This is a genomic window from Massilia sp. YIM B02763, assembly GCF_030412015.1.
In the GTDB taxonomy this organism is placed as follows: Bacteria; Pseudomonadota; Gammaproteobacteria; order Burkholderiales; family Burkholderiaceae_D; genus Telluria.
Genome location: NZ_JASNRD010000002.1, coordinates 169,634 through 284,241, shown reverse-complemented (window position 1 = coordinate 284,241; position 114,608 = coordinate 169,634). Strand labels below are relative to the sequence as shown.

Sequence of the window (114,608 nt, the reverse complement as noted above, 5' to 3'; positions counted from 1 at the left end):
TGGGATACGGTGTGGGTGCTGACCTGCCGATTGAAATGAAGTGAGATGCCGATGGTAGGGTGGTCGGCTCTGCCGACCACGCGTCCAGGCGGCGCATGCGGTGGCAGAACGCGTGGACGGCAAAGCCGTCCACCCTACAATGGAAAACGGCGGTGGGGATTGCTCCCTCACCGCCGTTTTTCGTAGGGGTAATTGATGCCGGGGGCATCAATTACGATGCCCACCATGACGTCACCCTATTAGAAGGTGTGACGGATACCGATCGACAGCACGTCCGGATCCGCGCCCAGCGAGGTGGCCGGCGGGGTGATGGTGACCGACGACGAGGTCAGGCCGAACACGCCCAGGCCGTTGTTGTCGAGGCTGGCATACGATGCGTACAGGTTGGTGCGCTTCGACAGCGAGTAGGTGTAGGCCAGTGCCCAGGTGTTGCCCTTGGCGTCGCCCTGCTTCTGCTGCTGGAAGTTGGCGTACACGCGGTGCGCGCCGAACGGCATCGAGCCGCCCAGGTTGTACTGCTTGTACTTGGCCGGGGTGCCGGCGCGGTCGGCCTGCATCCAGTTGCCCTTCAGCTCGAAGCCGCCCAGCTGGTCGAATTTGTAGGCGGCGCCGACTGCCGATTCCTTGTCGTCATCCACGGCGATACGCTTGATGGTGTGGTAAGCACCGCCGACGTACAGGCCGCCCAGCGTGTATTCCAGGCCGACGCCTTTCAGGTCGCCGTTCGGCACGTTCGGGGTGGTCGCGGTCTGGGCTTCGCCGGCGGCGTAGGCGGCCAGCAGCTTCAGGCCGCCGAACGACGGGCTCTTGTAGCTGACCGAGTTGCTCATGCGGCGGGTCAGGCGGTTGCTGGTGAAGGCCGACAGGTTCGAGCCGTAGAAGCCCTGGCCGAAGGCGTCGCTGGCGGCGGCGATCGAGGCGACCGGCGAGTATTCGCGGCCCAGGGTGATGGCGCCGAAGTCGCCTTCCAGGCCGACTACTGCGCGGCGCTGGAACAGGTTCGAATCGGCGGCGCCGGTGTCGATCGAGGTGCCGGCTTCCAGGTTGAAGATGGCTTTCAGGCCGTTGCCCAGGTCTTCCGAGCCTTTGAAGCCGAAGCGGCTGCTCGACTGGTTGCCCGAGTTGACCACGGTGGTGCGGCCTTCCGGACCGCCGGTGTCCTGCGACGAGATGGCGGCGTCCAGGATACCGTACAGGGTCACGTTGGTTTGGGCGGCGGCGAACAGCGGGGTAGCGGCTACCAGGGCGGCAACCAGGCGTTTGGCTTGCATTCAGGATTCTCCAATTAGATGTCGTTCGATTCAGGGGGTCTTTCCTTTTTGGAACGACCTCAGTGATCGGCAGGCATCTTATCGGAGCAGTATGTCGTTTTGATGACAAAACGAAACGTTGCTATTACGCCACACTTGCTGTTGTTTTTATTGGCGCTTTCACTATCAAGCGAGGTGCTCGGAAACGGGCAACATGATGTCGATCCGGGTGCCGGTCGGTGTGTCGGCGCCGATCGTGATGTCGCCGTGCATGGCCCACACCCGCTCGCGCATGCCGATCAGGCCCAGCGACTCGGCCTTTTCCATGTCTTCCGGACGGATGCCGCGGCCGTCGTCGCGGATCGTGATCAGGAGCTCGTCATTCAGCCGGAACAGGTTCATCGCGACCCTGGTCGCCTCGGCGTGGCGGGCGATGTTCGTCAGCGCCTCCTGGACGATGCGGAAGATCGCCGTGCTGGCCGCGTCGTCCAGGCGCAGCTCGGCCTCGTCGGCCAGCAGGGTGCAGGGAATCGCGTAGCGCTCGACGAAGTCGTCGCGCAAGCCCTGCAGTGCGAAATACAGGCCGCCCTCGTCGAGGGCGCGCGGACGCAGGTTGCTGGCGATGCGGCGCAGCGAGGTGATGGCGGTGAGCAGATTGGCCTCCATGCCCTGCATCAGGCGCAGGTTGCTCGTCGTGGTGTCCGGCGATTGCTGCAGCAGCGTCAGGTCCATGCGCAGCGACGCCAGCAGCTGGCCCAGGTCGTCGTGCAGCTCGCGCGCGATGTGCGTGCGCTCCTCCTCGCGGATGGTCTGCAGCGCGGCCGAGAGCTGGCGCAGCTGGTCGTGCGAGCGGCTCAGCTTGTCCTGCACGCGGCGCCGTTCCGAGACGTCGCGCATCACCACCGTATAGAACGGCGCCCCTTCGTTGGCGCGCGAGACGGAGCCTTCGATGGGAAAGCGGCGGCCGTCGCTGCGCTTGCCGGTGACGGCATAGTCGGTGGCGCGGCGTCCGGCGCGGCCGCTACCGGCGCGGAAGAAGTCGGCCGGCTCCTGGATCAGGTCGGCGGGCGCCTCGATGTAGCGCCCCAGCGGACTGCCGACCATTTGTTCGACGCTCGTGCCGAACAACTGGGCGGCGGCCGGGTTGGCCATGACGATGATGTTCGACAGGTCGGCCGAGATGATGGCCTCGCTGGCATGGTTGAGGAATTGATGGCTGGCCGGCACGGTATCGGGCTCCTGGCGTCGGCGCCGGCCCAGCAGGAGGCTGGCGGCGAATCCCAGCGCAACACCGGTGGCGAGCGTGGCCGTGCGGGACAGGCGGCGCGGTGTTGCGGGTCGGGATGCGGGCCAGCCGGAGGAGCGGGGGCGGCGCGATTGATTCATGGGACATGCCGGTGAAGGCGACCCCGTGGGGTCAGGCATTACCTTACGGGTCTGGCATTACCTTACGCGCTGCGCACGACGGCCGGCTTGACGCCCGACAATCGTGTCGGGCATCGGGGACGGCAAGGGCTTACATCTGCTTGAACAGGTGCAGGAAGCTGCGGCTGACTTCGAGTTTTTCCGAGCGGCCTTTCACCAGGACCAGGTGGCGGCCGCGGATGTCGCGCGTCACGCCTTCGATGGCGTTCACGTTCACCAGCGTGGCGCGGTGGATCTGCCAGAACAGCGCCGGGTCCAGTTCCTCGGCCAGGTCGCGCACGGGCTTGCGGATCAGCGCCTCGAACTTCTCGGTCTGGACGCAGGTATATTTTTCGTCCGAACGGAAGAACAGGATCTCCTCGACCGGGATCATGCGCAGGTCCTGGCCGATGCTGGCCTGGATCCATTGCAGGTATTTCGGCTTGGGCGCGGCGATCTTCTCGGCCAGCTGGCTCAGCATGGCGGTCACGGTATCGCTGACGTTGGCCGCGCCGGCCTGTGCCGAGGCGGGCGAGGCCAGCCGCTCCTTGAGGCGGTCGACGGTGATTTTCAGGCGCTCGGGCTCGGGCGGTTTCAGCACGTAGTCGACGGCGCCGCGCTCGAAGGCCTCGACGGCGTACTCGTCGTAGGCGGTGACGAACACGACCCGGCTGGCGTCGCCGATGTCGCGCGCCGCATCCATGCCTGTCTTGCCCGGCATGCGGATGTCGAGGAAGGTGAGGTCGGGCTTGAGCTCGGCCACCAGCTGCACGGCTTCGTCGCCGTTCTTGGCTTCGCCCACGATCTGCAGTTCCGGCCATACCTGGGACAGTCGGGTGCGCAGCAGGTCGCGCATCAGTCTTTCGTCATCGGCAATGATTGCGGTAGGCATGGTCGGATCGGATGGGTTGGATTATGTCGATTATTCAATGAAACGTCATCGCAGGCAATACCCGGCGCGGCTATTTGGACGCCAGCTGGTAGGGCACTTCGATGGTGGCGATGACGCCGCTGGGACTGTTGGCGGCGATGTGCAATTGCCCGGCATCGCCGTGCAGCAGCTTCAGGCGTTCGCGGATGTTCGACAGGCCCAGGCCCGTTCCCTTGCTGGGCATGACGCCGAAGCCGACGCCGTCGTCGCTGACGGTGACGCGCAGCTTGCTGTCGACGATCTCGGCATTCACGTCCAGGTGGCCGCCCTCGGGCTTGCATTCGAGGCCGTGCTTGATCGCGTTCTCCACCGTCGACTGCAGCATCATCGGCGGGAAGGCGGCGCTGCGCAGGCCGGCCGGCACCCGCAGCGTCACGGTCAGGCGTTCCTCCATGCGCATCTTGAGCAGGTCGAGGTAGGCGTTGACCATGTCGAGCTCGCGCCCCAGGTTGGTGCTGAGGTTGGCGTCGCGCATCTGCGGGATCACGGCGCGCAGGTACTGGATCAGCGTACGCTGCATGGCCGAGGCACGCGGCGGATCGGTCTCGATCAGGTGCTCGACCGAGGCCAGGGTATTGAACAGGAAGTGCGGCTCGACCTGGGCCTGCATCGCCTGCATCTTTGCCTCGGACAGCTGGCGCTGCATCGATTCGCGCTCGGCCGCGGCGGTCGCCGTCTGCATTTCCGCCTCGGCGCGCTTCTTGCCGCCCACCAGGGCCTTGGTGCCGAACAGCGCCAGCACCAGCAGCCAGACGAAGCTGGTGAACCAGGTCGACGCCTGCTTGTGGTAGCTGCGCGCCTTGGCCTCGGCTGCATCGTCGACGGCGGCCTCGATCGCATCGGACAGCTCTTCGCCGATCTGTGGCGGCAGGTCGATGTGGACCTCGCCGCCGTTGGGGCCGCGCACGGTCTTGGCGACGGCGTGGCCGTCGGCCGAGCGCAGCGGCGTGGCCGGGGTAGCCGGCGTGGCTGGAGTGGCCGGCGTGGCTGGAGTGGCGGGCGTGGCGGGCGCGGCATCGTCGCCGCGGCTGGCCGCTTCCTCGCGCATGGCCTCGGCGGCATCGCGGGCGGCCTGGGCGCGTTCGGCGGCGCCGTCGGCCTCCGCGACGCGTCCGGCGGCGGCCTTGGCGGCCTGCTCGGCCTTGGCCGCCTCGGCGTCGGGGTCGATGGCGACGGGGCGCTGCCCCTTGCGCGGGCTGATGCGGATGCCGTTGTCGTCGATGATGATGCTGGGCTCGTTGCGGCGGGCATTGTGCTCGACGCGCGCCATGTCGTCGTCGCTGCCGGAGAACAATTCGTCCTGCAGGATCTGGCCGGCGATCAGCATCAGCGCGGCAAACAGGAAAAACTTCCACCACGACAGTTGCGTCACCCACGTCGCCACGGCGTCGAACGCGCGGTAGGCGGAGGACAGGGTGTGGCTGAGCGCTTGCTGGGTGGAGGAGGGGCGGGTCGGCATGAAGCGGTGTCGTGAGCGTGGTGGAAAGCGTGATCGGTGGGCGATGCCGCGTGCCCGCATCCCTCAAGCATATTGCTGTCATTGGGATGTTGCAACTTTAGTGCACGGTGCTTTCCCATGCCAGTGCCGTGCGACAGCCTGCAGGATTCGCGCCCTGGACTGCTTCGGATGGAAGAAATAGTGCCGTATAGAAAGCCTGTCAATTGGAAATTTTGCAGCGTATGATGGATGAGGTCCTGGCCGCGCCAGCCCATCGTTCCTTGTTTCTCGACATGAAAGGGGTATGCCGATGTCCGCCGTTCCGAAACGTTACCGCCTAGTCACCCGCAGCGACTTCGATGGCCTGGTCTGCGCGGTCCTGCTCAAGCACCTCGACCTCATCGACGACATCCTGTTCGTCCATCCGAAAGACATGCAGGACGGCAAGATCGCGATCGATGCCGGCGACATCACGACCAACCTGCCGTACGTGGCCGGGGCCCACCTGGCCTTCGACCACCACCTGTCCGAGACCCTGCGCGCCGGCGGCGCCCATGGCCGCGAGAACCACGTGATCGATCCGCGCGCCCCGTCCGCCGCGCGCGTCGTCTATGAATACTACGGCGCCACGCGCGCCTTCCCGGCCGCCTGGCGCGACATGATGGATGCCGTCGACAAGGGCGACGCGGCGCGTTTCTCGCGCGAGGAGGTGCTCGATCCTCAGGGCTGTAACCTGCTCAATTTCCTGATGGATGCGCGCACCGGCCTGGGCCGCTTCCACGACTTCCGCATCTCGAACTACCAGCTCATGATGAGCCTCATCGACGCCTGCCGCAGCCACACGATCGAACAGATCATGGCCTTGCCGGACGTGCAGGAACGGGTCAGGCTGTACGTCGAGCACGATGCGCTGTGCAAGGAGCAGATCCGCCGCTGCGCCCGGGTGCACGGCAACCTGGTCGTGCTCGACCTGCGCGAGGAACCGGTGATCTATGCCGGCAACCGCTTCATCGTCTATGCGCTGTTCCCGGAAACGAATATCTCGATCCACGTGCTGTGGGGCTTGAAGCAGCAGAACACCGTGTTCGCGACCGGCAAGTCGATCCTGAACCGCACGTCGAACACGAATATCGGCGCGCTGATGCTCGAATACGGTGGCGGCGGACACGAGAATGCCGGCACCTGCCAGATCTCGAACGACATGGCCGAGGACGTGCTGGGCGCGCTGGTCAAGCGCATCACCAGCGAGGGCTGAGAGGCTTGTCCGGGGAGGGTGGGCCCATGTGCCCGCCCTACGCCGGTTGACGTTCGCGCAGCAGCTTTCTTGCTTCTTCCTCCTCGAGCGGCTTGCTGAACCAGGTGCCCTGCACCTGGTCGCAGCCGTGCGACGTCAGGAATGCCATCTGCGGCTCGGTCTCGACCGCTTCACCGACGACCTGCATGTCCAGGTTGTGCCCGATGTCGATCAGGCTCTTGGCCACCGCCGCGCCGCCGTCGGCGATCGCGTGCACGGTATCCTGCGCCAGCTTGACCTGGGTCGCGGACAGCTGCTGCAGGTAGCCCAGGTCGCACAGGCCGGCGCCGAAGCCGTCCACCGACAGGCCGACGCCCAGTCCGCGCAATTGCTCGGCCAGTTCGCGGCCCAGCGCCGGGTTGCGGATCAGTTCGTCGATGCGCAGGTCCAGCTGCAGGCTGTGCGGCGCCAGGCGCCAGCGCGCCAGCCGCTCCGACAGCCCGGCCAGGAAGCCCGGCTGGCTGTATTCCCGGTAAGACACGTTGACCGTCACGGGCACGTCCGCGAAGCCCTGGTCGCGCAGCGTCGCGGCGAAGGCGCACGCGTAATCCAGCACCTGCTGGCCGATCTGGACGATGCAGCCGTTTTCCTCGGCCTCGGACAGGAAGCGCGCCGGCGCCAGCACACCCTGTTCCGGATGGCGCCAGCGCAGCAGCGCCTCGAAGCCGGTGACCTTGCCGGTGGCGATCGACATGCGCGGCTGGTACAGCAGGAACATCTCACCGTTGTCCAGCGCCTCGCGCAGCGCCACCTCGATGCGCTGCTTGGCTTCGCTGCTGGACTTCATGTCGCTGGAAAAGAAATGCACGTCGTTGCGGCCGTTCTGCTTGCCGTGGTACATGGCCAGGTCGGCCGAGCGCACCAGCTCGGCCGCGGTGGCGCCATCGTGCGGGTACAGCGCGACGCCGACGCTGGCGCCGACGGGGATCTCCCTGCCGTTGAACGAGACGGGAATGACGAAGCTCTGGCGCAGCCGCTCGACCATGCGCAGCGTGAAGCGCAGCGAGGGCTGGTTGGCCAGGATCAGCACGAATTCGTCGCCCGACATGCGCGCCACCGTGTCGCTGTCGCGCACCGAGGCCTGCAGACGCCGCGCCACCACCTTCAGCACCACGTCGCCGGCCTCGTGGCCGTAGGTATCGTTGATGAGCTTGAACTTGTCGAGGTCGATCAGCACGGTGGCCACCAGCGACTTCTGGCGCTGGGCCAGGTGCAGCGCCTGTTCCAGCCGGTCCCACAGCAGGTTGCGGTTGGCCAGTCCCGTCAGCGGGTCGTGGTTGACCTCGTGCTCCAGGTGGGCCGTGCGCAGCTTGGTCGCCGTGACGTCCAGCAGCACGCCGATATAGTGCGTGACGACGCCGTGCTCGTCGTGCACGGGCGTGATGCTCAGGTCGGTCCAGTACAGCTCGCCGTTCTTGCGCAGGTTGCGCATGACGACATGGGAAGGCCGGCGCGCGGCGATCGCCTCGCGCAGCTCGGCGCGCTCGACGGCGTCCATGCCGGGCGCTCCCATCAGGCGCGGGTCGCGGCCGAGCACCTCGTCCGCGGCATAGCCGGTGATGCGCTCGAAGGCCGGGTTCACGTATTCGGTGACGTTGCGCCGGCCCTCGCAGCGGGTGACCAGGATGCCGTTGCTGGCGGCGTGCAGCGCCCGCTCGCGCAGGCGCAGCTGCTGTTCGCGCGTGCGCCGCGCATCGATGTTCATGCCCATGCCGAACAGGTAGTCGGCGCCGTCGACGCGCACGCGCGCCCCGGACAGCAGCATCGCCGTCGTGCGCCCGCTCCTGGACACGTAGTCGAGCTCGAGGCTGAATTCGCCGCCTTCCTGGAACACCTGGCGCATCGTGTCGGCCCAGGCGGGGCGCTGGTGCAGTTCGAGCATCTCGGGCACGCGCGCGACGGCGAGCTCGTCGGGCGCCATTTCCGTCAGGCGCTCGAAATTGCGGTTCCACAGCACCAGCCGGCCCTCCCGGTTGACGACGTAAAAGGTGCCGGGGAACATGTGCATGGTGGACGACAGCGGCGTGCGCGCCACCCGCGCCGTCTCCGGCGCATCGCGTTCGCCATCGGTGGCGACGGCCACGGCCCAGCCGCGCAGGCCGCCGTCGTGGTCGACCTGCGGCGCCAGCACCAGGCTGGCGGCCACGCCGCGCTCGCCGCAGTCGAGGTCGACCCGGATCTCGGCGCCACGGTGTTCGTCCTGGCTGCGGCGCGTGAGGGCGGCCCAGCCCACGCTCCAGGCATCGCGGCCGGCCGGCGAGAACAGGGTGGTGACGGTGCGCCCCAGGATGCGTGCCGCGTCCACGCCGAACAGGGCGGCGCAGGCGGCATTCCAGGTGAGGATGTTGCCGGCTTCGTCCGTCATGAAGACGACGCGGGCCGGATGGTCGGTCTCGGACATGCGCGCACTCCCTCTGGGTCAACTGCCGTTGGACAGCAGGAGGCGGCGCCGCGTTCCATCCGAAAACAACAACGGCGTGCCGCGGCACGCCGTCTCGATGGCGGGAAGCTTGCTCAGGCCGCCGCTTCGTCCTGGCGCGGGGGCAGGGCGATCCGGTTGTCGACGCTGAACTGGTAATCCTTGAACACGTGCTCGGCGGACAGCAGCTGATAGGTGCCGTCGGCCAGCTTGTGGGTCGTGTCCTTCAGGCGGTAGGTCGTCGAGCCGCAGGTCCAGCAATTGAAGTTGCGCATGTGCGTGCACAGGCAGGTCTTGTCGAAGACCTGGATGTTCTTCGATCCCGGGTTGGCCATCACTTCGCGGTTGTACGAATTGATGTAGGCGCAGTTGCCGGTGGCGTCCAGCAGGTAGCCGTAGGATTCGCAGCCCGGGCGGATGCCCGAGCCGATCGCCGGAGTCTGCTTGAGCATGCGCATCGGATAGCCGGTCGGCGACACGCCGTTGACGATGATGTCGTCTTCCGTGGCGCGGATGTATTCCTGCTTGACGTCGTCCGGCAGGCCGCATTCGTGGGTGATGGTGAAACGGGTCGCCACCTGCACGCCGCCCACGCCTTTTTCCAGGAAGCCGACGGCGTCGGTGCCCGTGAAGATGCCGCCCGCAGCGATCAGGGGAATGTCCAGCTGCTCGGCCTTCATGAACGCCAGCAGTTCGTCGACGATGGTGTGCAGGTCGTAGTCCTGCCAGTCGTCGATGCCGAAGCCCAGGTGGCCGCCGGCCAGCGGACCTTCGACGACGAGGAAGTCCGGCAGGCGGTCCAGGCGCGAGACCTTGCGCAGGAACAGTTGCAGCGCGCGCACGGAGGACACGATGGTGCCCAGCTTGGCGTCGCGGAAGCGCGGATGGTCCTTGATCAGCTCGAAGGAGCCGAGGTGCAGGCCGGCCGACATGGTGATGCCGTCGATGCCCGCGTCGAGCGCGGCCGACAGGCGCGTGCGCAGCGTTTCCTTCGGCGCGTTCATGGTCAGCTTTTCCATGCAGTTCACGAAGATGAGGCCGTCGCCCTTCTTCGCCGCCATGGTCGCGCCCACGTGCAGACGCGTCGCCTCGGCCAGGCGGTCGAGGTCGAATTTCACGGACGATTTGTCCATGTTGTTGATGTTGGCCTTGTACAGCTTGGTCTTTTCCTTGACGAAGCTGGTGTCGAACTTGCGGTCCGACACGTCCGGTACCATGGCGTCGGAAATGTGGCCGATGCCGCCGAGGCGGGCGGCTTCGAGGGCCAGTTCGGACGTCGAAATATCCACACCCATTCCGCCGATCATGATGGGCACATATTCCTTGTTGCCCATACGCAGGCGGAAATCATCAACACGTTTCATTGCTATCCTTAAACTACCGAACTATCGACCTGGCGCGCATGCCGGGAACCGGCGTGCCGGCGCAACCCGCATTCTACCCCAGCGCAGGGCGGGGCCGAGAGGGCTTTTTGTCCCAGGAAGCCAGCACGACCGTGCGAAAACCGCCCGTGCCGGAACGGGATCGCCGAGGTCAGTCGCGGAAATTATTGAATTCCAGCGGCAAGTCCTTGACGTCCTTGCGCAGCAGCGCGATCGCCTCCTGCAGCGTGTCGCGGTCCTTGCCCGTCACGCGCACGGTCTCGCCCTGGATCGAGGCCTGCACCTTCATCTTGCTTTCCTTGATGATCTTGGTGATCTTCTTGGCGTCCTCGGTCTCGATGCCGTTGCGCACCTTCAGCACCTGCTTGACCTTGTCGCCGCCGATCTTCTCGATCTTGCCTTCGTCCAGGAAACGGACGTCGACCTTGCGCTTGGTCATCTTGCCCAGCAGGACGTCGCGTACCTGGCCCAGCTGGAAGTCGGAGTCGCCGAAGACGGTGATCTCGCGTTCCTTCTGCTCGACCTTGGCCGAGCTGCCCTTGAAGTCGAAGCGGGTGCCGATTTCCTTGTTGGATTGCTCGACGGCGTTCTTGACTTCGACCATGTCTGCTTCGCAGACCACATCAAACGATGGCATCGTGTTATTCCTTTATTCGTATCTTGCCCAGTAGGGATGGCAGTATTTTAACGGACAACGCCACCGTGAGCCTATCCGGGCCGGGATCCCCTTATAATCTCGGCAAACTCCCAGCCCCAGCCATGCAAGCCGACCTGCTTTCCTCCGACGTCCAGCTCCAGAGCTTCAATACCTTCGGCATCGCCGCCCGCGCGCGCCGCTACCTGCGCGTGACCGATCCTGCCCAGCTCGCCGCCATCGCCGCCGATCCGGCCCTGGCCGCGCTGCCGCGCCTGGTGCTGGGCGGCGGCAGCAACCTCCTGATCACGTCGGACACCGTCGAGCGCCTGGTGCTGCACATGGGCCTGATGGGCAAGGAGATCGTCGGCGAGACGGCCGACGCGATCCTGGTGCGCGCCCGCGCCGGGGAACACTGGCACGGCTTCGTCGAGTGGACCATCGCCCAGGGCCTGGGCGGCCTGGAGAACATGGCGCTGATCCCGGGCACGGTGGGCGCCTCGCCGATCCAGAACATCGGAGCCTACGGCGCCGAGGTGAAGGACCGCTTCCATGCGCTGACGGTGTTCGACTTCGCCACCGGCGCCACGCGCACGATGGATGCCGCCGCCTGCCGCTTCGGCTACCGCGACAGCGTGTTCAAGCACGAGGAAGGCCGCGACCTGGTGGTGCTCGACGTGACCTTCGCGCTGCCGCGCGCCTGGGGCCCGAACCTGCGCTACGCGGAACTGGCCAACGCGGTGCAGGAGGCCGGCATCGCCGCGCCCACGCCGCGCCAGGTGGCCGACGCCGTCATCGCCGTGCGCCGCCGCAAGCTGCCCGACCCGGCCGTCATCGGCAATGCCGGCAGCTTCTTCAAGAACCCGGTGGTCGGCCCCGAGCACTGCGCGCGGCTGCTGGCGGAATGGCCGGACCTGGTGCACCACGTCCAGGCCGACGGCAGCGAAAAGCTGGCGGCCGGCTGGCTGATCGACCGCTGCGGCTGGAAGGGCAAGTCGCTGGGACGCGCCGGCGTGTACCCGAAGCAGGCGCTGGTGCTGGTGAACAATGGCGGCGCCGACGGCGCGGAAGTGCTGGCGCTGGCGCGGGCGATCCAGCACGACGTGCGGGAGCGGTTCGGGGTGCTGCTGGAACCCGAGCCGGTCATGGTGTAGCCGGCAGCGACATCGTCGCCCCGGCGCAGGCCGGGGCCCAAGTACGAGGTGCTGCCGCCGGCGCATGACATTGGACCCCGGCCTGCGCCGGGGCGACGGGTTCAGCCGGGTGGAGTTTGATCGCTTCGCGCGGCCTGCACCCGATTTCTCCCGCCACGCTTGGCCGAGTACAGCGCGGAATCCGCCGCCTCGATCAAGTCTTCCAGCGCCCCGTCGTCGTCCGGCACGGCGCAGGCCACGCCGATCGACATCGTGACGATGCCGCAGTCGGCGCGCGGGTGCGGCATGACCTGGCGTTCCAGCTCGGCGCGGCAGGCTTCGGCCAGCTGCATCGCACCGGCCAGGTCGGTGTCCGGCAGCAGCAGGGCGAATTCCTCGCCGCCGTAGCGCGCCGCCAGGTCGGCCGGGCGCTTCAACTGGGCCGTCAGCACGGCCGCCGCCTTCTTCAGGCACAGGTCGCCGGCCGGGTGGCCGAAATGGTCGTTGTACAGTTTAAAACTGTCGACGTCGCACAGCAGCAGCGCCAGCGGCGAGCCGCGGCGCCGGCCGCGCTGCCATTCGAAGCGCGCGGCCTCGTCGAAGCGGCGGCGGTTGGCGATGCCGGTCAGGCCGTCGAGCGCGGCCAATTTCTGCAATTCCTCGTTGGCCCTGGCCAGCGCCTCCTGGCTTGCGCGCAGCGAGCGGTAGGCGGCGTCGCGCTGCAGCAGGCGGATGTAGCCGGCCGAGTGGTGGCGGATGCGCGCCACCAGTTCCAGGCGGTCCGGCAGCTTGATGAGGTAGTCGTTGGCGCCCAGCTCGAATCCCTGCGCCTTCAGGCTCGGCTCTTCCTTGGTCGACAGCACGATCACGGGGACGTCGCGCAGCTGCTCCTGGCCGCGGTAGGCGCGAATGAGCGCGAAGCCGTCCGCGTCCGGCATCACCAGGTCCTGCAGGATCACGGTCGGGCGCAGCGCGAGCGCGGCGGGCAGCGCTTCGGCCGCCGTCGCCACGGCGTGGAAGGCGATTTCGGGGTGGCCGGCCAGCATGCGCCGCACGGCCTCGGCGATGATGCGCTGGTCGTCGACCAGGAGGACACGCATCTGGTCGTCGATGCCGTCGGAAGGAGCAGTGCTGCTGGGACTGTCAAGCATGGAAAATTCGGTAAAAACGGAAAATAGCCGTCTTGCTTACGACGGATCGACCATTTTAACTGGTAAAGCTTGCGCGATCTCGTCCAACGGCAGGATTCGTGCCGCGGCACCGTTCTCGGCGGCCGCGCGCGGCATGCCATACACGGCGCTGCTCGCCTCGTCCTGGGCGATGGTGGCGTGGCCGGCCTGGCGCATGGCCAGCAGGCCCGTCGCGCCGTCGCGGCCCATGCCAGTCAGGAGGATGCCGGTGGCCGCGCGGTCCCAGTGGCGCGCCACGGAGTGGAAGAACACGTCGATCGACGGCCGGTAGATCTCGTCGCGCGGATGCTCGTCGTAGCACAGGCGGTGGCCGGGCTCCAGGCGCAGGTGGTCGTTGCTGGCCGCGACCAGCACGACGCCGCCCTCGAGCACGTCGCCGCCCGCGATCGCGCGCACCTTCGTCGTCGACTGCTCGCCCAGCCAGCGCGCCAGGTGCACGGCGAATTCCGGATCGATGTGCTGCACGATGACGGTGGCCGTGTCGGGCGGCGGCCGCCAGGCCTTCAGCAGCCTTGCCAGCGCCACCGGGCCGCCGGTCGAGGCGCCGATCGCCACCAGGCGCTTGACCCCGGCCGTGCCGGTGGGCGCCGGCGGGGCGCTGCCGGCGACCAGCTTGCCGATGGTGCGGATCTTCGCGAGCAGCGCCTCCTCGCCTCCCTGGCCCAGCAGCACCGGCGTGGCGGTGACGTCGAGGGCGCCGGCGCCGAGCGCGCGGAACACCTGGTGGACGTTGTCCTTCGGCTGTGCCGTCACGACGAGGATCGCGCACGGACTGTCGCGCATGATGCGGCGGGTCGCCTCGACGCCGTCCAGCAGCGGCATGGCCAGGTCCATCAGCACCAGGTCGGGCGGCAGGTCGGCGCACAGGCGCACGGCGTCGACGCCGTTGCGCGCGATCCACGCGAGCTGGTGCTCGCCGCCCGCCGCGATCGCGCGCCGCAGCGCCTCGGCGGCGGTCGGGCTGTCGTTGGCGATGGCGATCCTCACGGCGCGCCTCCGGACTTGTCGCCATGCGTGTCGCCATGCGCGTCGCCGACCAGGTCGCGCACGGCGTCCAGCAGCGAGGCGTCGTGGAAGGCGCCCTTGGCCAGGTACCAGTCGGCGCCGGCCTCCAGGCCGCGCGCGCGGTCTTCCGGACGGTCCTTGTAGGACACGATCATCACGGGCAGGCGGTGCAGGCGCGGGTCGCGGCGGATGCGCCCGACGAGGCCGATGCCGTCCAGGCGCGGCATGTCGATGTCGGTGATGACGAGGTCGTAGTCGCCGGCGCGCAGCTGGTTCCAGCCGTCGATGCCGTCCAGCGCCACGTCGACCCGGTAGCCGCGCGCGGCCAGCAGCTTGCGCTGCATCTCGCGCACCGTGAGCGAGTCGTCCACCACCAGCACGCGCCGCGCCGCCGCGCCGGCGCCGGCCGCCGCGCCCGCCGTCCCCAGCTGCAGGCGCGCCCCTTCGCCCAGCAGGCGCGCGATCGACAGCAGCAGGTCGGGCACGTCCAGGACCAGCACGGGGGCGCCGTCGTCGAGCAGGGCGGCCGCGGCCACGTCGCGCAGCTTGCCGAACACGGGTTCGAGCGGCTGCACCGTCAGGCTTTGTTCTCCGCGCACGGCGTCCACGACGAGGCCGTAGCGCTCGCGCACGGGGCCGATGACGACGACGGCCAGCTCGTCGGCGCCCATCGTCTCGCCCAGGTCCAGCACCTGGCCGGCCGGTACCAGGCCCACGTGCTCGCCGTCCAGTTCCAGGTAGGCCCGTCCGGACAGCGTGCGCACTTCCGATGCCGGCAGGCGCAGCACGCGTTCCACGCGCGCGATCGGCAGCGCATAGGCTTCGCCCAGCACGTCGACGACGAGCGCGCGCACGATCGATTGCGTCAGCGGCAGCGTGACGAGGATGGCGAAACCGGCGCCGGGGCGCGACTCGGCGCGCACGCTGCCGTTCAGGCGCTGCACGGCGGCGTGCACGATGTCCATGCCGACCCCGCGCCCGGATATCTCGTTCGGCGTCTCCTTCAGGGAAAAGCCCGGCAGGAAGAGGAACTCCATCAGCTCGGCCTGCGACAGCGCCGGCGCGAATGCCGGCGTGGCCAGGCGGCGCGCCACGGCGGCGGCGCGGATGCGTTCGGGATCGATGCCGCGGCCGTCGTCCTCGACTTCCAGCACCAGCATGCCGCCGCGGTGGCGTGCCTCGAGGCGGATGGTGCCGTGGGCCGGCTTGCCGGCCGCCACGCGTTCGGCAGGGGTTTCCATGCCGTGGTCGACGGCATTGCGCAGCAGCTGGTGCAGCGGGGCGTCCATCCGGTCCAGCACGGCGCGGTCGACCAGCACGTCGGCGCCGCGGATCTCCACGCGCACGTCCTTGCCGAGGCCGCGCGCCAGGTCGCGCACCATGCGCGGCAGCGCGTGCACGCCGTCGCCGAAGCGGCACATGCGCAGCAGCTGCAGTTCGTCGAGCATGCGGGTGGACAGGTTCACGGCCTGCCGTTCGTGCTGCTCGGCGTCCGCGATGTGGCGCCAGGTGGCGTCGCGCAGCGGACGCATGCGCTCCAGCGCCAGGCGCGCCAGGTCGAGCAGGCGCGTCTCCCCGTGGGCCAGGGCCGCGTCCTCCAGCTGTTCCAGCGTCTCGGACAGCATGCGCTGCTGGCGCTTGTCGCGCTGCAGCGCATCGATCCAGGGACGCAGCCGGCCCGCCTGCAGGCGCGCCTGGCCCGCCAGCGTCAGCAGTTCGTCGCTGGCGGGGGCGGCCGCCGCGTCGGGCGCGGGTGCCGGCGCCGGTACGGGTTGCGCGGGCGGCGCAGGGACGGGCGCAGGCGCAGGGACGGGCGCAGGAGCGGGCGCAGGAGCGGGCGCAGAAACAGGTGCGGAAACGGTCACGGGTTCGGGGACGGGCGCCGCCGGCACCGGCGCGGCGGGACCGCGTCCACGCAGGCGGCCCAGCGCCGCCACGGCCGCATCGACGCCGGCGCCCGCGCCGCCGTCCTCGACGGACAGCTTCTGCATCAGGTCGACGGCGCCCAGCAGCGTGTCGACGTCGGCGCCGCCGAGGCGCAGGCGGCCGTGCTGGGCGGCGACGAACACGTCTTCCAGCGCGTGCGCCAGGCGCACGGCGGCATCCAGGCCGACGATGGCGGCCGCGCCCTTGATCGAGTGGGCCGCGCGCATCAGCGCTTCCAGCGTGGCCGCGTCGGCCTCGCCCCGTTCCAGCCGCAGCAGGCCGTCGGTCAGCACGCGCGCCTGGTCCTGGGCCTCCAGGCGGAACAGCTCCGTCATCGAAAAGCCGCTCAGGTCACCGTCCAGGCTCATCGCAGCAATCCTTCCAGTTGGCGTTCCAGGCGCGGGCCGTCGAGCAGGCCCGCCTCGATGGCGCTGTCGGCGACCACGCCTGCCAGGAGCGGCAGCGGGGCCTGGCCGACGGTGGCGGCGGGCGGGCGCACGGCGGCCCCGGCATAGCGTATGACGCCGTGCACTTCGTCGACCGGCAGCGCGAAGGGCTGGGCGCGCACCGCCAGGACCAGCAGGCGCGCGAACGCATGGCGGCCCAGCGGCGGCGGCACGCCGTCGGTATCGATGCCCAGCAGGCGCGCCGGCGACACGGCCGGCACCAGCCGTCCGCCGACGTTGACGATGCCCAGCAGCGCGCTGCCCGGGCTGCTGCGATGCGGCAGCCGGTGCACGGGCGCCAGCGGCGCGACCGATTGCGCCAGCGCCAGCGGCACGGCGAGCCATTCATGGCCGACGCGGAAGGCCATCGCGGCGCTGTCGGTCGGCAGCGGCGGCGGTTCCGGCCGCGCCAGTTCGCGCGCCCACGCTTCGCGGTAGGCCGCGTCCACGGGCCGCTGCAGGCTGCGCTGCGCGGCCTCCGCATAGTTGCCGCAGTTGCGGCAATGGACGTGCCGGGCCAGTTCGGCGCAGCTGGCGTCGCCGGCCACGCCGATTCGGCGCCAGCAATCGTTCACGACGCTTCCGTTCATGCCGCCCCTCCGCGCCGTTCGTAGGCCTGGGCGGCGCGCCGGCGGAAGCTGGCGCCGCGCGCGCTATCGCCCAGCTGCTCGTGCAGCAGCGCCAGGCTGCACAAGGCTTCGTAGTGCTGCGGGTCGAGGTAGGTGCAGCGCCGCCAGCAGCGTTCGGCGGCGCGGATGCGGCCCGCGGCTTCGTCGATGGCGCCGAGCAGGAACCAGGCGTCGGCCAGCTCGGGCAGGCGCGCGAGCAACGCGCGGCACAGCGCTTCCGCTTCCGCAAGATGGCCGGCATCGGCATGGCGGCGCGCCTGGGCCAGCTGTTCCTGCGGCGTCGCCCGCGCGCGCGCCGGGGGCGCCTGTGGCGCGACCGGCGCGGGCTGCGGAGGGACGGTACGCGCGCGCGCGCGGGGCCGTGCAGCCGGCACCGGCTCCGCCGTCGCGTCGGTTTCCTTGCGCAGCGCAAAGACCTGGCGCGCTCCCTGCGTCGTGAAGCCGTTGCGGCACAAGGCCGGCGCTTCCGCATAGCCGGACAGCAGCAGGCCGTCGTCGGCCAGCAGCGCGGCCAGCACGGCGGCGGCGCGCCGTGTCGCGGCCTCGTCGAAATAGATCAGCAGGTTGCGGCAGAACACCAGGTCGTAGCGTCCGGCCAGTGCGGCGGCATCCAGTTCCAGCAGATTGGCCTGGGCGAAGCGCACGTAGGCGCGCACGTCGGCGTTCACCGTCCAGTGCCCGTCCGCGTGCGTGAAATGGCGCTCGCGGAAGGCGAGGTCGGCGCCGCGGAAGGCGTTGCGCGTGTAGCGGCCGCTTCTTGCGCGCGCGATCGCCGCGTGCGACAGGTCGAAGGCATCGATGGCGCACTGGCGCGGGTCGACCCCGGCGCGCATCAGCGACATGGCCACCGAATACGGTTCCTCGCCGCCGGCGCAAGGCAGGGACAGGATGCGCAACCGGGCGTCGGGACGATCCGCGAGGCGCGCACGCACGAAGCGCAGCGCTTCCTCGAACACGGCGGGATCGCGGAACATCCACGATTCGGGCACCACCAGCAGGTCGAGCAGGGCGTCGAACGCCGGCGTGCCGGGCGCAGGCGCATGAGCCGCGCGCGCGGCGGCATCGTGCGGGAACAGCTCGCGCAGGGCGCGGCCGACGTCGGCGTCGGTGAGGGCGAGGCCGGTGGCATCCTCGATGGTGCGGCGCAGGCTCATGGCGCTCCCTCCCCGAACAGCAATCGTTCGACCTCGGGCGCGAGCAGGCGCTGCGGATCGAGCAGCTGGACCATGCCGGCGCCATCGCCGCCGCCGCTGCCCACCGCAACGCGGCCGAGCCAGGGCGCGGCGACGACGCCGCCGTCGGCCAGCGCCGGGCCGAGGTCGCCGACACCGGTCACGCGCTCGGCCTTCAGCCCGAGCCGGCGCGGGCGGCCCAGCGCGGGCACCTCGACGAGCAGGATGCGGGTGTCGTAGCGCACCGCGTCCGGCGGCATCCCGGCCAGGCGCGACAGGTCGACCACGGGCACGGGTTCGCCGTGCAGGTCCAGCAGGCCCGGCACGTAGTGGGGCGCGCCCGGCAGCGCCTTCAGGCGCGCGACCGGCAGCACCCGCTGCACCGCCGCCAGGGGCAGGGCATAGCGTTCGCGTCCGATATGGAACAGCATCGCCTTCATCTCATGACCTTCCCGTGGCCCACGCCCGTAGCATTACATGTTCACCGCGAAGGTGGCGACCGATTGCTGCAGGTCGCTGGCGGCGTACTGCAGCTGATGCACGGCCTCGCTGGTGGCCTTGAGCGAGTCGACGGTCTGCTGGCTGGCGTCGGACAGCTGCATCATCGTCTCCGAGATCTGGGAGGCGCCCACGGCCTGCGACTGCATCCCCTGCAGCACCAGGTCGAAGCGGGGCGCCAGCTTGCGCACCTGGTCCATCATGCCGGACAGCTGCTCGGCCACGTGGCGCGCCTCGCCCACGCTCCTGCGGATCTCCTCGGAAAACTTGTCCATGCCCATGACGCTGGCCGTCACCGCCGACTGCATCTCCTTGAGCATCTGCTCGATGTCCCAGGTCGACACCGAGGTCTGGTCGGCCAGGCGCCGGATCTCGCTGGCCACCACGGAGAAGCCGCGGCCCGCCTCGCCGGCCTTTTCCGCCTCGATGGCCGCGTTCAGCGACAGGATGTTGGTCTGGTCCGCCACCTTGGTGATGGTGGTCAGCACGCCCGTGATGTTGTTGGCCTTCTCGGACAGCGCGGCCAGCTTGGCGCCGATCGAGTCGGTCGCCGCCACCATCTGCTGCATGGTCTGATCCATGCGCTTGAGGTTGTCCTGGGCCTCGGCGGTGGCGGTGGTCGTGTAGTCGGCGACCTCGGTCGCTTCTTCCATCGTGCGCAGCAGCTGCGAGGTATTGGCCGAGATCTCGCGCGTGGTCGACAGCACCTCGACGCTGGTCTGGGCCTGCTCGATGCCGGTCGCTTCCTGCTCGCGCGCGGAGGCGGCGATCTGGGTCGCCGACGTCGTCACCTGGATGCCGGCACGCTGCACGTTGGTGAGCAGGCTGCGCAGGTTGCCGAACATGGCGGCCAGGCCTTCCCCCAGGCGCCCGATGGCATCGTCGCCACGCACGTCGATGGTGCCCGTCAGGTCGCCGCGCGCGGCCTTCGACACGGTGCCCAGCAGCGCATCGACCTTGGCGCGCAGCTCGCGCGACACGGCCAGTTCCTTGGCCTGGCTGTCCTCGATGGCCTGGGCCATGCGGTTGAATTCGATGGCCACCTGGCCCAGCTCGTCGCGCGACATCACCTCGGCGCGCGCGCCCGCGGTGCCTGCCGCGATCTGGCGGCTGGCTTCCGTCAGGCTGGCCAGCGGGCGCGAGATGGCGCGCACCAGCAGCGTCGACACGAGGATCGCCAGCAGCACGCAGGCCACGCCGCCCCCGGTGAGCAGCAGGTTCATCGTCCGGCGCAGGGCCGTGCTGTCCTCCAGGCGCTGCGCCAGCAGGCGGTTTTCCTCGGCCTCGACCTCGCCCAGCAACTGGCGCATGGTGGCGACGGTCGAGGAGCCGGCCACCACCGTCGCCTCGTAACGTGCGGCAAGCCCGCCGGCGGCCCCGCTTGCGCCGGCGTTGCGGCGCGCCGTGATCTGCGCCGTGATCGCATTGTCCATCCAGGACGTCATCGTCGTGTCGAGCTGGGCCAGGCGCTGCTGCTGGGCGGCGTTGTCGGCGGTGAGCTCGATGGCGCGCTTGAGATGGCTGCGGGCGATGGCGTGTTCGTTGGCGATCGGTGCGACCAGCGTCTCGTTGCCCGTGATCAGGTAGCCGTGCGTGGACGCCTGGATCTGCAGCACCGAGGTCGCGACCTGGTTCGTCTGCAGCAGTACCTCGAGCGTGTGGCGGTTCCAGCCGTTGGCCTCGGACAGCTTGGCGAAATTGTTGTAGGCGAGGATGAGCAGGAACAGGATGATCGCGACGATGGTCGCGAAGCCGGCGATCAGTTTGTTCTTGATGCTCAAGTGCTGGAACATGCGTACTCCGTATCTGGGGGAACTTGCGGAAATTTATCATCCCGCGTGCATGAGCGGAGCAGCCGAAGAGTAAAAAACCTCAGGAAACTAGACAGCGAGTGCCGCCAGCGCGGCGAGGCCATGGCGTAAACGTGCCTTGTTGCATTTTTCATCACCGATCTCGACCTCGCGGCAGGGCGAGGGGCGGTGCGCATACACCGTGCAGGCGACGCCGCCGCCGGCGCCGCACTGCAGCGCCGCGCAGCGCGGCCGGGCCGCGTTCGTGCCCGCCATGCAGGCGACGTGGGGCGTGAGCTGTTCGGTCATGGCCGGCGGCAGGCCGGCTGCCTCGGGCTCGGCCCAATAAAAGGACACGCGGTAGCTCATGCAGCAGGCGCCGCAGGCCAGGCAGGGGTTGGCACCGGTCTCGCTCATCGACACGTTCAACGAATGCAGGGGATACGCGAAATGGTAGCGCGGACGCCACAGACTGCCAAGCCGGGCGGCGGAAACGAAGAATTGATAAAACAAATGAGAATGATTCGCGTTTACTTCTGGAGAAATCTTTGATACAGTATTTGCGTTGAGAGAAACATTTCACAAAAACATACCAAGCTGGATGTCCTGACCACCATGAGAGCAATCAAGAGCCGCAAGCATTCCACTCCTTCCCGCCGTCCCGCCGGCGCCGCCCAGCTGGCGTTGTCCATGCTGGTCCTGCCGCTGGCGGCCCATGCCGCCGACGACGCCGCCGCTGCCGCAGCAACGGCCGCAGCCAGCGCGCCGGCAAGCGCCGACGCCCGTCCGCTCAGCGACGAGGACCGCGACAATCCGCGCCGCGTGCACATCCGCGGCGACAAGGAAAGCGATTTCAAGGCCGACCACGCGCAGTCGCCGAAGTACACGGAAAAGCTGGTCGACACGCCGCAGACCGTCATCGTGATCAAGAAGGAGCTGTTCGAGCAGCAGGGCGCCACCACGCTGACCGAGGCGCTGCGCAACACCCCGGGCGTCGGCACCTTCTTCCTGGGCGAGAACGGCACCACCAATACCGGCGACGCGATCTACATGCGCGGCTTCGACACCTCGGGCAGCCTGTACGTCGACGGCATCCGCGACATCGGCTCGATCTCGCGCGACGTCTTCAACATCGAGCAGATCGACGTGCTCAAGGGCCCGGCCGGCACCGACACGGGCCGCGGCGCGCCGACCGGCTCGATCAACCTGAACAGCAAGCAGCCGCTGATGAAGAGCTCGGCCAATGCCAGCGTCACCGTCGGCGAGGAACACCGCCGCCGCGGCACGGCCGACATCAACCAGGTCATCGACCCTTCCCGTGGCATCGCGTTCCGCCTGAACCTGCTCGACCAGGACAACGGCATCCCGGGCCGCGACGTGGTGCGCGACAAGCGCTGGGGCGTGGCGCCGTCGCTGGCCTTCGGCCTGAACGGCCCGACCCACCTGTACCTGAACTACCTGCACGTCAAGCAGGACAATACGCCGGACGGCGGCGTGCCGACCATCGGCCTGCCGGGCTACACCAGCCCGGACTCGAAGACCGACCCGGCGCTGAACACGGCGGGCCGCGTCGATCCGCGCAACTTCTACGGCTCGACGTCCGACTACGACAAGGTCAAGGCCGACATGGCGACGGCGATCATCGAGCACGAGTTCAGCCCGCGCATGAAGCTGCGCAACACGAGCCGCTACGGCAAGACGCAGCAGGACTACCTGCTCAGCGCCTTCATGGGCACGGCCGCCAACATCGATTCCGCGGGCGATCCGTCGCGCTGGACGCTGGCGCGCACCAACCGCACCATCAAGGACCAGGAAAACACGGTGCTGGCCAACCAGACCACGCTGACCACCGAATTCGCCACGGGCCAGCTGAACCACACGCTGGTGACGGGCCTGGACCTGACCGACGAGAAGCAGAAGAACTTCAGCTATACGGGCGGCGGCGCGCTGGCGCCGGCCAACCTGTACCACCCGGATCCGTCGATCCAGCCGACCGGCCTGAACCTGGTGCGCAGCGGCGCCCGTACCCAAGGCCAGTCGACCAACCAGTCGTTCTACGTGCTCGACACGATCAAGCTGGGCGACAAGTGGCTGTTCGGCGCCTCGGCGCGCGTCGACCACTTCGACGTCGACTACGACTCCGTCACGCTGTCGACGGCCGCCGCCAACCCGTCGCTGCCGGTGGGCACCCAGATCCCGGCCCACCTGGAAGTGTCGGACCACGTGGCCAGCGCCAAGCTGTCGGCGATGTACAAGCCGACCGAGAACAGCAGCATCTACGCGCTGTGGGCCAACTCGAAACAGCCGCCGGGCTCGAACCTCGTGCTGAGCGGCAGCGCCAACAGCGCCGCCAATCCAAGATTCGTGCCGCAGGTCAGCAAGACGACCGAGATCGGCGCCAAGATGGAGCTCATGAACCGCAAGCTGGGCCTGAACGCGGCGCTCTACCGCACCGACGTCGAGAACGAGGTCGAGCAGGATCCCGTGGACCAGCAGTACTACCAGACCGGCAAGAAGCGCGTGCAGGGCGTCGAGCTGAGCGTGACGGGCGAGATCACCCGCGAATGGAGCGTCAACGCCGGCTACACCTACATGGACACGAGCGTCGAGGCGGGCCGCCTGATCACGGCCGGCGGCGGCAACGCGCTGACCTACACGCCGAAGAGCGCGTTCACCAGCTGGACCACGTACCAGTTCCCGTTCGGCCTGAAGGTGGGCGGCGGCGTGCGCTACCAGGGCAAGCTGCTGCGCGGCACCGACGGCGCCGTCGGCACCCCGGCCTACGCCGACGACTACACGGTCGTGGACCTGATGGCGGCCTACCGCATCAACCGCTACGTCGACCTGCAGCTGAACGTGTACAACGTGGGCGACAAGGAATATGTCGCGGCGATCAACAAGAGCGGCTACCGCTACACGCCGGGCGCACCGCGCTGGGCCAGCCTGACCGCGAACTTCCACTTCTGACGAACGTTCGATTTGTCGCGTTTTACCGAGGCGGCCCCGCCGTCCACGGATCCGGAAGCGCCCCGTACGCTGTGGGGGCAGTACGAGGCGCTTCCGGCCCCGGGCAGGGTTTGTTCTCGCCGCCCTTTCCCTTCACGGGGGAAGGGCGGTTTTTTTTGCCTCCGGCATGTAAGAACGTTGTTCCTACCACCCCGTCGTCCCTGCGCAGGCAGGGACCCAAGTTGAGCGTCAAGAATCGCGACCTTGAAATAGGTTGCGACTTTTCCGACGTACGGGTTTCTGAGACCAAGCTTGGGTCCCTGCCTTCGCAGGGACGACGGGGATGTAAAAAAGCCGCCGGTCCTTGCAGACCGGCGGCTTTTCGTGTCCAGCGTCGGGGCTTACTGGCCGCGCTTGGCGCGTGCCTTCGCCGCGATGCGCATGCGCAGCGCGTTCAGCTTGATGAAGCCGCCGGCGTCGGCCTGGTTGTAGGCGCCGCCGTCCTCGTCGAAGGTGGCGATGTTCATGTCGAACAGCGAATCCGTCTTCGAATCGCGCGACACGACGATGACATTGCCCTTGTACAGCTTCACACGCACCCAGCCGTTGACGTTCTTCTGGGTGTGGTCGATCAGCGTCTGCAGCGCGACGCGCTCCGGTGCCCACCAGTAGCCGTTATAGATCAGCGACGCGTAGCGCGGCATCAGGTCGTCCTTCAGGTGCGCCACTTCGCGGTCCAGCGTGATCGACTCGATCGCGCGGTGGGCGCGCAGCATGATGGTGCCGCCCGGGGTTTCGTAGCAGCCGCGCGACTTCATGCCGACGTAGCGATTTTCTACTAAGTCAAGCCGGCCGATGCCGTGCTTGCCGCCCAGGCGGTTCAGCTCGGTCAGCACTTCGGCCGGGCTCATCTTCTTGCCGTTCAGGCCGACGATGTCGCCGTGCGCGTATTCGATGTCCAGGTACTCGGCTTCGTTCGGCGCCTGTTCCGGCGACACGGTCCAGCGCCACATCGATTCCTCGGCTTCCGCGCTCGGGTTTTCCAGGTGGCGGCCTTCGAAGGAAATGTGCAGCAGGTTGGCGTCCATCGAGTACGGAGCACCGCCGTTCTTGTGCTTCATGTCGATCTCGATGCCCGCGTCTTCCGCGTACTTCAGCAGCTTCTCGCGCGACAGCAGGTCCCACTCGCGCCACGGGGCGATGATCTTGACGTCCGGCTTGAGCGCATACGCACCCAGTTCGAAGCGCACCTGGTCGTTGCCCTTGCCGGTGGCGCCGTGGGAGACGGCGTCGGCGCCGGTCTCGTTGGCGATCTCGATCAGGCGCTTGGCGATCAGCGGACGCGCGATCGAGGTGCCCAGCAGGTATTCGCCTTCATAGACGGTGTTGGCGCGGAACATCGGGAACACGAAGTCGCGCACGAATTCCTCGCGCACGTCGTCGATATAGATGTTTTCCGGCTTGATGCCGAACTTGATGGCCTTGGCGCGTGCCGGTTCCAGCTCTTCACCCTGGCCGAGGTCGGCGGTGAAGGTGACGATTTCGCACTGGTAGTGATCCTGCAGCCATTTCAGGATGACGGAGGTGTCGAGGCCGCCGGAGTAGGCGAGGACTACTTTTTTGATGTCGCTCATGGAAGTTCCATTGATATGAACGTGGAGGGGATGATGGTCAGCCGGCCCGCGAGGGCCGACGATCAAGCTTGGGGTGATGCGGTAATGCGTTATTTGTCCTCGATGCGGCCGAGCAGCAGGTATTCGATCAGCGCCTTCTGGACGTGCAGGCGGTTCTCGGCCTCGTCCCAGACGACCGATTGCGGGCCGTCGATGACCTCGGCCGCGACTTCCTCGCCGCGGTGGGCCGGCAGGCAGTGCATGAACAGGGCGTCCTTGTTGGCGCGCGCCATCTTGGCGCCGTCCACGATGAAGCCGTCGAAGGCCTTCAGGCGCTCGGCGTTTTCCTTTTCGTAGCCCATGCTGGTCCACACGTCGGTGTTGACCAGGTCGGCGCCCGCGCAGGCGTCCGACGGATTCTCGAACACCGTGTAGTTCTTGGTGGCGACCAGCGCCGGGTCGATGTCGTAGCCCTTCGGGGTCGACACGTTCAGGTGGAAGCCGAACACCTCGGCCGCCTGCAGCCACGAGTACAGCATGTTGTTGGCGTCGCCGATCCAGGCCACCGTCTTGCCGGCGATCGAGCCGCGGTGTTCCCAGTAGGTGAAGATGTCGGCCAGCACCTGGCAGGGATGGTGTTCGTTGGTCAGGCCATTGATCACCGGCACGCGCGAGTGGGCCGCGAAGCGCTCGATGATGTCCTGGCCGAAGGTACGCACCATGATGATGTCGCACATGCGCGACATGACCTGGCCCGCGTCCTCGACGGGTTCGCCGCGGCCCAGCTGGCTGTCGCGGGTGTTCAGGTAGATCGCCGCGCCGCCCAGCTGGTGCATGCCGGCTTCGAAACTCAGGCGCGTACGCGTCGAGCTCTTCTCGAACACCATCACCAGCGTGCGGTCGACCAGCGGGTGGTACACCTCGTAGGCCTTGAACTTGCGCTTGATGACCGTGGCACGTTCGATCAGGTACTCGAACTCGTCGCGGGTGAAGTCGGAAATCTGCAGGAAGTGCTTGATGGGAGTGACAGCCATGTTATGCCTGGGATGCGGTGATCTCTTGAATTATAAGCGGTTTTGCTTGCCTTCCAAGAAATTATGGACCGACAAGCACGGATTCAGTACAGCGTCTGCGCCGACTCGTGCAGCAGCTGCGCATACAGCTCGTGGCGCAGCTTCGCGATCTTGCCTTCCTCGACGGCCTGCAGGATCGCGCATTGCGGCTCGGCCAGGTGGCGGCAGTTGTAGTACTTGCAGCCGCCCAGGTAAGGCTTGAAGTCGACGAAGGCGCGCTCCAGCATGCCTTCGGACAGGTGGTACAGGCCGAATTCCTGGAAGCCCGGAGAGTCGATGATGTTGCCGCCGGCGTCGCCCGGCAAGCGGTACAGACGCGTGAACGTGGTCGTGTGCTTGCCCGTGTCCAGCGCTTCCGAGATCTCGCGCACGGCGATGTCGGCGTCCGGCACCAGCAGGTTGATCAGCGAGGACTTGCCCATGCCGGACTGGCCGATGAAGATCGACGACTGGCCCGCCAGCAGCGGTTTCAAGACCGCCACCGCTTCCTCGGGCCGCGTCCGCGCCGACACCTCGTGCAGCGGATAGCCCATGCCCGTGTACAGCGCCGCCCGTTCGCGCGCGCGCGCCAGCGGTTCCTCGACGTCGACCTTGTTCAGGATCAGGTGGGCCTCGATGCCGGCCGCTTCGCAGGCGACGAGGGCGCGCGAGACGAGGTCGTCGGAAAAGCTCGGTTCCGTCGCGATGACGATGAACAGGCGCGTGATGTTCGCCGCCAGCAATTTGCTCTTGTACTGGTCGGAGCGGTACAGCAGCGTGGTGCGCTCGGCGATCCGTTCGATGACGGCCTGGTCGGCCGACGTGCGCTGCAGGTGGACGACGTCGCCCACGGCGACATTGGTCTTCTTGCCGCGCGTGACGCACTGCATCAGCTGGCCGTCGACGTCGACCACGTAGTGGCGGCCGTGGGCCGCGACGACGGTGCCGGCCAGGTCTTCGCCCCCGGTCCGGACTTGCTTGCCTGCCTTGCTCATGCGCCGGCCCGTCCCGCGAACAGCGCGTCGATGCGGGCGGCGCAGATGAAGTCGTTCTCGGACAGCGCGTTGCCGGCCGAGTGCGTGGTGAAGGCGACGGTGCAGTGCTTGTAGGACACCTGCAGCTCGGGATGGTGGTTCTCGCGGTGGACGATCCAGGCCAGGGCGTTCACGAATGCCATGGTGTCGTGGAAGTCGCGGAAGGCGAAGCGGCGCTCGAGCCGGTTGCCGGCGACGTTCCAGCCGGGCACCTGGGCGAGCAGGGCCGCGATGGCGGCCGCGTCCAGTGCCGCGGCGCCTTCGACGCAGTGGCGTTCGATCAGAGGGACGGCCGCGCTCATACGGCCCCCGACGCCTGCAGCTGCCGCACCCGTACCCAGGCCGGCGGATGCGAATCGTAGAAGGCGGAGTGGATCGGGTCCGGGGTCAGCGTCGAGGCATTGTCCTCGTACATCTTGACGAGGGCCGAGACCAGGTCGCGCGCATCGCTGTTGGCGGCCGCGAAGGCATCGGCCTCGAACTCGTGCTTGCGCGAGGTGAACGAGGACAGCGGCGAGAACGGGAAGGTGAACACGGGCAGCACCAGCATGAACAGCAGCAGGGCCATCGCATCGTTGGACGCGCCCAGCAGCGGCTCCACGCCCAGGCCCGTGTAGAACCAGGCCTGTCCCTTCAGGTAGCCGAGCACGGCCAGGAACACGAGCGACAGCGCGAACAGCACGGCCATGCGCTTGACGATGTGCTTGAGCTTGAAGTGGCCCAGCTCGTGGGCCAGCACGGCCTCGATCTCGGGCGGGGCCAGGCGCGAGAGCAGGGTGTCGAAGAAGACGATGCGCTTGTTGGCGCCGAAGCCGGAGAAATAGGCGTTGCCGTGCGCCGAACGCTTGCTGCCGTCCATCACGAACAGGCCCTTGGAGGCGAAGCCGACGCGCGCCATCAAGCCTTCGATGCGCGCCTTCAGCGATTCGTCCGCGAGCGGGGTGAACTTGTTGAACATGGGCGCGATGACGGTCGGGTACAGCACCATCATCAGCAGCTGGAACCCGGTCCAGACCAGCCAGGCGTACAGCCACCACAGGCTGCCCGTCTTTTCCATCAGCGTCAGCACGACCCACAGCAGCGGCAGGCCGATGACGGCGCCGACCAGGCCGCCCTTGACCATGTCGGCGATCCACAGGCCGACGCTCATCTTGTTGAAGCCGTAGCGCTGCTCGAGCACGAACTGGCGGTAATACGAGAACGGCAGGTCGAGCGCGCCCGAGACGACGGCGAACGCCACCACCAGCAGGATCTGGTGCAGCATGCCGGGGCCCGTGAACTGCAGCACGGCGCTGGACAGCGCCTGCAGGCCGCCCAGCAGCGTGAAGCCGACCAGCACGGCGCCGCCCCACAGCGCGCCCAGCAGGCCCAGGCGGGTCTTGGCGACCGTGTAGTCGGCCGCCTTCTGGTGCGCGGCCAGCGGGATCTTCGCGGCGAACTCGGCCGGCACGGCGCCGCGGTGGCGCAGCACGTGAGCGATGTGCCGGCTGGCCAGCCAATAGCGCAGGGCCAGCGTCAGCAGGAGGAAAAATACGAAAACGAGCGAAAACCCGGATGAAAGCATGCTGTGCCTGTGAGAAAATCTACTTTTTCAGGGCCGCTCGACCATCCATGTCGTCGCCCCCGCGCAGGCGGGGGCCCAATTTGCACGCGGTTCGGCTGCGCGTGCAAAAATTGGGTCCCCGCCTGCGCGGGGACGACGTGGATGGGTTCGTTATCCGCGGTCCTGCCAATTGAAGCGTAAAGAGAGAATTATGTCACAAGCGACCCCAATCGCCACCCCGCGCCCCAACGAGTTCAACCTGATCTGGCTCGACATGGAAATGACGGGCCTGGACCCGGACAACGACCGCATCATCGAAGTCGCCGTCGTCGTCACCGACCCCGACCTGAACGTGCTGGCCGAGGGTCCCGTGTTCGCCATCCACCAGAGCGACGAGACGCTGGACAAGATGGACAACTGGAACAAGGGCACGCACGGCAAGTCCGGCCTGATCGACCGCGTCAAGGCGTCGACCGTGGACGAGGCCCAGGCCGAGCAGGAACTGATCGCCTTCCTCAAGCAATGGGTGCCGGCGAATAAATCGCCGATGTGCGGCAACTCGATCTGCCAGGACCGCCGCTTCATGGCGCGCGGCATGCCCAAGCTGGAAGCCTTCTTCCACTACCGCAACCTGGACGTGTCGACGCTGAAGGAACTGTGCCGCCGCTGGAAGCCGGAACTGGCCTCCGGCTTCAAGAAGGCGCAGAAGCACACGGCGCTGGCCGACATCATCGAGTCGATCGAGGAGCTGCGCTACTACCGCGAGCACTTCATCAAGCTGTAAGTAAAAACACGGCGTGCCCCGCCGAGGCACGCCGTCTTGCCGGCTGGCCGCTTTCGCCTGCCTGCTTCAGCGCACCTGCGTGTAATTCACCGGCACCCAGCGGTACCCCTTGCCCTGGACGACCAGGTGCCCCAGCCCCGGGAACTGCAGGTGCGCGCCGCCCACCAGTTCGCCTTCCTTGACGGCCTGGTCGAAATTCTTCTTGCGCGCCGCATAGGCCGCCTTCTCGTCGCTGTCGAAGCCGATCGTCACTTGCGGATTGTCCATCTGGACCGTCGACACGTGGATCAGGTCGCCGATCAGCAGCAGCTTCTGGCCGCGGCTCTGCACCTGGTAGATCGTGTGGCCCGGGGTGTGGCCCGGCGCGGCCAGCGCGGTGATGCCCGGCACCAGTTCGCCGTCGCCTTCGATGGGCTTGAACTTGCCGGCCTGGATATAGGGGGTGATGGACGCCTGTGCCGGTCCGAAGAAACCTTTCTTGTCGGCCGCCGCCTTCGCTTCGTTCGCCTTGTTCAGCCAGTAGTCGGCATCCGCCTTGGCCGCGCGCAGCGTGGCGTTCGGGAACACGCGCTTGCCGTCGGCGGCCAGGCCGCCCACGTGGTCCGGGTGCATGTGCGTGATGTAGATCTCGTCCACCTGTTCCGGCTGGTAGCCGGCGGCTTTCAGGTTGTTCAGCAGCTTGCCCAGCGTCGGGCCGAAGTAGGCGCCGGAGCCCGTGTCGACCAGCACCAGCTTGCTGCCCGTATTGACCAGGAAGGCATTGGTCGAGGTTTCCAGCGGCAGTTTCAGGAAGTTCTTCGACAGCGTGGCGCGGGTCGCGTCGGCCGGCTGCTTGAGCAGCTGGTCCATCGGCAGGTCGGCCGTGCCGTCGTTCAGCGGGGTGATCTCGAAGTCGCCCAGCATGACGCGGGCATAGCCGGGCGCCGGCGTCTTGACCATTGGCGCGGCGGCCTGGGCGGCGGGAAGGATGGCGGCTGCGACGAGCGCGGCGGCGATCAGGGGGCGGGTGAATGCAGCGATCATAGTGTCCTCGATGAAAGTACTTGGGGAAGCCAGGTAGTTTCATATCGTACATGATCAATATCTGTATTGATTGAACGCTATGGCTGTCGAGCCCTATCTCAGGGTAGATGTGGCACCGTAAACACACCCTGCAAGGCGCGCAGCTCGGCGCGGTGGATGGCGGCCAGGCGCGCCAGGATCGCTTCGCCGGCCGGCAGCAGGTGCACTTCGACGCGGCGCCGGTCCTCGGCGTGGACGCGGCGCGCGACCAGGCCGGCCGCCTCGCAGCGGCTGACCAGCGCTACCACGCCATGCTGCTGCGCCTGCAGGCGCTCGGCCAGCTCCCCGATCGTCGCCCATTCGCGGTCCTTGAAACCCTTGATGTGCAACATCAGCAGGTATTGCAGCGGCGTGATGCCCTCGGCCTGCACGGCGCGTTCGGAAAAGCGCTCGTAGCGCCGCATCTGGTAGCGGAATTCGGACAGGGCGGCAAAGTCGGATTTTTGCAGCGCGTCTTGCGCTGGAGCAGGGTTCGGTTTCATGCAGCGGCTGACATCGTCGGGACTTTCAATATATCATACTGTGATGTAATTTCTGGAGAGACCTCCGTGGCGACACTGGACAAGGGAATGGAATGGATGCGGTCCTTCGTGCCGCAGGCAACGACGGCATCGCGCGGCGAACGGCTGCGCGCCGTCGCGGGGGCCATGGTCGGCCTGTTCGTCACCTACATCCTGAGCGAGATGGCGGGGGCCGGCAGCATGCCGCTGACCCTGGTCGCGCCGATGGGCGCGTCGGCGGTGCTGCTGTTCTGCGTGCCGGCCAGCCCGCTCGCGCAACCGTGGTCGGTCATCGGCGGCAATACGATCTCGGCGCTGGTCGGCATCGCCTGCGCGCGCGTCGTGCACGAGCCGATGCTGGCCGCGCCGCTGGCGGGCGCCGTGGCGATCTTCGTGATGTTCATGCTGCGCTGCCTGCACCCGCCCAGCGGCGCGGTGGCATTGACGGCCGTGCTGGGCGGGCCGGCCGTGCACGCCGCCGGCTTCACCTTCGCCCTGCTGCCGGTGGGCCTGAATTCGGCGCTGATCGTGCTGGTGGCACTGGTGTTCAACAACCTGACGGGCCGGCGCTATCCGCACACCCAGCAGTCGGCGCTGCGCAACGTGCACGCCACGCGCGACCCGGTGCCGACGGCGCGCCTGGGCTTTTCGAGCGCCGACCTGGACGCGGCCCTGGCGCGTTACGGCCAGGTGCTGGACGTCAGCCGCGACGACCTGGAAGCGATCCTGCTCGAGACCGAGATGCGCGCCTACGCGCGCCGCTTCGGCACCGTCACCTGCGCCGACATCATGTCGGTCGATGCCGTCACCGTCGGGCCCGCGATGGGCCTGCCGCACGCCTGGCGCCAGCTGCGCCGCCACCGCCTGCGCGCGCTGCCCGTGCTGGACGAGCACCGGCGCGTGGTCGGCATGATCGGCCAGGACGACTTCCTGCGCCACGTCGGCCTGGACGACTACCTGACGCTGCGCGAACGCCTGCGCGCGCTGCTGGGCCACCTGCTGGGCGTGCGCGCGCCGCAGCCGGCGGCCGTGGCGGACGTGATGCGCAAGGACGTGGCCAGCGTGCGCGCCGACGACACCATCGCGCACCTGGTGCCGCTGATGAGCAACGAGGGCTTGCACCATGTGCCGGTGGTGGACGGGGAGGGGAAGTTCGTGGGGATCGTGGGCCAGTCCGACCTGCTGGCGGCGCTGGTGGAAAGCCGGCTGACGCAGGCGGCCTGAAATTCGGGGTCAGAGCACAATATCGGGAAAATTCGGGGTCAGAGCACTTTTTCTCTCAATAGTTTGCGGGAAAATTTAGTCTTCTCCCGACGGCATTTCTACCGGACGTCGTTCACGACGCCGAGGAGTTTGCTGTCAGAGCAATTTATCGAAAATGTGCTCTGACCCCGAATTCAGGAAAAAATGTGCTCTGACCCCGAATTCACATGTCCGAGTGAGAATCAGGCCTGCTCCGCCCCGCAGCACTTCTTGAACTTCTTGCCGCTGCCGCAAGGGCAGTCGTCGTTGCGGCCGACCTTCGGCGCCTCGTTGCGCACCGTCTCGACGGCGCCCTTGCGGCGCGGCAGCCAGAAGCGGTGGATGGCCGGCAGGTTGGCCTCGATGTCGAGCGCCAGCTTGTGCGCCTTGCGCGGGTCCTCGACCTCGGCCAGTTCGCTTTCGTCGATCTCGTCGGCGCCCAGCAGGTACAGGGGGCGCATCAGCGGGCCCGCTTCGGACTCCCAGATCTCGTCCCAGGAACCGGGGCGCAGTTCCATGCCTTCCCAGAAGCCCCAGCACCAGGCTTCGGCATCGATCAGCGTCTCGCCGTCGACCTCGTGCTCGACGTACAGGGGCTCGAATTCCTTCGGCGCGACCTCGAAGGTGATCAGCACTTCGTTCATGAAGCGCATGATCAGGTTGACGATGCGCTGCTCTTCCTTCGGGTTCTTCCAGTTCGGCACGGCGCCTTCTTCGCCCCACACGCGCGGCAGCCACTCGGCCGGCATGATGGTCTGCGGGCCGATCGCGATGGCCGTCAGGTAGCCGTGCAGCGTGTCCAGCGTCATCGCGCCTTCGGGGCAGCGTTCGGACAGCAGGAAGCCGTCGAGGTCGTCGAATTCTTTTTCGGAGAGGGGTTGCTCGAGTTGCATTGTTACGTGGTTCCTTCACATGAAGGTGCCAGTGTAACGCCTGCGCCTCCCGCCGGGCGAAAAAAAGGCGCGCCGGGGCCACGCCCGTCCGCCGGCCGCCTTACAATGGCGGCATGAATATCCAGCACGACCAGCAGGACGCCGCCGCCCACCCGGCAGTCCATCCATTCTCCCGTCTCGATCCCGCGATGGTCCTCGATGCCCTCGACAGCGTGGGCCTGTACGGCGACGGCCGCCTGCTGGCGCTGAACAGCTACGAGAACCGCGTCTACCGCGCCGGCTGCGAGGAGGGGCCGCCCGTGGTGGTCAAGTTCTACCGCCCGCAGCGCTGGAGCGACGTCGCCATCCTCGAGGAACACGCCTTCGTCGCCGAGCTGGCGGCGCAGGAAGTGCCGGCCGTGCCGGCCATGGAACTGCGCGGCCGCACCCTGCACGAACACGCGGGCTTCCGCTTTGCCGTCTTCCCCAGCCGCGGCGGACGGGCGCCCGAGCTGTCGGACCCGCGGACCCTCGAATGGATCGGCCGCTTCATCGGCCGCATCCACGCGGTGGGCGCCGCGCGGCCGTTCGCGCAGCGCCCCAGCCTCGACATCGACACCTTCGGGCGCGCGCCGCGCGACTGGCTGCTGGGCCACGGCTTTATTCCGCCGGAATTGCTGGCCGCCTACACGAGCGTGCTCGACCAGGCGCTGGACGGCGTGGCGCGCTGCTACGAGCGCGCCGGCAGCCTGCCGCAGCTGCGCCTGCACGGCGACTGCCACGCCGGCAACGTGCTATGGACGGCGGATGGGCCGCACTTCGTCGACTTCGACGACAGCCGCATGGGCCCCGCCATCCAGGACCTGTGGATGCTGCTGTCGGGCGAGCGCCAGGACATGGTGCGCCAGCTGGGCGACGTGCTGGCCGGCTACGAGGATTTCTGCGACTTCGATCCGCGCCAGCTGTACCTGGTCGAGGCCTTGCGCACGCTGCGCCTCGTGCATTATTCCTGCTGGCTGGCGATGCGCTGGGACGATCCGGCATTCCCGGCGGCCTTTCCCTGGTTTAATACCCAGCGCTACTGGCAGGACCGCATCCTGGAACTGCGCGAGCAGGTAGCCCTGATGGACGAGCCGCCGCTGTGGCCGGTGTGACGGCGGCGCCACGCGGTGCGTCAATATGCGGTGAACAGAACGGCGTTTGCACCCCAGCTCGACGCGACAAGCGGGCCGCGCTTGCGTCATAATGGACGCGAGGCTGCATTGACGCCTAGACAACTTACGCCTCGACAACTCACGCCTCGACAACTCGCGAGACTGCCGCCATGACCGACCAGCACCAGCCCGACCAACCCGCTTCGCCCGACCGCGCCGACGACGCCGATTTCACGATCGACATGATGCCCGCCGCCCAGGAACACGCGGCGCCGGCATCCGCATCGGCACCTGAGCCGCAGCGCGAACAGCTGGAGCACCGGGCGATCAAGGAAGGCATCGCGCGGGTGGAGGCGGAAGCCAAGGCGGCGATGGCGGCCGAGAACCGCGCCCACGCCGAGGCAAGGGCGCGCAGCCTGGCCGAGGAAAGGGCCGCGATCGACGCGCAGGCGGCGGCTGCCGCGCTGGCGAATACCCAGGCGTCGGAAGAAGCGATCGAGGCCAACCGCGACCGCATCGAGACCCTGCGCGCCGCCGCCAAGGCCGCGGCCGAGCGTCTCGAGGCCATCCGCCAGGAAACCGCCGAGCTGCGCGCCCGCGTCGAGGCCGACACCCAGATCCGGCTGGCGGCCGAGGCCAGGGCCCGCGCCGAGGTCGAGGCGAGGAAACGCGCCGCGGAACAGGCCCGCATCGATGCCGAGATCGCCGAGCGTGCCCAGCGCGAAGCGGACGAGCTGGCGCAGCAGTCGGAGCAGGCGCGCCTGCAGGCGGCCGAACGCGTCGCCGCCGTGCATGCGGCGCGCGAGGAGGTGCAGCACAGCGCCAGCGCCGACGCCCGCGTGGCGATCCTGGCGCGCGAGCGCGAACGGGCCGAGAAGGCCGCGCGCCAGACCGCCGAGAAGCTGGCCCAGGCCGAAGCCGAGGCGCTCGAGCTGGCGCTGCAGCGCGAGCGTGCCGACCAGGTGGCGCTGGAATCCGCATTCTCCCGTGCGGCCGCCGAGGCGCGCGCGCTGGAAGAGGCGCGCGCCCTGGCCCATATCGAACAGGAACGCCAGCAGATCGCGCTGGCCCAGGCCGAATCCGAGCGCACCGCCGCCCAGTCGCTGCGCTTGCGCCTGCAGACCGAGAAGGAATTGCGCGACGCCGCCGTGCACCGCGAACGCCAGGAGCAGATGGCCGCCGCCGCCGCCGAGGCCCGGCGCGAGGCAGAAGCGCGCATCCTGGCCGCCACCGAGGCGCGCATCGAGGCCGACCGCAAGCTGCGCGACGTGGCGCTGGAGCGCGCCGGCGCCGAGGAGGCCGAGGCCCAGCAGGCCCAGGCCCGCCTGGACGCCGAACGCGACGCGGCCGAGCAGTCGCGCCTGCGCGCCAGCGCCGACGCGCTGGCGCGGGAAGCGGCCCTGCGCGAAGCGGAGGAGCAGCGCCGCGAACGCCGGCTGGCCGAGGAACGCGCGGCGCTGTCCCAGGCCGCGGCGGATGCGCGCGCGGCCGAGAACGCGGCCGAGCAGGAAGCCCAGGCCGCCATGGCCGCCCAGGCCGAGGCGGCGCAGCAGGCCGCGGCCCTGGCCGAAGAGCGCGCCCGCGAAGCGCAGCAGTTGCTGGAGGCGGAGCAGCAGCGCGTGCAAGCCGAACGGGAGGCGCTCGCCGCGCAGCAGGGGCGCATCGAGGCCGAGCAGGCCCTGGCCCGCGCCGCCGAGGCGCGCAGCGCCGAGGACCGCGCACAGGCGGAACAACTGTCGACCCAGCTGGCGGCCCAGCTCGAAGCCGAGCGCGCCGGCGCGGCCGCGCGCCAGGCCGCCCTGGACGCCCAGGCCGAGGCGACCCGCCATGCGCAGGAGCAGGCCGCCCATGAGCAGGAGATCGCCGCGATGCACCAGGTCCAGGCCGGCAAGGCGGCCGAACTGGCAAGGGCCCAGGCCGAACGCGCCGAGCACGAGCGGCGCCAGCAGCAGCTGGCCGACGAATTGCTGGCGGCGGAGCGCGTCGCCATCGATGCCGCCCACGACGTCTTGATGCTGCTGGAGCAGAAACTGGCCGCGCAGCGCCAGCAGGCGGCGGCCGATACCCGCGCCAACGAGGCCGCGGCCGCCAAGCTGGCCGCCGAGCGGGCCGCCGTGGCCGCCGCCGAGGCGCGTGCCGCCGCCGAGGAAGAGCGCACCCGCCTGGCGCGCGCCCGCGAACTGGCGGAGCTGGAAGCCGCGCAGGCCGCGGCCGAGAAGCGCGACGCCCAGCGCAAGCTGCTCGAAAGCGCCCAGCAGGCCGCCGAGATGCAGCGCAAGAGCGCCCAGGCGACCCAGGAAATGGACGAGGCGCGGCGCCGCCTGATCGAGCTGGAATCGGCACGCCAGGAAGAGCAGGTGGCGGAGCTGGCCGCGCTGCGCGAGCAGATCGACACGCGCCAGGCCGAAGCCAAGTACCGCGCCGAGTCGGAAGACCTGGCGCGCCAGGTGCTGGATCGCTTCTCGCAGCAGCCGTCCAAGGCCCAGGCCGTCACCCGCCTGGCGGAAGTCATTGCGCGCCAGCGCAAGGAACTGGAATAACCTTCAGCCGTCCCGGCAGCGGGACGGCAAGCGCTTCCTGCACCAGCCTGCAAGCCGCCCGTTGTTGCTGCGCGGCTACGCGCAACTGTCACATCCGACTATTTTTTTGTGAACTATGCCCCGGATGGGCGTATGGTTTCTATACTGCAAGTTTCCCGTCGGTTTCAGGCTAAACGTTGTCATGATTAAAAATATCAGTATCAAAGCTCGTCTTATTTTCGTCATCGCGCTGCTGGGCGTGGAACTGATCGTCGGCGCCGCCATCGGCTTGATCAACCTCAACCACGCGAACGACCGTCTGCAGTCCTTGTACGCCAACAGCATCGTCTGCCTCGGCCAGCTGGACCAGATCGTGCGCAAGCTGGACCTCAACCGGATCGACATCGCCAGGGCGGTGACTGCCCAGCCCGAGCAGGTCAAGGAACTGCTCGCCGAAGTGGAGCGCAACAACGGCGACATCGACCAGCTGTGGAAGGCCTATACGGCCACCGAGATGACGGACCACGAACGCGAGGAAGGCGCCGTGTTCGCCAAGGCGCGCGAGAAATTCGTCGCCGAGGCCCAGCAGCCGGCCCTGGCCGCGCTGCGCGCCGGCGATACGGCCGCCGCCACGGCGATCGTGCATGGCGCGATGAACACGCTGTTCACGCCCGCCCGCGACGCCATCGACGACTTGATCCAGGTCCAGCTGGGGCAGGCCGACGAAGCGCGCAAGGAATCGCAATCGACCTACGAGCTGGTGCGCGCCGTGTGCCTGACCGGCATGGCGCTGGGCCTGGCGCTGGCCGGCTTCGTCGGCGTCATGCTGATCCGCGGCATCGTGCGTCCGCTGGACGAGGCCGTGCGCGTGGCCGGCGCCGTGGCATCGGGCGACCTGACGCTGGACATCTCGGTCGGCGCCAACGACGAGACGGGCCGCCTGATGCGCTCGCTGGACGAGATGAACGCGGGCCTGGCCGGCATCGTCGGCCGCGTGCGCAGCGGCACCGACACCATCGCCACCACCGCCAGCCAGATCGCGGCCGGCAACCTCGATCTGTCGGGCCGTACCGAGCAGCAGGCGGCGGCGCTGGAGCAGACCGCGTCGTCGATGGAAGAACTGACGTCGACCGTCAAGCAGAACGCCGACAATGCGCGCCAGGCGAACACCCTGGCCGTGTCGGCGTCGAGCGTGGCCGAGAAGGGCGGCAGCGTGATGACGGAAGTCGTCTCGACGATGGGCGAGATCAACAGCTCGGCCACGCGCATCGCCGACATCATCAACGTCATCGACAGCATCGCCTTCCAGACCAATATCCTGGCGTTGAACGCGGCCGTGGAAGCGGCAAGGGCGGGCGAGCAGGGCCGCGGCTTCGCCGTCGTGGCCGGCGAGGTGCGCCACCTGGCGCAGCGCTCGGCCGCCGCCGCCAAGGAAATCAAGACCCTGATCGACGATTCCGTCGACAAGGTGAACCATGGTTCGGAACTGGTCGACCAGGCCGGCGCGACGATGAGCGAGATCGTCCAGAGCGTCAGCCGCGTGACGGCGATCATGACCGAGATCATGAATGCCAGCCAGGAGCAGACGGCCGGCATCGAGCAGGTGAACCAGGCCATCACCCAGATGGACCAGGCCACCCAGCAGAACGCGGCGCTGGTCGAAGAGGCGTCGGCCGCCGCCCAGGCGCTGCGCGAGGAAGCGGAAAGCCTGGCGCGCACCGTCGGCATCTTCCACCTCAAGAAGCAGTCCGGCGCGGCCGTGGCCCCGGCGGCGCCGGCCGGCGTGCGCCGTCCCTCCGGCGCGATCGCGCTGGCGGGCCGCGGCTGACCGCGGCACCCCGTGGATGCGGTAAGATGGACTTTTGGGTCCGTCGGCCGCTTCCATGGAATTTCGCCAGCAAGAATTTCGCCAGCTTGAGTTTCGCCAAGTTAACTACTTCATCGCGCTGTACGAAGAAGGCACCGTCACCCGGGCCGCGCACCGCCTGAACATCGTGCAGCCGGCCCTGAGCATGCAGATCGGCAAGCTCGAAGAGCAGGTCGGCCAGCAGCTGTTCGAACGCAGCAAGCAGGGCATGGTGCCCACCGCGGCGGGGCGCCAGATGTACCGCCTGTTCCTGCCCATCATGCGCGACTTCTCCAACGCCTACGCCCAGCTGCAGAGCAGCGACGGCGCCATCCGCGGCCACGTCAATATCGGCCTCGTCGCCTCGGTCACCGAGGGCGTGCTGGTCGACGTCCTCAGCGAATTCTCCAGCCGCCATCCGGACGTGGACGTATCCGTCGCCGACGGCTATACCAGCACGCTGCTGGACTGGGTGGCGGGCGGACGCCTGGACGCCGCCATCGTCAACAAGCCGCGCCGTCCGCTGGCGCTGGACCTGGAGCACATCGTCGACGAGGAGATGGTCTTGATCACCGGCGCGAACGCGCAGGCGAACGTGCCGCCGAGCCTCACGCTGCGCCAGCTGGCTTCGCTGGGCCTGGACCTGGTGCTGCCCACGCTCGGGCACGGCCTGCGCGCCACCATCGACGGTTTCGCGGAAAACGAGAACATCGAGCTGGCGGCGAAGTTCGAGATCGATTCGCTGGTCGCCACCATCAAGCTGGTCGAGCAGACCGATGCCGCCACCATCGTGCCGCGCGTGGCCGTGCACCGCCAGATCGCGGAGGGCACGCTGCGCGAGCACCACGTGGTGGCGCCCCGCCTCGTGCGCCGCATGGTCAGCGCGACGCATCCGCGCCGGCCCCTGAATCCGGCGGCCAAGCTGTTCATCGCGATGCTGGCGGCGCGCCTGCGCCTGCTGGCGCCGGCGGAATCCGGCCAGGAGACGCCGCAGGAGTGAGGATGGCGCCCCCGCGCAGGGGCGCCGGGCTCAGGCCAGGCCGGCGCTGCGGTAGATGTGCTTCGTCTCGAGGAAGTCGGAGAGGCCCTCGTAGCCGTGCAGGCGGCCGATGCCGCTGCGCCGGTAGCCGCCCGTCTCCGCTTCCGCGAACAGGCGATTGTGCTCGTTGATCCATACGGTGCCGTTGCGCAGCGCGCGCGCCAGGCGCATGCCGCGGTCGCCGTCCTGCGTCCACACGCTCGCCGACAGGCCGAACACCGTGCGGTTGGCGCGCGCCACCGCCTCCTTCTCGTCCGCGAAGCGTTCCAGCACGACGAAGGGGCCGAAGATCTCGTCCTGCACGAAGAAGGCGTCGACATCGTCGTGCGCGACCAGCGTCGGCGTCAGGAAGTGGCCGCCGGCCAGGCGCCCGCCGGGACGCCCGCCCTTCAGCACGACTTCGTCGCACAGCTCGAGCGCGCGCGCCACGCTGCCCGACACGCCATCCAGCGCCTGGCCGTCGATCAGCGGGCCCATGCCGGCGCCGGGACTGTCGCCCGGCGCCACGACGATGGCGCCGAGGGCTGCCTTCAGCGCGCGCTTCATCTCGTCGTAGCGCGACGCGTGCACGAGTACGCGGCGCGCGGCCGTGCACTGCTGGCCCGAGATGATGGTGGCGGCCGCGGCGATGCGTTTCGCGACGCTCCCCACGTCGACGTCGGGAAACACGAGGCAGCACGACTTGCCGCCCAGTTCCAGCGACAGCTTCTTCATCGTCGGCGCGGCCGCCGCCATGATGCGCTGGCCCGTCTCGTTCGATCCCGTGAAGCCGAGCACGTCCACGTCGTTCGACGCGACCAGTTCGCGCGCCACCTCGCTGCCCCGTTCCAGCACGAGGTTCAGCACGCCGCGCGGCAGCGCGTCGACGGCGGCCAGTTCGCGCAGCACCTGGGCCGTGACCTGGGCGGTCTGGTGCGCCGGCTTGACGACGACCGTGCAGCCGGCCGCCAGCGCCGGCGCCAGCGAGCGGACCAGCAGCACGACGGGCGCGTTCCACGGGATGATCAGTCCCGCCACGCCGGCCGGCTCGCGCAGCGTGGCGGAGTAGGCGCCCGGCTCGACCTCCATGAAATGACCCGGGATGTGGCGCGCCAGGCCCGCGTAGTAGCGGATCTCGGAAATGGCTGCCGCCATCTCGCCGCGCGACTGGCCCATCACCTTGCCGTTTTCCTGGGTGAGCAGGGCGGCCAGCTCCTGGCGCTTTTCCAGCCGCTCGGCCCACTGCAGCAGCACGGCCTGGCGCAGGCGGATGTCGTGCGGCCACAGCGAGGTGTCGAAGGCATGGCGCGCGCTGGCGATGGCGGCGCGCGCGTCCGCCAGGCCGCTCGCCGCATGCGTGCCGATGACGCTGCCGTCGGCCGGGTTGCGGCTGTCGGCGGTGGCGCCGCCGGCCGCGCCCTGCCACTGGCCGTCGATGTAGTTGAGGGCGTTCAGTCCGCTCATCGGGGTGCTCCGCGCTCAGCGGCCCTTGAACACGGGCGGGCGCTTGGCGTGGAAGGCCTCCACGCCTTCGCGGAAGTCGTCCGAGGCGCGCAGGCGGCTGTAGCAATGGCCTTCCAGCTCGATGGCGATCGACAGCGGCGAATCCTCGGTATCGTTCAGCAGCTTCTTCGCCGTGCGCTGGGCGATCGGCGAGAAGGCGCGCAATTCGTCGACCAGGCGATCGGTGGCGGCTTCCAGCTCGGCGTCGGCCACGCACTCGGTCGCCACGCCCCAGTCGCAGGCCTGCTTGCCGGGGATGCGGCGCGAGCGCATCACGATGTCCTTGGTGCGCGTGATGCCGACCATCTTCTGCAGGCGCGCCGAGCCGCCCGAGCCGGGAATCTGGCCCAGCTTCTGTTCCGGCAGCGCATAGAAGGTGGTGTCGGTGGCGATGCGGAAGTCGCAGGCCAGCGAGATCTCGAAGCCGACGCCGAAGCAGAAGCCGCGGTTGGCCGCGATCACGGGCTTGCTGCAGCGCGCCGGGGCGGCGATGTTCCAGGCCAGCTTGGACACATGCTCGGGCGAGGCTTCCAGGAAGCCCTTGATGTCGCCGCCGCTGGAGAAGTGCTGGCCCTCGGCGCGCAGCACGATCACGCGTACGCGCTCGTCCGCGTCCAGCGCCTCGAACACGAGGCGCAGCTGGTCGCGCTGGCCCATCGAGATGATGTTGAACTGGCCGTTGGACAGCACGATGTCGGCCCGTTCGTGGTCGGCGTCGATCTCGACGCGGAAGCCGTCCAGTTTTTCCAGCAGGTCGAAGGCGGGGTGTTTCAGTTGGGTCATGGCGATCTCCTTGGTTGTTCTGTCATTCGGTGGCGGCAGCGCCGGCGCGCGGCATGCCTTCCCAGCGCCGCACGAGGCCTTCGTGCGGCAGGTCGAACAGGTCGAGCAGGCGCCCCACCGTGTGGTCGACCACATCGTCCAGCGACGCCGGTTTCGTATAAAAGGCCGGCACGGGCGGGAACACGATGGCCCCCATTTCCGTCACGGCCGTCATGTTGCGCAGGTGCGCGAGGTTCAGCGGAGTCTCGCGCGCCAGCAACACGAGGCGGCGCCGTTCCTTCAGCATCACGTCGGCCGCGCGCGATACCAGGTTGTCGGCCAGGCCGTGGGCGACGGCGGCCAGCGTCTTCATCGAGCAGGGCGCCACCACCATGCCGGCGCAGCGGAACGAGCCGCTGGCGATGGTGGCGCCGATGTCCTTGACGTTGTGGACGACGTCGGCCAGGCCCTCGATGTCGGCGCGGCCCATGTCCAGCTCCTGCTGCGCCGTCATCACGCCGGACGGCGACATCACGAGATGGCTCTCGCAGGCGCCGCCCGCGCGCAGCGCCTGCAGCAGGCGCACGCCGTAGACGGCGCCGCTGGCGCCTGTGATGGCGACGACGAGGCGGGGCTTGCTCATGTTGCCATTCATGACGCCACCTCGGCACCGGTCCAGTCGACCCGGGCGTCCGGCACAATTTCCGCAGCCAGGTCGACCTCGTCCTCGCCCGGGATGCGCACCTTGGTGAACACGTGGCCGCGGTAGGCCACGGGGCGGGTCGCGTCCAGACCCATCTTGGCGCCGATGCCCTGCAGGTGCGGCGGGGCCGGCTCGTCGCTGTCCGCGTGGCCGGAGGCGACGGTGGTCGACGGGTCCAGCACGGAACCCTGGGCGCCGCTGATGACGACCAGGTCGCGGTCGGCCTGGAAGCGCGTGGCGACCGCCCATTCGACCTGCTGCGGGTCGTGCACGTCGACGTCCTCGTCGACGACGATCACCTGCTTGATGTCGTAGTGCGCGCCGAAGGCGCCCAGGATCACGTTCTTCGGCTCGCCCTCGCGCTGCTTGCGGAACTTGACGAACAAGTGGTAGCGGCCGACGCCGCCCACCGACAGGTGCACGTCCAGCACGCCGGGGAAGCTGCGCTGCAGGTGCGCCAGCATCGTCGCCTCGCGCGGGATGGAGCCCAGCAGCAGGTGCTCCATCTCGGCCGGCACGATCGTGTGGTAGATCGGTTTCTTTCGCGTGGTGACGGCGTCGACGACGATCACCTCGCGCTTCTCCTGCGCGCTGTAGTACTTGGGGAACTCGCCGAACGGGCCTTCCGGCTCACGTACCTTGGGCAGCAGACGGCCCTCGATGACGATCTCCGCATTGGCCGGCACGCGCACATCATTGCTCGTGCATTTCACGACCGGCAGCGGGGCGCCGTGCAGTGCGCCGGCGATCTCCAGCTCGTCGTGGTCGATCGGCGTGATGGCCTGCGACGCGAGCAGCGTGAGCGGGTCGGCGCCGATCACGACGGCCACCTCGAGCGCCCGGTCCTGTTCCTCGGCCGCCTTGTAGAAGGCGAGCAGGTGGCGCGGCAGCATCAGGATCGCCATGCGGTCGCGCCCGTGCACCTGGATGCGGTTGATCGACACGTTCTGCACGCCTGTCGCCGGATTGCGCGCGATGACGAGGCCCGCCGTGATGTAGGGGCCGTTATCGTGCTCGCTGTGCGTGGGGATCGGCAGCATCACGTTCAGGTCGTGCGTCTCGTCCATGCGCGTGACGACCTGCTGGCAGGGCGCCTCGCCCGGCGCCACCTCGCGCCATGGCAGCGGGTGCTCGGCGGCGTGGCGGAACGCGGCCAGCAGGCCGGATTGCGCGACGCCCATCGCCTCGGCGATCCAGGCGCGGCGGGAGACGAAGCCGGACACCACGGGGATGTCGTGGCCCTCGGGCTGCTGGAAATAGGCGGCCTGCTGGCCGTCCAGGCGCTTGGCGATGGCGGCCAGGCGGTGCTTCAGCGGCGTGCCTTCACGGATCACGGCCAGGCGGTCCGTCGCCTGCAGGTGCGCGAGCCACGTGCGCAGGTCGCGCGCTTTCGGTGCCGGGGTGTCGTTCTTCATCGTGCGTCTCCATCGTTGCGGTCGCTGCCGCCTGGCAGGGTCTCGTATTCGCCGGCGACGAGCTTGCGGCGCAGGATTTTGCCGACCGGGGACTTCGGGATCTCGCGCACGAACACGTAGTCGCGCGGGCGCTTGAAGTTGTGCAGGTCCGATCCCTTGACGTAGTCGTTCAGCGCTTCCGGGCTCGTCTCGCCGCGCGGCTTGACGAAGGCGACCACGCGCTGGCCCCAGCGCTCGTCCTGCAGGCCGGCCACGGCCACCTCGTCCACGCTCGGGTGCAGCGACAGCACGGACTCGATGTCCACCGGCGAGATGTTCTCGCCGCCGCTGATGATCATGTCGTCCACGCGTCCCGTGACGAACAGGTCGCCGTCCGCGTCCAGGTAGCCGGTGTCGCCCGTGAAGTACCAGCCGGCGCGGATCGATTTCTCGTCGGCGTCGGGGCGGTTCCAGTAGGCGTCGAAGGCTTCGTCGCCTTCCAGCTCGCACACGATCTGGCCTTCCTCGCCCGGCTTCATCTGCACGCCGGCGTCGCGCGCGTCGAGCGGCACCACGCGGATGCGGGTATTGATGCCGGCGCGCCCGGCGCTGCCGGCCTTGCGGGTGGCGTCCTGGTCGTAGGCGAAGGTGAAGACCTCGGACGAGCCGTAGTGGTTGACGAACAGCTCCGGCCGGAAGGTCTTCTGCAGGCGCTTGAGCAGGCCGTCCTGCATCGGCGCGCCGGCGAAGCCCAGCTTGGTGACGGACGAGATGTCGGTCGCGTTCTGCTCCCTCCAGCTCAGCATGTCGTGGTACAGCGTGGGCACGAGGTACAGCGCGGTGATGCGTTCGCGTTCGATCGAGCGGAACGCGGCGGCGCAGTCGAACTTGGGCACGCACACGAACACGCCGTCGACGAGGGCCATCGCCAGCAGCGAGCGCACGCCCATCGTGTGGTACAACGGCATGACGCCCAGCGTGCGCTCGCCGCGCCGGTACAGGTTCTGCGCCACGTGGCCCAGCGCGGCCGCGCGCTCGGCGCGGTGGCGGCGCGGCACGCCCTTCGGCTTGCCCGTCGTGCCCGAGGTGTACAGCATCAGCGCGATGTCTTCCGCGCCGGCGGCCAGGATGGGGGCGGCGGGCCGCTTGTCCAGCAGCGCGTCGTAGGGGAGCGTGCCGGCGATGCTGCCGATGGCGTCGCCGACGGCGATGCGCGGCAGGCGCGACGCGGCCGCGCTGCCGGCCACCGCCGCTTCGCTGACCGGCTCGAACACGATGGCTTTCGCCTGCGCGTCCGTCACGCAATACTCGACTTCCTCGGCCTTGGCGCGCCAGTTGAGCGGCGTGACGATGACGCCGAGGAACTGGCAGGCCCAATGCAGGGTCGCCATCTCGATGCGGTTCTGCAGCACGACGACGAGGTGGTCGCCCCGGCCCAGGCCCAGGGCGGCCAGGCCGGCGGCGAGGCGCTGCATGCGCTCGTACCATTCGGAATAGGTCAGGCGTTGTTCGCCGTCGACCACGGCGAGCGCATGGGGGCTGCGCTCGACGCTTTGCAGGAAGGTGCGTCCCAGATCCAGCACGGTAGTCTCCTTTGTTTGACGTTTTCTGTGTATTGCGCGCTCAGTGCGCGGTGTCAGGCGTCGACCAGCCTGGCTTGTTCGACGGGGCCGAGGCCGGCGTGGCCGGGGCTTGTGTCCGGAGCCACGTCGACGGGCCGCCCCAGGCGTGCCGCCGCCGTCTCCAGCACGGCCTTGACGATGTTCGTATAACCAGTGCAGCGGCACAGGTGGCCGGACAGCATCTCGCGCACCTCCTGCTCGCTCGGGTCGGGCTTGCGCTGCAGGTAGTCGGCGCAGGACATCAGGATGCCGGCCGTGCAGAAGCCGCACTGCAGCGCGTGGTTGCGGCGGAACGCCTGCTGCAGGTCGGACAGGCCGTCCGCCGCGCGGTTCAGGCCCTCGACGGTCTCGATCTCGCGTCCTTCGGCCTGCACGGCAAGGCTCATGCAAGAGCGCGCGGCGACGCCGTCGACGAGCACCGTGCAGGCGCCGCACACGCCGTGCTCGCAGCCCACGTGGGTGCCGGTGGCGCCCAGCTCGTGGCGCAGGAAGTCGGACAGCAGGGTGCGCGGTTCGGCCAGGCCGCTGCGGCGCTGGCCGTTCAATACCAGCTCGATGCGCACGGGGGCGCTCTTGTCGTAGGTCTTCATGACGATGCCTTGTCGATGGCGGTGCGGCCCAGGTGGCGCACCAGTTGTCTGCGGAACTTGGCCGAGGCGTGGTGGTCGTCCTTGGCTCCCAGTTCCCACGCGAAGTCGTTGATGGCGGCGTCCAGGTCGGCGCCGGCCAGGCGCGGCCAGCTGGCCACGCGCGGGCGGTCGGAGACGCCGCCCACGGCCAGGCGGATGCCGTCGGGCCGCACCACGGCGGCCACCGCGCACACGGCGAAGTCGCCGTGGCGGCCCGAGAATTCCTCGAACGCGTAGCCGGTGCCCGGTTGCAGCAGCGGGTAGCGCGCTTCCTCGACCAGTTCGTCGGCGGCGCGCGCCGTCAGCAGCATGCCCTGGAAGAAGTCCGCCGCCGCCACCGTGCGCCGCCTGGCGCGGCTGCGCAGCACGACCTCTCCCTCCAGCGCCAGCAGGCACAGGGGCAGTTCGGCGCTCGGGTCGGCGTGGGCGATGGAGCCGCATACGGTGCCGCGGTTGCGGATCTGGAAGTGCGAGATGTGCGGGAAGGCCTGCGCCAGCAGCGGCACCTCGTTCGCCAGCCCGGCGCGCCATTCGACGCTGCCCTGGGTGGCGGCGGCGCCGATGGCGAGCATGCCCCGGTCGGCGCGCACGTAGTCCAGGTCCGGCAGGCGCGAGATGTCGATCAGGACGCCCGGCTGCGCCAGGCGCAGGTTCAGCACGGCCATCAGCGACTGGCCGCCAGCCAGGATGCGTCCCTCGTCGCCGGCGTCGGCCAGCAGGGCCACCGCCTCGTCGGCGCTGTCGGGCCGGGCGTAGTCGAATGCTTGCGGTTTCATGCGCGTCCTCCAAACAGGGCTTTGATCTTTTGCCACAGGCTGGACCGCGGTGCGGCGCTGGCGTCCGTGGCGGCGCCCTTGCCGCCGGCCTCGCGGCCCAGTTGTTCGAACAGCTGGTTCAGCACGATCTTGGCGGCGCCTTCCAGCATGCGGCTGCCCACGGCGGCCACCTTGCCGGAGACTTCGGCGGCGTAGTCGTAATGCAGCAGCGTGCCGCCGTCCTTCGCTTCCAGCGTCACGAGGCCGCTGCCGCGCGCGCTGCCAACGGAGGACAGGCCGGAACCGGCCAGGCGCAGGCTGCGCGGCGGATCGAGTTCGGACAGGGCCACCTCGGCCGCGTAGCGCGCCTTGATCAGGCCCACGCCCACCGTCACGTCGGCGCGGTAGCGGTGCGCGCCGACGGGGTCGAGGGCATTGCAGCCGGGGATGACCTTGGCCAGTGCAATGGGGTCGAGCAGCACCCGGAACACGGCCTCGGGCGGCGCGTCGAGTACGACCTCGCCGCGCGCGGCCAGCGCCTTGCCGCCCTTGGTTGTTGCGCCATCGGCGGGCGCCGGTTCGCTGCGCGCCTGCGCCGCCTGGCGCGCCGCCAATGCGGGCGAGGGCGGCGGCTCGTCGGCGCCGATCAGGTCCATCACCTTCGATGGCGTCAGCGGCAGCGTCAGGTCGGCCACGCCCAGCGCGTCGGCGACGGCGTTCGCGATGCACGGCGGCGTGCTCATATTGTTGCCTTCGCCGAGGCCCTTGGCGCCCAGCGGCGTGAACGGCGACGGCGTCTCCAGGTGGATGATGCGCGGCTCCGGCACTTCGCAGGTGGTCGGCACCAGGTAGTCGGCGAAGGTGCCGGACTGGAAGCTGCCGTCCTCGCCGTAGCGGAATTCTTCCATCAGCGCGGCGCCCAGCCCCTGCGCGAAGGCGCCGCGGATCTGGCCGTCGGCCAGTGCCGGATTCAGGAGCTTGCCGGCGTCGTGCGTGGTCACGTAGCGGTCGATGCGGATGCGGCCCGTGTGGCGGTCGACTTCCACGCCGCACAGGTCGAAGGCGAAGCCGTAGGCCGCCGAGGTGTTCACGCGGTCCTGCTCGTCCGGCGCGCCCAGCGTCCCGGCGGTCCAGAACGCCGTCTCGCGCATGCCCGGCTCGGCGCCCGGCGGCAGCAGCGCCGGCGCCCAGTGGGGGCTGGCGGCCATGCGCAGGAACGGCAGCGCTTTCTCGGGCGCGCCGGCGGCGAATACCTTGCCGCCCTCGAACACGACGTCGGCGTCGGCGCAGCCCAGCTGCGGCGCGGCGATGGCGGCCAGCCTGGCGCGCAGCTTCATCGCGGCCAGGTGCACGGTGCCGGCCACGGCGCCGGCGAAGCGGCTCGAATAATTGCCGGCGGCGACCGACCAGGCATCCTTCTGCGTGTCGAATTCGACGTTGACGGCGACCTGGTCCGGCTGCAGTCCCAGCGCGTCGGCCACGACCTGGGCGCAGACGGTGCGGTGGCCCTGTCCGGCCGGCGCCGAGGCGATGACGACGTTGACGCCGCCGAGCGGGTCGATGCCCACGGTGGCCGAGGCGATGGCGCCGTTCTTCGGCCCGGCCTTGGCGCGCGCTTCCTTCGGCAGCACCGTCGTGATGTAGCCCATGTTCGAGATCGACGGCTCGACGATGGCGGCAAAGCCGATGCCGTACAGCCTTCCTTCGGCGCGCGCGGCGTCGCGCCGCGCGCGCAGTTCGGCCAGGCCGCCTTCGTCGATGGCCAGGTCGAGCGCGCGCTGGTAGTTGCCCGAGTCGATCAGGGCGCCGGCCGCGGCCTGGTAGGGAAAGGCGTCGGCCGGGATGAAGTTGCGCCGGTAGACGTCGACGGGGTCGAGGTCCAGCTCGACGGCGATGCGTTGCATCAGCCGTTCCAGCGCGATGTACACCTGCGGGCCGCCGAAGCCGCGCACCAGGCCGGCCGGGGTCTTGTTGGTCAGCACGACGCGGTTGCGCACCGACAGGTTCGGGATCGCGTAGGCGCCCGTCAGCACCCCGTGCATGCGGTAGAAGGTGGCCGGCTCCGGCGCGCGCAGGTAGCCGCCGACGTCGTCGAACTGGTCGTAGGCCAGTGCCGCGATGCGGCCGTCGGCATCGACGGCGGCGCGGATCGTCGACAGGCGGTTCGTCGCCGACGTCAGGCCGGCCAGGTGCTCGAGGCGGTCCTCGGCCCACTTGACGGGGGCGCCGGCCTTGCGCGACGCGAGGCACATCAGCACCGCGTACTGGAACACGGCGTGCTTGACGCCGAAGCTGCCGCCGGAATCGCGGAAGGTGCGGTGGCGCAGCTTGTGGCCCGGCACGCGCAGCGCGAGGGCCATCACCGTGTGCAGCGAGAACGGTCCCATGAAATTCGAGCTGACGTCGTAGCCTTCTTCCTCGGACAGCCAGTCGGCGACGACGACGGCGCATTCGATCGGGGTGCAGGAATTGCGCGGGTAGCGCTGGGTCAGTTCGACGACGCGGTGGGCGTTGGCGAACGCCGTTTCCGGATCGCCGTAGCGGAAGTCGCGGTCGCTCACGACATTCGTGCCGACGGCGTCGTGCAGGATGGCGGCATCGGCGGCGATGGCCTCGTCGATCGTGGTCACGGCCGGCAGCTGGGTGTAGTCGACGACGACCAGGTCGGCGCCGTCCTCGGCCAGGTAGCGCGACTCGGCCACCACCACGGCGACGGGCTCGCCGACGTAGCGCACCCGTTCGCGCGCCAGCGCCCACATCTCCATCTGCGCCTTGACGCCGACGACGAAGGGTTTCGACCACGCTTCCAGGTCGGCGCCGGTGAGCACGGCGCGCACGCCCGGCAGGGCGGCGGCGCGCGCCGTATCGATGCGTTCGATGGCGGCGTGGGCGTGCGGCGAGCGCACGATGGCCGCGTGCAGAGTACCGGGCTTGAGGCCGGCGTCGTCGCCGAACTGGCCGCGGCCCGTGAGCAGCGACACGTCCTCGATGCGCTGCAGGGGGCGGCCCGTGAACGGCTGGGCTGCCGCGCTGTCGGCCTGGAGGGCCGGGTGCATGACTTTCATCTCCATGATGCTTGCCTTTGGTCTGCGCCGATGGTCTGAAGTCCAGTATAGGAAGAGCCAACCATCACGACAAATAATGTTTGATTATCTTCAGCATCAGTCTGAGTGATGCATCAGGCGGTGGGCTGGTCCGGCGCATCGAGCTTGCCGACGGTTTCCGGCACGATCAGGGCGCCGAGCAGGAACACGGCGCTGATGCCGCCCAGGAAGATCGCCAGCGTGAGCGGCACGTCGGCCGGCTGCGGCGAGGCCAGCGAGACGAAGGTCGGCATGATGCCGCCGATGGCGAATCCCATGTTCCACGACAGGCCCGTGCCGGTGGCGCGGATCGTGGTCGGGAAGCGCTCGTTCAGGAAGATCAGCAGCGGCGCATAGCCCATGCTGCCCAGCGCCCCGAAGGCGATCACGTACAGCGCCAGTTGCACGGTGCCGCTCGTGTGCGGCATGGCCAGGGCGAGCGCGGGCAGGGCGAGCAGGCGCGCCACGCCCGTGACGAGGAAGGCCTTCTTGCGGCCGATGAAGGTGCTCGCATGGCCGGTGGCGATGGACGCGATCACGACGCCGATGCTGGACAACATCAGGATGAAGCCGGCCGTCTCCGCCGGCGTGTGGGTGACCACCTTCAGGTAGGTGGGCAGGAAGCCGGAGGTCAGGTAGTAGCCGCTGCCGCCGCCGATAGTGAGCAGCAGGTTGACCAGCAGGATGTTGCGGTAGTCGCGCGAAAACAGGGTGCGCAGCGGCGACGCGGCGGGCGCGCTGCGGGCCTTGTTCTTCGCCTTGGCTTCCTGCAGCTTCTTGAACATCGGCGACTCCTCGAGGTTGCCGAAGATCGTGATGCCCAGCACGGCGCTGACGATCCCCGTGAAGAACATGCAGCGCCAGCCCCAGTCGTCGAAGGCGTCGCCCGGGAACAGCGCCGACATGCCCAGGTAGGCCAGCGAGGCGAACAGGGCGCCCAGGCCGGCGCCGCCGCCGCCGATCAGGCCGGACACGGCGCCGCGGTAGCGCGGCGCCACCGACTCGGTGCCGATCGTGTGCGTGGCCGCGACGACGCCGCCGACGAACACGCCCTGCACGAGCTTGAGGATGATGAACAGGATCGGCGCGGCCACGCCGATCGTGTGCACGGTGGGCAGCAGGCCGAAGGCGGCGGTCGAGACGCCCACGCCGATCATCGAGGCGATCATGGCGCGCTTGCGGCCATGGGTGTCGGCGAAGGAGCCGAACAGCGCCGAGCCCAGGGGCCGCATCAGCAGCGTGACGCCGAACGACGCGTACACGGCGGCCAGCGACAGCATCGAATGTTCGGACGGGAAGAACAGCCTGCCGATGACCGGGGCCACGAACAGCAGGATGAACAGGTCGTACAGGTCGAGCGACCAGCCCAGGCAGGAGGCCACCACGGCCTTCATCACGTGGCGCTGGCGCTCCCGTTCGGCGAATACTTCTTGGTTTGTGACTACAGCCATCATCGTCTCCTTGTACACGTGGATCGCGGCGCCGGACGGCGCCGCGCTGGTGCTTGCTGGTGCTTTCTCGTGTCGCTTGATCGCGATCTTGTGTCAGTGTTCCCGTGCCAGCGCCGGCGGCTGCTCCGCCACGCCGCGCCGGCGCGCGCGGATGGCGCCGGCGATTTTTTCGGCCATCATGATGGTCGGGATGTTCGTGTTCGCCGACGGCAGGCGCGGCATCAGCGAGGCGTCGACCACGCGCAGGCCCTGCACGCCGTGCACGCGACCTTCCGTGTCGGTGACGGCGTCCGGGTCGGCGGCGGCGCCCATGCGGCAGGTGCCGCTCGCATGCCACACGCCGAACACGCTGCGGCCGATGAAGGCGTGCAGCGCCTCCTCGTCGGCGAGCAGCGCATCCATGCGCTGGCCGCCCGTGACGAAGCGTTCGACGATGCGCCGGCGCAGCGGCGCCGGCAGGTCCAGGCCCAGCCCCAGCACGCGCGTGAGCCAGGCGTTGGCGGCCGAGACGCGGCTCAGGGCTTTCACGCGCGGCGAGAACGCGGCCGGGAAGAAGTCGCCGGGATGCGCGTGCAGCGCGCTGTGGCGCACCACCTCGGCCAGGCGGCGCACGCCGATCGCCATGCGCTTCATGTCGCGCTCGTCGGCCAGCAGGTTCAGGTCGACGTCGGGCGCGTAGCGCGGATCGGGCGAGGCCAGGCGCACGCGCCCGCGCGAATACGGCCGGTTACACCACAGGAAGAACAGGCCGAGGCGGTTGCCCAGCGCATGCCAGGCGGCGCGCGTGGCGCTGGACAGGTACATGTCGGAGGGATCGTCCTGCTCCAGGCCGGACGAGAAGCGCGCCGCCGTCATGCTGGCGCGCCGCCGCGACAGGGGCATGCGCCAGCGCGGCGCCAGGAAGTGGCAGAAGGTCAGCGCCGGATGGTCCTGCAGGTTGCGGCCCACGCCCTGCAGGTCGGCCACGACGGGGATGTGCAGGCGCTGCAGCGCCGCGCCGTCGCCGATGCCGGCGCGCAGCAGCAGCGCGGGCGACTGCAGGGCGCCGGCCGAGACGATGACTTCGGCCGCGGCGAGGCGCAGCAGAGTGCCGTCGGCGGCGCGCGCCGCCACGCCCGTCGCCCTGCGTCCGTCCAGCAGCAGGCGCTCGACCTGGACGTTCGCGTGGATGCGCAGGTTGGGGCGGCGCCGCACGGCCGCGTCGAGGTAGGCGCTGGCGCTGGTGACGCGGGTATCGTCGATGTTCGAGAAGGCGGCGGGAAAGAAGCCGTCGCGGTACTCCCCGTTCTGGTCGGGGAAATAGTCCAGGCCCGTGGCCTTGAGGCCGCCGGCGAAGGCGTGGCAGAACGGCGGCCAGGCATCCGGCCCGATGCGCCGGATCGCGACGGGACCGTCGCCGCCGTGCAGCGGAGAGTCGCCGAAGTCGAGGTCGCGCTCCAGCTTGCGGAACCAAGGCAGCACGTCGTCCCAGGCCCAGCCGGCCGCGCCGCCCGCGGCCCACTCGTCGTAGTCGCGCGGCAGCCCACGGTTGGCGGCCTGCACGTTGATGCTGGATCCGCCGCCCATGACGCGGCCCTGCTCGTAGACCTTGGGGGCCGCCCATGCCGTGGCCCTGGCCTTCAGCTCCGGCCAGATATAGCGCTCGCCGCAGAACACGGGCATCGGATAGCTGTCGCGGATCGCTTCCGGCACGTGGCCCGGCGGCGTGTCGGGGCCTGCTTCGAGCAGCGCGACGCGCACGCCGGGGTCCTGCGACAGGCGGTTGGCCAGCACGCAGCCGGCCGACCCGCCGCCGACGATGAGGTAGTCGTACCGTTCCTCGACAGCTTGCACATTCGTCTCCTGTTCATGGCGGAGACGGTCGATGGGATCGCCGCGCCGCACTTGTTTGGCACAAGCCTAGCGCGGAACAACCATCTATTCTAATAATGTTTGTTTATCTTATGTATCAGTCGGAGTGATGTGCGGCGCCGTGGTCGACGATGAAGCGGCCCGCGGCGGCGCTCACCTGTCCGGCGGCGTCGCGGTGCGGCGTGTGGCCGCAGCCGGGCAGGACCAGCAGTTCGGCGCCGGGCACGGCGCGGGCGATGCCGCGCACCTGTTCCAGCGTCCCGTACTCGTCGTCCTCGCCCTGGATGGCAAGGACGGGGATGCGGATGCGCGCGACCTCGTCCACGATGTTCCAGCCGCGGAAGGCAGGCGCCAGCCAGGCGTCGTTCCAGCCCCAGAATGCCGAGTCGACGTCGGCATGGTGGCGCGCGAGGCGCGCGCGCAGCGGGCCCTCCAGGTAGGCGGCGCGCGCGGCGCGGATCGCCGCGATGGTGACGTCTTCCACGACGATGTGCGGCGCCGCCACGACGATGCCGGACAGCGCGTCGCCCAGGTGGGCGGCGGCCAGCAGGGCGATCGAGGCGCCGTCGCTGTGGCCGAACAGCCAGGGCCGCGCCAGGCCCAGCTGCGCGCACAGGGCCGGCAATACCTCGAGCGCCTGGCGGTGCATGAAGTCGGGGGCCCAGCGTTCCTCGTGCGGACGCGGCGTCGAGTTGCCGTAGCCGTAGCGCGAGAACACGAGGCCCGTGAAGCCGTGGGCGGCGCAGAAGCGTTCGGGAAAATCGCGCCACAGCGAGACCGATCCGAGGCCTTCGTGCAGGAACACGACGGGCGGGAAGGGCGAATCGTCCGCGCCGACCCAGGCCAGCTCGAGCTCCAGGGTGCGGCCACGCCATGGCAGCCGGGCGACGCGGGGACGGGCGGAAAGAGGGGACGTCGGCATGCCCCCAGTGTAACCGAGGGCCGTTCGATGCCTGTCTTTACCGGCGCGCGGGCGTGCGCGCCCGGGCGTCGAGCCAGGCCCCGTGGTCCGGCATGCGCGCGACCGTTTGCGCGATCAGGTCGCGCAGGCCCGCGAAGTGGCCGTGCAGCTGGCGCAGGTCGACGTCGTCCACGAACGGATCGTAGCGCTGCGGCACCACGCCCAGGCCCATCAGCATGGCGACGAAGGAGGGCTCGGCGAAGCCGTCGCGGTCCAGGATCGTCACGCGCCCCGTCTCGCGGAACAGCGCGATCTGGTGGCGCAGCGAATCGGGGATGGCCATGGCCGCGCAATGGCGCCAGAACGGCGTGTCGGCGCGCCGCGTGAGCTTGTAGTGCAGGACGATGAAGTCGCGCACGGATTCGTAGCGGATGCCCATCACGCGGTTGAATTCCTCGGCCAGCTCGGGGCGGAAGTCGGCGTCCGGCCACAGCTCGATCAGCTTGCCGACGGCCGTCTCGATCAGGTGGATGCTGGTCGATTCGAGCGGCTCGACGAAGCCGGCCGCCAGGCCCACCGCCACGCAATTCTTGACCCACGACTTGCGGCGCCGGCCCGTGACGAAGCGCAGCTGGCGCGGCTCGTCCAGCGCTTCGCCGTCGAGGCCGTCGAGGAGGTCGCGGCGCGCCTGCTCGTCCGTCGTGAACGCGTCGCTGTACACGTGGCCGTTGCCGGTGCGGTGCTGCAGCGGGATGCGCCAGATCCAGCCGGCGCCCTTGGCCGTGGAGCGGGTGAACGGCGTCAGGCCGGGCACGCGGGCGCTGGGGACGGCGAGGGCGCTGTTGCAGGGCAGCCAGTCGCTCCAGTCCTCGTAGCCGGCCTTCAGGGTCTCTTCGATCAGCAGGCCGCGGAAACCCGAGCAGTCGATGAACAGGTCGCCCTCGATGCGGCCGCCGTCGCGCAGGCGCAGCGCCGTGATGAAGCCCGTGTGCGGATGCTGGTCGACGCCGACGACGGTCGCCTCCACGCGCCGCGCGCCATGGCCGACGGCGTGCTCGCGCAGGTAGGCGGCGTACAGGCCGGCGTCGAAGTGGAAACCGTAGGAATACGCGTCGGTCAGGCCGGGCCGGCTGTTCTCGGGCGGCGTGAATTTGAGTTGGCGCGCCATCACGGACGCGATCGACCAGTGTTCGATGTCCGGCATCGCGTCGAAGGTGCGCGCCAGGCGCAGCCAGGCCATGTGCGGCGGGCGGCCGTCCACGTTCGGGCCGAAGCCGCCGAAGCCGTGGAAGAAGCGGTTGCCCAGGTGGCCCCAGTCCTTGAATTCGATGCCGAGCTTGTAGCTGGCCTGGGTCTTGCGGACGAAGTCGGCCTCGTCCAGGCCCAGCGCGGCGTTGTAGAAGCGGATGGTTGGCAGCGTCGCCTCGCCCACGCCGATGGTGCCGATGTCGGGCGATTCCACCACCGTGATCGCGGCGCGCTTGCCGAGGCGCCGGGCCAGCGGCGCGGCGGCCATCCAGCCGGCGGTGCCGCCGCCGACGATGACGATCCTGCGGATGGCATTCTGCTGCATCTGGTCTCCTGTCCTCTGCCCCGCTGGGCGGGTGTCGATATCCGGGCGAGTGTAAAACAGCCGACTGCCAGCCGCAACAACGATGTTTGCGCCCAACATCGCGCCCCCGTCAAACCGGGGTCAGAGCCGGGGTCAGAGCCCGGTTTTTGGCAATGGCACCAAAGAAAAACGGCAGCGCGTGGCTGCCGTTCGATCATGCGTGCGGGGGCGGTCCTACATGCCGCCGCTTGGGGATACGGGGTTGGCGCCGCCGATCACGGCCTTGTCGACGAAATACGGCGTCTCGCCGAAGCAGCTGGTCGGCAGGCCCACGTGCTGCGAATAGGTCAGCTGCACGCGCTGGCCCATCGCCGATTGCAGCTGCCTGACGACGTTCTCGTCGCGCACGGTGAAGGCGAAGCGCTCGGGAATGGCGCCCGGCATGCTCGACAGCAGGATCTCGCCTTCCCAGGTCTTGCACAGCCAGCCCTTGCGCGACAGCTTCTGCAGGTAGCCGGCGCGTTCGCCTTCGGAATACGACCAGTTCAGGGCAGCCCACAGGTACAGGGCGAAGAGGGCGGCAACGACGACGATGACGGAGGCCAGGATGGCAGTGGCACGGCGCGGGAAGGTAGTCGGCATGGGTGACGGAATGAGTGGTTGAGCCGGAAGGAAGGCGCGCCCATTCTGCCGATGGGCGCGCAAATTGTCAAAATGTCAGACGTTGACGCCGAACGAGCGGGCCAGGGGGCCGAGGCCGCCGTTGTAGCCCTGGCCGACGGCGCGGAATTTCCACTCGCTGCCGTAGCGGTACAGTTCGCCGAAGATCATCGCCGTCTCGGTCGAGCTGTCTTCCGACAGGTCGTAGCGGGCGATCTCGCGTTCGCCTTCCGCGTTCAGGCAGCGGATGAAGGCGCGCGCCACCTGGCCGAAGTTCTGGCGGCGCTGGTCCGCTTCGTGGATGGTGACGGCGAAGGCGATCTTCTCGACGTCGGCCGGCACGCGGGTCAGGTCCACTTGCACGCGCTCGTCGTCGCCTTCGCCCTGGCCCGTGCGGTTGTCGCCCGTGTGCTGCACGGAGCCGTCGGTCGATTTCAGGTTGTTGTAGAAGATGAAATCGCTGTCGCCGCGCACCTTGCCGTCGCCGCGCAGCAGGAAGGCGCTGCCGTCGAGGTCGAAGGTGGCGCCGTCGGTCGTGCGCGGATCCCAGCCCAGGCCGATGATGACCTTGCGGAGGGTCGGGTCTTCCTTGGACAGGTTGACGTTGCCGCCTTTCTGCAGACTGATTGCCATGTGATTTCCTTTGCGCTGATGGGTGAAAAAGCTCAGGCCGCGTGCTCCATCTGCTCGCGCTTCTTGTAACGCACCGAGGACCACAGCGACACGAGGATGAAGGCCACGCCGGACAGGCCGGTGAACCATTCGGGAATATGGTACTGGACGCTGGCGAACATGATCAGCGCCAGGATGCCGATCGCGTAGTGGGCGCCGTGCTCGAGGAAGACGAATTCCTCCAGCGTGCCCTTGTGCACCAGGAACACGGTCAGCGAACGCACGAACATGGCGCCGATGGCCAGGCCCAGCATGATGATCACGACGTCCTTGGTGATGGCGAAGGCGCCGATCACGCCGTCGAAGCTGAACGAGGCATCCAGCACTTCCAGGTACAGGAAGCCGCCGATGCTGCCCTGCGAGATCATCTTGCCCACGCCCGGTTCCCCTTCCTCTTCCTCGAGCAGGCCGCTGAACCAGTCCACGCCCACGTAGACGAGCACGCCCACCACGCCGGCGATCAGCACGGGCAGCTTGGCCGTTTCCGGCTCCAGGCTCATGCAGCCGATCACGGCGAGCAGGGTCAGCAGGATGGCCAGGCCCTCGGTGCCGTACTGGCCCAGTTTTTCTTCGATCCAGCCGAGCCAGTGCAGTTCCTTTTCTTCGTCGAACAGGAAGTTGAGGAAGACCAGCAACAGGAAGGCGCCGCCGAAGGCCGCCACCTCGGCGTGCTTGGAGGTCAGGTGGCGCGCGTACTCGTCCGGGTTGGCGGTCGCCATGTGCCAGACGTCGACCAGGCCCAGGCCCGTCGCCACCGACACGATCAAGAGGGGGAACAGCAGGCGCATGCCGAACACGGCCACCAGGATGCCGACGGTGAGGAAAAGCTTGCGCCAGAAGGCGTTCCAGTTGCGCAGCACGGACGCGTTCACGACCGCATTGTCGAAGGACAGCGACACTTCGAGCACGCCCAGCACGGCCGCGATCCACAGCGCCTGCAGCAGTCCGGAGGTGCCGCCGTGCTCGAATCCCCACCATGCCGCCAGCCCGAGCAGGACCACGGTGACGATGAACGACAGCCTGAAATGTTGCATGAAACTCCTCCGTTGACTGAAATGCCACAGTAATTTCGCATATTACCTTGTAAGCCGGAATTTCGGGCGCAGCGGATAGCCGCTATGGGTTGCTTCTGCGATAATGCCGGCCGACAATCTATTCTTTAGCTGCCCCTTGTTTTAGGACTCGCATGGATTTCACTTATCTGGTCACTCCGGTGCTGACCTGGCTGGTCGTCGGCCCCATCAAATTCCTGATCAACAGCGCGCGCCAGCGCCGCTGGGCGTTCAACCTGGTCGGCAACGGCGGTTTTCCCAGCAACCACAGCGCCACCGTCACCAGCATGGCCACGCTGATCGCGCTGCGCGAAGGCATGGGCCACCCGGCCTTCGGCGTGGCGGTCACGCTGTGCTTCATCGTCATGATCGACGCCAACAGCCTGCGCCAGCACGTGGGACGCCAGGCGGCGGCCATCAACCGCCTGGCGGCCGGCAAGGACGGCTTCAAGGTGCTGCGCGAGCGCATGGGGCATACGCTGGTGGAGATCGGGGGCGGGATCGTGACCGGTATCCTGATGGGCAATCTGATCTATCACGTGCTGGTCAAATAAGCACCACGTCGTTCCTGTGACAGCAGGAACCCATGCTGAGCGTCAGCAGCAAGCGACGTATGGGTTCCTGCCTTCGCAGGAACGACGGTATATTTGGTTTTCAGCATTGCCAAGCCGGACGTCCGGCGGGCGTCCGCCCCGTCCGTCCCCGTCGCATTTCAATCTCGACAAGCTGCATTTCATCCCCTCCATATGCAGTTCATCCCTCCAAAACCGCACTCCGACTATCCTCGATTGACGCGCCCGGCGGCCTAATCGATACTGCGCGCTGGCTTTTTCCATTCTTATTCCAATAAATCCAGAGTCCACTGGGAGATCCACGACATGCTGCGCAAAACCCTATTCGTCCTTGCCATCGCCGCCGCCCTCAGCGCCTGCGGCAAAGGCAAGGATGCCCCCAAGCCCGACAGCGCGGCCGCGCAGGCGGACGGCAAGAAGGACGCCAAGGCGGTCCAGCTCCTGGTGGCGCCGGAAGACGTGCTGACGGTGCAGAGCGCCGCGCTGGCGTCCGGCCCCGTGATCACGGGCTCGATCCAGCCGGAGCGGCGCGCCGACCTGCGCGCCGAGGTGTCCGCGATCGTGCTGCAGGTGCTCAAGGAGAATGGCGAGCCGGTCAAGCGCGGCGACGCGCTGCTCAAGCTCGACGAAACCTCGATCCGCGACAGCCTGATGTCGGCCGAGGAATCGCAGCGCGCCGCCAACCAGGCGCTGGAACAGTCGCAGCGCGCGCTCGAGCGCCTGAAGACGCTGCGCGCGTCCGGCATGACGTCGGCCCAGGCGCTGGACGACGCCGAGGTGCGCCGCAACACCGCCCAGAGCGAACTGGCGGCCGCCAAGGCGCGCCTGGTGGCCGCGCGCCAGCAGGTGGACCGCACGATCGTGCGCGCGCCGTTCGACGGCATCGTGTCCGACCGCAAGGTGTCCCCGGGCGACACGGCGTCGATCGGCAAGGAACTCCTGAAAGTGATCGACCCCAAGAGCATGCGCTTCGAAGGCCGCGTCTCGGCCGACAAGATCGCCGCCGTCAAGGTCGGCCAGGCGGTGATGTTCCGCGTCAACGGCTACGGCCAGCAGCAATTTGCCGGCGTCGTCAAGCGCATCGACCCGTCGGCCAACGACATCACGCGCCAGGTCGAGGTGCTGGTCAACTTCACGGGCGAGCAGCAGCCGCGCGTGGCCGGCCTGTATGCGGAAGGGCGCATCGACGCCGCCGTCTCCGACGCCATGACGCTGCCGGAATCGGCCATGATCCGCAACGGCGACAAGACCTACGCCTGGAAGGTGAAGAACGGCGCGCTGGCCAAGGCCGACCTGGGCGTGGGCGCGCGCGACGAACGCACCGGCAACTTCGAGATCAAGTCGGGCCTGGCCATCGGCGACACCGTGCTGCGCCACCCGAACTCGAACCTGAAGGATGGCCAGAAGGTCGAGATGGCGGCCGCCAAGGTCGCCACCGCCGGCACCGGCGCCGTGCAAGGCAAGTGACCGGGTAGATAAAGGATAACCCCATGTTCCTGTCCAATTTCAGCGTCAAGAAGCCCGTCGCGACGCTCGTCCTGATCATCGCGATGATGTGCATGGGCTTGCTTGCGCTCAGCCACCTGCGCGTGAACCAGAACCCCGACGTCGACATCCCGATCATCGTGGTGACGATTCCCTATCCGGGCGCGTCGCCGGAAACCGCGGAGCGCGAACTGATCGAACGCCTCGAGAAGCAGATGCAGGCGATCACCGGCGTCACCGAAGTCAATTCCTATGCCAACGAAGGCAGCGCGACCATCGTGCTGCGCTTCGACTTCAAGCGCAACCTGATCGAGGCGTCCGACGACGTGCGCAACGCCATCGCCGCCGTGCGCTACAAGCTGCCGGTCGAGATGCGCGAGCCCGTGCTGCGCCGCGTCGACCCGTCCTCGCAGCCCATCATGAACCTGGCGCTGTCGTCGAGCACCCAGAGCCATGCCGAGATCTCGCGCCTGGCCGAGGACGACCTGGCCGACCGCCTGCGCGCCATCGACGGCGTGGCCAACGTCAACGTCAACGGCTCGCTGCGCCGCGAACTCTCGGTGCTCCTCCACGCGGAGAAACTGCGCGAGTACAACGTCTCCGTCAGCGACGTCACGAACGCGCTGTCGCGCCAGAACACGAATGCGCCGGTGGGCAAGGTGAGGAGCGAGCTGGACGAGAAGGGGATCCGCCTGGTCGGCCGCATCGAGCGCCCGGAAGACTTTTCCCAGGTCGTCGTCAAGCGTAACGGCGACACCATCGTGCGCCTGAACCAGGTGGCCGACATCCGCGACGGCTTCGCCGAAGTGGAAAGCCTGTCGAGCCGCAGCGGCCATCCGAACGTCAGTATCCAGATCATCCGCTCGCGCGAGGCGTCGACCGTGTCGATCGCCAAGAAGGTGCGCGAGGAAATCAAGCTGATCCAGAAGGACTTGCCAGCCGGTACCAAGCTGGACATTTCCTACGACGGCGGCGAGGACGCCCAGAGCAGTCTCAACAACGTGGTCGAGTCGCTCGTATTCGGCGCCGTGCTGACGATCTTCGTCGTGTACGCCTTCCTCAATTCCTGGCGCTCGACGCTGATCACGGCGCTGTCGCTGCCGACGTCCGTGCTGGCCGCCTTCATCGCCGTCTGGCTGTGCGGCTTCACGCTGAACTTCATGACGCTGCTGGGCCTGTCATTGGCGATCGGCGTGCTGATCGACGATGCGATCGTGGTGCGCGAGAACATCGTGCGCCACATGGAAAACGGGTCCGACCGCCGCACGGCCGCCCTCGAGGGTACCGCCGAGATCGGCATGGCCGTGGCCGCCACGACGTTCTCGATCATGGCCGTGTTCATTCCCGTCGCCTTCATGCCGGGCATCTCGGGCGAATGGTTCCGTCCGTTCGCGCTGACCGTGACCTGCTCGGTGATCGTGTCCCTGCTGATCTCGTTCACGCTCGACCCGATGCTGTCGGCCTACTGGGGCGACCCGCCGGGCCACCACCATGCGCCGCGCAAGGGCCTGGAAAAATACCTGGTCCACTTCAATACCTGGTTCGACCGCCAGGCCGACCGCTACGGCCACGTGATCGCCTGGGCGCTGCACCACCGCCGCTGGATGGCCTTCATCGCCGTCGCCAGCCTGATCGCCGCGCTGACCCTGAATTTCTTCTTCGGCGGCACCTCGTTCCTGCCGAAGATGGACAGCGGCCAGCTGCAGATCGAGGTGCGCACGCCGGCCTCGGCCTCCGTGTACTACGCGCAGAAGAAGATGGAAGAGGCGGCCGTGCTGGCGCGCACGCTGCCGGAAGCCAAGGAAACCAACAGCACGATCAAGTCGAGCGGCGGCACGATCTACGTCGACATCGGCAAGCGCAGCGAGCGCAAGCGTAGCGCCGCCGAAGTCGCCGTCGAGCTGCGCGCCAAGATCGCGCGCCTGGTCGGCGCCGAATATACGGTGTCGGACGACATGAACGGCAACGGCAAGCCGATCCAGATCGAATTCACCGGTCCGGATTCGCGCAAGCTGATGGAGCTGACCAATGCCTACATGGAAAAGCTGCGCGAGGTGCCGGGCGCCGTCGACGTCACGCTGTCGCAGCAGGATCCGAAGGACGAGCTGCAGATCGAGCTCGACCGCGGCCTGTCGAACATGATGGGCATCTCGGTGGGCGACGCCGCCACCGCGCTGCGCGTCGCGTTCGCCGGCATCGAGGTCGGCGACTGGGTCGACCCGACCGGCGAGACCCGCGACGTGGCCGTGCGCCTGGCGCCGGAAGACCGCGTGGGCACCGAGAACATCGAGCGCCTGCCGATCCCCGTCACCGGCAGCAATATGATGGTGCCGCTGGACCAGATCGCCAAGATCACGATGGGCAAGGGCCCGTCCGCGATCGAGCACAAGGACGGCAAGCGCGTCGTGCGCGTCTCCGCCAACGCCCAGGGCCGCTCGAACGGCGAAGTCATGAACGACGCCATCAAGCTGGCCAAGACGATGGACTTCCCGCCCGGCTACGGCCTGTCGCTGGGTGGCCAGAGCAAGGACCAGCAGGAACTGTTCACCCAGATGGGCATCGCGCTCGTCTCGGGCATCGGCCTCATGTACCTGGTGCTGGTGATGCAGTTCGGCTCGTTCACGGCGCCGCTGGGCGTCATGATGTCGCTGCCGCTGTCGCTGATCGGCGTGGTCGTGGCGCTGCTGCTGACGGGCGGCACGCTCAACCTGATGAGCTTCATCGGCATCATCATGCTGATGGGCCTGGTGGCCAAGAATGCGATCCTGCTGCTGGATGCGGCGCGTACCCGCGAAGCGGAGGGCATGGACCGCGAGGAAGCGCTGATGGAAGCGGGCCGCGCCCGCCTGCGTCCGATCCTGATGACGACGTTCGCGCTGATCGCCGGCATGCTGCCGGTGGCGCTGGCCCTGGGCGACTCGGGCGAGTTCTACCAGCCGCTGGCCATCGCCATCATCGGCGGCACGATCACCTCGACGCTGCTGACGCTGCTGGTCGTGCCGACCTTCTACGACAGCATCGAGATCGCCCGCGACCGCATGGTCGCCAAGTTCAACGGCCGCATCCAGCGCTTTACCGTGCTGCCGGCGTTCGTGATGACCTTCGTCGAAGCCATTCTCACGCTGACCCTGGTGCGCTTCGTCTACCGCATGATCGTCAAGGCGGGGCGGTTCGTGCTCGGTTTCGGCCGCCGCCCGGCGGCGACGGCCTGATACCGGGCTGTCTGGCGACATGAGAAAAAGGCCTGCGATTGCAGGCCTTTTTCGTAGGGTGGACGGCTAGGCCGTCCACGCGTCCAAGCGTCTCATGCACGCCGAAACGCATTGCTTTCATCTTCTCGTACGGTATAGCGGACCGTAGCGAGCACCGCGTGGACGGCATAGCCGTCCACCCTACGCCGCACGGGGCGACGCATGCATGCCGGTACAGCGTGGGCAAAGGACCGTGTACCGGCCCTTTGCTGGCACACCATGATATCAACGGCCAGTGTTGGACGTATTGCCGGTCGAACCGGTGTTCGACGTGTCGTTGCCCGCGCCGCTGCCCGAGGTGCCCGACATGCCCGAGGTACCCGACGAGCCCGAGGTGCCGGTGGTGCCAGTGCCCGAAGTGCCGCCGGTGGTGCCGGTCGCGCCGGTTGCGCCGCCGGTGGTGTCGGTGGTGCCGGTGGTGCTCGAGCCGGTGCCCGTTGCGCCGGCGCCGGTGGTGGCGTCGGTACCGGTGGTGCCCGTGGTGCCGGTCGCGCCGGTGGTCGTGTCGGTGCCGGTCGCGCCGGTCGTGCCGCTCGTGCCGGTGCTGGTGCTCGGCGACGTTGCCGTCGTGTCACCCGTGCCGGTGGTGCTGGTGGTGTCGTTCTTCTTGCAGGCAGCCAGACTTGCCATCAGGGCTGCGGCAAACAGAATTTTCGATGCGTTGTTGAGTGCTTTCATTTGTTTTACTCCTCGTTCACGTCTATTACGTGCCGCCGGCTCCAGGTGAGGCGCTGGAGGGATCGGAGGCGCCTATGGGGCTTCTTGCCGGTAGGGCCAGAAACCAGTGCGGAACCGAGAAACGCGGCCCCGTGGGTGCACGAATCCGAGCGTGCATATTTGACCCGCGTGTTGCGGGCCAGTTCGCCGGATTGCACACCTTTGCTTTTCGAACCCGCCCCGGCCGGCATATCTCCTTGCCGACGAGAACCGATTCGCATCCGCGATGCTGCTTGCGAATTAGGTAAGAGTCGAATCGTCATCTTTCAACCCTTGAATTCATGCCGGCGATGCCGGCGGATCGTGCGAGCACGTCGGCGCCGTCGCCGGCGGCCTGTTCGAGCAGGGCGGGGATTTCGTCAGGCAATTCCCGCGCCAGGTAGCCCAGCGTACCCAGGCGTTCCGCCAATTTCACGCCGGCACGCGCATGCATCGCCACGCCCCAGGCCGCGGCCTGGGCGAGGTCGGCGCCGCGCGCCGCCAGGCCGGCGATGATGCCGGCAAGCACGTCGCCGGAGCCGGACGTGCCCAGGCCGACATTGCCCCCTTCGTGCTGCCACCGTTCGCCGCTCGGCGCGGCGATCACGGTGCGTGCGCCCTTGAGGGTGACCACGGCATTCCAGCGTTCGGCCGCTTCGCAGGCATGGCGTTCGGGGGCCAGGCAGATGTCTTCCTTGGCGATGCCGGTCAGGTGCGCCATCTCGCCCGCATGCGGGGTCAGCAGCACCGGCGCGCCGAAGCGGAACGGCGCCGCGGCGCCGGCCGGCGGGAACAGCAGCGCGCCCATCGCGTTGGCGTCCAGCAGCACCTTGACGTTGCCGCCTTCCAGGCGCGGCAGCAGCGCGTGCACGAGGCGCGCGGTGGCGTGTTCGTCCTGCATGCCGGGACCGATCAGGATGGCGCTGATCTTGTCGGCCAGCGGGTCGAGCGCGGCCACGGCGTCGACGGCAAAGCCGCCGGCCTCCGTCTCGGCCAGGCCCAGCACGCGCGACTCGGGAATCGCGAGCGCGACCAGCTGGGCCACGCTGCGCCCGGTCGCGATGGTGAGCTTGCCGGCGCCGGCGCGCAGGGCCGCGGTGGCGGCCAGGATCACGGCGCCCGGCATCTCGCGCGAGCCGCCCAGCACCAGCACGTGGCCCCGTTCTTCCTTGTCGCCTTCGCCGGACGGCATGGGCAGCGCCCAGCTGCGCAGCAGGCTGGCATCGACGTCGCGCGGGCGGGCGTGAGTGGGCAGCGTCATGGTCATGGTCAATGAAGGTCTCAGGCCTTGGCACCGGCCGGCACATCCTTGCCGGCGGTGACCGGGGTACCGGTTGCTTCGAGCGGGGCGACGAAATTGACCAGGCGCAGCGCCAGCTTGCCGCGCTTGCCCAGGGTGGGATCGAAGGAATAGGAGGTCACGGAGCAGTTCGGCACATCGCCGGCGCGGTCGTGCGCCAGGATCGTGGCCTCGTCCAGCCGTTCCAGCAGGTAGCGGAAACAGTTGACGATGACCTGGTGGCCGACGATCAGCACGCGTTCGCGCGGGTATTCGCGCGTGATGGTCTCGAGCACGCCGCGCAGGCGCAGGATCACGTCGCACCAGCTTTCGCCGCCGGGCGGACGGAAATAGAACTTGCCCACGTGGCGGCGCTGTTCGTACAGTTCGGGATACTTGTGGGCGATGCCATGCGTGGTGAGGCGGTCGAGGATGCCGAATTCCTTTTCGCGCAGGCGCTCGTCGGCGTGCACCGCGAGGAGTTCGTCGCGGTCCATGCGCTGCATGAGGATATTCGCCGTCTCGGCGGCGCGCACATAGGGCGAGTGCAGCACCACGTTGGGCTGGCTGCCGGACGGCAGGGCCGCGAACCAGTTGGCCAGCGCCTGCGATTGGCGCACGCCGAGCTCGGACAGGGGCACGTCGACGTCGCGCTCGGCGATGTCGATCGACAGGCCGGCCGCAGCCTCGGCCTCGTCACGTGCGACGTTGCCGGCACTCTGGCCGTGCCTGACCAGCCATATTTCTTGGGGCCACTTTTGTTCCATCACCCAGCCGCATCCGATAACGATATGACATCATCATAGACGGATTCGGCGGGACGTCTGCGCACGATTCCGGGAGAAAACGTGCGCAGAAAATCAGGGAATCATGCTACTTGCTGGTCACTGTCGAGGTTCAGCTCGGCGTCGCTGTCGAAGACCTTCATGTCGGTCTGCCCCAGCACGCGGCTGGTGAGGGTGCCGGCCGTGATCGAGCCGCTGACGTTCAGCGCCGTGCGGCCCATGTCGATCAGCGGCTCGATCGAGATCAGCAGGCCCGCCAGCGCCACGGGCAAATTCATGGCCGACAGCACGATCAGCGCGGCGAACGTGGCGCCCCCGCCGACGCCGGCCACGCCCACCGAGCCGATGGTGACGATGCCGACCAGCGTCAGCAGGAAGTGGCTGGTGAACGGGTCGATGCCCACGGTCGGCGCGATCATGACGGCCAGCATGGCCGGATAGATGCCGGCGCAGCCGTTCTGGCCGATCGTCGCGCCGAAGCTGGCGGCGAAGTTGGCGATGCCTTCCGGCGTGCCCAGGCGCGCCGTCTGCGTCTGCACGCTCATCGGGATCGAGCCGGCCGAGGTGCGCGAGGTGAAGGCGAAGGCCAGCACGGGGAAGATCTTCTTGACGTAGCGGGCCGGGTTCAGGCCGGCCAGCGACACCAGGATCAAGTGCACGCCGAACATCAGGATCAGCGCGCTGTACGAGGCGGCCACGAAGCCGATCAGGTTCAGGATGTCCTGCAGGCTCGACTTGGCCAGCACCTGAGTGATCAGGGCGAACACGCCGAACGGCGTCAGGCGCAGCACCAGCGTGACCATGCGCATGACGATGGCGTGGGCGACGTGGATGAAGCGGCTGAACGATTCGAACACGTCCGGCTGCTTGCCGGCGATGCCGGTGGCGGCGACGCCGATGAAGATGGAGAACAGCACGACGGCGATGGTCGAGGTATTGCGCACGCCCGTCATGTCGAGGAAGGGATTTTCCGGGATGAAGGACAGGATCATCTTCGGCAGCGAGATCTCCTGCGCGGTGGCCAGCTTGCCTTCCAGGTAGGCGCCGCGCGCGACCTCGGCCGCGCTGGACGTGAGGCCCACGGCCGTCAGGCCGTACAGCTTGGCCATCAGGATGCCGATGGTGGCCGCGACAGCAGTCGTCGCCATCAGCGTGCCGATGGTGAGGGCACTGATCTTGCCGAGCGAGGAGGCGTTGCGCAGCTTGAGGACGGCCTGGATGATCGACACCATGATCAGGGGCATGACGATCATCTGCAGCAGCTTGACGTAGCCGCTGCCGACGATGCCCAGGTACTCGTTGGTGTCCTTGATGATCTGGGCGCCGGTCCCGTACACGCCCTGGAACGCGGCGCCCAGCACGACCCCGAGGCCGAGGGCCGTGAACACGCGCTTGGTGAAGGAGACATGGCGCTGCTGCATGAAATACAACAGGGCGCAGGCGGCGGCGGCAATCGCCAGGTTCAGGATCAGGAAGAGGCTCATGGGGTCCTTGGTCAGTGCTTCCCGGACATCTTTATGCATCCGTGGAATATAAGAACCGCATTCTATAACCAATCATGCTGGTGTGCATGAGTCGGCTACATTTCCTGGTCATAATATTTTGCTATATGGGCATGCATATGCACGCACGTCGTTCAGGGTGCCTCGACTTTTTCGACCAGCAGTGGCGGTTCCGGAGCCAGCATCGGCATGGCCGTGTACAGGGGCGAGTCCGAACGATAGGGAACGCGGCCGGACGGGACGTGCTTGGCGGCCGGGTCCAGGTGCAGGTCCTGGTCGTCGAAGAACAGGTGGGCGCGGAAGGCCTTGACGATCTTGGACTTGGGCACGCCGCCGAGGAAGAAGATCTCGTTTACGTACACGCCCCAGTGGCGCAGCGTATTGATGACCCGCATCTCGGCCGGCGCGCTGCGCGCCGTGACGATGGCGATGCGCACGGGCGAGACGTCCGCGCCGAACGGCAGGCGCTCCTGCAGCCGCGCCAGCTTGCGCAGCAGGATCGCGTAGGGCCCGTCGTTCATCGGCTCGTTGCGCTTCTCGTCCTCCACCGTGTGGAAGCGGTCCAGTCCCTCGGTCTTGTAGACCAGCTCGCTGGCATCGTCGAACAGCACGGCGTCGCCGTCGAAGGCGATGCGCACCTGGTCTTCCGGCGGCGCCTCGCCCGACAGCGGCGGCGGTTTCAGGACGGCGGCGGCGCAGGCCTTGGCGTCGATCACGCGCTGGGCATCGTCGACATTGGTCGTCAGGAACAGGTCGACGGCGAACGCATCCAGGTAGTCGACGACGGATTCGCCGCCCGTGAACGCGTGGCGCGCGATCGGCAGCCCGCGCGAGCGGATGTTGTTGAACACGCGCACGCCCGTCTCCGGGCTGTTGCGCGACATGACGACGACCTCGACCAGCGGCTTGCCGTCGCTCGCATGCCGGTTCAGGCCGAGCAGGGCGCGCACCAGGGCCATGCCGGTGCCGTCCCGCAGCGGTTCGTTCTCCCGTTCGAGCATGTAGGCACGGTATTCCTCCAGCGCATTCTGGGGATTCTTCGCGTGTTTCGCCTTGTAGACAGCATCGGCATCGGCCAGGTCGAACAGGGCGGTGGCGGAAATGCCGACCACGAGGGTATCGGAAAGGTCGAAGGACATGGCAAGCTCGGTGAATGGTTGCGGACGACCGGCACAGTGTACCGGATGAGCGGGCGACTACAGCGCATAAGAATATTCCTTCGAGAAATGGCTCGGTAAGAAAGCGAACCTTTAATTGACGCTCAGCAACTTCAAGTGCCGACGCTGTCGCACACGCGCTGATGATTGATAATGATTCTCATTTACAAGCGAGGCGAGGTGCGCTACATTGGCCTTGTTTTCCTTGCGATCGAATGCCATGACCACTTCCGATTCCGCCTGCCGCCGCACCGTACTGGCCACCGCCGGCCAGGTCGCCACTTGTCCCGAATGCGGGACGATCCACGTCGCCCAGTACTGAAGGAGCCAACCATGTGCGACCACGACCGCCCCAAGTTCGTCCCGCAGGAAGACACGTCCGGTTCGCGCCGGCGCCGCCTGTGGGAGCTGACCGCCAATTGCCACTGCCCGATCGTCGGCGTGTGCCTGCCGCTGGCGCTGCTGCGCAAGCTGGTGGGCAAGGTCGCGACGATGTCGGTCGAGGGCGACGACTACGACCTGCACGTGTGGGCCGTGCACGAATGCGCGAACCGCAGCCGCATGGCCGAGCTGCTGCAGCGCACGCTGGACGAGCGCTTCGCCGGCGTGATCCGCAAGTTCAAGGAGGCCCGCGACGGCGATGCCTTGATGGCGCTGTGGCGCAAGGCCGTCGACAGCGGCGACACGGCCGGCAGCTTCTGGGCCGCGCTGTCCCATCCGCGCTGCGACGCCTGGCTGACGGAAGCCATCGTGCGCGACATGCACATGATCCAGCATCAGGCCGGCGCCAGCGTGCGCGTCGACGTGGCCCGCTTCACGGAACTGCAGAAGCAGCACGCGCAGCTGGCGGCGGAACTGGAGCAGACCCGCGACAAGGCCGCGCGCGCCGCCGACGCCAAGGCGAAGGAAACGGCGCGCCTGGCCGAGCAGAACGTGCAGCAGCGCGCCGAGCTGGCCCAGCGCGACGCCGCCATCGAGGCGCTCAAGCGCCAGCTGGAGGCGCTGGAGGCCGCGCTGCCCGACATGCGCGACCGCGAACGCCTGCTGCGCCGCATGGAGGAACTGGAGGGGCGCGAACAGGCGCTGAACGAGAAGATGGCGCAGCTGCGCCAGCGCCTGGTCCGCGAACGCCAGGAAGCGGCTGCGCCGTCGTCCCCGGCCGTCGTTGCCGTCCCCGTTGCGCCGCCCGTTCCGACGGCCGCGCGCCTGGCACTCGTCGACAAGACGGTACTGTGCGTCGGCGGGCGCAGCAGCAACGTGCCGAACTACCGCGAACTGCTGGAACGGGAAGGGGCGCGCTTCATGCACCACGACGGCGGGCTCGAGCAGGCCAGCGAACTGCTCGACACGAGCCTGGCGGCCGCCGACCTGGTGATCTGCCAGACGGGTTGCATCAGCCACCAGGCCTACTGGCGCGTGAAGGATTTCTGCAAGCGCACGGGCAAGCGCTGCCTGTTCGTCGACAACCCGAGCACGTCGAGCCTGTCGGTGTGTTTGCGCAAGGCGGCCGAGCCGGTACCGCAGACGGTCGCTTGAACGGGCCGCAAGGGGGGCGCGGCAAAACAAAAAAGGCGTTGCGATCACTCGGAACGCCTTCATTGTTACTGCCAAATTCTGGTAGGCCGTGCTGGGCTCGAACCAGCGACCAACGGATTAAAAGTTGCCGTGTCGGGCTAGGGAGGCGTTATTAATCAATGACTTGCAGCGCTTTCCAAGCTGATCAGTCAATCTCACCCAAGGGGGCGGTCGAAAGTTAACGGATTTCACGTCACAAATGCGTCACATAGGTTGTGTTCGACCACGTCTCATATGCCCAGCGTAATGACGGGGAAATTACTGATCACGATATTCGCTGAGTGGCCGACATGAAATTCGGAAGTCGATGCTCGTCAAATTCGAGTCCGTACCCAAACATGTTCATGGGCGTCGACGGCAAGGGTACTGAGCGATTCGCGTCATTCAAGACTGGCACCATGAAGTCGATGGAGAGGCCCGCCTGATGCGTACGGTGGGGTTGTATTGGTCCTCCGCGTGAGAATCCGGTTTCACCGTACACATATGTCTTGTCAGGCATCGTTTATCTGACGTTCGCGTATGCGCCCAACACAGCTTGGCGCACGAGGTTGTGCACGTAAGTTCCGCCCAACTCAACACCTACCGGGCTGTAGGCAACGAAATTGTCGCCTTGGGGCGGAAGCTGCACGCCGTCGGCAAGCCGTCCGTTTCCAACAGCGCCGTAGCAGGTACTTGCATTCACCGGATATGGCATGCATAAGGCAAGCATGGAAACTATGAGGGCTTGCTTCCAGATTCGAGTGACAAGGGCAGTATGCCAAGGACTGCCACCGCAGGGCATGCTCGCAACAGTCATAGTGAAGAGATCAGTTTTGCGCCACAAGCGGTCAGATCGTTGTCATATGCGTAGGGCCTTCCTATATGCTTGGCTCCGGCGCCGTCTGGCTTGATGGGGAAGTTGCCTTTGCATTTTGGACAAGACGTCATATCGTCTTCAAGTGCGGCCTCCATGCCTAGAACAACGGTTCCGGATGAAACAGAGATAACCTGTCCGCCGTGATCGGTCTTATCGTTCAATCGAATGACACCGCGTCCTTTATGCATCATTTTGATTTCTCTCTCGGGTTAAATAAGGAATTCGCTGCCAAGCGTCCCTTTTGATCGACTAAAAATTGGGTCAATTGTCACCGTTCGACCAGTTCGGACGTTTTTCCAACGGTACGTCATTCTGGTCAAAGCTTGAAACCTCTTTCAAGGTCGCTGTGTCGTAAAGGATTTCGCGGCCAGCGAAGTGCCGTCCCCCACAATCGATCGCTACTTGACGACCGTCATTCCAAAACCAATAATCGCGAATAAATGGCGAGCATTTGATAGAAGCAATCTTTCCGCCGCGGTAGATTGCAAGTTTTTCCGAACCAGGCTTAATGTCAGCTTCCGCGATCCAATTGTTGATCGCGAGCCACGCTACCGTTTCATTGTCAGGCGCAAGCTTCAGTTCAGTCGAGTTTCTCTTATTTGTTATCTGCGTGTGATGATCGCGAACCGTCACAACATGAACGTTTTGCTTGTCATCCAGATAGGCTCTCTTTAGTTTGTTCGCATTAATGCTGTTAGATGCGGTAGCGAAAGTTAAGCAGCACAGGAGGCCAATTAAGCTTGCCGGGATTAATAGGGTATTTTGCGTTGTCATCTCTCTGTAAATATAATATGATTGCTTATTGATCTGGAGTTGACACTAGCTTGGTCTTGAAGTGTTTGTTGCTAACCGTTAGCATTCGTTTTTTTTCGACATCATCATCCACTAGTCGATAGCTATAGAAGCCATCTTTTTCATGTGCTAGCCCGTTGCTAGGATGGTCGTCTCCCTGATCTATAAACATGGATATGCTCTTGAGGCAACTCTGCAACAAAAGTTGGTCTCGAAGAAGCAATTTTTTTTCAAGTATCTCAACTAAAAGCAAATAGTCTTCGTAACCCGCACCGCAATAACCTCGTCCCATCGCGTTGGGGCGCGAGGGTTCCCGGAGCATCACAATGAAGAGTTGTTCCTTTTGGTTGCTTGCACTCCCGACCACTCGAATGTCATCGGCACGTGTCAAATGTTGGGCCACAGTCGCAGCAACCTCATAGATGATGTTTTTCCCATTATCTTTCGCAATAACCTGCTGCTTCTTCACATATATAGCAACATGTTCACCCTTAGGTGACGATAATAAGATATCAGCTGCGTTGACAGGCGAAACTATGAATGTCGAAATGAATACGAAAATGCAACCGAGGATGTTATTCTTTTTTGATGTGGTCTGCATATACAATCCCTGAGTAGCGCCATGAACTTTCTTTTGTTGGCGGTTTCGAGTATTTGTCCTTGTCACGGTTGTGCAATTCTTTTTCTGTTTTTCCTTTATTCTCCTCCTTTCTAAGGTCCCATCCAATATTGGCGGTTTCGCTATCGCCCAGAATCGTTGGGTTCCTTATCCATTTTTTGTTTTTTTCATCCCACTCATGATAACGTCCTGAATTCCATCGGCACCACGTCTCTAATTGAAGTTGTTCTTCAGTATAGCTGCGCTTGCCATTCTTTCCACCAGCGAGATAGTTTTTTGCTTCTTTTCTTTTTGTACGATAGAGTTCTATGCCAGTGCGAATATTGGCCTTCCAATCCCACGCTTCGTTATATTTTGGTGTTGGATTTGTAAGTTGCGTAAGCCCATAGCCGCCGTCAAATGCGACGACCGGTTCACGGTCGGCGTTTATGAACTGCTTATATTTGCTCTCTTTTGCAACAATTCTCTCAAATCCAGGCGCATCGTCAAACGTAGCAATATAAGCTCTTACTTTGTCTTCGCTAGGATTTGTTCCCAAGATACGAACCGATCTACGGAACGTTTTGCTGCCAAGCTTCACTGATACCGTCAATGTTCCTCCTAGGCAATTACTATTTAGGTCGGCTGTCCAAGAGCTGGTCCCAGGGATGGTTTTCCCTTTTTCGCTCCATTTTTTTATAGTTCGCCCCCTCTTTGCTGATTCGCGAAGCCCACTCGTTGCTGCAGCCCACTCGATGTCCCATGTCCAAACACATTCCTCGTTGCTATCGAGATCGATTTCGAACTTGATACTTGGAAATTTTGCTTCCTCATCTATGTAAAAAATCTCGTTCTCGGCTGGGTTTTTCCATTTTTCGCCGTCTTCTTTAACGACTACTTTGACAAGAGAGCCTTTGGTCTGATTGGTCTTGGCTCCGACAGCAATTTTTTTAGAATCTTCTGCACCCATCAGAAATCCCCCTTTAATCTAGAGCATTTCTAAAGATAGCTTCTGCTCTGAAGTCGTATAGACGCGCTCAGTCAAACCTTCAGCGTTTGTGGTACCCTCCCAGCATTGCCCGTCCTCGGCGGTTATCCGATAGCGACAGTGTGCTAATGGAGTTTTTCCGTCTTCGCTAACGAGATGGAACCGTTCATCGAACTTCCCGCGTGCAGATCGAGGAGGTATATCACTTGCGCCAGATATATAATTCGGATGTGCGCGCCCACTCGCTGGCAAGGTTTCGAGATTCCCGCGGAATAGAACTGGCTTAGAGGTGAAGAACTGCACTACATCACTAATCTCGAGCATTGCCTCCGCACCATGAAGACGTATTCCTTTTTTTCCTTTCAATTCGATCCAGTCACTCTGGCTGATTAGTGACATGACTTTACGTGCGACGATTTCCACATCATCTTGTTGTGCCTGTATCGTCACGTTGCCGCCAGCAGCAATTAGCTTCATACCTGCATTGTGAACAAATAGACGAAGGGTGCTTTTTATACTTGCGAAAAGACCTTCACCTGTTGCGAACGACAAGCTCCGCCCGGTTGTCATTGCAGTATGCTGATCGCTCGATATGTGTGTTGACTGTGCCGTAGAAGTTTCAATTCCAGCTGGGCTTGCGAGTACAAGATGTGGTTCTATTAATTCCGGGAATTTGCCACCGCTACCAATTATTGCGGCATTCTGTTCTTGTAATGCATCGGTGACTTCGTCTTGCTGGCCCTTCTCTTGCGCTTGGCACTGTAAAGCCTGTGATGAAAGTGATTCGTGCAGGTTGCATGCGACTTTGAATCTTTGGATCGTCTCGCCCATATCCCTGATATGTGACTGGGAGTTAGTGCGTCGCTCAGTAGTAAGTAGCATTCCTTCTGCAGCTCGGGCGATCCCGTGTCCGTCCGTACGCAGTTCCCATCCTTCCCCACGTGCATCCGCCCGCCCGCGGTTGTTCTCGATCCGCGTGATATACCCGAGCGAGAGCTGGCTGTGCAAATGATCACTCTTGAGCTGCGCTTGAATCTGTCCGTTCGTATCGTCGAGGATCAGGTGATTGCTCCGCCCAGCGGGGGTATTGCCGCCATTAGGCGTTAATTCCCGGCTTCGAAATCCAGTCAACGCCTGCTGTGTTGGCACAGTCCACGGCGGCATATTGTGCTCATTGAATACCGCTCCCGTGATGATTGGACGGTCAGGGCATCCACCCAGCCATTGGACAATGACTTCGGTTCCCACTCGTGGAATCGCTGCGGCGCCAAGTTCCGCTCCGGCCCAAGAACTGGATACCCGTATCCAGGCAGAGCTGCGTTCATCGTTGTCGCCTTCCCGGTCCCAGTGGAATTGCACCCGTACCCGACCGTATTCATCGGTATGGATGCTGTCCGGACCAGAAGGGCCGACGACAACGGCAGTTTGAGGTGCGAGGATTTTGGCATCCGTGCTGTTGAAGTTACGGCCTGGTCTCCAAGGAACATTCTTGCGGGTGCAGGTCAACCAGTTGCGATAGAGCGTTTTCTCATCCTCTTCCTGCAGAAAGTTGTTGGTGGCGATGTGACGGACCGACAGGATTACGAAGTCGTCCTTCCCAGCATCGCTGCTTCCGCCATAAACACCGTGATTGAAGTGGTCGACCAGCTGGAACCAGCGGCCCGGCATCAGGAAACGGTTATTACCTTCCGCCTCGATGTGCTTGGCGATGGCTTCGATTTCTTCCATCCTGATTCGACACTGAGCATCGCCATCCTGGAAGTTTTTGAAACCGTAAGCGCCCGCGTATTCATAGAACTCGATCTCTGGCACCTTGCCCTGCTGGTTCAAAGTGGGAAGAGTCACACTGGACGGTCTGGAATCCTTGAAGTTGAAACCGTTCAAAGCAACGCTGGAGGGCATGGTCTGTCGGACTGGTGACCAGCGATCAATGGCATCCTCTTCCACTGCTCCGCTTTCGCCGTGAAAACGTACTTCCGCGCCGCCGTCGAGCGCCGGGGCCTGCGTGGAATCGCTGCTGACGATGAGCTTGTGCCCAGTGGCGTCGTGTTCGTACCAGTAATACCAGCCTGCGGCCTCCCAGCGACGGCTCAGGTAGTTAAAGTCGGTTTCATCGAACTGACAGGCATCGGTCATGACAGGATCGTCGCCCGTCACGTGCCAGTCCCACTGAGGATAAGTACCGTAGTCCCGGAAGATGATTTCCGTCTGTTCGCGCATGGTCTTGTTATGGAAAAGGTAGTTGTCCTTGCGCAGGCTGAGGAATTTTAGCCAAGGGCCGAGCTTGGCTTCGTAAAAGGAGATGCCGCCATCGGAGTGACTTCGGCGGAAGCTGAACACATAGCCGGAAAAATAGCGCAGGCTGCCATCCTTGCGCACCAGTTCGATATTGAGCAGCTTGCCTTGCATTTCCTTGAGGGAAACGCTGACTTCGTCGGACAGCAACTCGACAGTGAATTCGAAATCCCTGGACAAGCTTTCGGTTGCATCGATCTTGTTGACCACGAATTGGGCGGCCGGCGCGTCGTTGTCAGGAAATGACAGGCGCAGGATGCGGTTGTACTGCCTGCCATAAACAAGATCATGAATAGAGTGGCGAGGATTGCTCATGCGTGATCCCGAGGTTGAATACGCTGCTTCGTTTGCTGCTGTCGTCCTGCCGTACGCGACGTTCGGACGCGGCCTGTCGTGAGTTCGTATGCTTTGGGTGGCGGGGCTTCGCCGCTCAATTGTTCGGCATGGATGAGGATGGGTGCGACGAAAATAAGCTGGCGCGAGCCGCGTCCCGGGCCGCATGGCTGTGAACGGAAATGGCTGCGCCACCAGTGCGGCGCTCTGATGCCGGCAGTGCCAAGCGGTGGCGGTAACGTAGGTACGTCTGCAGGGCCAACCGTAATGCGGTCATACAGCGACTCCAGGCGGCGCAGTACCTTGGCCCGCTTTTTCGGACCCACTACTGCCAACCGCTTGAGGGCGTCGCTGTGTTCCCGGCGCACCTCCTTGCGCGCGTCCTTCAGGCCGAGGTACAGGAACACGTTCACCATGTTGCTGATCAGCTTTATCAACACATCGTCTTGCGACGTGCGCTGCTGGCCCGGCGGGGTTAGGATCGCATCCGCCCACTGGGTTACGGGCTGGTCCGGTGTAATCATGGGTCCGCGAAGCAGTTGCGCGCGGATGCCGTCGTCTTTCGCGACGTAAGTGATGACCAGCTCAATGACAGGTATGAACTTGTTGGCGTCGTCGGACAAGCTCGGTTTGCTCACGAAGCAAAAACTGCCATTGATCCAGCGTTGGTCGGCGCGGTCCTCGGCCGTCATGAAATGCTCCGCCGTGGCGCGGTTCAGATGCAGATACTGTGCACCGAACGGTGGCGAGAACAGGTGCATCGGCAGCGTGTCGTCGAGATCCGAATGCATCAGTAGCGTGTCGAGTGCCGGAGTGGTCTCGATCAGGGCGCCGCGCTTTCGTGCGAAGTGAATGTTGGCAGCCCACCTGACTACGGTGGCAAACGCGGTGTCAGGCCAGTCAGAGGGACGCTGGCTCAGCGGATGGGGATGAGGGCGCTGGTCGACATGCCAGCACAGTTCGTTGATGCAGTCGAGGCAGGCGGCGCGTGGTGTGGCCCACGTGTCCCACATGCGCTGGCTCCAGTCACGGGCTTTGAACAACTGCTGCCATTCATCTAGCGGACCCTGGTTACGGAACTTGACCGGATAGGGAAGACCGTCCAAGGTCGTCACCGTGCTCGCCCGTATGGCTGGTTCGACCTGTCCTAGCGCTTCTCGGTTGATCTTGTCCCGTATCGCTTTGTATTCAGCGTATTCAGTAGCGGGAACACTGGCTCGGGGTACAAGTTCTACGTTAGGGTCGTGAAACGTCGTATCTGCCATAGTGACCATAGTCGGTTGAGAAAGTTGCCACCTGCTGCGATGAGAGCCTTGTAATTATTCAAGGTCATGAACAGGTAGAACTTGACTAAACACAACTTGCAAGTGGTCATGTAGGCACCATGAACTACCCGGTGCTTGATAGGTGGGTATGTTGATGCAAAAACGACGAATGACGACGAATGAGAATCGACGCCCGGCATGAATTGCCGATTGATCAGAACCAGATACTAGTCCCGATCAGCTTGGCATTGAGGTTGAAGGCGCTGCCCGAGCACCAGCGAGACATCGCGTTGTTTGCGCTGGCGACTGGGCTAAGGCAGGGCAATGTGGTCCGTCTGCGATGGTCGCAAGTTGACATCGAGCGTCGTACAGCCTGGATCGTAGCCGATGAGGCAAAGGGCGGCGAGGACATTCACGTTTCGCTGTGTAATCTGGCGGCGAAGGTACTCGAGCGCCAACGTGGCAAGCACTCGGAGCGCGTCTTCACGTACGAGGGCAACCCGATCAGGTACGTGAACACGAGGGCCTGGCGCAATGCCTTCAAGCGAGCCGGCATCGCTAATTTCCGCTGGCACGATCTGCGGCACACCTGGGCCAGCCGGCTAATTCAGAACAGTACGCCGTTGTACGACCTGCAGGAGATGGGCGGCTGGAAGTCAGCAGCAAAGGTGCCGCGGTACGCGCACTTGGCGCCGGCACACATGGCGCGCCACGCGGCAGTAGTAGACGGGCTTCTGCGCGTCACAAGTACGGCAAAGTATGTAAAAGAGCCGACTGCCGCAGATACAAAAAAAGCGTCACGATCACTCGCAACGCCTTCATTGTTACTACTGTATTCTGGTAGGCCGTGCTGGGCTCGAACCAGCGACCAACGGATTAAAAGTCCGCTGCTCTACCAACTGAGCTAACGACCCGAAGAAGCAAGATTATAGGGTGCTTCCTGACCCCTGTCAAATACTCATCAAGAAAACGTGCTTACTTGAGCGAAGCGAGGCGTTCCTTGGCGGTCTGGGCGGCGGTGGCGTCCGGGTACTTCTTCACCAGCGCCTGCAGGGTCTTCTTGGCGTTCTTGGTGTCCTTCAGCTCGACGTAGTTGCTGGCGATGTTCAGCATGGCGTCCGGGGCCTTGGCGCTGGTGCCGTAGTTCGAGACGACGGCTTCCTGGGCGGCGATCGCGTTCTTGTAGTCGCGCTGGGCGTAGTAGGCGTTGCCGAGCCAGTACTGGGCGTTGGCGGCGTAGGCCGATTCCGGGTACTGGCGCACGAAGGCTTGCAGGGCGCCGATCGCGCCCTTGTAGTCGCCGGACTTGAACTGCTCCATGGCGGCGTCGTAGGACGCTTTTTCGCTCGGCAGGACTTCGGCGGTCTGGCCGTCGATGACTTCCTGGCGCGGCTCGAGCTTGCGCATGCGGGCGTCCAGGTCGGCGTACAGGTCTTTCTGGTTCTTTTGCGCGGTGGCGATCTGGTTCGCCAGCACTTCGACCTGGCCGCGCAGGCGCGCGATTTCCTGCATCGTCTGCTCGTGCTGGTTCAGCATGTCGAGCGTGGAGCTCTTGTCGGCCTTGGTGTCGAGGCGGCCGTTGACGTCGCGCGTCAGCGCTTCGAGCTTCGCGCGCAGGTCGAGGATCGCGCGGCGGGCCTCGTCGTCGTCGAGCAGGCCGGCGCTCGCGTGCAGGGGGAACCAGGCGGCCAGGGCGAGGGCGACGGCTGCAAGGCGGAGCTGAGGCAGTTTGATCATCTGTAAACTTTCTAAATCCAAATGGAAACGGGGCGGGATGCAGTCTGCACTGCCTCCCGCCCCGCTGTCAATCGACCGTCACGAACGGTGTCGACAGCGCCAGATTATTGGTAGACGATGTCGGCACGGCGGTTTTCAGCCCAGGCCGCTTCGTTGTGGCCGTCGGCCTTCGGCTTTTCCTTGCCCAGCGAAACGGCTTCCAGCTGGCCGTCCGACACGCCCAGGGCGGTCATGGCCTTGCGCACGGCTTCGGCGCGCTTCTGGCCCAGGGCCAGGTTGTATTCGGTGCCGCCGCGCTCGTCGGTGTTACCCTGGATCAGGACCTTGCGGCCGGTGTTCTTGGTCAGGTAAGCCGAGTGGTTCTCGACGACCGGCTTGCCGTCGGCACGCACGGCGTAGCTGTCGAAGTCGAAGTAGACGCTGCGATTGGCCAGCACGCCTTTCGGGTCGTTCAGCGGATCGACGTTGCCGGTTTCGACCGGACGGATGTCGCGGCTGGTGTCTGCCGGCGGGGCGGCTTCGGCCACCGGTGCTTTTTCGACGACCGGGGTGTCGTTCAGCTTGGTGGACGAGCAGGCCGACAGCAGGGCTGCTGCGGTAGCGATGAAGGCTGCGGTTTTCAGATTGCGCATGGTTTTTCTCCTGGTCAAAAAATTTTTACTTCATGAACGGGCCCCAGCTGGGCTCCCGAATGTTTCCCGCCTGGGTGCTCAAGCGTTGCTTGATGCGCCCGTCAACCGACACCACGGCCAGCGCGGTACGGCCGCCACCCTTGGTTGCATACATGATGTATTTGCCGTTCGGCGAAAAACTCGGTTCGGTGGCCCCGTCGGCCAAGCGTTGTTCCTGGCCGCTGGCCAAGTCCATCGCATACAGAGAAAAACCCCCATCGCGTTGCGAAATCCACGCCAGCGTCTTGCCGTCCGGGGAGAGTCGAGGGCTGATATTGTAGTTGCCGTTGAACGTGACACGGGTGGCCTGGCCGCCGCCCACGCTCATCTTGTAAATCTGCGGACCGCCGCTGCGGTCGCTGGTGAAATAAATGCTCTGGCCGTCGGCCGAGAAGCGCGGTTCGGTGTCGATGCCGTTGCTGGTGGTCAGGCGGCGCATGCCGCTGCCGTCGGCATTGACGATGAAGACTTGCGTATTGCCCGTGCGCGACAGCGCCAGCGCCAGCTTGGTGCCGTCCGGCGACCAGGCCGGTGCCGAGTTGTTGCCCTTTTCGTTGGCGACGATCGTGCGCTGGCCCGTGACCAGGTTCTGCACGTAGATCACCGGCTTGCGCAGCTCGAACGAGACGTAGGCGACCTTGGTGCCGTCCGGCGACCAGGACGGCGAGATGATCGGCTCCTTGCCGTGCGCCGCGATCTGCTCGCCGAAGCCGTCGGCGTCCGCCACCACCAGCTTGTAGTCGCGCGGGCCGTCCTGCTTCACGTAGGTGAGGCGGGTCGAGAAGATGCCGCGCACGCCGGTCAGCTTTTCGTAGATGTCGTCGGCGATGCGGTGCGCCTCCAGGCGCGTGTTGCGCGCGGCGACGGCATCCGCCAGTTGCGAGATCGGCGCCTGCTTGACGGTGTCGAGCAGTTTATAGCGGACTTGGAAACGGCCGTCCGGCATCTTCTGCACGGAGCCCACCACGAGGGCATCGGCGCCGCTGGCCTTGAAGGCGCCCAGGTCGACGCTGGCGCTGTCCGAAATGGCCTGGCGCGCATCGATGACCTTGAACACGCCGCTACGCTCGAGGTCGGCACGAATGATGGCGGACACCTGTTCCGGCGCCACGGATTCGTCGGCGAACGCGGCAACGGCGACCGGGATCTGGTTGCTGCCCACGCCGGCGATCTCCACGCGCAGCTGGGCATGTGCGGCCGTGCCCATCAGGAGGGACGCCGAAAACAGCAGGGTATGTAGTTTCTTCATAAATCTCTCAACTCAGCAATGGTTTGGCTCGGGACGCTCATCTCCGCCCGCGTTACTGCAGATCTTTCATGCGGAAATTGATCTCAAGGGTACTCTCTACCGTACCATCTTTCTTCTTCGGCAGCGGGTCCGATTTGCGAATGCCTTTTTCGACGGCATCGTCGAAAGCGGGCACGCCGCTGCTCTTCGTTTTACGCACCGACAGGATCTCGCCGGTAGGCAATTGTTTCACAATGAAGGTGACCGTCGGATTGCCCGGTTCGTCCAGGTCGCCCGCGTACGAGGTATTGCCCTTCACCTTGGCCGTGATGGCCGCGACGTAGCCCTTGTCGCGGCCCGGTGCGCTCGACTTCTCGGCGGTGCCGGTGCTGCTCGGCGAACCGGAACCGGCGGCGCCCGTGATGCGGCGCATTTCCTCGGCGCGCGCGGCGTCGCGTTTCTTCTGGTCGGCCGCTTCCTGCTTCTTCTTCTCGGCGTCGGCCTTTTTCTTCTTCTCGGCCTCGTCCTTCTTCTTCTGCTCGGCTTCCTTCTTGGCCGCGTCCTCGCGCGCCTTCTTCTCCGCCGCTTCCTTCTCTTTCTTCGCTTCGCGCTCTCGCTCCTGTTCGCGTTCCTTCTTCTCCGCCAGGGCCTTGGCCTTCTTCTCGTCCTCGCGCTTCTGCTGCTCGATGCGTTTCTGTTCCTCGCGCTCCTGCTCGCGCTGCTTCTCGCGTTCTTCGCGTTCGCGCTCCAGGCGTGCCTGTTCCTTGCGCTTTAGTTCTTCCTGGCGCTTCTTCTCGCGTTCGAGGGCGATGTCGGGCTGCTTCGGCGGGGCCGGCTGTTCCACCGGGGGCGGCGGCGGTTCGACGGCGCGCGGGGTCGGCTCCGGCGGTGGCGTCTCGGGTTCCGGTTCCGGCTCGGGTTCCGGCGGCGGCGGGGGCGGAGCGGCGATCTGCGTGTCGACGTCCCAGATCTCGGCCTCGACGGCCACAGGCGTATTGCTTTGCCAGTTCACGCCGATCACGAGGAAGGCCAGCAGCAGGGCGTGCACGCCCACCGCCAGGCCGATCGCGGGCCAGCGGTTCGGTTCCGGCGGTACCCGGTAGTGCGGGCCGGCCGTGTCGTTGTCGTTGCGCTTCTCTGCTGCCATCAGTGTGTTATTTCGTGGCCAGGCCGACGCGCTGGATGCCCATCTTCTTGGCCTCCGAGATCAGCTGGATCACGTCGTCGTACTTGCTCTCGCGGTCGCCCGCGATCAGGACCGGGTAATCCGGATGCTCTTCGTGGATCGCGGCCAGGCGCTGGATCAGGGCCTGGCGGTTCGAGACGTCTTCCAGTCCCTGCGGTTTCTTGCCGTTGATGCCGATCGCCAGCTGGCCCTTGTCCTTGACGGCGATCTGGATGTAGTCGTCCGGCGGCTGGGTCGAACGCTCGGCGCTCGGCAGTTTGATCTCGCTCGGGTTCTGGGCCGGCGGCGTCACCATGAAGATGATGAGCAGCACCAGCATCACGTCGATGTACGGCACGACGTTGATCTCGGACTTGAGCTTGCGGCGCGAGCTGCGCATGCTGCTGTTGAAGGCCATGTCGGTGTCCTCGTGCGTCGGTCAGCGCGACTGGCGCTGCAGGATGTTCGAGAATTCCTCGACGAAGCTCTCGAAGCGGATCGCCAGGCGGTCGATGTCGTGCGTGAAGCGGTTGTACGCGATCACGGCGGGAATCGCGGCGAACAGGCCGATGGCGGTGGCGATCAGCGCCTCGGCGATGCCCGGCGCGACGGCGGCCAGCGTGGCCTGCTGGACGTTGGCCAGGCCGCGGAACGCGTTCATGATGCCCCACACGGTGCCGAGCAGGCCGATGTACGGCGAGACGGAGCCGACCGAGGCCAGGAAGTTCAGGTGCGTGTCCAGATGGTCCAGCTCGCGCTGGAAGGCGGCGCGCATGGCGCGGCGCGCACCGTCCAGGACGGCGCCGCCGTCGAGCGCATCGCGCGCGGCCTGCTTGCCCTTGATGAACTCGCCCATGCCGGCTTCGAAGATGCGGGCCAGCGGACCGCTCTGGTCGCGCTGGCTGCTGGCGCTCTGGTGCAGGGTGTGCAGGTTGCCGCCGGCCCAGAAGCTGCGCTCGAACTGCTCGGTCTGGCGGCGCGCGGCGCGCAGCGCGAAGATCTTGCGGAAGATATAGGTCCAGCTGGTGAGCGAGACCGCGAACAGCAGGGCCATGATCAGCTGCACCAGCACGTGTGCGTGGCGAATCAGTTCAATGAAGGAAAGGTCTTGGGCTGCGCTCATCGTCGTAGTGGGTTGGGATTATTCAGGCGGCACGCATTTTAGCAGCGGCAAGGTCGGGAAGGGAGCGCGGACGCATCGTGGCGGCGTCCACGCAGCCGACTTTCACGTCGGCGGTCGCCAGCAAGGTGTCCCCGCGCCAGGCTTGCTGGGCGAACTGGACCGATGCGCGGCCGAGCTTTTCCACGGCCAGGGTGAGTTTCACGTCGTCGTCCAGGCGCGCCGCGGCCAGGTACTCGACGGAGGCGCTGCGCACCACGAACGCCACGCCTTCCCGGGCGAGCAGGTCTTGCTGGTGGATGTCGAGCGAACGCAGCCATTCAGTACGCGCGCGTTCGAAGAACTTCAGGTAGTTGGCGTAATAAACGATGCCGCCCGCGTCCGTATCTTCGTAATAGACCCGGACTGTCCAGGTGAAAAGGGAAGGCATTTCAGCTGCCGTTTATGAAAATGGGAAACATTTTACGCCATTTTTGCCGTCGATATGTACGGTAGAGCACCTATACCTAATGTATGGACCGCAATTACATGGCAAAACATCAAATAATCAGTAGATTTGGCTAAAGATCATTTGTGCTAAGCCAGCAACTCTAGCATCGATCCATGCATATTTGGCGCCGCTGTTACAAATCGCAAACATTTGTAACGGCCGCGCGCCGGCAATCATCACGCATCAGCCGCGCTTGATGTTGAACGGCGAGAAGCCCTGGCAGGTCGGCATCAGCTCGATCAGGTTGACGTTGACGTGCGGGGGGAGGGTGGCGATCCAGTAGGCGGTCTCGGCGATGTCCTCGGCGGTCAGCGGCTGCGTGCCTTCGTAGACCTTGGCGGCGGCATCGTCGTCGCCCTTGAAGCGCACGTTGGAGAATTCGGTGCCGCCGCACAGGCCCGGTGCCAAGTTGGTGGCGCGCACGCCGGTGCCGACCAGGTCGGCGCGCAGGTTCAGCGTGAACTGCTCGACGAAGGCCTTGGTGGCGCCGTACACGTTGCCGCCCGGGTAGGGGTAGTGGCCGGCCACGGAGCCGAGGTTGATGACGAGGCCGCTGCCGCGCTCGACCATCGAGGGCAGCAGCGCGTGGGTCATCGTGACCAGGCCCTTGACGTTCGTGTCGATCATGGTTTCCCAGTCTTCCAGCGGCACTTCGTGGGCCGGCTTGGTGTTCAACGCCAGGCCGGCATTGTTGATCAGCACGTCGATCTGGCGCCAGGATTGCGGCAGCATCGACAGCGCTTCCTCGATCGAAGCCTTGTCGGTGACGTCCATCGCGATCGGCAGGGCCGACTCGCCCAGTTCCTTGGCCAGCGCCTCCAGGCGGTCCTTGCGGCGCGCGGCCAGCACCACCTGGTGGCCGTTCTTGACGAAGGTGCGCGCCATCGCGGCGCCGAAGCCGGCCGATGCGCCGGTGATGAAAACGATCATGATGGATTCCGGTTGGACTGCGGGATGAACTGCAATGTCGAATTGCGAGATTGTAGCCGAATTGGCCATATTGAGTGCCTGTTCATGCCGCTTGCCTGCCGGGCAACCCCGGGGTTGCCCGCGGGTTGTCCCGTTTCTTGCTTCGCCGTGGGCTCTTCCCGTACAATCGGGAGTTCCATTACATCTCACGTAACTGGCGAAAGCTGCGCGATACCGCGCCGGTCGAAGACCGGGCAGGCGTGCGGCGAAGGTGGGAATCCACCGGGGAACGTGAGATTTCCATATGCCGTTCGCCTGGGCAGCCCTTGATTGGTCGCGTGAAAAGCGCGGTTGTCCCCTGCCGCCGGCCCCGCCCCTTCAGCGCTACCCATTGCCGGGTTCTCTTACGATTGGAGTTTTTCATGTTTGCAAAAGATCACACGCTCGCCAAGGTCGACCCGGATCTCTGGGATGCCATCCAGAAGGAAAACAAGCGCCAGCAGGACCACATCGAGCTGATCGCATCCGAGAACTACACCTCGCCGGCCGTGATGCAGGCCCAGGGCTCGCAGCTGACCAACAAGTACGCCGAAGGCTATCCGGGCAAGCGCTACTACGGCGGTTGCGAATACGTCGACGTCGCCGAGCAGCTGGCGATCGACCGCGTCAAGGAACTGTTCGGCGCCGAAGCCGCCAACGTGCAGCCGAACTCGGGCTCGCAGGCGAACCAGGGCGTGTTCTTCGCCATGCTCAAGCCGGGCGACACCATCATGGGCATGTCGCTGGCCGAAGGCGGCCACCTGACCCACGGCATGGCGCTGAACATGTCGGGCAAGTGGTTCAACGTGATCTCCTACGGCCTGACCGAGCAGGAAGACATCGACTACGAGGCGATGGAACGCCTGGCGCGCGAGCACAAGCCGAAGCTGATCATCGCCGGCGCCTCCGCCTTCTCGCTGCGCATCGACTTCGAGCGCTTCGCCCGCGTGGCCAAGGAAGTCGGCGCCTACTTCATGGTCGACATGGCCCACTACGCCGGCCTGATCGCGGCCGGCGAATACCCGAACCCGGTGCCGCACGCCGACTTCGTCACCTCGACCACCCACAAATCCCTGCGCGGCCCGCGCGGCGGCATCATCCTGATGAAGGCCGAGCACGAGAAGGCCATCAACTCGGCGATCTTCCCGGGCATCCAGGGCGGTCCGCTGATGCACGTCATCGCCGGCAAGGCCGTCGCGTTCAAGGAAGCGCTGTCGCCGGAGTTCAAGGCCTACCAGCAGCAAGTGGTCAAGAACGCCAAGGCGCTGGCCGCGGCCCTGATCGAGCGCGGCCTGCGCATCGTCTCGGGCGGCACGGAATCGCACGTGATGCTGGTGGACCTGCGCTCGAAAGGCCTGACGGGCAAGGAAGCGGAAGCGATCCTGGGCCAGGCGCACATGACCTGCAACAAGAACGGCATCCCGAACGACCCGCAGAAGCCGTTCGTGACCTCGGGCATCCGCCTGGGCAGCCCGGCCTTCACCACGCGCGGCTTCAAGGAAGCGGACGCGACCAAGGTCGGCCACCTGATCGCCGACGTGCTGGACAACCCGCACGACGCCGCGACCATCGAGCGCGTGAAGGCCGAAGTCAAGCAACTGACCGACAAATATCCGGTCTACGAAGCGTAAGCTTCGACAAGCGCCCGCGGGCGCTCGTGTTACCGGCGCTCCCTCGCTGTCTTGGTGGGAGCGCCATGTTCCAGCTTCGCTTCGACGCAGCGTCGACGTATCAACCACGCATCAACCACGCAGTACCGGCGCCCCATGAAATGTCCGTTCTGTCACCATGACGACACCCAAGTCCTCGATACCCGCGTATCCGAGGTGGACGATGCCATCCGGCGCCGGCGCCGCTGCGTCCAGTGCGACAAGCGTTTCACCACCTACGAGCGCATCGAGCTGTCGATGCCGTTCATCGTCAAGAAGAACGGCAGCCGCAGCGAGTACGACTCGTCCAAGCTGCGCGGCAGCCTCATGCTGGCGCTGCGCAAGCGTCCCGTGGCCGCCGACGCGATCGACCGGGCCGTCGCCACGATCGAGGAAAAGCTGCTCACCAGCGGCCGCCGCGAAGTGGACTCCGTCCACGTGGGCGAACTGGTGATGCAGGAACTCCAGCGCCTGGACAAGATCGCCTACATCCGCTTTGCTTCCGTCTACAAGAACTTCGAGGACCTGGCCGAGTTCCAGGAAGCGATTGCGGAAGTCGGGCAGCCGCGCAAATAAGCCACGCAAATAAGCCACGCAAGTAAGCCTTTAGAGCCGTACCGACCGACCAGGTTGCATCCGCACGCTTGAGGCAGCTCACTGCTGGCCCGGACTCGGCTGCTAACTTCGCATCTCATGCAAACGGGATGGGGGCGGGCAATGGATGGCGGCAGACTCAGTGTCGGCGGATTCACCCTGGTCGAAGTGCTGGTGGCCCTGTTCGTGGCCGCCCTGGGCATCGCCGGCGCCTGCGCGCTGCAGACGCTGGCCCTGCGCTCGCAGCAGGAAGCGGCGCGCCTGGCCGACGGCGTGCGCCTGCTGTCCACCCTCGCCGAACGCATGCGCGCCAATCCGCCCGCGATGGCGCTGCCCGATGGCGGCAACCCGTATGCCCAGTTCGACGTCGACGCCGGCAGCGGCGCTCCGGACGCCGCCGCGTCCTGCTTTGCCGACGGTGATTGCGACGCCGTCCAGCTCGCCGAATTCGACCTTGCAGAAGTGGCGCAGGCGCTGGTGGAGCGCTTTCCCGGCGGGCGCCTGTGCGTCTGCCGCGATGCCGGCGCGGCAACGGCATGGGCGTGCGCCGCCGGGCCCGGCGCGCCGCTGGTGGCCAAGCTCGGCTGGCGCGAATCCTCCGACCGCCGCGGTGACGGTGGCGCGCCCAGGCTGCTGCTGGCCTTGCCCGGGGGCGCGCCATGATGCGCGCCATGATGCGCCCGTGTCCAGCACGCAGCCGCGGCATGACGCTGCCGGAGATGCTGGTGGCGCTCGCCATCGGTCTCGCCGTCCTGCTCGGGGCCGGGCACTTGCTCGTCCTCGCCAACAGCGCCTATGCCGCCCAGATGGAGCTTGCCGCGATGGATGATGGCGGCCGCTATGCCCTGGAGCTCGTCGCCAGGGCGCTGCGGCAGGCTGCGGCAACCGATCCCGACAGTCTTCTCGCCGCCGGCGCCGATGCCGCGCCGGCCCGCATCGCCGGGCTCGACGCCCGCAGCGTGGGCCGCACGACGCCCGGCATCGAGGAGCCTTCCGCGGATGCCGTCGGCGGCAGCGATGTGCTGGCCGTGCGCTTTCCCGGCAGCGGCCCCGTGCCGGACGGCGACGGCAGCAGCGTCGACTGCGCCGGCTTCACCGTGGCCGGCGGGGAGGAGGGCTGGAGCATCTTCCATGTCGCGCGCAACAGCCAGGGCGAGGCGGAACTGCGCTGCAAGTACCGCGGCAACGCCAACTGGAGCGCCGACGCCATCGTGGCCGGCGTCGACGGCTTCCAGGTCCTGTACGGCATCGACACGGACGAGCCCCGCGACGGCGCCCCGAACCGCTACGTGAACGCGGATGCCGTGCGCGCGCTGGACGCGGCCCTGGGTACCGCCGACGAGCAGGAGCTGCGCCGGCGCACCTGGTGGAAGCGCCTCGTCAGCGTGCGCATCGGCCTGCTGCTGCACGGCGCAAGGGCGACGCGGACCCGGCCCGGCGATGCCGACTATGCGCTGCTCGGGCCCGCTTACGGCGAGTCCGCCGAGGCCGGCGCGGCGGACGCGGGCAGCGTGCTGCGCGAGGCCGCGATGACGCCGGACATGCGCCTGCGCGAGCGGCGCCTGTTCACGATGACGGTCGCCTTGCCGGCCGTGGCGCCATGATGCGGCCTCCGTCGATACGTCCTGCCGCCCAGCGCGGCCTGGCCCTGGCCAGCGTGCTGCTGTTGCTGGCGGCGGCGATGGTCATCGGCGTGGCCGTGGCGCGCGGCGCCTTTGCGCTGCTGGCGTCCGCGCGCAACGAGGGCGACCGCGTGACGGCGCGGCTGGCGGCCGAGGCGGCGCTGCTGGACGCGGAACGCGATCTCGCGGGTGCCGGCCTTGGCGCCGATGCCGACGCGGCCGCGCGGGCGGCGCTGCTGGCGCAGGCGGAAGGGGCCGGCTTCGCCGACGGCTGCGGCCGCGGTCCGGCCGACCTCGGCCTGTGCCGGGTGGCGGCGCCGCCCGCCTGGCAGGACATCGACCTCACCGACCCGGAGGCCGACGTGCTGGTGCCCTATGGCCGCTACACGGGCGCCGTGCTGCCGCTCGGGGCCGGCACGCTGCCGGCGCGCCTGCCGGGCTACCTCATCGAAAAGCTGGCGCCCGCCGGCGCCGATCCGGCGCAGGGCGGTTTCTACCGCATCACCGCCATCGGCTTCGGCATGCGCGCATCGACGCAGGTGGTCCTGCAGTCGCTGTTCCGCCAGGCGGCGCCGGCCGCGCCCGGCACCTCCGCCGACGAAGAAGGGGAAGGCGGTGGCGCTCCCGCCGACGGGGCCGGAGACGACGATGACCCGGGCGCCGGACCGGACCCGCCACGACCGCCGGCCGCGCCGCCGCCGCCGCCCGCCGGCCGCATCGGCTGGCGCGAGATCGCCAACTGGCCCGAGCTGCACGCCCGCGCCCAGCAGTGACAGAAGCACGTGACACAAGCACGTGACATGAACATGTGATCTGCGAGGTACCGATGACGCCGTCCCGCCATGCCGCAGGATTCACCCTGCTCGAAATGCTGATCGTGCTCGCCATCCTGTCCATCCTTGGCGCGCTCGCCTATCCGAACTATGCGGGCTATATCGTGCGCACCAAGCGTGCGGAAGGGCAGTTCGCGCTGATCGAGGCGATGCAGGCGCAGGAACGCTACCGGATGCGCCACAACGGCTACACGGCGTTCGCGGCGGACGGGATGCCGGACGAGGATGCCGGCGCGTTCCGCTGGTGGTCGGGCGCCGCGGCCGCGTCCAGCCATTACGAGCTGGACGCCTACGCGTGTCCGGGCATGGAGATCGCCGACTGCGTCGAGGTGCGCGCCCGGCCCGGCACGGCCCGCGTCAACGCGCGCTTCCGCGATCCGGATTGCGGCGCGCTGACGCTGGACAGCCAGGGGCGCCAGGGGGCGCAGGCGGCGAACGGCGCGCGCTGCTGGCCATGAGGGCGCCATGAGGGGCTGGTCCAGGACCACCGGCGGCTTTTCGCTGGCGGAGCTGGCCGTCGTGCTGGCCGTGTGCGCCGTCACGCTGGCGATCGGCGCGCCCGACCTGGCCGCGCTGCTGCGCACCCAGCAGCTCAAGGCCGCCACGGGCGACCTGTTCGGCGCGATCAACCTGGCGCGGGCCCAGGCGCTGGCACGCGGGCGCCAGGTGAAGCTGGTGCCGCTCGACCCGGCGGGCGTCGACTGGGCCCGCGGCTGGACCGTGTTCCAGGACAACGACGGCGATGGCGCGCCTGGGCCGGGCGACGACGTCATCGCCGCGCACGGACCGCTGGCGCCGAGCATCGCCGTCGACTTCGCCTTCACGAGCCCAGCGCCGCCGTTCTATATCGCCTACAATGGCGCCGGGCGCAGCTGCAGCGCAACGAACGCCGCCGCCGCGCGCTGGGGCACGCTGTCGCTGTTCCATGGCGACGGCATCCGCCGTATTAAAATCAATATGCTGGGACGGGCGCGCACCTGCGATCCGGCGCGCGACGACAACTGCGAAGGCGCCTCCGCGCCGCCGTCCTGATGCCGATGCGTTTTCCGGCGCAGACGGCACGAACGAAGCACAGCAAGGAACGACACACGGTGCAGATACTGAGCGATACCGAAGGCATGGCGCTGGCCCTGGAATGGGCGGCTAAAGGCATGAGCATCACCGCGCCCAACCCGCGCATCGGCTGCGTGATCGTGAAGGACGGCGCCGTCATCGGCGCCGGCCACACGCAGCCGGCCGGCCAGGCCCATGCCGAGATCCAGGCGCTGCGCGACGCCCAGGCGCGCGGCAACGACGTGCGCGGCGCCACCGCCTACGTGACGCTGGAGCCGTGCAGCCACTACGGCCGCACGCCGCCGTGCTCGAACGCGCTGGTGCAGGCGGGGCTGGGCCGCGTGGTCGCCGCCATGACCGATCCGAACCCGCTGGTGGCGGGACGGGGACTGGCCCAGCTGGAAGCGGCCGGCATCGAGGTCAGCGCAGGCCTCATGGCGGACCAGGCCCACGAATTGAACATCGGCTTCTTCCAGCGCATGCGCCACGGCCGCCCGTGGGTGCGCCTGAAGACGGCCGCCAGCCTGGATGGCGCCACCGCGCTGGAGAACGGCGAGAGCCAGTGGATCACCAGCCCGCAGGCGCGCACCGACGGCCATGCCTGGCGCGCCCGCGCGAGCGCGATCCTGACCGGCATCGGCACCGTCAAGGCCGACGACCCGCAGCTCACCGTGCGCGGCATCGACCTGCCGGACAACGCCGTGGCGCCGCGCCGCGTGATCGTCGACAGCCGCCTCGACATCGACCTGGACGCGCGCATCCTGCAGGGAGCGCCGTGCTGGATCGTGGCGGCGCAGCCGGATGTCGCCAAGGAAGCAGCCCTGCGCGCGCGCGGCCACGAGATCCTCATGCTGCCCAACGCTGCCGGCAAGGTCGACCTGCCGGCGCTGATGCTGGAACTGGGCCGGCGCGAGATCAACGAGCTGCACGTCGAGGCCGGTTCGAAACTGAACGCCTCGCTCGTGCGCGAAGGCTGCGTCGACGAATTGCTGGTCTACCTGGCGCCCAGCCTGGTCGGGCCGGGGCAGGGCATGTTCGCGCTGCCGCCGCTGGCGCGCCTGGCGGACAAGCGCCAGCTGCGCTTCCACGGCGTGGCCCAGGTCGGGCCGGACCTGCGCATCGTCGCCCGCTTCGACCACGAACAACATCAACACGCATAAGCATTCAACACGAAGGAACCACCATGTTTACTGGAATCGTCGCTGCCGTGGGCAGCATCAAGACTGTCAAGCCGCTGGAAGGCGGTTCGTTCGCCGGCGTGCGCCTGGACATCGACGCGGGCGGCCTGCCGCTGGCCGACGTCGCGCTGGGCGACTCGATCTCGATCAACGGCGCCTGCATGACCGTGGTCGAGAAGAACGACAGCGCCTTCGCCGTCGACGTCTCGCGCGAAAGCCTGAACCGCACCGTCGGCCTGGACCAGCCGGGCGAAGTGAACCTGGAAAAGGCGCTGACGCTGGCCGAGCGCCTGGGCGGCCACCTCGTGTCCGGCCACGTCGACGGCCTCGGCACCGTGCACAGCTTCGAGCAGGTCGGCGAGTCGTACAAGCTGGTCGTCGATGCGCCCCAGGAACTGGGCAAGTTCCTGGCCTATAAAGGCTCGATCGTCGTCAACGGCGTGTCGCTGACCGTCAACGACGTCCAGGACGTGCGCGCGGAAGGCAGCGCCGCCGCCTGCTGCCGTTTCTCGATCAACCTGATCCCGCACACGATCGCCGTCACCACGCTCAAGCACCTGCATGCCGGCGCCAAGGTCAACCTCGAGATCGACCTGATCGCGCGCTACGTCGAGCGCATGCTGAGCGCGACCAGCAAGGCCTGAGCAGCATCAGTCTAGACGGTGGGAATCGTTCCGCCGTCGATCACGATCTCCGCGCCGTGCACCGACGCCGCAAGCGGCGACAGCAGGAAGGCGACCAGTTCCGCGACCTCCTGCGGCTGCCCCGGCCGGCCGATCGGAATGCCGCCGAGCGAATCCATGACGGCCTGCCTCGCCGCGTCCTCGCTGCTTGCCCGGTGCGCGGCCAGGCGCTGGATGAAGTCCTGTGCCGCGCCGGTCTCGATGAAGCCGGGCGCCACGCAGTTGACGCGGATGCCGCGCGGTCCGAATTCGTTCGCGAGCGACTTGCTGTAGTTGCGCAGCGCCGCTTTCGCCGCCGCATAGGCGACGGTGGATTCGTGCAAGGGCAGCAGGCGCTGGATCGATGTGATGTGGACGATGGCGCCCGCGCGCCGTTCCAGCATGCCCGGCAGGAAGGCGCGGTCCAGCCGCACGGCGGACATCAGGTTCTGCTGGAGCGCGGCATCCCACTCCCCATCGTCGAGCGCCAGCGCGCCGCCTCCCGGTGCCGCGGAGCCGCCGACGTTATTGACCAGGAAGTCGAGGTGGCCGAACTCGCCCAGGACGGCCTCGGCCGCGTGGCGTGCGCCTGCGGCCGTGCCGACGTCGGCCTGCAGGTAGCGGACGCCGGGGCACGGCGCCGCCGGCGCGTGGCGCGCCGTGCTGATCACGGTTGCGCCGCGTTGCGCCAGCACGTGGACGAGCGCCTCGCCCATCCCCTTGGTGCCGCCCGTGACCAGCACGTGCTTGCCGTGGAAGGAACGGTCGTTCATGCGCGGACCTCCAGCGACCCGATGCCGTCGGGCTGCAGCGCGAAGCGGAATTCCAGCATCGTGGGGCTGCCTGGGAAGTTGCCGCTCACACTGGCACGTAGCACGCGCAGGCCGTCGCTGTCCACGAGGGTCTGGGGATCGATCGTGGCACGGTAGCGCTCGGCACTGTGCTGCGCCCATGCGGCGATCTCGGCGTTGCCGCGCTTCACGGTGCCGTCGTCGTCGACGATGGCATCCGCGACGAAGCAGCGCGCGACGCCGGCAGGATCCTGGTTGTTGCTTGCCTCGACGTAGGTGGCGATCTGGGAAGGTAATGGAATCATGCGGGTTCTCCTTGTTTGTATGGGGCCAGTGTAGGGCCCGGCGGCATGGCGAAAAAGCCATGAAACGGCTATGCTCCTTGAACCACAGGTTCACAACTGGAACGATGAGCTCCCTGGAATTGATACGGTTGTTCCTTGCCGTTGCCGAACTGCGCAGTTTCACCCTGGCCGCCCGAAGCTGGAGGTCAGTCCGACGGCAGTCAGCAAAGGTGTACGCGCGCTGGAGAGCCGGCATGGCGTGACCCTGTTCACCCGCAATACGCGCCGCGTTTCCCTGACCGATGCCGGCGCTTCTCTCCTTGCCGCGCTCGGGCCCGCCGTCGGCCAGATCGACGACGCCTTCGCGGAGCTGGCCCGGTTCCAACAGCGCCCCTCAGGCCATCTGCGGGTGACGGCGCCGCGGGCGTTCGGATTCCTGCTGGCGCGCCACCTGGTGCCGCGCATGCAGGCGCGCTACCCGGACATCACCTTCGACCTCTCGCTCGACGATGGCCTCGTCGACCTGCTGGCGGCCGGCTACGACGCGGGCGTGCGGCTGGGGCAGGCGATTGCGCAGGACATGGTGGCCGTTCGCCTCAGCCGGCCCCTGTCGTGGTCCCTCGTGGCGTCGCCCCGGTATGTCGAGGAGCACGGTGCCCCCGCCGTCCCGCGCCAGCTGCTGGCGCATCGCACGATCCGCTACCGTTTTTCGACGTCCGGCGCGCTGCCGCCATGGCGGCTCCGGGACGGCGAGGGCGAGTTTCAGCTCGATACGCAGGCAGCGCTGTGCGCCAACGATACCCGCATGATCGCCGAGCTCGCCCGCCAGGGCCTCGGCATCGCCTACCTGCCGGATATCGAGATCGAAGACGACGTCGCCCATGGCCGTCTCGTGCGCGTGCTCGCCGGCTGCGTACCGGAGACGTCGGGCTTGTACCTGTATTTTCCGATGCGCAGCCAGAACCAGCCGAAGATGCGGGCGCTGGTCGAGCAGGTGTCGATCCTGGCCGGGGAAGGCGTGCTGGACATCGCCCCGGGGCCGGTGTGAGGCCGAGGAGGCCGGCGTGAAACAAATATTTCTTCCAAAAAGCAATTGGCGTAGACTGCTTGCTGGCAATTCCAGCAATGTAGGCGCGGCATGCGCGCGTCCGTATTGACGAGAGAATTGTCGCCCCCACAATGACAAACCATCAGGACGCGACATGACCAAGAAGCATACGAAGACGGTGGCACAGGCGGCGACGCTGCTGGCGCTGCTGGCAGCAGCCGGACTGGCCTCGGCCGACCCGAGTGGAATGCGCAGCTACCGCGCGCTGGCGCTGGACGGCGCGGGCGAGCGCATCGCCGCGATCGAGAGCGTGGACGGCGAAGCGAAGGCGGGTCCGCGCGTCGTCGTGCGCGAGCGCGCCGGCGGCAGGATCGCCACCACGTACCAGTCCGATTGCCAGGGCTGCCGTCTCGATGCCCCGGCCTGGTCGCCGGATGGCAAGGCGCTGGCCGTCGTCGGCAGCGATCCGAAGGCCGGCACGGCCACCGTCTACCTGCTCAAGGACGGCAGGATGTCGGCGCTGGCCAGCGTGAAGGGCGTGGCCAGCACCGTGCGCTGGTCGCCGGACGGCCGCCAGCTGGCCTTCCTCGCCACCGTCGGCGCCAGGAAACTGACGGGTGCCGTGGAAGCGGGCGCGCGCCAGGTCGGCGAGATCGGCCTCGCGCAGGAAGAGGACGAGCAGCGCATCGCCGTGATCCCCGCCGCGGGCGGCGAGGTGCGCCTGGTGTCGCCCGCCGACACCTTCGTCTACGAATACGACTGGACCCCGGACGGCAGGGGCTTCGTCGTCACCAGCGCCAAGGGGAACGGCGACAACAACTGGTGGGTCGCGACCCTCGGCCACGTCGATGCTGCCAGCGGCAAGCTGCGCGTGCTGGCGGCGCCGAAGATGCAGATGAACATGCCGCACGTGTCGCCGGACGGCCGCACGGTCGCCTTCATCGGCGGCCTGATGAGCGACTTCGGTTCCGTGGGCGGCGACGTCTACACCGTGTCGATCGACGGCGGCCAGCCGGTCGACGTCACCCCCAACTACAAGGGCACCTTCAACGGCATCGCCTGGCGCGGCAAGGAACTGCTTGCCTCCGTGCTGGCAGGGTCGGACGCGGGCGTGGCGACGATCGACCCGGCCGCGCGCAGCGCGCGCATCCTGTGGAAGGGCCCCGTCACCGCGTCGGCCGGCCGCGACGGCCGCTTCGCGTTCAGCGCCGACGGCAAGATCGCCGCCTCCGTCCACGAGGACTACGAGCACGCGCCGCGCATCGTCGCCGGCCGCCTGCCGGACCTGGCGCCCGTCACGCGCGACAACGAGGGTTTCACCGCCCAGGTGTCGGCGCGCAGCGTCGGCTGGACCAACGACGGCTACGACGTGCAGGGCTGGCTGATCGGTCCCACGAAGATCGAGTCCGGCAAGAAGTATCCGATGATCGTGCAGGTGCACGGCGGCCCCGCTGCCGCCGTGACGCCGCGCTACGTGGCCGCCGGCGACAGCGGCAACCCGCTGGCGCGCGACCTCGTCAAGGCCGGCTACTTCGTGTTCATGCCGAACCCGCGCGGCAGCTACGGCCAGGGCAGCGCGTTCGGCAGCGCCAACAGGCGCGACTTCGGCGGCGGCGACTGGCGCGACATCCTGGCCGGCGTCGATGCCGCGATCAAGCAGGCGCCGATCGACGGCGAACGCCTGGGCCTGATGGGCCATTCCTACGGCGGCTTCATGACGATGTGGGGCGTGACGCACAGCCAGCGCTTCAAGGCGGCCGTCGCCGGCGCTGGCATCGCCAACTGGATCAGCTACTACGGCCAGAACGGCATCGACCAGTGGATGGTGCCGTTCTTCGGCGCCACCATGTACGACGATCCGGCCGTGTACCGTGCCGCCTCGCCGATCGAGTCGATCAAGGCGGCCAAGACGCCGACGCTCATCTACGTGGGCGAGCGCGATGTCGAGTGTCCGCCGGCGCAGTCGTTCGAGTTCTGGCACGGCCTGAAGGCGATGGGCACGCCGACCGCGCTGGTGGTGTACGAGGACGAGGGGCATGCGCTGCGCAAGCCGGAGCACCAGAAGGACTTGCGTGCGCGCGAATTGGCCTGGTTCGCCAAATACCTGCGGTGACGGTAGGGTGGACGGCTATGCCGTCCACGCGTTCAACGTTCGTTGGCGAGGCCGTAACCTGTAACGGCGCCGATGTCTACGTTCGTTGGCGAGGCCGTGACCTGTAACGGCGCCGATGTCAACGCTCGTTGGCGAGGCCGGGACTTGTAACGGCGCCGATGTCGGTTTCGAGGAATCGGCCGGTACGTATCACCGCGTGGACGGCGGAGCCGTCCACCCCACGCCTTACCGTTGCGACACCGCCTGCTCCCGCTTGGCGGTCGCCGGATTCTCCGGATTCAACACCACCTGCACGTAGTTCTGCGTGTTCAGGTAACGCTGCGCCGCCTGCTTCACGTCGTCCGCCGTCAGCGCCGCCACTTCCTTGTCGAAGCGCAGGATGTTGGCCGGGTCCGTTCCCTCGGTCAGCGAGGTCTGCAGCGTAGCCAGCCAGTAGCCGTTGTCCTGCAGCGACTTGCGGTAGGACTGGAGCCAGTTGGTCTTGACCTTGTCCAGTTCGGACTGCTCGGGGCCGCGCGTACGCAGGCGCTCGATCTCGGCGAAGGTGGCGTCGACGACCTTGCCCACGTTCTGCGGGCCGGTCGGCAGCGTCACGCCGACCGTGTAGTGGCTGTAGGGCAGGCGCGTCATCGAGCCTTCCATGCCGCCGCCGTAGATCAGGCCCATCTTTTCGCGCAGCACGTCGATGATGCGCAGGTTCATCACTTCCGTCAGCGCGCCCAGGCGCAGCTCTTCCTTTTCCGTCACGTCGGCCGGACCCGTGAAGGTCAGCGACACGGTGCTGCGGTCTTCCGAGCCGCTGTTCACCACTTTCTTGACCACGCCCTTCACCGGGCGGATGCCCAGGTCGCGGTAGGCGGTCGGGATGTCGGGCGTGGGCAGGCTGCCCAGGTAGGTAGCCAGCAGCGGCTTGATGGCGGCCACGTCGAAGCTGCCCACGAAGATGAAGGTCAGGTCCTTGGCGCTGGAAAAGCGCTCGCGGTAGATCGCGATGGCGCGGTCCAGGTCGATGCGCGCGATGTCTTCGGGACGCAGGGCGCGCGGCGCGCGCGGATTGTTGTCGTACAGCGTGGCCAGCACGGCGTCGCCGAACAGCGCGCCCGGCTGGCCCAGGCGGTTGCGCGCGAGTTCCATCTGCTTGCCGATGAAGGATTTGTACAGGTCCTCGTCGCGCCGCACGCCGGCGAACTTCAGCCATACCATCTGCAGCATCGTCTCGACGTCGGTGGCGCCGGCCGTGCCCGCGACCACGTCCGTGTTGGTGCCCAGGCCGGCGCTGACGGCGGCGGCCTTGCCGGCCAGGATCTTGCGCATGTCGACGGGCGTGAAATCCTTCAGGCCCATGGCGGCGACGATGGTGTCCGCATAGCGCGCATTGAAGGTGTCGCGCTCGTCGAACAGGCTCTGGCCGCCGAACCGCGCCGCGCTCATCAGGACCTGGTCGTTGCGGAAGGTGGTGGGCTTGAGGATCACCTTGACGCCGTTAGACAGCGTCAGGCGCGTCAGGCCCAGGCGCGCGTCCTGCGTTTCCGACGCGATGCTGCCGGGCTTCGGCGGCTGGTCCATCAGGCGCGCGGCGACGGCCTTCTCGTCGTGCTTCTGGACGTCGCGCCGCTCGGCCGCGGCGACGGCGGCCAGCAGCTGGTCGCCCGTCGGGATCGCGGCGCCTGCGCCGGACGGGCCCGTGTAGATCACGAGCTTGCCCGAGTCGGCGGGAATCGTGCGGCGCGCGTAGGCGTTGATCTCGTCCAGCGTGATGCCGGGCACCATCGCGTTCACGAAGCGGTATTCGGCGTCGATGCCGGGGATCGCCTCGCCCTCGAGGAAGTGGCGCATGTATTCGGCCGCGTACTGGGCCGAGTCGGTCTTGTCGCGTTCGTTCCAGGCGAGTTCGTAGGTGCGCAGCAAGGTCTTCTTGACGCGTTCCAGCTCGGCGGCGCCGAAGCCGAACTGGCGCGCCCGTTCGTTTTCCTGCACCAGCGCGTCGATGGCGGGCGTGGGGCCGTTCTTGCCCAGCGCGGCCATCGCGTTGTACGAGCGGTAGCGCGGCGTCAGGCGGCCCGGCGCGCTGCTGGCGCCCATGAACGGCGGCGACGCGGTCTGCGCCAGTTCCGCCAGGCGCTGGTTCAACATGCCGGAGAACAGGCCTTCGACGAGCTGTTCGCGGTAGCCGGCCAGCGTGGCGCGCTCGCGGTAGGGCTGCACGGGGTAGCGGATCAGCACCGAGGCCGGGCCCGATTCCTTGTCCGTCACCACCAGCGCCTCGGTGCCCGTGCGCGCAGGGATGGCGGCGTAGTCGCGCTTGCGCTCCGGTACGGGGTTCTTCAGGCCGGCGAAATGGCGCTTGACGAGCTGCTCGACCTGGGCCGGGTCGACGTCGCCGACGGCGACGACGGCCATCAGGTCGGGCCGGTACCAGTCGCGGTAGAAGCGGCGGATGGCGTCCGGTTTGAAGTTGCGCAGGATCGCTTCCTGGCCGATCGGCAGGCGGTCCGCGTAGCGCGAGCCGTTGTAGATCTTCGGCATCAAGACCTTCTGCATGCGGTCGCCCGCGCCTTTGCCCAGGCGCAGTTCTTCCAGCACGATGTCGCGTTCCTTGTCGATGTCCTCGGGGTTCAGCGTCAGGCCGTGCGCCCAGTCTTCCAGCACGAGGAAGGCTTTATCGAGGTCTTGCGGACGCTCGGCCGGCACGGGCAGCACGTAGACGGTTTCGTCGAACGAGGTATAGGCATTCAGGTCGGCGCCGAACTTGACGCCGATCGACTGCAGGTAGGACACCAGCTCGTGCTTCTTGAAATGGGTCGAGCCGTTGAACGCCATGTGCTCGGTGAAGTGGGCCAGGCCCTGCTGGTCCTCGTCCTCGAGGATCGAGCCGGCTTTCACGACGAGGCGCAGTTCGAGCTTGTGTTCCGGCTTGCGGTTGCGCTGGATGTAGTAGGTCAGTCCGTTGTCCAGCTTGCCGACCTTGACCTGCGGGCCGATCGGCAGCGGCGCGTTCAGGTCGGGCAGGGCCGCCGCGGCGGATGCCGGGGCTGCCAGCGCCTGGCCCGGTACGGTGGCAACCAGCGGGAACAGGAGGAGGGTAAAACGGACGAGGCTGGTGAAACGGGAGATCATGCGGAGGGTGTCCGGTTGGGGCTGAAAACCCATTCTAACCTGCCCACGGCGCCGCACAGTTACAGCACGGCATGATCTATGACACATATTGACAGACATATCGTTGTCATAGTGCAACGAACATGAACATGCCGGCATTGTTCATGAAGTCCTGGCGGCAGGAAATGGCCGGGGAGGGCAGTTAAATATTGCCGAATCCTTTAAAATAGCGGATTTCGTACCAGCCGCCCGAAGCGAGGAACCCCATGCCCATCTCCACCACCCAGGAAATCGTCGAAGAACTGCGCGCCGGGCGCATGGTGATCCTCGTCGACGAGGAAGACCGCGAGAACGAGGGCGACCTGGTCCTCGCCGCCGAGCACGTCACGCCGGAAGCGATCAACTTCATGATCCGCCACGCCCGCGGCCTCGTGTGCCTGACGCTGTCCGAGGAGATCTGCGACCGCCTGGAACTGCCGATGATGACCAGCCGGAACGGCACCTCGTTCGGCACCAATTTCACGGTGTCGATCGAAGCGGCCGAAGGCGTCACCACGGGCATTTCGGCGGCCGACCGCGCCCGTACCATCCAGGTCGCCGTCGCCAAGGATGCGAAGCCGGAAGACCTGGTGCAGCCGGGCCACATCTTCCCGCTGCGCGCCGTCAAGGGCGGCGTGCTGATGCGCGCCGGCCATACCGAGGCGGGCTGCGACCTGACCGAGATGGCGGGCCTGACCCCGGCGTCCGTCATCTGCGAGATCATCAAGGAAGACGGCACCATGGCGCGCCTGCCGGACCTGCTGGAATTCGGCCAGGAACACGGCATCAAGATCGGCACGATCGCCGACCTGATCCACTACCGCAGCCAGACCGAGACGCTGGTCGAGCGCGTGGCCGAGCGCACGCTGTGCACGGCCCACGGCGACTTCCAGCTGATCGCCTTCCGCGACCAGCCGAGCGGCTCGGCCCACCTGGCGCTGGTGCACGGCGAGCCGGCGACTGCCCAGGAATCGCTGGTGCGCGTGCACCAGCCCGTCTCCATCCTGGACGTGCTCGACACCGCCTGCACCTCGCACTCGTGGAACCTGGCGGCGGCCATGCAGGCGGTCAAGGCGTCGGACGCCGGCGTCATCGTGCTGCTCAATTGCGGCGAGACGGCGGCCGAGCTGTTCGAGCGCTTCGGCACCATGGACAAGCCCGCCTCCCGCCCGGCCGGCCGCGCGGCCAACCTGGACCTGCGCACCTACGGCATCGGCGCGCAGATCCTGCGCCAGCTGGGCGTGCGCAAGATGAAGCTGCTGGCCAATCCGCGCAAGATGCCGTCCATGACCGGTTTCGACCTGGAAGTCACCGGTTACCTGGCCAAGCCGGAAGCGTAAGCCAGCCTATTTATAAAACGACGGGGCGCGTTACGCAAGGGCGTTACGCGTTACCATTCACATCAACGAATCAACAGAACAAGAGGCAGCCATGACGGTAGGAACTTTTGAAAGCAATCTGCAGGGCGAAGGCCTGCGCATCGGTATCGTACAGGCGCGTTTCAACGCGGACGTGGGCCACGGCCTGCTGTCGGCCTGCCTGGCCGAACTGAAACACCTGGGCGTGGCCGACGAAGACATCCTGCACGTGACCGTGCCGGGCGCCCTGGAAGTCCCGCTGGCGCTGCAGAAGATGGCCGAGACCCAGCAGTTCGACGCGCTGGTCGCGCTGGGCGCCGTGATCCGCGGCGAAACCTACCACTTCGAGCTGGTCTCGAACGAATCCGGCGCCGGCATCACCCGCGTCGGCCTGGACTACGGCATGCCGATCGCCAACGCGATCCTGACCACCGAAAACGACGAGCAGGCGGAAGTCCGCATGGCCGAGAAGGGCACCGACGCCGCCCGCGTGGCCGTCGAGATGGCCAATCTGCTGCTGGGCCTGGAAGAACTGCAGGCCGAAGAAGACTGACGCAATACAGGTACAACATGACTGACAAATCCACGCACGCCAACCCGAACAAGAACCGCACGCCGCGCCACCGCGCGCGCGAGTTCGCCCTCCAGGGTCTGTATCAATGGCTGCTGAATAATGAGCCGGCCGCAACGGTCATCGCCAACATCCGCACCGCCCACGGCTTCGACAAGGCCGACAGCGAGTACGTGAAGGAACTGCTGCACGGCGCGATCGCCCAGTCGGTCGAGCTGCGCGAAGTGCTGCAGCCGACGATCGACCGCCCGGTCGCCGAACTGTCGCCGATCGAGCACGCCGTGCTGCTGCTCGGCGCCTACGAGCTGAAGAACCAGATCGAGATTCCGTACCGCGTCGTGATCAACGAAGCGGTCGAGCTGACCAAGTCCTTCGGCGGCATCGATGGCCACAAGTACGTGAACGGCGTGCTGGACCGCCTGGCGGGCAAGCTGCGTCCGGACGAGGTGGCGGCGGATACGAAGCGCTGATTCGGATTACCCTCTATATATATTAGAGAGAAGCCGCCCCGGGAGACTGGGGCGGCTTTTTATTTGGTGACTCGGCCCGTCGTCCCTGCGAAGGCAGGGACCCAATTTTCATGGGCTGACGATACGCAAGCGGAGCTTGGGTCCCTGCCTTCGCAGGGACGACGTCGGTAGGCGCAGGGACGATGTGGGGTAGGCGCAGGGACGACGTGGGGTAGGCGCAGGGGACGACGTCGGTAGGCGCAGCGACGACGTTGCTTGGGTACTGGAATGGGTAAAAAAGAAAGCCACCGCGGCTCCCGCCAACGGTGGCTTTCGACCAGGGATCGTTACGTGGCTTACAGGCCGGCGACGGTCTCGCCGTTCTGGCTGGCGCCATGCGCGCTGTCGCTCGCGGCGGCGCTGTCGGCCTTGGCCGGGGCCGGGGCGGATTTCTGGACCAGGACCGCGGTCGGGGCCGGAGCCGGGGTGTTATAGATCGGCACGTTCTTGCCGCCCGCAACCTGCTTCAGGCGGCGGTACTCGGCCAGCACCTTGTTGCCGTAGCCGGAATCGTCCTCGAAGGCGCCGGCGCCGACATAGGTCTTCAGGCCGCCTTCGACGGAACCGGTACGGGTCACGTAATCCTTCAGGATCTGGGCGCCGACACGGATATTGGCCACCGGATCCAGCGCGGCTTCCTTGCCGCCGACTTCCTCGAACTTGTCGCTGTGCACCTTCGACATCACCTGCATCAGGCCCTGCGCGCCCATCGGGCTTTCGGCGAACGGGTTCAGGCCCGATTCGATCGCCATCACGGCCAGGATCAACAGGGGATCCAGCTTGATCTCGTGCGCCGTGCTGTAGGCGGTGGAGACCAGCATGTTGGCGGCGTCGCCGGCCACGCGGTAGCGGCGCGACAGCCAGTCCGTCACGTACTTCTGCTGGCGCGTGGTGCGGGGGCTTGCCTTGTCCTCGACCGCCTGGACGGGTTCGGCCTCGGCCTTCGGCTGCGCGGGGGCGGCCGCGACGGCCACCGGTGCTGCGTGCTGCGGATTGAGCAGTTCCGACACCCGTTTTGCGAAATCGGGGCGGTAGTACAGCAGGGCCATCATCGCCACTGCGGAAAAACCGAATACGGTCATGGTATGTTTTGCGGTGTTAAACACGCCGCGTGCCGTTTTGATCACGGAAGACCACGTGATGGGCTGGCTGGCCGCTTGTTGGACGAGCCTTGCGCTCGTGCCGATGAAGCGATGAATCATCGTCTCTCCTTTGTCGCGGAAAAAGTGTCCCCACGGCGGCGCAAGTGCGCTGCTGAAGGATGTACTAATGCCGTGCATCAGAAAACCGTCTGTCGCCGCTCGCTGCGGTCGACTAACGCCGTCATTGCTTGCTACAGCTGGGCCGCGCTGACTATGGAGGCGCCCAGTGGCTAACAACTGTCTCGGGGTAAGGTAGGGCAGACGCCCTGGGAAACACTCCTTACAAATGTCATTGGGGCCCCGACCCCGTGAAAGAAGGAGACCGGCTAAAATCACGTCCTGGACGGGCCTGTCTCACTTGGTAGGCGGATTGTAGGTGCCGGTTTATACCAAGTCAATACTAGCACGGCTGCTCTTTATTACTTTTAGATCTTAATCTAGCCGCGGGGCTCATCAATTCTTTGGCAAATCAATCACTTGCCGCCGATTGTTAGCCAAACTCAAAAGATGTAAAAAAGCATTAATAAATCGATGAACTACTCAGATTTGCGTGATTTCCTTGCTAAGTTGCAAGAAATGGATGACTTCAAGCGCGTATCGGTGCCTATTTCCCCAAATCTCGAAATGACGGAGATCTGCGACCGCACCCTACGCGCCGGCGGCCCTGCCTTGCTGTTCGAAAAGCCGACGGGGCACACGATTCCCGTGCTCGCCAACCTGTTCGGCACCCCGCGCCGGGTGGCGCTGGGCATGGGCGCGGACGACGTCGGCGAGCTGCGCCGCATCGGCCACGTGCTGGCCCGCCTGAAGGAGCCGGAGCCGCCCAAGGGATTCAAGGACATCATGGACATGGGCTCCCTCGTCAAGGCTGTCTGGGACATGGCGCCGAAGGAAGTCAAAGGCGCGCCGTGCCAGGAAATCGTCTGGGAGGGCAAGGATGTGGACCTGGCGCGCCTGCCGATCCAGCACTGCTGGCCGGGCGATATCGCGCCGCTCATCACCTGGGGCCTCGTGATCACGAAGGGACCGAACAAGAAGCGCCAGAACCTGGGCATCTACCGCCAGCAGGTGCTGGGGCCGAACAAGGTCATCATGCGCTGGCTCGCGCACCGCGGCGGCGCCCTCGATTTCCGCGAGCACTGCATCGCCAACCCGGGCCAGCCGTATCCGGTGGCGGTGGCTCTCGGCGCCGACCCGGCCACGATCCTGGGCGCCGTGACGCCGGTGCCGGACACGCTGTCCGAATACCAGTTCGCCGGCCTGCTGCGCGGCCAGCGCACGACGCTCACCAAGGCCATCGGCAGCGAGCTGCGCGTGCCGGCGTCGGCCGAGATCGTGCTCGAAGGTCATATCTATCCGGACCAGAACCACCCGAGCGGCTTCGAGCACGCGCTGGAAGGACCGTACGGTGACCATACCGGCTATTACAACGAGCAGGACTGGTTCCCCGTCTTCACCATCGACCGCATCACGATGCGGCGCGACCCGATCTACCACTCGACCTACACGGGCAAGCCGCCCGACGAGCCGGCCGTGCTGGGCGTGGCGCTGAACGAGGTGTTCATCCCCCTGCTGCAGAAACAGTTCACCGAGATCACGGATTTCTACTTGCCGCCGGAAGGCTGCAGCTACCGCATGGCCGTCGTGCAGATGAAGAAGCAGTACGCGGGCCACGCCAAGCGCGTGATGTTCGGCGTCTGGAGTTTCCTGCGCCAGTTCATGTATACGAAGTTCATCGTCGTCGTGGACGAGGACGTCGACGTGCGCGACTGGAAGGAAGTCATCTGGGCGATCACGACCCGCGTCGACCCGACCCGCGACACGGTCCTGGTCGACAATACGCCGATCGACTACCTCGACTTCGCGTCGCCCATCAGCGGCCTGGGCAGCAAGATGGGCATCGACGCCACCAACAAGTGGCCGGGCGAAACGAATCGCGAGTGGGGTACCCCGATCGTGATGACGCCGGAAGTGAAGGCGCGCGTGGACGGGATCTGGCAGCAGCTGGGCTTGTGATCGTAGGGGGCGGAGTCCGGTATTGGCGGTTGGACTCCGACCCCGGTGTTCTGCCGCGCCGCCCTACGGTAGACGGGTAGGGTGGACGGGTCTCCCGTCCACGCGTTCAAGAACATATATATAGTGCATATGCCGGCCGGAAAGGCCGGTTTGCCTGCCGTCTATCCAAGGGTGTATAATGGACCTCGGCGGGCCCCTGCGCATTGTGGCATGGTTTACCTGGTCAGGTCGGGAACGAAGCAGCCAAAGCCGTTCACCGCAAGTGCCGCAGATCAGGCTCGCCTCTTATCTTCTTCTCTTTCCCCTTCATCGATTTCGCCGGCGCACTGCGCTTGGGGATCGTGCTCGTCCGTACACCGCACCCGTTGTCGCGTCGTCGTCCAATATTGGCCCGGCAAGCCCGGTCTACGGTAAAATCGCGGTATGTCCTATCAAGTCCTCGCCCGCAAATACCGTCCCAAGAACTTCGACACGCTGGTCGGCCAGGAGCACGTGGTCCGTGCGCTGACCCATGCGTTGCGGTCCGGACGGCTGCACCACGCCTACCTGTTCACCGGCACGCGCGGCGTGGGCAAGACGACGCTCTCGCGCATCCTGGCCAAGTCGCTCAACTGCGTCGGCCCGGACGGGCAGGGCGGCATCACGGCCGAGCCCTGCGGCCAGTGCGAACCCTGCCGCGCGATCGATGCCGGCCGCTTCGTCGACTATATCGAGATGGACGCGGCCTCCAACCGCGGCGTCGACGAGATGGCCCAGCTGCTCGAGCAGGCCGTGTACGCTCCCAGCAATGCGCGCTTCAAGGTCTACATGATCGACGAGGTGCACATGCTGACCAACCACGCCTTCAACGCCATGCTGAAGACGCTGGAAGAGCCGCCCGAGCACGTCAAGTTCATCCTGGCGACGACGGACCCGCAAAAGATTCCCGTGACCGTGCTGTCGCGCTGCCTGCAGTTCAACCTGAAGCAGATGCCGCCGGGCCACATCGTCGGCCACCTGGAAAACATCCTGGGCCAGGAAGACGTGCAGTTCGAACAACCCGCGCTGCGCCTGCTGGCGCAGGGCGCGCACGGCTCGATGCGCGACGCGCTGTCGCTGACCGACCAGGCCATCGCCTACGCGGCCGGCGCCGTCACGCTCGAGGCCGTGCAGGGCATGCTGGGCGCGCTCGACCAGTCCTACCTGGTGCGCCTGCTCGACGCGCTGGCCGAACAGAACGGCGCCGACCTGATGGCGGTGGCCGACGAGATGGCCAGCCGCAGCCTGTCCTACAACGGCGCCTTGCAGGACCTGGGCACGCTGCTGCACCGCATCGCGCTGGCGCAGACGGTGCCGACGGCCGTGCCGCAGGACCTGCCCGAACTGGCCGACATCCAGCGCCTGGCGCTCGCCTTCGATCCGCAGGAAGTGCAGCTGTACTACCAGATCGCCGTGCACGGGCGCAACGAGATCGGCCTGGCGCCGGACGAGTACGCCGGCTTCACGATGACGCTGCTGCGCATGCTCGCGTTCCGGCCGGGACAGGGCGGCGCCGAGCAGTCCGCTTCTCCGGCGCCGGCTGCGCTGGCGCGTCCGCTGCCGCAGGCCCAGCCGGCGCGTCCGGCGGCGAATGCCGCGGCGCCGGCACAGGCGCCGGCGCGACCCGCGTCCGGCCCTGCCTCCGCCAGCCACGCGGCGCCGGCCGCCCCGGCGGCCCCGGCGGCGCCCGCGTCCGGCGGCGCCGCCCCGGCCATGAGCCTGGCCCGTGCCTCGATCAATGCCGCGCTGGAAGCGGCGCGCGCCGCCTCGCGTCCGGGCGCCGCCGGTGTCAAGCGTCCGCCGGCCGGTCCGGCCGAGGCGCCCGCCGCGCCCGCTGCAGCGGCGCCGGCACCGTCCGCCCCCGCATCCGTACCGGTACCTGCAGCCGCACCAGGACCGCAGGCCAGCGCCGCGCCGGCACGCCCGGGCCCGGGCGCACCGTGGGATGCGTCGCCGGCCAGCGCCGCGCCCGCCGCCGCGGCCCGTCCGCAAGCGCAGGCAATGGCCCAGCCGCAGCCGGCCATGGGCCGTGCCCAGCCGGGCGCCATGGCCCAGCAGCCGCAGCAGGCGTATGAGCGTCCGCAGGAACAGGCCGCCGACGACGACGTGCCGGCCTGGGTCACCGGGTTTTCCGACGACACGGCCGTCGCCGCGCCGGCCGCCGAGGCGCCCGCCGTCGCGCCGCCTCCGGCACGCGTCGCCGCGCCGTCCAGGGCGCCGTACCCCTACGTCGTCACGCCGGTGGACGCCATCGGCTGGGACGGCAACTGGCCCGCGCTGGCCGCATCGCTGCCGCTGCGCGGCGTGGCCCAGCAGCTGGCCTTCCAGACCGAACTGATCGAATGCGTGGCCGATGCCGGCAGCGCGACCTTCCGCCTGCGCGTGCCGGTCGACACGCTGCGCACCAGCGGCAACAGCGAGAAACTGTGCGCGGCGCTGCAGGAATGCTTCCCGTCGCTGCGCGTGAACGTCGACACCGAGATCGCGCCCGTGTGGTACACGGCCAGCGCCGAAGCGAAGGCGCGCCGCGAGCGCCTGCAGCGCGAAGCCGAGGCCACCGTCGAAGCCGATCCGTTCGTGCAGGACATGGCGCGCACCTTCGATGCGTTCGTGGTGCCGGGCTCCGTGCGTCCGATCGGCACCTGAGGCGCGCGCCGTCCGAACCCTTTTCGCGAACCTTTTTTGTTTTACCCGACCTATTGGAGAACACACCATGATGAAGAACCAGCTCGCAGGCATGATGAAGCAGGTGCAGGCCATGCAGGACAATATGAAGAAGGCGCAAGACCAGCTGGCCCTCATCGAAGTCGAAGGCCAGTCGGGCGCCGGCCTGGTCAAGGTCGTGATGACCTGCAAGAACGACGTCAAGCGCGTCACCATCGACCCGTCGCTGCTGGGCGACGACCGCGACATGCTGGAAGACCTGGTCGCGGCCGCGTTCAACGATGCGATCCGCAAGGCCGAAACCACCACGCAGGAAAAGATGGCCGGCCTGACCGCCGGCCTGCCGATCCCGCCGGGCTTCAAGATGCCGTTCTGATGTTCCCCCGCGCGGGCGTGCCGAACGCGCCCGCGCCATCGATGCCATTACCGGAAACCACATGTCCAAATCGCTCGACTTCCTGACCGAGGCCTTGCGGCGCCTGCCGGGCGTCGGGCCGAAGTCGGCGCAGCGCATGGCCTTCCACCTGCTGCAGCACGACCGCGAAGGCGCCGCCATGCTGTCGCGCGCCCTGTACCAGGCGGTCGACTCGGTGCATCACTGCGCCATGTGCAATACCTTCTCCGAAACCGAGATCTGCGACCTGTGCGCGAACGAGGAGCGCGACCGCGCGCTGCTGTGCGTGGTCGAAACCCCGGCCGACCAGATGATGATCGAGCAGACCCTGACCTACAAGGGCCTGTACTTCGTGCTGATGGGACGCCTGTCGCCACTGGACGGCATCGGCCCCAAGGACCTGCACCTGGAAAAGCTGGTCAACCGGGCCAACGACGGCCAGGTCAAGGAAGTGGTGCTGGCCACCAATTTCACTAACGAGGGCGAGGCCACCGCCCACTACATCAGCGAGATGCTCAAGGCGCGCGGCCTGAAGGTCAGCCGACTCGCGCGCGGCGTTCCCGTAGGGGGCGAACTCGAGTATGTGGACGCGGGCACCATCGCGCGCGCCATGCTCGACAGGCGCAGTGCATAATCGGTCCCTCCCGTGAGGCAGCGGGCATCGCTTTGACGATGCGCAAAATGGGCTCGGCCCGTCCGCTGCTATCGTGGGGTTACTTTGATCGGACCCCAGCATGCACCTCGTCGATATCACGATGTTCTATGCCGCCGAAGGAGGCGGCGTCAGCACCTACCTGAACGCCAAGGCGCACTGGCTGGCACGGCGCAGCAGCGTGCAGCACACGATCATGAGTCCCAACGTCGAGACCTGCGGCGCGCAGGTGCCGGCGCTCGTGCGCATTCCCGCCGCCGGCCTGCCCGGCTTCCACGGCTACCGCATGCCGCTATCGGTGGCGGGGCCGGCGCGCCTGCTGGCGTCCGCGCGGCCCGACCTCGTCGAGGCGGGCGACGCCGGCCACTGCGCCTGGGCGGCGCTGCGCATGCGCCGCCGCCACGGCATCCCGGCCGTCGCCTTCTACCACTCCGACCTGCCGCGCCTCGTGCGGCCGCGCCTGGGGCGCTGGATCGCGAGCGGCACCTGCAAGTACCTGGCCAGCCTGTATCGCCAGTTCGACCTCGTGCTCGCGCCGAGCCGTGTGATGGTGCAACAGCTGGACGCCATCGGCGTGCACGGCGCCGTGCACCAGCCGCTCGGCATCGACAGCGCCGTGTTCCGTCCCTTGCCCGCGCACGAGCGCGAGGACGGGCGCGACGCGCTGTGCGCGCGCCTCGGCCTCCACCCGGCCACGCGCCTGCTGGTCTACGCGGGCCGCTTCACGCCGGAAAAGAAGCTCGGCCTGCTGGTCGAGGCGGTGCGCAAGCTGGGGCCGCGCTACCACCTGGTGCTGGTGGGCGCCGGCAACGACAGCCCGCCCGACATCCCCAACATGACGCGCATGCCCTACAAGCGCGACCAGCGCCAGCTCGCGCGCCTGCTGGGCAGCTGCGACGTGCTGGTGCACCCGGGCGATTGCGAGACCTTCGGCCTGATCGTCCTGGAAGCGATGGCCTGCGGCCTGCCCGTCGTCGCCGCCAACGGCGGCGGCGTGGCGGAACTGGTCGACGCGGACACGGGCCTGCTGGCCGAGCCGGACAGCGTCGACAGCCTCGCCGGCGCCATCGACGCGATCTTCGAGCGCGACCTGGCCCGCATGGGCATGGCGGCACGCCGCAAGGCGGTCGAGCGCTACGACTGGAACGAAATCCTGCCCCAGGTACTGGGCCGCTACGACGGCCTGCTGGCCAACCATGCGCGCACGCCGCGCGAACCGGAGCGCATCTGTGTCACCGATTGAACGCGCCACGAGCGAAGGCGCCACCACCAACACCATCGGCGCAACCAGCGCCACCGCCACTGCCACCGCCACCGATATCGCCCGCGCCGGCACCGCGCCGATGCTGTGCGTGTCGATCCACGACGTCGCCCCGGCCACCTGGCCCGATTGCCTGCGCCTCGTGCAGGCCGTGCGCGAGGTCGCCGACATTCCGCTGACCTGGCTCGTGGTGCCGCACTACCACTTCCGCCCCGAGCGCTCGCCGGCGATGGAAGCCTGCCTGGACGTGGTGCTGGAGCGGGGCGACGAACTGGCGCTGCACGGCTACAGCCACCTCGACACGGAAGCGAACGGCGGCGGCCTCGCCAAGCGTTTCCTGCGCAGCGTGTACACGCGCAAGGAAGGCGAATTCGCCGCGCTGGCCGAAGCGGAAGCGCAGCGCCGCCTGGAACTGGGCCTGGCCTGGTTCGCGGAGCGCGGCTGGAAGGTCGACGGCTTCGTCCCGCCGGCCTGGCTGCTGGGCAAGGGCGCGTGGAACGCGCTGCGCGCCTCCCGCTTCGCCTACACGACCACCTTCAGCCACTTCCACTGCCTGCGCGATGCCGACGGCAACCCGATCCGCCGCAGCGTGCTGTCGCCGTCGCTCGTCTATGCCGCGCGCAATCGCAGCGGCCGCCTGCTGTCGCCGCGCGTGGCCGACGCCACCGCCCGGATGCTGGAGAAATCGCCGCTCGTGCGTTTCAGCCTGCACCCGCCCGACGCCCGCTATCCCGAGCTGATCCGGCACACCCAGCGCATGCTGGAACGCCTGCTGGCGCAGCGCGAAGCCGTGACCAAGGAAGCGTGCGCGCGCCGCCTGGTGGGCGAGCCGGCGCCGCGTGCCGACGGCGCGGGCCGGGTCGAGCCGGAGCTCGTGATCGTGCAGCCAGTCGTGGTGCCCGTCGAGACGGCGAAGCCGGACGCGCCAGATGTCCGGGTCGATGCGCAGGATGCGCCGGTACCGGTCAGCGACGAGCATGCCCACGCGGCAGGGACCGAGGCAATGAAGGACGAAGCAAGCCAGGCCGAAGCAGGTGGGGCCGAGGTGGCTCGGCCGGAAGCGGTGCAGGCCGAGACGACAAGCGGCGCAGCGGCGCTCGTCGAGGGCATGGATGCCGCGGATGAATCCGTGAAGGACGAGCACTTCAAGGATGCACACATCCAGGACAGGCAACTCGAGGACAAGCAACTAAAGGACGAGCAACTCCAGGACGAGCAACTCCAGGACAAGCAACGCGAGGACGAGCAACTCGAGGACGGGCTACTAAAGGACGAGCAAGTCGCGAAGGCGCTCGTTGGCGACCCGCACGTCGCAGACGCGCATGTCGCAGACGCGCATGTCGCCGACACACATCTCGCAAACACGCATGCCGCGAAGGTACTTGCCGCCGATGCGCCCGTCACGCCCGCGCCCGCGCCCGCCATCGCCGATGCCAAGCCCGTCAACAAGCCGAGCAAACGCACGGCCGCCGCCGGCGAGCGGCGCCCGTACTACGCGAGCACGTACGAACGTGAACATGACTGGCATGAGCACGAACGGGATGAGTACGACCGGACGGCCGCGATCGAAAGCGTCGCGATGCAGCATGCCGGGTCCGCCTCGGCGTCCGGCACTCAGCCTGTTCAGAACCGTCCGGCGCCCGTCGACTTCGGTAACCGGCAGAGCATCGTGCCGACCTTCGTCATCAGTACGGGCCCCACCAGCCGCCGGGCCAGCGCCCGAGACCGTAGCCGGCGTGGTAGTGCGGATAAGGACCATAAGGACCATAAGGACCATAAGGACCATAAGGACCGTAGCGCTCCGCGTCCTCCTTCGCGCTGAGGTGCAGGATGCAGCTGCGCCAGGCATCGGACTGCGCTGCGTAGCCCAGGCGCGCACAAGCCGGCCCATACACGACCATTGCCTGCTCCATTTCGGCGCGGGCCTGTGCGGCACGCTGCTCGGGCGTCGTGCAGCCCGGCAGGGCCAGCATCGATGCCATCGCGAGCGGAACCATGAACGCACGCATGGCTGATGATCTCCTTCGATAGCACGCGTCATGCGCGCATGCCATCAGCTTAGCCAGGCGTCGGAAGGCCTGGCCGGAATGCCTCAAAGGTCCAATGGGAACCGAATCGGGTAGGCTGGATCACGCACTCGCTAGGCAATGGTTTTTCTGGCAAGATGCGCTTTTTTCGGAGGAGACGGCGCATGCGGGCAGGGCGATGGTTGAGGTGGACGACACGTTTGCTGGCAACGCTCGCGGCGCTGCTGGTGCTGGCCCTGCTGGGTGCCTGGCTGTACCTGCGCGCCAGCCTGCCGCAGCTCGAGGGCACGCGCCAGGCGCCGCTCGTGTCGGCGAAGGTGACGGTGGAGCGCGACGCCGACGGCGTGCCCACGATCAGCGGCGCCAACCGCACCGATCTCGCCTATGCCACCGGCTTCCTGCACGGCCAGGAGCGCTTCTTCCAGATGGACCTGCTGCGCCGCAGCGCCGCCGGCGAGCTGGCCGAGCTGTTCGGCCCGCGCGCGCTGCCGCTCGACCGGGCGCACCGCCTGCACCGCTTCCGCGCGCGCGCCGCCCAGGTCCTGCAGGGCCTGGACGCGGGCGACCGGGCCTTTCTCGAACGCTACGTGGCCGGCGTCAACGACGGCCTGCAGGCGCTGGGGGCCAGGCCGTTCGAATACGCGCTGAACGGCGCCGAGCCGCGTCCCTGGACGGCGGCCGATTCGCTGCTCGTCGTGTGGGCGATGTACTTCGACCTGCAAGGCAACCAGGAAGCGCGCGAGCTGGCGCGCGGCTGGCTGGCGCACGACCTCGACCCGGCCCAGCGCGCCTTCCTGCTGCCCGAGTCGAGCAGGTGGGATGCGCCGCTCGACGCACCCGCCGTCGCCGCGCCGAAGGACGTGCCGATACCGCCATCCGCGCCCGCATGGTGGGGCAGCCTGGGGGCCGTGGCGGCGCGCCAGGTGGCCGGCGTCGGCTTCACCGATGGCGTCGGCAGCAACAACTTCGCGCTCGCCGGCAGCCGCAGCGCCAGCGGCGCGGCCATCGTCTCGGACGACATGCACCTGGGCCTGCAGCTGCCGAACATCTGGTACCGGCTGGCGCTGCGCTACACGGACGCGCAGGGACGCGCGCGCCGCGTCGTCGGCGTCAGCCTGCCGGGCGCGCCGCCGCTCGTAATCGCGGGCAGTAACGGCCACGTGGCCTGGGGCTTCACCAACAGCTATGCCGACACGCTCGACCTGGTCCTGCTGGACCGCGACGAGGCCCACCCCGGCATGGTGCGCACCCAGGCCGGCTGGGAGACGCCGCGCGAGCACGCCGAGACGATCCTCGTGAAGGGGGCTCCGGCCGAGCGCCTGGTCGTGCGCGAGACCAGCCTCGGCCCCGTGCGCCTGGTCGGCGCCGCTGCCTATGCCGTGCACTGGGTCGCCCATGCGCCGCAAGCGCTCAACCTGAACCACCTGAAGCTGGAAAGCGCGCTCACGCTGGACGAGGCGCTGGCCGCGGCGGCCGCCGACGGCATCCCGGCGCAGAACATCGTCATCGGCGACACCAAGGGCAATATCGGCTGGACCATCGCCGGCGCGCTGCCGCAGCGCGACCAGGGCGGCAGTGCCGTCTCGTATCCGCTCGCCGCGGACGGCGAACTGCCGACCTGGAATGGCCTGCTGCCGCCCGAGCGGCATCCGCGCGTGGTCAATCCCCCGGCCGGCCTGCTGGTCACGGCGAACAGCCGCCAGCTGGCGGGACCGGATGCCGAAGTGCTGGGCGATGGCGGCTTCGACCTCGGCGCGCGCACGCGCCAGCTGCGCGACGGCCTGCAGTCGCATAAGGGTAGCGCCGACGTGCGCGCAGCCTTCCGTGCCACGCTGGACGACCGCGCCATCTACGTGGGCGAATGGCGCACGCGCCTGCTGGCCGTGCTCGACGACCGGGCCGTCGCCGGGCATCCGCAGCGCGCCGCGTT

96 protein-coding genes, 1 tRNA gene, 1 other RNA gene, 2 pseudogenes and 1 riboswitch (2 of these 101 running past the window's edge) are annotated in these 114,608 nt (G+C 67.0%); of the genes and pseudogenes, 38 read left to right on the top strand and 62 right to left on the bottom strand.

The annotated features are described in order from the left end of the window. Positions 1-39 carry the end of a class I SAM-dependent methyltransferase gene (locus QPK32_RS04765; protein WP_290411623.1) on the top strand. 645 nt of this gene lie to the left of the window's left edge, so the window shows 39 of its 684 coding nt (coding positions 646-684); the start codon falls outside the window, past its left edge; the stop codon is at positions 37-39. Between the two features lie 200 nt (positions 40-239). On the opposite strand, the gene QPK32_RS04760 is transcribed toward QPK32_RS04765, so the two are convergent. The 4 genes from QPK32_RS04760 to QPK32_RS04745 all read right to left on the bottom strand — a co-directional run bounded on the left by QPK32_RS04760 (position 240) and on the right by QPK32_RS04745 (position 5,044). Further along, a complete protein-coding gene (locus QPK32_RS04760) occupies positions 240-1,271 on the bottom strand; it encodes a porin (RefSeq protein WP_290411622.1) in 1,032 nt (343 codons plus the stop codon). Between the two features lie 165 nt (positions 1,272-1,436). After that, complete coding sequence (locus tag QPK32_RS04755) at positions 1,437-2,636, bottom strand: PAS domain-containing sensor histidine kinase (RefSeq protein ID WP_290411621.1); 1,200 nt, start codon at positions 2,634-2,636, stop codon at positions 1,437-1,439. A gap of 130 nt (positions 2,637-2,766) precedes the next feature. After that, positions 2,767-3,546 carry a LytTR family DNA-binding domain-containing protein gene (locus tag QPK32_RS04750; RefSeq protein ID WP_290411620.1) on the bottom strand — a complete coding sequence of 260 codons (780 nt, stop codon included), beginning with the start codon at positions 3,544-3,546 and terminating at the stop codon, positions 2,767-2,769. A 70-nt stretch (positions 3,547-3,616) separates the two neighbouring features. Next, positions 3,617-5,044 carry a sensor histidine kinase gene (locus QPK32_RS04745; protein ID WP_290411619.1) on the bottom strand — a complete coding sequence of 476 codons (1,428 nt, stop codon included), beginning with the start codon at positions 5,042-5,044 and terminating at the stop codon, positions 3,617-3,619. A 289-nt stretch (positions 5,045-5,333) separates the two neighbouring features. Between QPK32_RS04745 and QPK32_RS04740 the strand changes: the two genes are divergently transcribed. Continuing rightward, on the top strand, positions 5,334-6,278 hold the full coding sequence (locus tag QPK32_RS04740; RefSeq protein WP_290411803.1) for an exopolyphosphatase: 945 nt from the start codon (positions 5,334-5,336) through the stop codon (positions 6,276-6,278). A 37-nt stretch (positions 6,279-6,315) separates the two neighbouring features. Here QPK32_RS04740 and QPK32_RS04735 read toward each other — a convergent pair whose 3' ends face one another. From QPK32_RS04735 to QPK32_RS04725, 3 genes are all read right to left on the bottom strand, one after another. Next, positions 6,316-8,718, bottom strand: a complete 2,403-nt coding sequence (locus tag QPK32_RS04735; protein ID WP_290411618.1) for an EAL domain-containing protein — start codon at positions 8,716-8,718, stop codon at positions 6,316-6,318. Between the two features lie 113 nt (positions 8,719-8,831). Beyond that, complete coding sequence (locus QPK32_RS04730) at positions 8,832-10,100, bottom strand: nitronate monooxygenase (RefSeq protein WP_290411617.1); 1,269 nt, start codon at positions 10,098-10,100, stop codon at positions 8,832-8,834. Between the two features lie 169 nt (positions 10,101-10,269). After that, complete coding sequence (locus tag QPK32_RS04725) at positions 10,270-10,755, bottom strand: YajQ family cyclic di-GMP-binding protein (protein WP_290411616.1); 486 nt, start codon at positions 10,753-10,755, stop codon at positions 10,270-10,272. Positions 10,756-10,877: 122 nt separating this feature from the next. Here QPK32_RS04725 and murB point away from each other — a divergent pair, with 122 nt between their 5' ends. After that, positions 10,878-11,906 (top strand): UDP-N-acetylmuramate dehydrogenase, encoded by a 1,029-nt coding sequence (gene murB, locus QPK32_RS04720; protein ID WP_290411615.1) that lies wholly within the window; start codon positions 10,878-10,880, stop codon positions 11,904-11,906. Between the two features lie 101 nt (positions 11,907-12,007). On the opposite strand, the gene QPK32_RS04715 is transcribed toward murB, so the two are convergent. The 8 genes from QPK32_RS04715 to QPK32_RS04680 all read right to left on the bottom strand — a co-directional run bounded on the left by QPK32_RS04715 (position 12,008) and on the right by QPK32_RS04680 (position 20,958). Then, positions 12,008-13,036: a diguanylate cyclase gene (locus QPK32_RS04715; RefSeq protein ID WP_290411614.1), complete on the bottom strand. Its 1,029-nt coding sequence runs from the start codon at positions 13,034-13,036 to the stop codon at positions 12,008-12,010. Positions 13,037-13,072: 36 nt separating this feature from the next. Further along, entirely contained in the window at positions 13,073-14,062 is a 990-nt protein-coding gene (cheB, locus tag QPK32_RS04710; protein ID WP_290411613.1) for a chemotaxis-specific protein-glutamate methyltransferase CheB, read from the bottom strand. Beyond that, positions 14,059-16,374, bottom strand: a complete 2,316-nt coding sequence (locus QPK32_RS04705; protein WP_290411612.1) for a hybrid sensor histidine kinase/response regulator — start codon at positions 16,372-16,374, stop codon at positions 14,059-14,061. Before QPK32_RS04705 ends, cheB begins: the two co-directional genes overlap by 4 nt. Next, positions 16,371-17,042 carry a chemotaxis protein CheW gene (locus tag QPK32_RS04700; protein ID WP_290411611.1) on the bottom strand — a complete coding sequence of 224 codons (672 nt, stop codon included), beginning with the start codon at positions 17,040-17,042 and terminating at the stop codon, positions 16,371-16,373. The genes QPK32_RS04705 and QPK32_RS04700 overlap by 4 nt, the downstream gene beginning before the upstream one ends. Further along, entirely contained in the window at positions 17,039-18,235 is a 1,197-nt protein-coding gene (locus tag QPK32_RS04695; protein WP_290411610.1) for a protein-glutamate O-methyltransferase CheR, read from the bottom strand. Before QPK32_RS04695 ends, QPK32_RS04700 begins: the two co-directional genes overlap by 4 nt. Next, on the bottom strand, positions 18,232-18,684 hold the full coding sequence (locus QPK32_RS04690; RefSeq protein ID WP_290411609.1) for a chemotaxis protein CheW: 453 nt from the start codon (positions 18,682-18,684) through the stop codon (positions 18,232-18,234). The genes QPK32_RS04695 and QPK32_RS04690 overlap by 4 nt, the downstream gene beginning before the upstream one ends. Before the next feature lie 42 nt (positions 18,685-18,726). Next, positions 18,727-20,544, bottom strand: coding sequence for a methyl-accepting chemotaxis protein (locus QPK32_RS04685; RefSeq protein ID WP_290411608.1), 1,818 nt, complete (start codon positions 20,542-20,544; stop codon positions 18,727-18,729). Between the two features lie 87 nt (positions 20,545-20,631). Beyond that, a complete protein-coding gene (locus QPK32_RS04680; RefSeq protein WP_290411607.1) occupies positions 20,632-20,958 on the bottom strand; it encodes a YkgJ family cysteine cluster protein in 327 nt (108 codons plus the stop codon). Positions 20,959-21,156: 198 nt separating this feature from the next. Between QPK32_RS04680 and QPK32_RS04675 the strand changes: the two genes are divergently transcribed. Next, the gene (locus QPK32_RS04675; RefSeq protein WP_290411606.1) at positions 21,157-23,508 is read left to right on the top strand and encodes a catecholate siderophore receptor Fiu; all 2,352 of its coding nucleotides are present in this window, start codon (positions 21,157-21,159) and stop codon (positions 23,506-23,508) included. A 380-nt stretch (positions 23,509-23,888) separates the two neighbouring features. Here QPK32_RS04675 and QPK32_RS04670 read toward each other — a convergent pair whose 3' ends face one another. From QPK32_RS04670 to QPK32_RS04650, 5 genes are all read right to left on the bottom strand, one after another. Further along, positions 23,889-25,121 carry an argininosuccinate synthase gene (locus QPK32_RS04670; protein ID WP_290411605.1) on the bottom strand — a complete coding sequence of 411 codons (1,233 nt, stop codon included), beginning with the start codon at positions 25,119-25,121 and terminating at the stop codon, positions 23,889-23,891. 89 nt (positions 25,122-25,210) lie between these two features. After that, positions 25,211-26,134, bottom strand: a complete 924-nt coding sequence (gene argF, locus QPK32_RS04665) for an ornithine carbamoyltransferase (RefSeq protein WP_290411604.1) — start codon at positions 26,132-26,134, stop codon at positions 25,211-25,213. Positions 26,135-26,217: 83 nt separating this feature from the next. Beyond that, positions 26,218-27,147: a ribosome small subunit-dependent GTPase A gene (gene rsgA, locus QPK32_RS04660; RefSeq protein ID WP_290411603.1), complete on the bottom strand. Its 930-nt coding sequence runs from the start codon at positions 27,145-27,147 to the stop codon at positions 26,218-26,220. Continuing rightward, positions 27,144-27,488: a 4a-hydroxytetrahydrobiopterin dehydratase gene (locus QPK32_RS04655; RefSeq protein ID WP_290411602.1), complete on the bottom strand. Its 345-nt coding sequence runs from the start codon at positions 27,486-27,488 to the stop codon at positions 27,144-27,146. Before QPK32_RS04655 ends, rsgA begins: the two co-directional genes overlap by 4 nt. Further along, complete coding sequence (locus QPK32_RS04650) at positions 27,485-28,750, bottom strand: M48 family metallopeptidase (protein WP_290411601.1); 1,266 nt, start codon at positions 28,748-28,750, stop codon at positions 27,485-27,487. The genes QPK32_RS04655 and QPK32_RS04650 overlap by 4 nt, the downstream gene beginning before the upstream one ends. 190 nt (positions 28,751-28,940) lie before the next feature. On the opposite strand from QPK32_RS04650, the gene orn reads away from it, so the two are divergent. Next, a complete protein-coding gene (orn, locus tag QPK32_RS04645) occupies positions 28,941-29,513 on the top strand; it encodes an oligoribonuclease (RefSeq protein WP_290411600.1) in 573 nt (190 codons plus the stop codon). Between the two features lie 66 nt (positions 29,514-29,579). Here orn and QPK32_RS04640 read toward each other — a convergent pair whose 3' ends face one another. Further along, entirely contained in the window at positions 29,580-30,536 is a 957-nt protein-coding gene (locus tag QPK32_RS04640) for an MBL fold metallo-hydrolase (protein WP_290411599.1), read from the bottom strand. Positions 30,537-30,634: 98 nt separating this feature from the next. Further along, positions 30,635-31,057, bottom strand: coding sequence for a MarR family winged helix-turn-helix transcriptional regulator (locus tag QPK32_RS04635; RefSeq protein WP_290411598.1), 423 nt, complete (start codon positions 31,055-31,057; stop codon positions 30,635-30,637). Positions 31,058-31,123: 66 nt separating this feature from the next. Between QPK32_RS04635 and QPK32_RS04630 the strand changes: the two genes are divergently transcribed. After that, positions 31,124-32,299 carry an HPP family protein gene (locus QPK32_RS04630; protein ID WP_290411597.1) on the top strand — a complete coding sequence of 392 codons (1,176 nt, stop codon included), beginning with the start codon at positions 31,124-31,126 and terminating at the stop codon, positions 32,297-32,299. 221 nt (positions 32,300-32,520) lie between these two features. Here the strand turns inward: QPK32_RS04630 and QPK32_RS04625 are convergent, their stop codons facing one another. After that, positions 32,521-33,210, bottom strand: a complete 690-nt coding sequence (locus QPK32_RS04625; protein ID WP_290411596.1) for a UPF0149 family protein — start codon at positions 33,208-33,210, stop codon at positions 32,521-32,523. Between the two features lie 113 nt (positions 33,211-33,323). On the opposite strand from QPK32_RS04625, the gene QPK32_RS04620 reads away from it, so the two are divergent. From QPK32_RS04620 to QPK32_RS04605, 4 genes are all read left to right on the top strand, one after another. After that, a complete protein-coding gene (locus tag QPK32_RS04620) occupies positions 33,324-34,343 on the top strand; it encodes a serine/threonine protein kinase (RefSeq protein ID WP_290411595.1) in 1,020 nt (339 codons plus the stop codon). A gap of 170 nt (positions 34,344-34,513) precedes the next feature. Then, positions 34,514-36,883, top strand: a complete 2,370-nt coding sequence (locus tag QPK32_RS04615; RefSeq protein ID WP_290411594.1) for a hypothetical protein — start codon at positions 34,514-34,516, stop codon at positions 36,881-36,883. A gap of 181 nt (positions 36,884-37,064) precedes the next feature. Next, a complete protein-coding gene (locus QPK32_RS04610; protein WP_290411593.1) occupies positions 37,065-38,690 on the top strand; it encodes a methyl-accepting chemotaxis protein in 1,626 nt (541 codons plus the stop codon). Between the two features lie 55 nt (positions 38,691-38,745). Continuing rightward, positions 38,746-39,708: a LysR family transcriptional regulator gene (locus tag QPK32_RS04605; RefSeq protein ID WP_290411592.1), complete on the top strand. Its 963-nt coding sequence runs from the start codon at positions 38,746-38,748 to the stop codon at positions 39,706-39,708. Positions 39,709-39,738: 30 nt separating this feature from the next. Here QPK32_RS04605 and QPK32_RS04600 read toward each other — a convergent pair whose 3' ends face one another. From QPK32_RS04600 to QPK32_RS04530, 15 genes are all read right to left on the bottom strand, one after another. Next, positions 39,739-41,190 carry an aldehyde dehydrogenase family protein gene (locus tag QPK32_RS04600; protein WP_290411591.1) on the bottom strand — a complete coding sequence of 484 codons (1,452 nt, stop codon included), beginning with the start codon at positions 41,188-41,190 and terminating at the stop codon, positions 39,739-39,741. Positions 41,191-41,205: 15 nt separating this feature from the next. Continuing rightward, positions 41,206-42,012, bottom strand: coding sequence for an enoyl-CoA hydratase/isomerase family protein (locus QPK32_RS04595; RefSeq protein WP_290411590.1), 807 nt, complete (start codon positions 42,010-42,012; stop codon positions 41,206-41,208). Positions 42,013-42,034: 22 nt separating this feature from the next. Then, on the bottom strand, positions 42,035-42,634 hold the full coding sequence (locus QPK32_RS04590) for a UbiX family flavin prenyltransferase (protein WP_290411589.1): 600 nt from the start codon (positions 42,632-42,634) through the stop codon (positions 42,035-42,037). A gap of 8 nt (positions 42,635-42,642) precedes the next feature. Further along, positions 42,643-44,109 (bottom strand): UbiD family decarboxylase, encoded by a 1,467-nt coding sequence (locus QPK32_RS04585; protein ID WP_290411588.1) that lies wholly within the window; start codon positions 44,107-44,109, stop codon positions 42,643-42,645. Then, on the bottom strand, positions 44,106-45,671 hold the full coding sequence (locus QPK32_RS04580; protein ID WP_290411587.1) for an AMP-binding protein: 1,566 nt from the start codon (positions 45,669-45,671) through the stop codon (positions 44,106-44,108). The genes QPK32_RS04585 and QPK32_RS04580 overlap by 4 nt, the downstream gene beginning before the upstream one ends. A gap of 53 nt (positions 45,672-45,724) precedes the next feature. After that, complete coding sequence (locus QPK32_RS04575) at positions 45,725-46,300, bottom strand: (2Fe-2S)-binding protein (RefSeq protein ID WP_290411586.1); 576 nt, start codon at positions 46,298-46,300, stop codon at positions 45,725-45,727. After that, positions 46,297-47,115: a xanthine dehydrogenase family protein subunit M gene (locus tag QPK32_RS04570; RefSeq protein WP_290411585.1), complete on the bottom strand. Its 819-nt coding sequence runs from the start codon at positions 47,113-47,115 to the stop codon at positions 46,297-46,299. The genes QPK32_RS04575 and QPK32_RS04570 overlap by 4 nt, the downstream gene beginning before the upstream one ends. Then, positions 47,112-50,165 carry a molybdopterin cofactor-binding domain-containing protein gene (locus QPK32_RS04565; protein WP_374046697.1) on the bottom strand — a complete coding sequence of 1,018 codons (3,054 nt, stop codon included), beginning with the start codon at positions 50,163-50,165 and terminating at the stop codon, positions 47,112-47,114. Before QPK32_RS04565 ends, QPK32_RS04570 begins: the two co-directional genes overlap by 4 nt. 107 nt (positions 50,166-50,272) lie before the next feature. Then, positions 50,273-51,628, bottom strand: coding sequence for an MFS transporter (locus QPK32_RS04560; RefSeq protein WP_290411584.1), 1,356 nt, complete (start codon positions 51,626-51,628; stop codon positions 50,273-50,275). A 93-nt stretch (positions 51,629-51,721) separates the two neighbouring features. Beyond that, the gene (locus tag QPK32_RS04555; protein WP_290411583.1) at positions 51,722-53,461 is read right to left on the bottom strand and encodes a GMC family oxidoreductase N-terminal domain-containing protein; all 1,740 of its coding nucleotides are present in this window, start codon (positions 53,459-53,461) and stop codon (positions 51,722-51,724) included. Between the two features lie 115 nt (positions 53,462-53,576). Beyond that, positions 53,577-54,401, bottom strand: a complete 825-nt coding sequence (locus QPK32_RS04550; protein ID WP_290411582.1) for an alpha/beta fold hydrolase — start codon at positions 54,399-54,401, stop codon at positions 53,577-53,579. 37 nt (positions 54,402-54,438) lie between these two features. Beyond that, positions 54,439-55,953, bottom strand: coding sequence for a tryptophan halogenase family protein (locus QPK32_RS04545; RefSeq protein ID WP_290411581.1), 1,515 nt, complete (start codon positions 55,951-55,953; stop codon positions 54,439-54,441). A 213-nt stretch (positions 55,954-56,166) separates the two neighbouring features. Beyond that, positions 56,167-56,574, bottom strand: coding sequence for a hypothetical protein (locus tag QPK32_RS04540; RefSeq protein WP_290411580.1), 408 nt, complete (start codon positions 56,572-56,574; stop codon positions 56,167-56,169). A gap of 75 nt (positions 56,575-56,649) precedes the next feature. Next, positions 56,650-57,225: a TerD family protein gene (locus QPK32_RS04535; protein WP_290411579.1), complete on the bottom strand. Its 576-nt coding sequence runs from the start codon at positions 57,223-57,225 to the stop codon at positions 56,650-56,652. Between the two features lie 32 nt (positions 57,226-57,257). Beyond that, the gene (locus QPK32_RS04530) at positions 57,258-58,298 is read right to left on the bottom strand and encodes a DUF475 domain-containing protein (RefSeq protein ID WP_290411578.1); all 1,041 of its coding nucleotides are present in this window, start codon (positions 58,296-58,298) and stop codon (positions 57,258-57,260) included. 152 nt (positions 58,299-58,450) lie between these two features. Between QPK32_RS04530 and QPK32_RS04525 the strand changes: the two genes are divergently transcribed. The 3 genes from QPK32_RS04525 to QPK32_RS04515 all read left to right on the top strand — a co-directional run bounded on the left by QPK32_RS04525 (position 58,451) and on the right by QPK32_RS04515 (position 63,585). Then, positions 58,451-58,870 carry a divergent PAP2 family protein gene (locus QPK32_RS04525; protein ID WP_290411577.1) on the top strand — a complete coding sequence of 140 codons (420 nt, stop codon included), beginning with the start codon at positions 58,451-58,453 and terminating at the stop codon, positions 58,868-58,870. A gap of 324 nt (positions 58,871-59,194) precedes the next feature. Then, the gene (locus tag QPK32_RS04520) at positions 59,195-60,355 is read left to right on the top strand and encodes an efflux RND transporter periplasmic adaptor subunit (protein WP_290411576.1); all 1,161 of its coding nucleotides are present in this window, start codon (positions 59,195-59,197) and stop codon (positions 60,353-60,355) included. A gap of 23 nt (positions 60,356-60,378) precedes the next feature. Beyond that, on the top strand, positions 60,379-63,585 hold the full coding sequence (locus tag QPK32_RS04515; protein WP_290411575.1) for an efflux RND transporter permease subunit: 3,207 nt from the start codon (positions 60,379-60,381) through the stop codon (positions 63,583-63,585). A 264-nt stretch (positions 63,586-63,849) separates the two neighbouring features. On the opposite strand, the gene QPK32_RS04510 is transcribed toward QPK32_RS04515, so the two are convergent. The 5 genes from QPK32_RS04510 to QPK32_RS04490 form a co-directional block, all read right to left on the bottom strand. After that, positions 63,850-64,254, bottom strand: coding sequence for a hypothetical protein (locus QPK32_RS04510; RefSeq protein WP_290411574.1), 405 nt, complete (start codon positions 64,252-64,254; stop codon positions 63,850-63,852). Positions 64,255-64,600: 346 nt separating this feature from the next. After that, positions 64,601-65,581 (bottom strand): NAD(P)H-hydrate dehydratase, encoded by a 981-nt coding sequence (locus QPK32_RS04505; protein WP_290411573.1) that lies wholly within the window; start codon positions 65,579-65,581, stop codon positions 64,601-64,603. Positions 65,582-65,601: 20 nt separating this feature from the next. After that, entirely contained in the window at positions 65,602-66,366 is a 765-nt protein-coding gene (locus QPK32_RS04500) for a histidine phosphatase family protein (RefSeq protein WP_290411801.1), read from the bottom strand. A gap of 101 nt (positions 66,367-66,467) precedes the next feature. After that, a complete protein-coding gene (locus QPK32_RS04495; RefSeq protein WP_290411572.1) occupies positions 66,468-67,868 on the bottom strand; it encodes an L-cystine transporter in 1,401 nt (466 codons plus the stop codon). Between the two features lie 152 nt (positions 67,869-68,020). Further along, positions 68,021-69,025 (bottom strand): 5'-nucleotidase, encoded by a 1,005-nt coding sequence (locus tag QPK32_RS04490; protein ID WP_290411571.1) that lies wholly within the window; start codon positions 69,023-69,025, stop codon positions 68,021-68,023. A gap of 351 nt (positions 69,026-69,376) precedes the next feature. Between QPK32_RS04490 and QPK32_RS04485 the strand changes: the two genes are divergently transcribed. Next, positions 69,377-70,579: a DUF2325 domain-containing protein gene (locus tag QPK32_RS04485; RefSeq protein ID WP_290411570.1), complete on the top strand. Its 1,203-nt coding sequence runs from the start codon at positions 69,377-69,379 to the stop codon at positions 70,577-70,579. An 831-nt stretch (positions 70,580-71,410) separates the two neighbouring features. Here the strand turns inward: QPK32_RS04485 and QPK32_RS04480 are convergent. From QPK32_RS04480 to QPK32_RS04455, 6 genes are all read right to left on the bottom strand, one after another. Continuing rightward, on the bottom strand, positions 71,411-71,665 hold the full coding sequence (locus QPK32_RS04480) for a PAAR domain-containing protein (protein WP_290411569.1): 255 nt from the start codon (positions 71,663-71,665) through the stop codon (positions 71,411-71,413). A gap of 70 nt (positions 71,666-71,735) precedes the next feature. Next, positions 71,736-72,248 (bottom strand): hypothetical protein, encoded by a 513-nt coding sequence (locus QPK32_RS04475; protein ID WP_290411568.1) that lies wholly within the window; start codon positions 72,246-72,248, stop codon positions 71,736-71,738. Between the two features lie 25 nt (positions 72,249-72,273). Then, complete coding sequence (locus tag QPK32_RS04470; protein ID WP_290411567.1) at positions 72,274-72,867, bottom strand: hypothetical protein; 594 nt, start codon at positions 72,865-72,867, stop codon at positions 72,274-72,276. Then, positions 72,842-73,834, bottom strand: coding sequence for a hypothetical protein (locus tag QPK32_RS04465; RefSeq protein ID WP_290411566.1), 993 nt, complete (start codon positions 73,832-73,834; stop codon positions 72,842-72,844). The genes QPK32_RS04470 and QPK32_RS04465 overlap by 26 nt, the downstream gene beginning before the upstream one ends. Positions 73,835-73,852: 18 nt before the next feature. Next, complete coding sequence (locus QPK32_RS04460) at positions 73,853-76,462, bottom strand: type VI secretion system Vgr family protein (RefSeq protein ID WP_290411565.1); 2,610 nt, start codon at positions 76,460-76,462, stop codon at positions 73,853-73,855. Continuing rightward, positions 76,459-77,595 (bottom strand): hypothetical protein, encoded by a 1,137-nt coding sequence (locus QPK32_RS04455; protein WP_290411564.1) that lies wholly within the window; start codon positions 77,593-77,595, stop codon positions 76,459-76,461. Before QPK32_RS04455 ends, QPK32_RS04460 begins: the two co-directional genes overlap by 4 nt. A 329-nt stretch (positions 77,596-77,924) precedes the next feature. On the opposite strand from QPK32_RS04455, the pseudogene QPK32_RS04450 reads away from it, so the two are divergent. Beyond that, positions 77,925-78,431: pseudogene (locus QPK32_RS04450) on the top strand (site-specific integrase); the annotation flags it as partial. A 152-nt stretch (positions 78,432-78,583) separates the two neighbouring features. Here QPK32_RS04450 and QPK32_RS04445 read toward each other — a convergent pair. The 9 genes from QPK32_RS04445 to QPK32_RS04405 form a co-directional block, all read right to left on the bottom strand. Then, positions 78,584-78,659: transfer RNA gene (locus QPK32_RS04445), tRNA-Lys, on the bottom strand. 61 nt (positions 78,660-78,720) lie between these two features. Next, positions 78,721-79,482 carry a tol-pal system protein YbgF gene (ybgF, locus tag QPK32_RS04440; protein ID WP_290411563.1) on the bottom strand — a complete coding sequence of 254 codons (762 nt, stop codon included), beginning with the start codon at positions 79,480-79,482 and terminating at the stop codon, positions 78,721-78,723. Between the two features lie 104 nt (positions 79,483-79,586). Beyond that, positions 79,587-80,114, bottom strand: coding sequence for a peptidoglycan-associated lipoprotein Pal (pal, locus tag QPK32_RS04435; protein WP_290411562.1), 528 nt, complete (start codon positions 80,112-80,114; stop codon positions 79,587-79,589). 25 nt (positions 80,115-80,139) lie between these two features. Continuing rightward, complete coding sequence (gene tolB, locus QPK32_RS04430; protein ID WP_290411561.1) at positions 80,140-81,402, bottom strand: Tol-Pal system beta propeller repeat protein TolB; 1,263 nt, start codon at positions 81,400-81,402, stop codon at positions 80,140-80,142. 52 nt (positions 81,403-81,454) lie between these two features. Further along, positions 81,455-82,528, bottom strand: coding sequence for a cell envelope integrity protein TolA (gene tolA / locus QPK32_RS04425; protein WP_290411560.1), 1,074 nt, complete (start codon positions 82,526-82,528; stop codon positions 81,455-81,457). Positions 82,529-82,535: 7 nt separating this feature from the next. Further along, the gene (locus QPK32_RS04420; RefSeq protein WP_290411559.1) at positions 82,536-82,964 is read right to left on the bottom strand and encodes an ExbD/TolR family protein; all 429 of its coding nucleotides are present in this window, start codon (positions 82,962-82,964) and stop codon (positions 82,536-82,538) included. 21 nt (positions 82,965-82,985) lie between these two features. Continuing rightward, positions 82,986-83,669, bottom strand: a complete 684-nt coding sequence (gene tolQ, locus QPK32_RS04415) for a protein TolQ (RefSeq protein ID WP_290411558.1) — start codon at positions 83,667-83,669, stop codon at positions 82,986-82,988. Positions 83,670-83,691: 22 nt separating this feature from the next. Beyond that, positions 83,692-84,096 (bottom strand): tol-pal system-associated acyl-CoA thioesterase, encoded by a 405-nt coding sequence (gene ybgC / locus QPK32_RS04410; protein ID WP_290411557.1) that lies wholly within the window; start codon positions 84,094-84,096, stop codon positions 83,692-83,694. 243 nt (positions 84,097-84,339) lie between these two features. Beyond that, entirely contained in the window at positions 84,340-85,086 is a 747-nt protein-coding gene (locus tag QPK32_RS04405; RefSeq protein WP_290411556.1) for an SDR family oxidoreductase, read from the bottom strand. 179 nt (positions 85,087-85,265) lie between these two features. Further along, positions 85,266-85,393: riboswitch (ZMP/ZTP riboswitch) on the top strand. Positions 85,394-85,487: 94 nt separating this feature from the next. On the opposite strand from QPK32_RS04405, the gene glyA reads away from it, so the two are divergent. The 9 genes from glyA (at position 85,488) to QPK32_RS04360 (ending at position 92,677) form a co-directional block, all read left to right on the top strand. Beyond that, a complete protein-coding gene (gene glyA, locus QPK32_RS04400) occupies positions 85,488-86,735 on the top strand; it encodes a serine hydroxymethyltransferase (RefSeq protein WP_290411555.1) in 1,248 nt (415 codons plus the stop codon). A 135-nt stretch (positions 86,736-86,870) separates the two neighbouring features. After that, entirely contained in the window at positions 86,871-87,329 is a 459-nt protein-coding gene (gene nrdR, locus QPK32_RS04395) for a transcriptional regulator NrdR (RefSeq protein WP_290411554.1), read from the top strand. Positions 87,330-87,470: 141 nt separating this feature from the next. Continuing rightward, the gene (gene pilV, locus QPK32_RS04390; RefSeq protein ID WP_290411553.1) at positions 87,471-88,010 is read left to right on the top strand and encodes a type IV pilus modification protein PilV; all 540 of its coding nucleotides are present in this window, start codon (positions 87,471-87,473) and stop codon (positions 88,008-88,010) included. After that, on the top strand, positions 88,007-88,951 hold the full coding sequence (locus QPK32_RS04385; protein WP_290411552.1) for a PilW family protein: 945 nt from the start codon (positions 88,007-88,009) through the stop codon (positions 88,949-88,951). The genes pilV and QPK32_RS04385 overlap by 4 nt, the downstream gene beginning before the upstream one ends. Next, positions 88,948-89,742, top strand: coding sequence for a pilus assembly protein (locus tag QPK32_RS04380; RefSeq protein WP_290411551.1), 795 nt, complete (start codon positions 88,948-88,950; stop codon positions 89,740-89,742). The genes QPK32_RS04385 and QPK32_RS04380 overlap by 4 nt, the downstream gene beginning before the upstream one ends. 53 nt (positions 89,743-89,795) lie before the next feature. Then, positions 89,796-90,260 carry a type IV pilin protein gene (locus QPK32_RS04375; protein ID WP_290411550.1) on the top strand — a complete coding sequence of 155 codons (465 nt, stop codon included), beginning with the start codon at positions 89,796-89,798 and terminating at the stop codon, positions 90,258-90,260. Positions 90,261-90,267: 7 nt separating this feature from the next. After that, a complete protein-coding gene (locus QPK32_RS04370) occupies positions 90,268-90,834 on the top strand; it encodes a GspH/FimT family pseudopilin (protein ID WP_290411549.1) in 567 nt (188 codons plus the stop codon). A gap of 86 nt (positions 90,835-90,920) precedes the next feature. Beyond that, complete coding sequence (gene ribD / locus QPK32_RS04365) at positions 90,921-92,015, top strand: bifunctional diaminohydroxyphosphoribosylaminopyrimidine deaminase/5-amino-6-(5-phosphoribosylamino)uracil reductase RibD (protein WP_308632448.1); 1,095 nt, start codon at positions 90,921-90,923, stop codon at positions 92,013-92,015. 23 nt (positions 92,016-92,038) lie between these two features. Next, positions 92,039-92,677 (top strand): riboflavin synthase, encoded by a 639-nt coding sequence (locus tag QPK32_RS04360; protein WP_290411547.1) that lies wholly within the window; start codon positions 92,039-92,041, stop codon positions 92,675-92,677. 11 nt (positions 92,678-92,688) lie between these two features. Here QPK32_RS04360 and QPK32_RS04355 read toward each other — a convergent pair whose 3' ends face one another. After that, positions 92,689-93,468, bottom strand: a complete 780-nt coding sequence (locus tag QPK32_RS04355) for an SDR family oxidoreductase (RefSeq protein ID WP_290411546.1) — start codon at positions 93,466-93,468, stop codon at positions 92,689-92,691. Then, a complete protein-coding gene (locus QPK32_RS04350) occupies positions 93,465-93,791 on the bottom strand; it encodes a nuclear transport factor 2 family protein (RefSeq protein WP_290411545.1) in 327 nt (108 codons plus the stop codon). Before QPK32_RS04350 ends, QPK32_RS04355 begins: the two co-directional genes overlap by 4 nt. Before the next feature lie 70 nt (positions 93,792-93,861). Between QPK32_RS04350 and QPK32_RS26635 the strand changes: the two are divergent. The 3 genes and pseudogenes from QPK32_RS26635 to QPK32_RS04340 form a co-directional block, all read left to right on the top strand. Continuing rightward, positions 93,862-94,026, top strand: a pseudogene (locus tag QPK32_RS26635) (hypothetical protein); the annotation flags it as partial. A gap of 3 nt (positions 94,027-94,029) precedes the next feature. Next, positions 94,030-94,818, top strand: a complete 789-nt coding sequence (locus QPK32_RS04345; RefSeq protein WP_290411544.1) for a LysR substrate-binding domain-containing protein — start codon at positions 94,030-94,032, stop codon at positions 94,816-94,818. 154 nt (positions 94,819-94,972) lie between these two features. Next, on the top strand, positions 94,973-96,931 hold the full coding sequence (locus tag QPK32_RS04340; protein ID WP_290411543.1) for a S9 family peptidase: 1,959 nt from the start codon (positions 94,973-94,975) through the stop codon (positions 96,929-96,931). Positions 96,932-97,156: 225 nt separating this feature from the next. Here QPK32_RS04340 and QPK32_RS04335 read toward each other — a convergent pair whose 3' ends face one another. Beyond that, a complete protein-coding gene (locus QPK32_RS04335) occupies positions 97,157-100,048 on the bottom strand; it encodes a pitrilysin family protein (RefSeq protein WP_290411542.1) in 2,892 nt (963 codons plus the stop codon). A 245-nt stretch (positions 100,049-100,293) separates the two neighbouring features. Here QPK32_RS04335 and ribBA point away from each other — a divergent pair, with 245 nt between their 5' ends. The 3 genes from ribBA to nusB all read left to right on the top strand — a co-directional run bounded on the left by ribBA (position 100,294) and on the right by nusB (position 102,465). Further along, complete coding sequence (gene ribBA / locus QPK32_RS04330) at positions 100,294-101,406, top strand: bifunctional 3,4-dihydroxy-2-butanone-4-phosphate synthase/GTP cyclohydrolase II (RefSeq protein ID WP_290411541.1); 1,113 nt, start codon at positions 100,294-100,296, stop codon at positions 101,404-101,406. Between the two features lie 91 nt (positions 101,407-101,497). Further along, positions 101,498-101,977, top strand: coding sequence for a 6,7-dimethyl-8-ribityllumazine synthase (ribH, locus tag QPK32_RS04325; protein WP_290411540.1), 480 nt, complete (start codon positions 101,498-101,500; stop codon positions 101,975-101,977). A 17-nt stretch (positions 101,978-101,994) separates the two neighbouring features. After that, the gene (gene nusB / locus QPK32_RS04320) at positions 101,995-102,465 is read left to right on the top strand and encodes a transcription antitermination factor NusB (protein WP_290411539.1); all 471 of its coding nucleotides are present in this window, start codon (positions 101,995-101,997) and stop codon (positions 102,463-102,465) included. Positions 102,466-102,800: 335 nt separating this feature from the next. Here nusB and QPK32_RS04315 read toward each other — a convergent pair whose 3' ends face one another. Next, positions 102,801-103,586: a transglycosylase SLT domain-containing protein gene (locus tag QPK32_RS04315; RefSeq protein WP_290411538.1), complete on the bottom strand. Its 786-nt coding sequence runs from the start codon at positions 103,584-103,586 to the stop codon at positions 102,801-102,803. A 591-nt stretch (positions 103,587-104,177) separates the two neighbouring features. On the opposite strand from QPK32_RS04315, the gene ubiD reads away from it, so the two are divergent. The 8 genes from ubiD to QPK32_RS04275 all read left to right on the top strand — a co-directional run. Further along, positions 104,178-105,662, top strand: a complete 1,485-nt coding sequence (ubiD, locus tag QPK32_RS04310) for a 4-hydroxy-3-polyprenylbenzoate decarboxylase (protein ID WP_290411537.1) — start codon at positions 104,178-104,180, stop codon at positions 105,660-105,662. A 187-nt stretch (positions 105,663-105,849) separates the two neighbouring features. Further along, positions 105,850-105,948, top strand: an RNA gene (gene ffs / locus QPK32_RS04305) — signal recognition particle sRNA small type. Positions 105,949-106,085: 137 nt separating this feature from the next. Next, on the top strand, positions 106,086-108,326 hold the full coding sequence (locus tag QPK32_RS04300) for a DNA polymerase III subunit gamma/tau (protein WP_290411536.1): 2,241 nt from the start codon (positions 106,086-106,088) through the stop codon (positions 108,324-108,326). Positions 108,327-108,393: 67 nt separating this feature from the next. After that, positions 108,394-108,720: a YbaB/EbfC family nucleoid-associated protein gene (locus QPK32_RS04295; protein WP_290411535.1), complete on the top strand. Its 327-nt coding sequence runs from the start codon at positions 108,394-108,396 to the stop codon at positions 108,718-108,720. A gap of 61 nt (positions 108,721-108,781) precedes the next feature. Then, positions 108,782-109,372 (top strand): recombination mediator RecR, encoded by a 591-nt coding sequence (recR, locus tag QPK32_RS04290; RefSeq protein WP_290411534.1) that lies wholly within the window; start codon positions 108,782-108,784, stop codon positions 109,370-109,372. Between the two features lie 100 nt (positions 109,373-109,472). Continuing rightward, a complete protein-coding gene (locus tag QPK32_RS04285; RefSeq protein WP_290411533.1) occupies positions 109,473-110,633 on the top strand; it encodes a glycosyltransferase in 1,161 nt (386 codons plus the stop codon). Continuing rightward, positions 110,620-112,473, top strand: coding sequence for a polysaccharide deacetylase family protein (locus tag QPK32_RS04280; protein ID WP_290411532.1), 1,854 nt, complete (start codon positions 110,620-110,622; stop codon positions 112,471-112,473). The genes QPK32_RS04285 and QPK32_RS04280 overlap by 14 nt, the downstream gene beginning before the upstream one ends. Before the next feature lie 369 nt (positions 112,474-112,842). Further along, a protein-coding gene (locus tag QPK32_RS04275) for a penicillin acylase family protein (RefSeq protein WP_290411531.1) crosses the window boundary here: on the top strand, positions 112,843-114,608 show its 5' portion. 640 nt of this gene lie beyond the right edge of the window; only the first 1,766 of its 2,406 coding nucleotides appear in the window; the start codon lies at positions 112,843-112,845; its stop codon lies off the right edge, out of view.

Excerpts from the sequence above, each read along its gene's own strand:
- QPK32_RS04760 (WP_290411622.1), bottom strand. The coding sequence starts at position 1,271 with ATGCAAGCCAAACGCCTGGTTGCCGCCCTGGTAGCCGCTACCCCGCTG.
- QPK32_RS04755 (WP_290411621.1), bottom strand. The coding sequence starts at position 2,636 with ATGAATCAATCGCGCCGCCCCCGCTCCTCCGGCTGGCCCGCATCCCGA.
- QPK32_RS04750 (WP_290411620.1), bottom strand. The coding sequence starts at position 3,546 with ATGCCTACCGCAATCATTGCCGATGACGAAAGACTGATGCGCGACCTG.
- QPK32_RS04745 (WP_290411619.1), bottom strand. The coding sequence starts at position 5,044 with ATGCCGACCCGCCCCTCCTCCACCCAGCAAGCGCTCAGCCACACCCTG.
- QPK32_RS04740 (WP_290411803.1), top strand. The coding sequence starts at position 5,334 with ATGTCCGCCGTTCCGAAACGTTACCGCCTAGTCACCCGCAGCGACTTC.
- QPK32_RS04735 (WP_290411618.1), bottom strand. The coding sequence starts at position 8,718 with ATGTCCGAGACCGACCATCCGGCCCGCGTCGTCTTCATGACGGACGAA.
- QPK32_RS04730 (WP_290411617.1), bottom strand. The coding sequence starts at position 10,100 with ATGAAACGTGTTGATGATTTCCGCCTGCGTATGGGCAACAAGGAATAT.
- QPK32_RS04725 (WP_290411616.1), bottom strand. The coding sequence starts at position 10,755 with ATGCCATCGTTTGATGTGGTCTGCGAAGCAGACATGGTCGAAGTCAAG.
- murB (WP_290411615.1), top strand. The coding sequence starts at position 10,878 with ATGCAAGCCGACCTGCTTTCCTCCGACGTCCAGCTCCAGAGCTTCAAT.
- QPK32_RS04715 (WP_290411614.1), bottom strand. The coding sequence starts at position 13,036 with ATGCTTGACAGTCCCAGCAGCACTGCTCCTTCCGACGGCATCGACGAC.
- QPK32_RS04705 (WP_290411612.1), bottom strand. The coding sequence starts at position 16,374 with ATGAGCCTGGACGGTGACCTGAGCGGCTTTTCGATGACGGAGCTGTTC.
- QPK32_RS04700 (WP_290411611.1), bottom strand. The coding sequence starts at position 17,042 with ATGAACGGAAGCGTCGTGAACGATTGCTGGCGCCGAATCGGCGTGGCC.
- QPK32_RS04695 (WP_290411610.1), bottom strand. The coding sequence starts at position 18,235 with ATGAGCCTGCGCCGCACCATCGAGGATGCCACCGGCCTCGCCCTCACC.
- QPK32_RS04690 (WP_290411609.1), bottom strand. The coding sequence starts at position 18,684 with ATGCTGTTCCATATCGGACGCGAACGCTATGCCCTGCCCCTGGCGGCG.
- QPK32_RS04685 (WP_290411608.1), bottom strand. The coding sequence starts at position 20,544 with ATGTTCCAGCACTTGAGCATCAAGAACAAACTGATCGCCGGCTTCGCG.
- QPK32_RS04680 (WP_290411607.1), bottom strand. The coding sequence starts at position 20,958 with ATGAGCGAGACCGGTGCCAACCCCTGCCTGGCCTGCGGCGCCTGCTGC.
- QPK32_RS04675 (WP_290411606.1), top strand. The coding sequence starts at position 21,157 with ATGAGAGCAATCAAGAGCCGCAAGCATTCCACTCCTTCCCGCCGTCCC.
- QPK32_RS04670 (WP_290411605.1), bottom strand. The coding sequence starts at position 25,121 with ATGAGCGACATCAAAAAAGTAGTCCTCGCCTACTCCGGCGGCCTCGAC.
- argF (WP_290411604.1), bottom strand. The coding sequence starts at position 26,134 with ATGGCTGTCACTCCCATCAAGCACTTCCTGCAGATTTCCGACTTCACC.
- rsgA (WP_290411603.1), bottom strand. The coding sequence starts at position 27,147 with ATGAGCAAGGCAGGCAAGCAAGTCCGGACCGGGGGCGAAGACCTGGCC.
- QPK32_RS04655 (WP_290411602.1), bottom strand. The coding sequence starts at position 27,488 with ATGAGCGCGGCCGTCCCTCTGATCGAACGCCACTGCGTCGAAGGCGCC.
- QPK32_RS04650 (WP_290411601.1), bottom strand. The coding sequence starts at position 28,750 with ATGCTTTCATCCGGGTTTTCGCTCGTTTTCGTATTTTTCCTCCTGCTG.
- orn (WP_290411600.1), top strand. The coding sequence starts at position 28,941 with ATGTCACAAGCGACCCCAATCGCCACCCCGCGCCCCAACGAGTTCAAC.
- QPK32_RS04640 (WP_290411599.1), bottom strand. The coding sequence starts at position 30,536 with ATGATCGCTGCATTCACCCGCCCCCTGATCGCCGCCGCGCTCGTCGCA.
- QPK32_RS04635 (WP_290411598.1), bottom strand. The coding sequence starts at position 31,057 with ATGAAACCGAACCCTGCTCCAGCGCAAGACGCGCTGCAAAAATCCGAC.
- QPK32_RS04625 (WP_290411596.1), bottom strand. The coding sequence starts at position 33,210 with ATGCAACTCGAGCAACCCCTCTCCGAAAAAGAATTCGACGACCTCGAC.
- QPK32_RS04620 (WP_290411595.1), top strand. The coding sequence starts at position 33,324 with ATGAATATCCAGCACGACCAGCAGGACGCCGCCGCCCACCCGGCAGTC.
- QPK32_RS04615 (WP_290411594.1), top strand. The coding sequence starts at position 34,514 with ATGACCGACCAGCACCAGCCCGACCAACCCGCTTCGCCCGACCGCGCC.
- QPK32_RS04610 (WP_290411593.1), top strand. The coding sequence starts at position 37,065 with ATGATTAAAAATATCAGTATCAAAGCTCGTCTTATTTTCGTCATCGCG.
- QPK32_RS04605 (WP_290411592.1), top strand. The coding sequence starts at position 38,746 with ATGGAATTTCGCCAGCAAGAATTTCGCCAGCTTGAGTTTCGCCAAGTT.
- QPK32_RS04600 (WP_290411591.1), bottom strand. The coding sequence starts at position 41,190 with ATGAGCGGACTGAACGCCCTCAACTACATCGACGGCCAGTGGCAGGGC.
- QPK32_RS04595 (WP_290411590.1), bottom strand. The coding sequence starts at position 42,012 with ATGACCCAACTGAAACACCCCGCCTTCGACCTGCTGGAAAAACTGGAC.
- QPK32_RS04590 (WP_290411589.1), bottom strand. The coding sequence starts at position 42,634 with ATGAGCAAGCCCCGCCTCGTCGTCGCCATCACAGGCGCCAGCGGCGCC.
- QPK32_RS04585 (WP_290411588.1), bottom strand. The coding sequence starts at position 44,109 with ATGAAGAACGACACCCCGGCACCGAAAGCGCGCGACCTGCGCACGTGG.
- QPK32_RS04575 (WP_290411586.1), bottom strand. The coding sequence starts at position 46,300 with ATGAAGACCTACGACAAGAGCGCCCCCGTGCGCATCGAGCTGGTATTG.
- QPK32_RS04570 (WP_290411585.1), bottom strand. The coding sequence starts at position 47,115 with ATGAAACCGCAAGCATTCGACTACGCCCGGCCCGACAGCGCCGACGAG.
- QPK32_RS04565 (WP_374046697.1), bottom strand. The coding sequence starts at position 50,165 with ATGGAGATGAAAGTCATGCACCCGGCCCTCCAGGCCGACAGCGCGGCA.
- QPK32_RS04560 (WP_290411584.1), bottom strand. The coding sequence starts at position 51,628 with ATGGCTGTAGTCACAAACCAAGAAGTATTCGCCGAACGGGAGCGCCAG.
- QPK32_RS04550 (WP_290411582.1), bottom strand. The coding sequence starts at position 54,401 with ATGCCGACGTCCCCTCTTTCCGCCCGTCCCCGCGTCGCCCGGCTGCCA.
- QPK32_RS04545 (WP_290411581.1), bottom strand. The coding sequence starts at position 55,953 with ATGCAGCAGAATGCCATCCGCAGGATCGTCATCGTCGGCGGCGGCACC.
- QPK32_RS04540 (WP_290411580.1), bottom strand. The coding sequence starts at position 56,574 with ATGCCGACTACCTTCCCGCGCCGTGCCACTGCCATCCTGGCCTCCGTC.
- QPK32_RS04535 (WP_290411579.1), bottom strand. The coding sequence starts at position 57,225 with ATGGCAATCAGTCTGCAGAAAGGCGGCAACGTCAACCTGTCCAAGGAA.
- QPK32_RS04530 (WP_290411578.1), bottom strand. The coding sequence starts at position 58,298 with ATGCAACATTTCAGGCTGTCGTTCATCGTCACCGTGGTCCTGCTCGGG.
- QPK32_RS04525 (WP_290411577.1), top strand. The coding sequence starts at position 58,451 with ATGGATTTCACTTATCTGGTCACTCCGGTGCTGACCTGGCTGGTCGTC.
- QPK32_RS04520 (WP_290411576.1), top strand. The coding sequence starts at position 59,195 with ATGCTGCGCAAAACCCTATTCGTCCTTGCCATCGCCGCCGCCCTCAGC.
- QPK32_RS04515 (WP_290411575.1), top strand. The coding sequence starts at position 60,379 with ATGTTCCTGTCCAATTTCAGCGTCAAGAAGCCCGTCGCGACGCTCGTC.
- QPK32_RS04510 (WP_290411574.1), bottom strand. The coding sequence starts at position 64,254 with ATGGCAAGTCTGGCTGCCTGCAAGAAGAACGACACCACCAGCACCACC.
- QPK32_RS04505 (WP_290411573.1), bottom strand. The coding sequence starts at position 65,581 with ATGACGCTGCCCACTCACGCCCGCCCGCGCGACGTCGATGCCAGCCTG.
- QPK32_RS04500 (WP_290411801.1), bottom strand. The coding sequence starts at position 66,366 with ATGGAACAAAAGTGGCCCCAAGAAATATGGCTGGTCAGGCACGGCCAG.
- QPK32_RS04495 (WP_290411572.1), bottom strand. The coding sequence starts at position 67,868 with ATGAGCCTCTTCCTGATCCTGAACCTGGCGATTGCCGCCGCCGCCTGC.
- QPK32_RS04490 (WP_290411571.1), bottom strand. The coding sequence starts at position 69,025 with ATGTCCTTCGACCTTTCCGATACCCTCGTGGTCGGCATTTCCGCCACC.
- QPK32_RS04485 (WP_290411570.1), top strand. The coding sequence starts at position 69,377 with ATGTGCGACCACGACCGCCCCAAGTTCGTCCCGCAGGAAGACACGTCC.
- QPK32_RS04480 (WP_290411569.1), bottom strand. The coding sequence starts at position 71,665 with ATGATGCATAAAGGACGCGGTGTCATTCGATTGAACGATAAGACCGAT.
- QPK32_RS04475 (WP_290411568.1), bottom strand. The coding sequence starts at position 72,248 with ATGACAACGCAAAATACCCTATTAATCCCGGCAAGCTTAATTGGCCTC.
- QPK32_RS04470 (WP_290411567.1), bottom strand. The coding sequence starts at position 72,867 with ATGCAGACCACATCAAAAAAGAATAACATCCTCGGTTGCATTTTCGTA.
- QPK32_RS04465 (WP_290411566.1), bottom strand. The coding sequence starts at position 73,834 with ATGGGTGCAGAAGATTCTAAAAAAATTGCTGTCGGAGCCAAGACCAAT.
- QPK32_RS04460 (WP_290411565.1), bottom strand. The coding sequence starts at position 76,462 with ATGAGCAATCCTCGCCACTCTATTCATGATCTTGTTTATGGCAGGCAG.
- ybgF (WP_290411563.1), bottom strand. The coding sequence starts at position 79,482 with ATGATCAAACTGCCTCAGCTCCGCCTTGCAGCCGTCGCCCTCGCCCTG.
- pal (WP_290411562.1), bottom strand. The coding sequence starts at position 80,114 with ATGCGCAATCTGAAAACCGCAGCCTTCATCGCTACCGCAGCAGCCCTG.
- tolB (WP_290411561.1), bottom strand. The coding sequence starts at position 81,402 with ATGAAGAAACTACATACCCTGCTGTTTTCGGCGTCCCTCCTGATGGGC.
- tolA (WP_290411560.1), bottom strand. The coding sequence starts at position 82,528 with ATGGCAGCAGAGAAGCGCAACGACAACGACACGGCCGGCCCGCACTAC.
- QPK32_RS04420 (WP_290411559.1), bottom strand. The coding sequence starts at position 82,964 with ATGGCCTTCAACAGCAGCATGCGCAGCTCGCGCCGCAAGCTCAAGTCC.
- tolQ (WP_290411558.1), bottom strand. The coding sequence starts at position 83,669 with ATGAGCGCAGCCCAAGACCTTTCCTTCATTGAACTGATTCGCCACGCA.
- ybgC (WP_290411557.1), bottom strand. The coding sequence starts at position 84,096 with ATGCCTTCCCTTTTCACCTGGACAGTCCGGGTCTATTACGAAGATACG.
- QPK32_RS04405 (WP_290411556.1), bottom strand. The coding sequence starts at position 85,086 with ATGATCGTTTTCATCACCGGCGCATCGGCCGGCTTCGGCGCCGCGATG.
- glyA (WP_290411555.1), top strand. The coding sequence starts at position 85,488 with ATGTTTGCAAAAGATCACACGCTCGCCAAGGTCGACCCGGATCTCTGG.
- nrdR (WP_290411554.1), top strand. The coding sequence starts at position 86,871 with ATGAAATGTCCGTTCTGTCACCATGACGACACCCAAGTCCTCGATACC.
- pilV (WP_290411553.1), top strand. The coding sequence starts at position 87,471 with ATGGATGGCGGCAGACTCAGTGTCGGCGGATTCACCCTGGTCGAAGTG.
- QPK32_RS04385 (WP_290411552.1), top strand. The coding sequence starts at position 88,007 with ATGATGCGCGCCATGATGCGCCCGTGTCCAGCACGCAGCCGCGGCATG.
- QPK32_RS04380 (WP_290411551.1), top strand. The coding sequence starts at position 88,948 with ATGATGCGGCCTCCGTCGATACGTCCTGCCGCCCAGCGCGGCCTGGCC.
- QPK32_RS04375 (WP_290411550.1), top strand. The coding sequence starts at position 89,796 with ATGACGCCGTCCCGCCATGCCGCAGGATTCACCCTGCTCGAAATGCTG.
- QPK32_RS04370 (WP_290411549.1), top strand. The coding sequence starts at position 90,268 with ATGAGGGGCTGGTCCAGGACCACCGGCGGCTTTTCGCTGGCGGAGCTG.
- ribD (WP_308632448.1), top strand. The coding sequence starts at position 90,921 with ATGGCGCTGGCCCTGGAATGGGCGGCTAAAGGCATGAGCATCACCGCG.
- QPK32_RS04360 (WP_290411547.1), top strand. The coding sequence starts at position 92,039 with ATGTTTACTGGAATCGTCGCTGCCGTGGGCAGCATCAAGACTGTCAAG.
- QPK32_RS04355 (WP_290411546.1), bottom strand. The coding sequence starts at position 93,468 with ATGAACGACCGTTCCTTCCACGGCAAGCACGTGCTGGTCACGGGCGGC.
- QPK32_RS04350 (WP_290411545.1), bottom strand. The coding sequence starts at position 93,791 with ATGATTCCATTACCTTCCCAGATCGCCACCTACGTCGAGGCAAGCAAC.
- QPK32_RS04340 (WP_290411543.1), top strand. The coding sequence starts at position 94,973 with ATGACCAAGAAGCATACGAAGACGGTGGCACAGGCGGCGACGCTGCTG.
- QPK32_RS04335 (WP_290411542.1), bottom strand. The coding sequence starts at position 100,048 with ATGATCTCCCGTTTCACCAGCCTCGTCCGTTTTACCCTCCTCCTGTTC.
- ribBA (WP_290411541.1), top strand. The coding sequence starts at position 100,294 with ATGCCCATCTCCACCACCCAGGAAATCGTCGAAGAACTGCGCGCCGGG.
- ribH (WP_290411540.1), top strand. The coding sequence starts at position 101,498 with ATGACGGTAGGAACTTTTGAAAGCAATCTGCAGGGCGAAGGCCTGCGC.
- nusB (WP_290411539.1), top strand. The coding sequence starts at position 101,995 with ATGACTGACAAATCCACGCACGCCAACCCGAACAAGAACCGCACGCCG.
- QPK32_RS04315 (WP_290411538.1), bottom strand. The coding sequence starts at position 103,586 with ATGACCGTATTCGGTTTTTCCGCAGTGGCGATGATGGCCCTGCTGTAC.
- ubiD (WP_290411537.1), top strand. The coding sequence starts at position 104,178 with ATGAACTACTCAGATTTGCGTGATTTCCTTGCTAAGTTGCAAGAAATG.
- QPK32_RS04300 (WP_290411536.1), top strand. The coding sequence starts at position 106,086 with ATGTCCTATCAAGTCCTCGCCCGCAAATACCGTCCCAAGAACTTCGAC.
- QPK32_RS04295 (WP_290411535.1), top strand. The coding sequence starts at position 108,394 with ATGATGAAGAACCAGCTCGCAGGCATGATGAAGCAGGTGCAGGCCATG.
- recR (WP_290411534.1), top strand. The coding sequence starts at position 108,782 with ATGTCCAAATCGCTCGACTTCCTGACCGAGGCCTTGCGGCGCCTGCCG.
- QPK32_RS04285 (WP_290411533.1), top strand. The coding sequence starts at position 109,473 with ATGCACCTCGTCGATATCACGATGTTCTATGCCGCCGAAGGAGGCGGC.